This is a genomic window from Nostoc sp. 'Lobaria pulmonaria (5183) cyanobiont' (assembly GCF_002949795.1).
In the GTDB taxonomy this organism is placed as follows: Bacteria; Cyanobacteriota; Cyanobacteriia; order Cyanobacteriales; family Nostocaceae; genus Nostoc.
Genome location: NZ_CP026693.1, coordinates 1 through 115,343, shown reverse-complemented (window position 1 = coordinate 115,343; position 115,343 = coordinate 1). Strand labels below are relative to the sequence as shown.

Below are 115,343 nucleotides of genomic sequence, written 5' to 3'. Positions count from 1 at the left end.
GGTAATCAAATTGTCCAACATTTAGTGATGTTAGGTACTCCTAACGCAGGTTCTCCTTGGCCAACGGTTCAAGATTTAGCAACATTAGCTTTGGGAATTGGACTTAATAGCCTTTCGAGCGTTGCTTGGCCAGTAAAAATTTTAGGGTGTCTAGTTAGTGCGATAGAAGCAGTAGATGTCACTCTAGACGAAATGAAGCCTAATTCTGATTTTCTCAAAAATTTGGCTGCAAGTCCTAACCCAGGTATTCCTTATTCAGTGATTGCTGGTAATACCTCTATTATCCGGGCGGCTATGGAGCAAGAAGGAAAACAAGCTAGTAAATTAAAGCGACTGATACAAAAGTTAGGTACTCAAGTTGTAGAATTTCCTTTCCTTGGTCAACCGAATGATATTGCTGTGGAAGTGAATAGCATTAAGAAACTTCCAGAAGGGAGAGAGATTATTCTCAACAAAGAAGTAGCTTGTGATCATTTGACTTATTTTGTAGATAATTCAGAAGGTTTGAAGGCATTAAGTGAAGCACTAGCGCCGAAAAAAAAAATTGAGCAGTATATTTCGACCGCTTTAAAAGAAGATGTAGTAATACACATAAGTGAGCAAAAAGATAGCCTACCGTCCCAACCTCCCTCTGTTCCTGAACTAAATTCAACCTCTCAAGAGCAACTAACTCCCACTCAACAGCGCAGCCTAGTTTCATCAACATCTAAATCGAGTGATGAATTTGAGAATAGTTTTGCAATCGTTGTTGGAATTAATAACTATGAAAAAAAGCCTTTAGAGACGGCTGTTAACGATGCAGAGAAAATTTGTGAAATTCTCAAAGATAGATATGGCTATAAAGTTCAGTTGCTTACAAATGAACAAGCCACTAAAGAAAAGCTTGAAGAAGTGTTTGAAGACTTAAAAAAAAATCAAATAACTGTTGACGACAAAAAAGAAAATATTACGAACAAAGATCGTCTTTTCTTCTACTTTGCTGGGCATGGAATTGGTAAAGATCCTTATGACGATAGGAAAGAACTAGCAGGTTTCTTAATACCTCAAAATGCCGTTATTGATAATACAATAACCTACATAACAATGCAAGAATGTCATGATGCCCTAATCAATCTCGAATGTCGTCATATGTTGGCAATTTTAGACTGTTGCTTTGCTGGCTCATTCCGCTGGGCAAGCCTTACGAGAAAAGCTACTCCTGAGAATGTCACACTCTATAAACAACGCTATGATCGCTTCATTAAAGATCCTGCATGGCAAGTTATTACTTCAGCAGCTCAAGATCAGACAGCCTCGGATTTATTAGGACAGCGAGGGCAAAAAGACGATGGAAAACACTCTCCATTTGCTGCGGCACTTTTAGGGGTATTAAAAGGACAAATAGAAGAACAAAAACGCAAAAATGTCTTTAGCAGTGACATTATCACAGCAACCAAACTTTATTCATATTTGCGCGATGAAGTTGAGCCACCAAGCGAAGAGCTATACGAACGACAAACCCCAGAAATCTGGCACTTGAAGAAACACGGCAAAGGGGAATATATTTTTTTATTGCCTGGGTTTGAGCTAAATAAACTGGAGAATGCACCAGCGTTAAACGCAGAAAATAATCCTTACCGAGGATTGGAGTCCTATGAAGAAGAACACAGTCACTTGTTCTTTGGGAGAAACAGACAGATCAAAATGCTTTATGAGAAAGTCGATCAAAATGCTTTGACTGTAGTTGTAGGCGCTCCTGGAACAGGTAAGTCCAGCTTAGTCAAGGCAGGATTAATTCCTAACTGGAGAACGGAGCAGTTAGAGTACTTAAAAAAACAATTAAAGTTGGAGGAATTGCAGGATCAAGAAGAGCAATTAGAAAATTTAAAAGATAGAATAAAATACTTAAATACACAAAAAAATAATTTAGAAGATTTAAATAAACAAGAAGAAGACTTGAAAGAACAATTAGTAAAAGCAAATACAAGTCAGAAATTAATAGATTGGCAAGAAAAATTAAAAATAGAATCAAGTCAGTATTTGACAGATTTAATTGGATTTATAAAACCTCTACAGGAAACGGAAAAAAGTATAAAAGAAATAAACCAAAAGCAGAAGGATACAAAGAAAATTAATAATCAATTAGAAGAAGCAAAAACGAGTAAACAGCTAGCGTCTATACAGAAAAAAATAAGGATAGAATCAAGTCAGTTTTTACAAATTTTAGAAGATTTAAAAGAAATAGAAAAACAAATAGAGTTACAGAATGATTCAGAGTTAGAAGTAAAATTAGAAGAAAATAAATTAAATGCTAAAAATCAATTAGAACTAAAATTAAATGAAAATAGCAAAAATTTAGCAGACCAGTTGAAGAACTTGCAAGAACAGTCTAGAAAGCAGCTGAAAGAATTACAAAAGCAGTTAGAAACACAGTTATATGACTCGAAAAAGCAGTGGTATATTAAAGTCCGTATTGGAGAATCTCCAATTAAAGCGTTGAATGATAGCTTAGACCAGATACTTCGTTTTACTACTCCTAAGCAAACTTATGAGCAACAAGAGGAAGATAAAACTCCCTGGTTAAATAAGATATTTAAGAGGCTTAATTTGTTGTTATTTGGGGAGTCTAATACGTCGGATTCAATTAATTCATTTCAAAAAGAAAACAAAGAACTTGACCACAAATTATTTGAATGGAAGAACCATAGCCTTAAATGGCTTGGTGATAAGCGGCTGTTAGTAATTGACCAGTTTGAAGAACTAATTACCCTTTGTAAAGATGAGAAAGAGCGAGAGAATTTTATTAAATGGCTGATACAGACAATAAATCAAAATTCAGAATGGTTACGGATTGTATTGACAGTACGTTCAGATTTTGAACCGCAATTTCAAGACTCTGCCCTCAAGCAATATTGGACAGAAGCTAAGTTTGCTGATCTAGAAATAACTCGATCAGAGTTACAAAAGGCGATAGAAGAACCTGCTACAGTAAAAGCGATAAATTTTGAGTTAGATAAGGATCATAACTACTTAGTAGATAAGTTGCTGGATGAAGTAGGGCGAACGCAAGGAGCACTACCCTTAGTTTCTTTGATCCTAGATGAGCTTTACAACAAGCTTTCAGAGAAAAATGACTATGAAAGTCGCACTCTTACCCTAGAAGATTATGAAGAACTAGGTGGGGTGACAGAAGTGCTAACTAAAAAATTGGAATCAGAATATGAAATGTTTGTTCACCCAGATCGCTCAGATGAATTATTTCATGAAGTATGTGTAGGTTTTCAAAATTTATGTGAACAATGCGAACACTTACAAAAAATATTTGCAGGTTTTTACCTTTTAGCAGAATGGCAAGAAGCTCAAGCAATAGTGGAAGGTAAGGTAGTCAAATTTCGGAACGATTTGGAAGAACTACCAACCACTGATACGACTCTATCAAATGAGCAAAATTTAGTCAAAGATTCTCAAAGAATAATAACTTTTTATTTTTTGGGAGAATGGCAAGAAGAACAAGCAATAGGGGAAGTTAAAGAAATCAAATCATTAAGCGTAGATAGAGAAGAATTATCAACCTCTGCGACGATTCCGATAACTGATGAAACTTCACTGATCTCACAACAGAAACTTAGTGTAACGTGTCTTTTACCTCATTTAGCAGGGAAATTCCATTATTTAATTCTGATTTCACCGTTGCTTTCTCAATATCTGGACTTAGAGAATTCCTTCCATAAATTTGAAAAGTCTTGCCAGAACTACGAGGAGTTCCGCAAGCTATATGAGCAACATAAGGAGTCTTACCAGAAATGGGATAAAACTATTCAAAATGTAATGCTACGTATGGTGGCGGTGGACAGTCAGTTGGCTCGCCGACCTGTATTGAGGTCTGAGTTGGAGTATTCACATCCAGAAGAAAATAAGCGGGTAAATGAAGTAATTGAGGCATTTGTAAAAGCACGCCTCCTTGTACAAGAACAAAATATAGTTGAGCCTGTACACGACGTTGTAGTGCTAAAATGGGGCAGGTTGATAACATGGAAAAAAGATGCAGATGAAAATGTGCCTTTAAGTCTGCGACGGCGATTGAAACACGATACTGAGGATTGGCAGGAGAATGAGAAGGAGCAAAAGTATCTCTGGGATAAAGACCATCGCCTTGTGTTACTAGAAAAGGTATCTAATTCTAATGACAATTGGCTCAACAAATTAGAAGATGAGTTTGTCAAGGAAAGCCTGAAAAAAAGACAAATTCAGAAAGATGAAGAACTATCTGAAGATATAGAATCTCTTTCTATTACTAGAAAAGCAGCTATTTCTAGTAAAGCGGAACAAGAATATAAAAATTTTATTAATTCAGAGCAATTAGATCGGGATTTACAAAGTTTGAGGGAGAAAACTATCCGCAATGTGATGCTACGGATGGTAGTAGTAGATGGGGTTGAGTTGGCTCGGCGACGTGTACTAAAGTCGGAATTGGTTTATCCAAAGCCAGAAGAAAATGAGCGGGTGAATCAGGTAGTCGAGGCATTTATAAGCGCAGACTTGCTTTTGAGAACATCACAAGGCGAGAAAATTTATGTCGAACCAAACTGTGACTTAGTGCAGGCATGGGACAGGCTAAGGATATGGACACAAAACCAAAAAGAACATTTAATTTTATTAAGATGGTTGACACCAGAAGCTGTGTCTTGGCAAGACAACAACAAGGAGCCAAGTTTTCTTTGGTCTCGTAATCGACACCTTGATTCGCTAGAACAAGTAGTCAAATCAGATGATAACTGGCTCAACCAATTAGAAAACGAGTTTGTAAACAAAAGTATTGACAAAAAACGCTCTGATCTGACTAAATCGCGTATTTTACGAGGATCTTCACTTATTCTTCCAGTAACACTATTTTTTGGGATTTTTTCAAGCATTCAGAAAAGCTCTAATAACCAAAACCTAGTAGTCAATGTTTCACCTATATCTACTCCATCAAGTACACCTCAATTTGAACGGGATAGGGAAATCAGCAGTGGTGAAAAAATCCTCACAACCCCTGACCAATTAACTTGGTTAAAACAGGCTGGAGTGCAGGCGAGCGCTACTAATAATTTTGATAAAGCTGTAAAGTACTTAAAAGAATACCGGGACAAACAATCCAACGATCCAGAAGCCTTAATTTACTTGAACAATGCCATGATTGGTAATCATAAGTCCTACATGATCGCCACATCTGTTCCTGTTAGTAGCGATATCAATAGTGCTTTAGAGATGTTACGGGGAGTTGCTCAAGCTCAAGATGAAATTAATAAAAAAGGAGGCATTAATGGCATCCTGTTAAAAGTGTTAATCGCTGATGATAATGACGACAAGGATATTGCCAAAAAATTGGTAAAAAATTCTGATGTGCTAGGAGTTGTAGAACATTTCTCCAGGGATGTTACCTTAGAGGCAGAGAAAATTTATCACGCCGGAAAACTGGTAGCAATTTCCCCTATCAGTGCCTCCACTAAGTTAACAGGTTCCAGTAACTACATCTTTTGCACCGCCCCCAATGATTCCAAAGTAGCAAAGTCATTAGTAGGCTATATGCGATCAAAGTTAGGGAAGAAGAATGCTGCGGTTTTATATAACTCTAAAAGTGCCTCTAGCGAATCTCTCAAGTCAGAGTTTGAGAAGTTCCTTAGTAAAGAAGGAGGACAGGTATCAAGCGTATTTGACTTATCTGCTCCCAATTTTAAGGCGAATAAAAGTATAGAAGAGTCTATTAATACTGGTGCTGAAGTTTTAGTATTATTACCCAACACTGGAAAACTAGATGATACCCTTCAAGTAGTGAAAGCTAATAAAGCTAATAAGAAGCAACTTCCCCTTTTGGGTGGAGAGGATGTTTATACACCTAAAGTTTTGGAAGAAGGTAAAGATTATGCAGTTGGGATGGTTATTGCAGTTCCCTGGCATATTTTAGTCCCTCATAACAATTACAATTTTCCACAAGATTCAAGAAAGCTTTGGAAAGCCGATGTTAATTGGCGAACTGCCATGTCTTATAATGCTACCGTAGCTCTAATTGAAGGGCTGAAAAAGACCTCTACACCTCCCACTCGTGAAGGATTAGCTCAAATTCTTGGTTCACCAGATTTTACAGCTATGGGTGCAACAGGCGAGGTTAAGTTTGATGCAAAGGGCGATCGCAATCAGGGAATCCAACTTGTCGAGATAAAACCTAATACCAAATCTCGCTCTAAATCTGGCTATGACTTTGTGCCTATACCTTAACTCTCTCTACAAGTGACAGTAGGAAACTATATCCAGTATTCTTGCTTTGCACTAATTTCTTATCAAACAAATACTGAATGATTGTTTGCGAAAATTGAATCCAGTGCAGAGGAACTGAACCACCACAACCGTGTAGTGAACGCAGTAATTTAGCGGCTGTCCGTTCTATGTACTTACTTATCACCAGTTTTATTCATCTGCTCTACCTCCAGTTACAACGGCTAATTGTTGTTGCAGAGTTGCTATCTGTTGTTGATAAAGCTCAATCTCTGCGGTTATTTCTGAGAATAATTCTTCCGGTGTAAGTGGTTGGATTTGAGACTCTTGAAAGTGGAACAATTCATCAGAGTTTTTATTAGGTATCAGCGCATAGCGCCAGCCACCACCGAATTGTTCAGCCAGTTAAGTACCATTCGGGTAGTAATAAAATCCCAAAATGATACCGTCTTGTGTACGCTGATCCAAAGCAAAGCGAGGGTATGCCCAGTGTTGGGGGATTGAGATCGTGGGTTGCATATTGATTGGTGAATGAAGGGAAAATGAGAGAAGAATTCAGGAGCCAGAATGGGCTAAACGCCCCGCTACCGCTAACAGAAATCAGAATTTCGGGAAGAGGTGGGAAAAAGAGGAGAAAGGAAGGCAGATTTTATTAACTTCTGCACCCTGCTCTTTGTTTCTTTACTGACTCCTGACTCCTGGATTCTGACTACTGAATTACGCTGTGACTAACTCCGCTCTCTCCAGCCCGGATTTCTCACCAACTCGTAAAAAAATGGGGATAAAAACTGCTAAAATGTATATATGGCAGGCATTTCAGTAGTTTCAAACGATGATTCAACCAGCAACGCGTAGGCAAAGCCCGCCGCAGGCATCGATACCAAAACAGTTCAAATTTGAACAGCCAAAATCACCCCCAATCGTAGTAAATTTCACTGGGGGAGAGGTAACATCCGATGCTGGGTTAGGCTTAATTGCGGAACTAGACCGAAAATTGCAGATAACATCACGATTAGCCCTATGTTTCCAAGATTACCGTCAAATCAACCGAATGTTGCATCCAATAGAAAGCTTAATTGCACAACGGATATACGGGTTAGTCATGGGATATGAAGATTTGAACGACCATGAAGAACTACGCCACGATCCAATGTTTGCAATAGCATTACAAAAAAGAATCGGCAGAGAAAATAAACCAGTTATATTAGCAGGTAAAAGCACATTAAATAGGCTGGAACATTGTCCTGAAGATGTAGAACAAGGAGCAGACAGTCGTTACCATAAAATCGGGCATTGTTCATCAGGAATTGAAAGTTTATTTGTGAATATATTTCTAGAATCTTACTCTAAAGAACCACAAAAAATTATTTTAGACTTGGATGTAACTGATGATTTAGTACATGGGAATCAGGAGCAAGTTTTCTTCAATACTTATTACGCAGGATACTGCTACGCTCCACTTTATATTTTTTGTGGTAAACATTTATTGGCAGCCAAACTACGTCCTTCTAATGTAGACCCAGCATTTGGGGCGTTATCAGAATTGCAGAGAGTCATTAAACAAATACGTCAACAATGGCAGAATGTCGAAATTTTAGTACGAGGAGATAGTGCCTATTCCAGAGACGATATCATGACATGGTGTGAGTCACAGACTGGGGTTGACTACGTTTTTGGATTGGCGCAAAATAGTCGTTTAATTCAGATGACTACCACTACTCAAAATAGAGCCTCGCTTGAGTATGAGCAGAAATTATCAACAGTAGTTTCATTTTTAGAAACTGTATTTAAGCCAGAGTACCAACTTTCTGAAGTTGCTTCTGACCTGATTAATAACTCAATTTGGTATAAGTCTTTAGACTATAAAACCCGTGAATCTTGGAGTCGTAGTCGCCGTGTTGTCTGTAAAGTTGAGTATGGAGTCAAGGGAACCAATATCCGTTTTGTTGTTACATCAATTACTACAAATAAGATGGCTCCAGGTGAACTTTATACCCAGAAGTATTGTCCTAGAGGTGAGATGGAAAACCGCTTTAAGGAACAGCAACTGGAACTTTTTAGCGATAGAACCAGTACACACACATTTGCGGGCAATCAGTTACGATTGTGGTTTTCTTCTATAGCTTACGTTTTGATGAATGCCTTGCGGTCAAAATGTTTGGCGAAGACAGAACTACAAAACGCCCAAGTCGGAACTATTCGGACTAAATTACTGAAATTAGGCGCATTAATTACTGTAAGCGCACGGCGAATTTTAATTGCAATTAGTAGCTCAAGTCCTTCCAAACATATTTGGGCTGCTGCTTACAGATGCTTAAAAATGCTCCCGAATACCGCTTAATATTAGTTTTGATGCATTTCCACTCATCTGTAATTAATGATGCTTTGGGCTTGGTTTGATCCAAGTCTACTTTTGAAATGCTTAATTTTATAAACCGAGCATTTTGCTTTCATTACCAAGAATGACATGGTAACTATTTTATCCCTATAGCTATGGTTTTATACTAATTTTCTCTCCCTACCTAAATTTGAATTGATAATGTATCAAAAAAATGTCTTACATGACCTCATGTAAGACATTTTTTTATTGCTTGTGAGAAATCCGGGTCCAGCAGCCGTTGTAATTTATTGCCAGTTAGCTGCTCTAACGGTTGGTCTAAAATATATTCATCAAAAATGGATTTACTATCAGTAGACACATCCACCATCGACAGCGATCGCACTGCATCATAGACCGAGTTAGAATACTGCTGTTGACGTGAATAACGCCTCTTCACCCACCAGTCACTAAGCAATTCGCAATTCGCAGTTTGCAATTCGCAATTGTGAACGTAATTAGTAATTGAATCATTACAGGTGCAAAACTTCCTGTTTTTAGGCATGGCGTGTAATTGCGAATTGCGAATTGGTAATTGCGAATTGTTGTAGTTCTGGCACTCGTTGAAGATATGCGCCATGATTTGGTTTTCAGTCGGAGAGGAAAGCATGGGGGCAGAGGCGCAGAGGGGCAGAGGAGAAAGTTGTTGTAAGTTTTTCCCCTCTGCACCCCTGCTCCCCTGCACCTCTGCTTCTTCTTGCACAGGTAATGAACCGTCTTTGTAGTGAGTGCAGATGAAGCGATCGCAACGCATTAGAGTGTTGGCACGAAATACTTCTTTATCGTTGACCATTACTAGCCAGCGTTGGGTTAGGTGGTTGTCGTCATGGCTGATGCTGGCTACCAGTTTGTCATCAGCGTAATATTCGTGATGGTCAAACGAGATTTCGACTATTGTAAGGGGTTCGGGAGCTACAGCTTGGGCTTGGTGAGCGATGTAGTTGTCGAGTTCGGCTTGGGCGAGGGCTTGGTTGTCAACTTTCTGAAGCTGGGTGGATTGATGGGTGATGATTGCGTTTACCCAGGTTTGGGCCGCTCTTTTGTCCCCAGTGGGTGTTACGCCACGTTCGGCAGCGATTCTTTTGAGACGGGGGAGTTTATAGGGAGAGAGGGCTTGCTGTGTATACCTTACATGGGTCATAATAAAGTTTCCTTATTATTAGGGACAGAGAAAGCGCTCTAGATTACCAGTCCGGGCGCTTTCTCTATATTTAATTATTACTAATTAACTGGTACTTGTCAAGTGCTTAGTACCAGTTACTTGTGCTATGTTAATGGTGTAATCTATTGGTATGAATATGAAAGATTTAAGGCTAAGGGTAGGAAAAAGAGCAGAAGAAATAGCTGTGGAGCTTGGCGTAGCCGTCTCTACGGTTCGGAACTGGGATCAATTGAAAACAGCTCCTCGGATGACCCCTGTGGGACTCCAAAAACTTATGCAAGTCTACAACTGTACTTTTGATGAGCTAGTACAGGCGGAACTGGAGTCTGAAAATGTTTGACCTCCAGCCTATTAATCCTCTGACCCTAGCTTTAGTTCTTCTAAAGAGGCGATCGCTGCAAGTTAGCACACCGAAAATCTATCTGTGATCGATTTTGAGCCAATACCACTGAACCAAAAAAGGTGGATGCATGAACAACCCACCCCTCAAGCGTAAAAAATCCACCTCTGCCGCTTCTGATGATTCAAAAACACCACCTGACTCTGCAAACGAGGATATTTCCCAGCAAGAAAACCCAGCCTTAGCAACAATCACCGTTACTGCTGTTGAAGTTCCAGAGTTGACAGAAGAAGAACAGCGCGATCGCCTGCACTTGGAACGCAAAGTGGAGAGAGCGGTTTTTGAGGCAGGTAAAGCGTTAATGGAGTTGCGAGATCGCCGTCTTTACCGTTCCACCCATAGCACTTTTGAGGAGTATTGCAAGGACAGGTTTGGATTTCAGCGCCGTCATCCTTATAGATTAATCGAAGCTTCGGCTGTGTTTGATAATCTGATGAAAATGTGTCCCAATGGGACACAAACTGAAACTGAATCAAGCGATGCGGAAATTTATTCCAGTGGGACACAAACTGAAAATGAGGAAATGTGTCCCATTGGGACACAAATTTTGCCAACGAGTGAGCGCCAGGTTAGACCGATAACAAAACTGGAACCTCAACAGCAATGGGAAGTATGGCAACGGGCAGTGGAAGAAGCTGGAGGTAAAGTACCATCTGCTAGAGTTGTAGGTGATGTAGTACAACGGATCATGGAACGTACTAAAGCGCCAAATCCTTATCGTGTTGGGGAAGTCTGCCAAATCATTGCCAAAGATAATCCTGATTTACGAGGGAAAGGCGGATGTTGGGGGATAGTCAACCATGTGGGTGAGTTCAGTTGCACAGTCACAATGTGGGATGGGGAGTACACCGTAAGAATCAACCATCTGAAGCCGCTTAATTACCTGGAGTCAGAATGTCAGCAGATGCAGCACATTAGCGATCGCATTCATAGATTACGGGAAAACGAGAACTTGGAAGAAGCTGCCCATGCTGTGCTGAAGCATCTGGGGGAACTGAAGCGCCCGTATTTGACTGCGGTGGAGGAGAAGTTGTTGGGTTTGATTGAGAAAGAGTACGGTATTAATGAAGTGGCAGGCAATTTTAAATGAATTAATAAGTGAGAGAAAACAGTGATGCAAAGTATCAAACTAAATACTCATGTGGGGTCTGATGGGATTTTACACCTTGATATCCCATTAGGAATAACAGACAAAGAAATAGAAGTAATGGTGATTTATCAACAACTAAAACCGTCAACAACTACAAAAACACCAGAAGAATTAGGATGGCCACCCAACTTTTTTGAGCAGACTTATGATAGCTGTCAAGACGATCCAATTGTTATCGACTCTGAAGGTGATTTTGAGACAAGGGAAGAAATTCTGTGAGGTATTTATTAGATACCAATGTTTGCGCTCGTTATCTCAACGGTAGGTCGCTCTTAATTCGAGAACGTTTACACTCAACAAATGTAACAGATATTGCTGTGTGTTAACATTAGTCACGCACAACACCAGAGAATTTAGTCGCGTTAGTGGACTGGTGATTGAGGATTGGGAATAAGAGCAATGAAAACTAATGCTGCTCGACTACTGGATAAACTAGGTATTCTCTACCAAATCCTGAGCTATGACGTAGATCCTGACGATCTTGCTGCTCTTAGTACAGCCCAGAAAGTGGGTCTTCCGCCAGAGCAAGTTTTTAAAACCTTAGTAGTCAGAGGTGACACAACAGGTATCTGCTTTGCTGTTATACCTGGAAATGCTCAGTTAGATTTAAAAGCTTTAGCTCGAATTTCAGGAAACCGCAAAGTTGAGACAGTCGCCCTGAAGGAAGTACAGCCACTAACAGGATACATCCGTGGAGGTGTGACAGCTTTAGCTAGCAAAAAAGACTATCCAGTTTACCTTGATGAAACGGCAACTCTATTTGAGCAGATCACTGTTTCTGGTGGTATGCGAGGTATGTTGCTTCTGCTATCGCCAGATGATTATTTACGTGCCGTCAATGGCACTTTAGGGGCAATTATACAAAATTAAGGGTCAGTGGATGGATTTGTTCTAGGTTATAAACTTGCTAAAACAAGCAATTCAGTTTGCCAACCTTCATTATGGCTTAAGGTAAGGACAGTGTAACCAGTCTCGTACCTAAGATTATCGCGCTCAATTTTATCTTGCTTGCGTTTATCGGGGCTATCATGCACTGAACCGTCACAAAAAACAGCGATCGCCTCCTCCTCATAAACAAAATCTGGTTTACAGTTTCCCTCTGGAATAAATTTCTGAGCAGCATCAGGTAATTTGTAACCCCGTTGATAAATCTCTTGCAAAACCACACGCTCAAAATCAGAGTTAGGGTCTGTCTGTTCCAGCAATTTTTGATATTGCTGATCGCGAGAAAGCCCTTTGACTTGAGTAATAACGCTACTCTCCAGTAACAGGTCAAGCCAAGGTTTGATTAGGTGACGATTTATCAATGCATGGTCAAATTGATTGCGGTAAGAGAGCAAGCATTCATAGCAAGCTTGAATGCAACTGTCTTTAGGTTGTGTGAAATGACAAATGTCGAAAGCTGCATCAGCAATTTTTCTAAATGCCTCTGGTTTTTCTAATAGCTGAGAGAGTACACCTGCACCACCTTCAGCAGCTTCCCAGAACAGTAAATACTTGCCTTCGCCTAGTCTTTCAGAGTCGAGTTCATCGGCTTCTAATTTGTAAACGGCTTGAATCGCAGTTTCTAAGGTGTATTGCAAGGTGGCAATAAAAGCTTCTCTATCCTCAACAGGAACATTTAATGGCTCAACAATCAAGATATTGCAAGTATCATCGACCATTAAATTGACTTCGGTATGCAAGCTATCGGGTGTCTGTTGAGCCTGTGGATTTTTATGGTCGCCCCAAACACCCGTTGTTGGATTAAGCTTAAATCCTCGTTCTTCTCTATTCTTCTTCAGCCCCCGATTAATTCGCCAAATGGTAGCTGTAGCTCCATAGGTTAATTTGAACAGTGGCGTACCGTCAGCAGCTTGAACAATAGCTGATTCTCGCTTTTGGCTAGCATAGCGGAAATGAGTGGTGATGTTGTAGCCGTACTTGAGCCGTTCTTCTTCGTCGCAGGTAATGCGTTCTCGACGACGAGCGATCGCAGTTTCCATTGGCAGTACACGAGTCAATTTGGCTACATTGCCATGAGCATCAGGTTTAATTTCTGCGCCGCAGTTTTCACAAGTGTCACGAAAATCGCCGTCGTGATAATACCCGCAGTTAGCGCAGACACTCACCCGTTTATACTCGCCTTCAATGCCGCCAACAGATACTTTAGTTTTGGCCACCATGAATTTACTACCTTCGTAGTAAAGGATGTTATTGGGAGCAAATTCCCGTAATGCCATTGAGCGAGGGCGAGAGATGAATTCACCACCTTCACCAGCCGGAATAAATGCCCGAACCGGGAGGCGAGGAAAGTTGAACCCTGGTAAAAACCCTTCGGCGGCAAAGTAACGATAGGGATAAAATTCAAACTGGGAATTACTCTTGCCTTGGCTGTGTCCGACGAGTAAATCAATTTGTCGTTGTGCTTCTCGTGCCTGAGCTTCGGCATTGTTACGTTCTTCCTGGGCAACATCACCTCTAGCAAAACGGTCAATAGTGCGACGGGCAGATTCTAACTGCTTAACTGACTCTATATATAAATCTCGCCAACGCTTACAGGCACGGTCAAAAGCATTCAAAGCATTTTCAATGGTATTCTGTAACCAATTTACAGAATACCAAGAAGCTTTTTGCAGATCCTCTTGGCAGAAAAAGTCTGAGAAGATAGACTGGGCAGCTTGCAGACATTGGGTTAATTTGGCTTGGCTCAGGGTAAGTTGTTGGCGAATGCTGTCTTTGAGGGGATAGTTTTCTAATTCCAAGTCCAAGATTTTATTCATGGAATCTTCCAAGTAAACCCCAGTATGTGCCAGCCAAATCGAATATACGTGAGATTTAATTAAATCCTGGTTGGCTAGCTCTAGTTTTGGTGGAGCAACTACCCCAGCAACCATTTGATTTTGTCGCTTGAAAAAGTATTGATCGTGACCGCTACCAATGGAAGCATAAGTAATGACTAAAGCTTGCTGTCCACTTCTACCAGCACGACCACTACGTTGGGCGTAATTAGCAGGACTGGGGGGAACGTTTCGGAGATGGACAACGCTAAGGTCGGAAATGTCGATACCTAATTCCATTGTCGGAGAACAAAACAATGCAGCTAATTGTCCTTGACGGAATTTTTCTTCCCGTTCTTGACGGTCTTTGTTGCTTACCTGTCCGGTATGTTCTCGCCCTTCCATTGTTTGGATTTGCAAGGCATTGGTTTGATAAAAACCTTGGAAAAATTGGTTAACGGAAATATTGGGTTTATCGTTACCCTGCAAGCGGCGAGATGTTAAGGGATCGGTAGGGATTTCCTTGAGATTGGTTGCTTTCCATAGTAGTGAGTCTATGCGTAGCTGTACCTCAGATTTTTCTTGCACTAGGTAGCCAGCATCACACAAAGCATCAATTAGAGTAGTGATTAAGCTATTGAACTCTACATCTGTTAAAAGTTGGCTGCGGAGCGACCATGTATTTGGCGAATGGCTACGCCACGCCAAGGGCGAACGCAAAAATCGTCCAATTTTACTTCTAGTAGTAAGTTTAACTTTCGCTTTTTCATTACCACCAGTGCTAATAGTTGCCCAAGTTGCTAAGTATAAATATTCGTTCTCATCGAACACCCAAGGTTCTTTAAGAGCTTGAATGACTTCGCTTTTAAGTGAATCTTTCTGGTCTGGTTGTAAAAGTTTGGCATCAATTGCCAATTCTCGTCGCAAATGGTTGAGGAATGCTTGGGTAATGATGAAACGTTCTTGCGGAGTGGCTTGTAGTAAAAGAGGATGGCGGTGTTTTTGCCAAAGATTGTTGTCAGCACAGGCTTCTTGCAGTCCGTCATACTCAATTATCAACAGTCCGCACTGTTCAAGGTTAGGTTGAACGATGCGCCACCCCCGACGCAAGTCTTCGTAAAGACGATATTCAATCAGTTTACGAAAGGCTTCTTCATTGCGACGCTTCCCGACACCAAACTCTGCTGGTTGCTTGGCATGGTCGTTTTGAGTAATTCCCATGTATTGGACGACTACACTAGCTAATTCGCTGTGGGTGAGTTGCCCTTTGGCTTGAATTGCACCTAAAAGTGCAGCCCGTAAGAAACTGGTTTGGACAAAATCATTGAAATGTCCCGCTTGTAATGAAGCATCTTGACGATTATCAGTAAAACTGAGGATTTTGGCAGCTTTAGCTTCCTCGCCTGTGAAGACTTTCTTGAGGCGGCTGGTGGTAGAAAGACAAAGCAGAGTGGTCGCGGTACTGCGTCCTTCACTACTTAGGCGAGAGAGTTTAGCAAATTCGTTTCGCTTCTTATCATGAAGTACGCCGCAGTTCAGACAGGTCAGAAAGGGCTTAGGAATAAACCAACAAGTGGTTCCTTGCAACAAGGAGGATGTAACTTTACCATTGGGTAGAATTTGAAGTTTGCGAGGAATAAACCGTACAAAGTCTTTTTTGGCAACCCGTCCTTTCTTTTTGGTTTCACTAAACCAAGAGTCAGGAAGTCTATCTTCATCGCTTGTATCCCAAAGTTCTGGTTCATCGAGGGTGAGATAACCTTCGGTAATATCTGCATCGTCAGGACTGATATCTAATGCAGTGGGCAATTGGGGCAGGATAATATGCTTATCGGCATCGTAGCGAACGACATAATAATCTTGTCCGCATTCCCGGCAAAAAACGAGGGGATAAAGTAGGCGGTTGTCGGTGGTTGTATATTGACCTTCAAGGGTTAAATGGCGTTTGTCTCGATTTTCAATTGTGGCGTAAACGCTTCCCCCTTGGGAAATGAACTGATGTAGGCGAAAAGCAAGTCCATTAATCTTGCTTCCCCAAAGGAACATCTGTTTGAGGACTGTTAAACAAGTTTCCTCTAGAAGCTGGGTTTGTTGGGCAAGTTTGGTTGCACCTGTTTCTAAGCTGATGGGTTGACGGCGAACGAGATGCCCTTCTCTTTCTTCTAAACCGAAGTTCATCTCGATCCAGTAGCTCAGGGAATGGTTTCGGAATTCTGTTAGTGTTTGTTCTAATTCGGTTGGTAAACCTGCCAAGATTCCTTGGCACAGTTGTTCAATAGTAGGTTCAGCGCGTTGGATAGAACGTTCTAGGGTTTCATCAATGACATTTCCGGGTTTGATTTCCACGCCAAATAACTTACTAGCGACATCTGCCACAACCTGACGGCGTTGTTCGCGGGAACCGACCGTTGACATAGTGGCACTTGTACCAATGCAGAGTAATTCGTCATTACTTTTGCTACGCTGACGGAGTTTGCGGATCAATATGGCAACGTCTGCACCTTGTCGTCCCCGATAGGTGTGTAATTCATCCAGTATCAGGAATTTTAAATTGGGAGACTCGACCAGTTTATTCTCGTGAGTGCGTGAGAGCATTAACTCTAGCATCACGTAGTTGGTGAGTAAAATATGGGGTGGATTGTTTTGAATTTCGGTTTTCTTGGTTAAACTTTCTTGCCCGGTGTATTTTTCAACACGAATATGAGTATTCGGAACTTGGCGTAAAAATTTGTCGAGTTCTTCTTTTTGGGAGTTAATTAAGGCATTCATGGGATAAACCAATATTGCCCTGACTCCTGAAATTTCAGGATGACGCAGTAAATCATCGAAGATCGGCACGACGTAAGTCATGCTTTTACCCGAACCTGTGCCTGTGGTAACAACGTAAGGTTCTTGGCGTTGTGCGGTTTCAAATGCTTGCTTTTGGTGGTAATGGAAAATAAAGGGTGTGCCGTCTTTTTTGTAGAAATATTTTTCGCAGTCTGGATGAAGGGTTCGCTGTTGTACTAATTCTTTGACTGTTGCACCCTTTTTATAGCTAGGATTGAGTTGAACTAGGGGGTCAGTCCAAAGTTGCCCCTTGTCTAATTCTGCGTCTACAAATTCTTTGACTTTGCGATCGCGGATTTTGAGGAAGCTTTCTATATAGCGGCGGTAATCGCCTATTACCTCGTTGCGGAAGTTAAAGATATCAAGGGAATCAGGAATTGATAATTGGGACGACGTGCCTTTTTGTTGTGTGGCTGTGCGTCCTAAGCGATGGTCAATGTATTGGTAAAGTTGGTTGGCAAAGGTGTCTGTTAGGGTGTTAGTGTCAAAAATATCTGTTAGTTCTGCATCATCCCATTCTTGGGGAACATGGGTGAAAATTAGGTTTAGTTGTTCAGAGGTGATAGAAACAATATTTGTACAATCAACTAATGCTAATCTTTGTCCGATGAGGGAACTAATAGATAAAATAGCCGATTCTGGCTGTTTGATTAATTCTTGTAGTTTGACCGGGATTTTCATAATTAAAAGCTGATATGATAATATGACAACTGCCTCAAATAGCTAGTATTCTCATGGTTTACATTCCAGCTTTTAAGTAGTCCCAAAGTACTTGCCTATTTGATTCCGTTTCTTTCAAATCTTTGGAAAAAGGTAAAGAATCAATACCAAAATGAATAGCAGCATCGACAAAATCGGTGTAGGAAATTTCTGGAGAAAAATAACCATATCGCTTTTGAGTATAGAAAGTGTCGATAGTCTGAAAAGATTTAGCAAACAAAACTCCTAGCTCTTGGAGAGAATCATAGGTTAATTCCGAACTAGGGTTAATAGGCCATAGATGTCTTGACTGCCAAACTGCATCTGTAATAATATTTCCTCCATAACGCTTAATTTCTTCTTTTATTCCCCCTTCTAAAGATGAGCCAGGATACAGCAAAAGAGGATATGCTGAAACACTAGTTACATAGGGCATATTTTTAGTAAGATAAGAAAATGTTGTTGCTATTGTTTCTAAGGTATCTCCTATATAAAAAAGAATATTTAGCTTGATAATAATACCTAGATCATAGGCAGCACGCAGTATTTCAGATGCTCTGTCAAGATACCTTTGGGGATCGCGAGTTTTACCCATTCGGAGAAGAATATCAAAAGAAGCACTTTCTAATCCCAAATCCAAAATTCGACAGCCCGCTTTTGCTAATTTATCGAGACGGGTTGGAGTTAAATATTCTACACGAGTACTAGTTCTCCAGGTAAAATTTAAACCTCTCTCTTGACGTTGAATAGCTAACTGGGATATTTCTTCATCTTGCATGAGAAACATAGGTGTTTCTAGATAAATACAAATTTCATTATCCCCATATATATCAGTAATATATTCCGCTTCATCGATGATAGATGGTATGTCCTTTTTACGCACTCCAGTTTTTGCAGAAACACAGAATTCACAGCCGAAAGTACAACCTCTACCAACTTCCAAACTTGGTGCAAATGTCTGGAAATTTGGATAGAGGCTATAGTTAAGTCGAGTCATTTTTTGAGGATTGAAAGCTAAATCATAATGAGTTGAGCAAATCTCTCCATTAAGATTACGATAAACAATATTATTAACTGTATCAAGAGGTTTCTTGTTAGTAATATGATCAACAAGTTGACACAAAATTTCCTCGCCTTCACCTCTGACTACGATATCTATCGCTGAACATTCCAATAATACTGTTTCTGCAATTTGTCCAACATGATCTTTACCACCAACAATTATAGGAATAGATGGAAATCTCTTGCGAATTGTGCTGGCTATTTTTAGGCAAGGAGGATAGCTAAAACCACTGACGCAAGATAAACCAATCACATGAGGCGAAGTCTGCTCAATTTCTTGTAAAAGTTTTATCAAACAATCTTCTTCAGGATGGGATTGAGGGTCAAAAATACCAACATTAAATCCTCTCTCTGTCATATAAGAGGCGATTACTAGAATGCCAAAATTCAGCCTTTTTAAAAAGGAAAAAGCTAAATCATAGGGTTTTTTGCCTAAATCGATTGGGATATTAACTAAAAGTAAGTCCATGATTTTACCTATTGTTTGATTTTTTGAGTGTTTAGTAGCTGTTTAGATTTGTTAAATTAAGAAACTTTTGTAACTAAATTAGTGAGTAAAGTTTCCACTTTGTGAAATAATTCTTCTTGTAGCCCATCATTAATAATCATAAAATCTGCTATAGCTACAGTTCCACCTAGCTCGATTTTCTCAATTTCTCTATAATCTCGTGCTTCAGCTTCATCTCTTTTAAATGGTCTTATTGTTCTAGAAGCTAGGCGTTTATAACGGATATGCTTGGAAGTAAATAAAGCTAAGACTACTAATTTATCACCGAACTCTTTTTTCAGAGATTTATATTCACTAAAGCTTCTTATGCCATCAATGATAACAAAAGAATTTTTTATCAATTTAGCTTGAATCCAAGGTAAAGACAGTTTTACACAAGCATCCATTCCATACTTGTTTCTGATTTCCTCTCTAACTATTGGCTCAGTCAAGGGCGTAATTTCTAGTCCGCGTTTTAAGATTTCTTCTCTAATTAAGTCTCCAAAGCTTAATACAGGCAAGTTCTGATTTTTAAAATATTCAGCTACTGTACTTTTACCAGAACCAGCCATACCAACAATTGCTAATACTTTCATTGCTTACCAATCTAATTTTATTAAGAAGAAATTGAATAAAATCTAATATGCGTCTTAATTACAGCAAACTTCAGGAGTCTTGAGTAAAATAGGCTAAGTATCTAGTTTTGATTCTAGATTTTGTACTTGGTTTATCTACAACCTGCTGTAAGAATAATCAGGTTTAATTTAGGTGTCAAACATTCTATCCCATGCCTCCAAAACTAATCTCTGTGTGCGGTATTCACCAAACTGTTTAATTTCGTTATTCTTTAAAACGCGGAATGTTTCGCTGGGGAAGTCTGCGCCATAGATATCAGCAGGGTCTAGGATATATCGCAGTTCATCACGGGTGAGTCCGTATAGTTTGGCGTAATATGCGTCTAATTCTGCTCTTAATAATGCGCGTCTGTTGGGGTTCCAAATGAAGGGTTCGCCGTCGTATCCTATATCTTTGGCGAAGGGTTGCATATCCCAGGCAGTGTAGACTAATTCCAAAACGCGAGTGCTGATAAATTCAATGTCTTCTTGGGTATATCCTTCTGGAGGAATCACTGGAAGTTGTCGCATTGTAAAAAATTTAAGATGTATTCCTGCGACTTTTTGCCTAGCTACAAAATCAAAAGTTATGCAATTTAAATTAGCAAGCAAGCATGAAACTAACTTGTCATTATCAATTTTGGGGAACATTAAAAGTACAGTGTCCCCACAAGCTGCTATTGGTAATAAAGATGCAATTACTGTACGTTCACTAGTTGAATTTGTAATATCTCTCCAACCTATTAACCAGCTTTTATTCCATTTGCCATTTAACTTAGTTTCTACCTCAGTTAATTTAATCCAGTAACGAGGTGATACTGTTAAATTAGTGTTTTTTTTAGTTTCCTCTGAAATATGAGGTAAGATACCAGCATTTAAATTAGCTTGCGTTGCACCTTCATAAGTAGAATAAAGATGGTCAAATTGGTGAAATAACTTCGCTTCGTAAAGTGGAAGTAAATTACTACCTGTGTCATTTTTAAATAGACTACTATCATTCGCCATGTGAAACATAGCCATAAATGAAATATTCCAATAATTACTACCTATTTTTTCATTCTCTATTACAGGAAGTAAGCGATAAATCTTTTTGGTAATTTCGGCATCGCTACTAGTTCTAAAAATTGGGCAAGTAAGAGTATTTGGATTAATTAAAGCAATCTCTTCTGAGGATAGATTAAAATGACGTACCTGGTTATTAGTATCGGCAAAGTAACGGCAGAAAAATGTAAAGTCTGCTTCTTTAACTTTAACATTTTTACCTGTAACAGCTAAAGTACAAAATTTAAAAGAGTGATGTACTGATGGAAAAATAAAAGCTTCATTTTCAAAACCTGTTAAACTTGCTAAGGACTGAGATTTAATCAAATCACCGAAATACTTTTTAGTTGTATCATCAGTCGCAATTCCCGTAGGAACAATTATACCTAGCCTTCCATCAGGCGAAATTAACTTTCTTGTAGTCTCTGCAAACACAGCATAAGTATTGATATCTCCCACCGCAGTCAAAGAAAATCTACTAGACTCCCGGAAAAACTTACTCTGCGCTTCAGCATCATGTTTTGCTTTTTCAAAAGCTTGTGCTAGCTCAGGATTTTTCTTTGGTAATTCTTTAATTAGCTTCTCTCGTGCCGCCTTGTTTATAGCATTAGCAATTTCCGCACTTTGAGAAGCAAAAAACTCCTTTTCTTGTAGCTTAATCCGTTCCCAAGGTGGATTTCCTAGTACACAGTCAAATCCATCTACTTCAAACACTTCAGGAAACTCCAAAGGCCAGTGAAAAAAATGCTTCTCCTCAGCCAACTTATTTGTTGCATTTACTATCTCTTGTGTTGACAAAGTACCTTGCAATAGCTGAGTTAACACCGCCGTTGTTGGCAAAAGCTGCAAGTTTTCTTCAGTCAAGGGCATAAAAAATGCCGCAGTCCACAAATTACACGTAGAATAATCTCGCCACCATCCCAAATCTTTACGAGCTTGCTGATATCGTGCTTGCTTTTCTCTCACTTGTTGCGGTGTGGATTCAGGAATATCTCCTAACTCCCGCGCACTTTCTGTATAGTGTGTACGTTCAGTTTGTAAACCTCCAAATATTGATAATTGTCCTTGGTTATCTGTCTCCCGTTCTTTCTTATTCCGCTTCTTAAACTGTGAAGATAACTTTTTATCATCCCCGGTTACAGGCTTATAAGCTTCATCGGGTATTCCCTCAGATAGACAATTAATATCCAATACTCCTACTAAGGAATTTCCACATTTAATTCTGTGGTCTAAAAAGCTAAGTGGTAACCTACCAGGAAATCCTTCAATCCATAAGGCAACCTTGCATAAATCCACTGCTAACGGGTTTAAATCCACCCCATAAATACAATTTTGAATAACATCTCGAATTGCTAATTTTAAAGGTTCAATTCCAGGTTCTGCTTCACCTGTACGGACTTTGGCTAATTCTTTACCAATCCGCCTTGCTGCTGCTAAAAGAAAATGCCCTGAACCACAAGCTGGATCACATACTTTTAAACTAAGAAGTGCTTTTTCTAATTCTTGATTGTTTTCTGAATTGCCTAGCTTCTGTTGCGTACTATGAAGCTTTTCTTTAATTACTGGTTCAAGTGCAGTTTTGATCAGTTGTTGTACAAGCTGTGGTGGGGTATAATAAGAGCCGGTAGTTTTCCTGTCGCTGCCAAAAACTAAAGCAAATTCATATATCCCTTGATGGAAAATTACTTGGGGATGAAATTCAAGTAAACTTTCATACACACTGCCTAATTCTTCTACGTCTAGGTACTCATAATTAACCCGCCGTAGTTGTCCCTTGTCTTGGTACAACGATAGCTGACGAAGTGCTATCAGTAAATCATAATTATCAATTGCACAATTATCTAAAGCTGAAAGAGTACCTGAACCAAATAAATCTCCATTGAGGGGAGACAAACCTAGTACTTCACCGCGCCAGTTTTCATCAAAGAGCAAGAAAGTTACCCACAAACCTTGCCATAAATCTTGAAAACCTTCCCGCCGCCAATGAGGACGTTCGGCTAACTCTCGCAAGCGTTCAATGCTGTAATATTCTCGGTAAATCCGAGATTTCTCTAAGTCATCTCCAATTAATAATAAATTGCGGGATTCTGCCACCATTAAAAACAGCAAACGATAAATTAATCGCAACAATTGGCGATATAATTCGTAATTTGTAACTTCTGCTTCGTAATTGGGGATAATTCCAAGTTTTTGACGCAGCCGTTCGTTTTGCGGATGTTGAATAAAACCGTTACCTAATTGAACAATGGCTTTTTCAACCCCGTCCCGTAGTTTTTCGCGTACCCGTCCGCCTTGTTGAATTGCCTCTTGGTGATAATATTCCAGCAAACACTTGTCTGCATCATCCACACCTTCAGGCAATCGGGAACGGTGAAACAACCGATAAAATAGCCCAAAATCAGCAAAGTTCTCACCGTTGAGAATCTGTTCTAAGTCAAATTCAACGTAAGTAAGACGAGTCATCAACGAAGAGTCACGCAGTAACCGCCAGCGATAACCATTGGTTGCGATCGCCCACAGATGCTCTGTCTTGTTAAGATACTCCTGCACCAGTGCGTGTGCTGATAACCTGGGTGTGCCACTGGGAGGACGTTTATCGATTTCTAACCGACAACCAATAATATGGATAGGTGGTTTATTTTCTCCTGCTTCTGCACGATGGGAAATCGCATAAGTTTTGTCCTCTACGACTTCGGCTGTTGCAGTGTATACAGGTTCATAACCTAGACTTTGCAGTAATGGCACTGTCCAAAGTTCACGGGTAATTGTAGTAGCGGAATTATTTTCATCGAGCCTTGCCAATGCGCGTTGAAATGCTGCCCAGTATGCTTTAGCATCGCCCCAGGCAGTAGCAATTTCATCTGCTAGCTTGTCAGTTTTATTAAAACCAAAGTCTTCTGGCAATTGTCCTTTGATGCTGCCTTCGAGCATTTGGGCAGTCATATCTGGAGCTAGTAAATTTCCTTCGATTTGAAGCGCAGTTAATGTAGTTTTCATATCTGGAGAATTAAAAATAAAAAATTAATAGCTGGTAGCAGCGCAGTTGCAAGACTACCAGCCTTTTACTTACGTCCGGGTTGGAGGATGAAAATGCCGAGAACATCCATCGGCAATTGTGGAGTGACGCGAATTCGACCTTCTTGGGTCATTGTTCTGACGCGTCTATGGCTTTGTAAAAGTTCTTCTGCTCTTTCTCTGGCAAACTTTTCCAAATCTGGCTGGAGTTCTTCTAACCTTTGGAGTAAGTCACCAATTTCTATCTGCTTCATAGCTTTAGTAACATCACTGACTGGCTTCGCTTGTTGCAGTAATGATGTTGCTTCCAACTGCGATAACCAGCTAGGGCTAGAGGGCGAACCTGTAAAGCCAATAACCGCGCATTCTTCCGCTAATAGAGATGTGGTATTCCGTGTTTCTATACTACGTTTAGAACTATCTAACAAATGCCGTAACCTTACCAACAGCAAAGTTGTGCGCTTTTGTACCGCATTAGTTGTAGTAAAGCCGCATCGTGCTGCGATCGGTTCATTTGTATGGGAAAGTGCATCTTCTAGGATGTACCGTGCCAAGCCTTCTACTAAAGGGTGATTTCGTCCTACGTATTCCACGCCCTCTGGTGTTGGGGTGGAAAAAGAGAGTAAACGCGACTTATCCCCTAAAGTTGACTTAAGAAAATCCGGTGGTTGGGAAAGTAACCATCCCTGCTTTTTCTTAATTAAAGAACAAGATATGCGATCGCAAGCCGATAAGACAAACCGCTCTACATCCTGCTCATTCCCTAAAATTTGGTCAGAGTCAATTAATTCCTGTTCTACTTGCTCAGGCTTAATGGCACGTTGAGCAAAGCGAGTCCGATTGGTTTTTTCGCGTTCTACTGCCTTGTCCCAATTCTTATGAACTTTATCAACCGCAGATTCTTCTTGAAACTCAAACAGCGATAATTGAATAACCTCAGTAGTACGTTCAAAAAGGGATTTAAATACTGCTTCCGCTACAGTAGTACTTTCCATTGGTACGGGAACAGTAATCCCTAAAGACTTGTGAATCTGCACAGCTTTGCGAATCAGAACATCCAGAACTGCACCATCAACAGGATTATCTCGACCATAAAGCAAGCAGGCTTTCACCTTAGTTGCTATTTGGCCGTAGCGGTCGATACGTCCTTCGCGCTGTTCTAACCGGTTAGGATTCCAAGGTAAATCGTAGTGAATTACTGCACTGAAGTGCGTTTGCAGGTTTACCCCTTCACTCAAACAGTCTGTAGCAACTAGCACTCTTTGGGGATAATATTTTAACTCTTCTAGTCGAGTTTCTCGCTCATCCTCAGAAAGTTCTCCAGTAATCGCAATTACGCGGATCTGACTACCTTTTTTCTCCAATTTCTGCCTGAGAGCATCAGCTACATAGTTTGCCGTAGCAATATAGCGACACCAGACAATCGGGTTCATCTGGTCTTTGAGCAGAGATTCTACTGTAGCAATGCACGATTGCAGCTTTTGGTCTTTGCCACCTTGTAACTTCTCTGCTGCTTGCACAAAAGCTTTAAGTTTACGTTTGTCCGCGTCTTTATAACTTTGCTGTCCCTGTTCTATGACCAAAGTTGGCGAAGCATCAACGGCTTGTTCCTGTTCTGTGGGATCGTGGACATAAGAACTCATCAAATCTTCGTCTAAATCAGCGACTAAGCGTTCGCCTGATTTACTAACTTGGCGATTTAATGTAGCGATCGCAGCCGCAGGTGAAGACATGACACAACGGATCAAAGCCAAAGCCGACCAGTATCTTCCCCGACGTTGAGCATGACTCATGTCCGCCGTAGTCGTTTTCACTAGACCACGGGCAAAATCATAGACTTCATCAAATAGTTCTTTGTACTCTTTCGATAACTTATATGACTCCTCGCTTGACTCTCGTTCGGGAAAAGGAGTTTCATTCCCTAGCCAAAGCTTGACATCTGCCCGTCTACGCTGAACAAAATGATTGGCTAAGTGGTCACGTTGTTTGTCAGTTAAGCTATTGAGATTGAAATGCTCAAACTCCGGCTTCAGCAAACCTAAAAGTGAGAGAAAAGATTCTTCAATCCCACTGTGAGGAGTAGCTGTAAGTAACAGTAAATGCTGTTCTTGTTTTTGGGCAATTTCTGTAATTAGCTGGTGTCGCTGCTGCTGGGATGTTGTAGTTTTATTTGGACGGGCGCAAGTATGTGCTTCATCCACAATTACTAAGTCAGGGCAGTGAGTTATAAAGCTAGCACGACGACGATCTGCCTTGGCATAGTCCAAGCTAACAATCAGGTGGCGATAATAACTAAAAACACTGTCATTATTAGGTATGTTTCGCTCTAATTTGGAAGCTGTGCCAGAACGTACTACCACCGCATCAATATGAAACTTTTCACTTAATTCCTGCTGCCATTGATCGCACAAGTGTGGTGGACACAGTACTGCAATTCGCTTAACTTCACCTCGGTCTAGCAATTCACGAGCTATTAATCCAGCTTCGATGGTCTTACCAATACCCACGTCATCAGCTACAAGCAGTTTTACCGTCTCTAACTTTAGTGCCATCAATAAAGGAACTAACTGGTAAGGACGGGGACGCAATGACAACCGTCCTAAACAACGAAAAGGCCCTGCACCGCTACGGAGTAAAAGACGTGCAGCATCCATAAGCAAAAGTGCGGCTGCATGGTCTTGTACGCTAGTAGCTTGAGGTAGAGGAAATGTAGCTGATTCAATCTTCTCTAGCTCTTCTTCTAAAAGCTTTTGGTAAATACCAGCAATTTCATCTTCATTGCCAGAAAGCGGTCGTAGACGAATAACATCTTGATTTTCTGAAGGTAGTATCACCCATTGCCGACTGCGACAGGTGACTATTGAACCAGGTGAATGGTTCATAGTTTGTGCCATTGTTAGCCTATATTAGTATTGAAAATTTGGCAGCAGATTAATTAGTAAAAATAGTAGTAATTACTGAATTAATACTTATGAGCAAGCAAGTAGTATGCTCACAAGTCTTTTCTGTTTTAAAGTAAGCTTAAGTACAATGTAAGTAGTAAGATTACTTAATTCAGTCATTTTTTATAAAATTTCTGCTTTTGACCAAGCGTAACCGCCCGCCGACGGCGATCGCAGAGATTATTGAACCTCCCAAGATTATCACTAGTCCGCCTGAAATTGGCTACTGGATTGATACCAGCCGTATTGGTGTTAAGCCTTGTGCAAAGATTCGGTTTACCAGCAAGTTGTTAGAAAAGCCTCTGCTACGGGAAAACTTAAAATCCGTAACAGGTGATGCTGACGGGATTGTTTCTATTGTGCGGTCTTTTAACGAAACTGTTGGGGTCGCATGAGGGCTGGTGATGGGCAGTAGGGGGGCAAGCATACCAAAAGCTATAAAGTTATCGATTCTTTCCTTGCTGTAACCAAAAAAGAACGCCGCATACCTTTGATTTCGCGTGGGGTCAATTCGACAGCATATCGTCCGTAATTTGCTCTGATTTCTCCTGGTTGAATTACTGAAGCATTCCAGTCGTGAGCAGCAAACAACTGTTCTGGTTCGTCTGTACCGAAACGCCAGTGCTTGCTAATCAAGCCATTCTGATGTTTAGCCCCAACTTGCCATGACTTGACACTGACTAAATCAGCCCCCAAGTAGCTGCCGTCAGCACTCAACTGACTAATCATTTTGAGTAACTCATTAACTTCCACTTCATTCAGGTACATTAATAGTCCTTCCATTAGCCAAAGTGTTGGGGCTTCAACCTCAAAGCCTTTTTGCAAAAGCAGATGTGACCAAGGTTGCGTTAGATCAGCAGCGATCGCCTGACGATGGCACTTGGCAGGTTTATCTTGTAGGATTGCTTCTCTGTACTGGATTAATTCTAGTAAATCTAATTCGTACAAACGATTTTGTGGTGGGAAGGACAGACGAAATGCTCTTGTGTCTAACCCGACTCCTAGAAAGACTAACTGTTTAGCTTCGGGCAACACAGACAAGATGAAGTCATCAAAGAAGCGGGTACGGACTGCAACAAACTGAATCCGAAGCGCACTACCAAGGAGATTATTGCTATCCTCCTGTTCCCATTTCTCCCGCCAAGCTTGCCCTGTCTCTCCAGCTAACTGTGTGGCTAATGGATCATCAAACAGGTGGTCTGGTCTGTCAGCTTCTATTGCACGTTTAGTTGCCATTATCAGTGCTGTGCGGCAAACTTCATCTTTAATTTTAGGCACATCATTCATTACTTTGGGTTTTAGCAGTTATCGTTGCAGTCCAATTGTCTCACCTTTGTTTATGTGTGATCTAGTATTAGTTGTAAAAATAGAGTGCTGATTATTAAAAACATAACAATAACAGTAATCATTGATTAGTAAGTATTGAAATCATGCTCATATTGATTTGTAAATTAGCTAAATTCTAGTAAGCCATTTGGTTAGTGCTAAATCTGCTAGTGATTCTAAAGAGTTAGAAACATCGTTGTAACCTTGAGAAATTGGGACGGGCATAAATGATTTATGAGAAAGACTCCAATATAAATTTCTAGGACGTTTTTCTCGTGGTATGGCATCCCATTCGGATTGAAGTTTCATTCGCCCAAAACCTTCTGGGACATGACCTAGATGAGTAACTATTTCACTTTCTAGCCATAGCCGTAACCGACCAATTACTTCTTTTTGCCGTGAGTTAGGAGTTGGCAACCAGAAAAATACAACTGGTTTATGAGATGCCCTTTGATAGCAAAATTCAGCCACAGGTTTCGATTTACCCTTGCCATACCTGATAGTATTTCTACTCTCAATTTGTTCCTTGATTCGCTCATCAAAGCTCAAAATTTTCTCTCGAAGCTTAAGAATTGCTTGCTGTTCCTCTGCTGAACAAGCACCAAGCCAATCTAAAAGCAATTGTGGTGTTTCTGAAATGCTATGTTTTGTACTACTGAAATTTAGCTCTTGATAGGAAATAGGAATTGACCAAGTTTGATTAGTGCTGATGTCTTGCAAACACAACTGGAACTGTTGATTGTCTTTGAGTACTTGAATCTGCAATAAATCAATTTTGAGCAGATTATACTTGCAATCAATCAGATTATGTCTGTGGAATGAAGGTGCGGCAGCTATCAGTTTAACTGGTTGGTGATAGTCTATTTGTTCACAAAAAAGTCGCTCATCTAGCAAATTATCATAATAACGGGTTAGCTGCTGGATAACATATCTATCTTCAGCATTTTTTAGTTCTAAAATAACTAACTGTTTGCTCTCGTTCAAAGCTAAGATATCGCAGAATTCGCCCTTAGCCGCATACTGCCGTTTGAGAGGTGTAAAACTTAATAATTGCTGTAGATTCTCCCAAATAAAATTTTCTAAGGCAGCTTCGGACGCAAACTCCCAACCTTCACCTGTTTTTCTTAAAGCAGCACCAGCCAGCATACTTTTGGGTCAACGTTAAAAAATCAAATTACAGTTAGCTTACCTTGATCAAAGTAAGATTGCGATCGCTGTGGAAAATTTTCATCGCATCAATACTGACTGCGACCATTGAAAGACATTGATACTTGTCAGGTTATCTACTGATATTTTCCGATCTTACTTATTTAAGTGATACAAATTATACCCATTTTAAAATACCTGTGTTAATTTTGCTATAGCTTACTCGTAGTCAGGGTTATATGGACTTTGTAGTTTTAGACACTGAGGGGAAACCGGAATTAAGTGAATTGGCGATAGTGGATAGTCAAGGACGGTTGATCTATGAGGGGTTTTCTAGTGATTATCCCAATCACAACAAGAATCTGCCTAACCTTAAAAGTCTCAAAACTCTGCTTACAGAGTTTCTGTCCCTTGTCCAAGGAAAGAAAATAGTTTGCCACTATGCCTTGCATGATATTTACAGTAAACCAAAAAGTTTTTCCCAAAGAGCGATCGCTAATTCAGCCTACGTATTTTAAAGTGCTATATAATACTAAATATATAAATGATCCTTATAGAATCCTGAAAGATTTCCAAAAATGAAATGATGAGAGTAGTGTGTAGCATATTGACTGAAAAAATTGAGCGTTTCATCAGAAGAACTGGCAATAACCGCCTCAGAAACCCTTGATGAGGTTATTGAGTGTTTAGTAGAAAATTTTTCCATTGAAACTCAGGGGGGATGTGACCAGCAAACTTTATTTGAAATTCTAATTAAGGCAGCTAGTAGTGGAGATAGTATTGAAAATACAGCCAAATTATTAAAGAACGTTCCCACAGCTAATGATATTAGATATCATCTCAATAAAATCAACAATTTTGAGGAATTAGAGGCGCAAATAAATCAAGCGCTGAAAAGTCGAATTCCTTTAGGATTGAAAAAAGGCTCTTTAAAAATAGCGATTGATTTAAATTTAATTTGTTATTATGGTAAGCCAACATCAGAGGAATCAGCATACATATATCGAAGTCAAGCCAAAGCTGGTACTCATTCATTTTACGCCTATGCAACTTTATATGTGATTACTAAGAATAAGCGTGTAACCCTTGCAATAAGGGGTGTTCGTCAATCAGATACTAGTGTCGCTCTGATTACTTATTTATTAGCAGAACTTGACTCTCTTAAAATAAATGTGAAGAAACTCTATTTAGATAGAGGTTTTTTTAATACTCCTGTAATCCGATGGTTACAGGCATTAGATATTCCCTTTCTTATGCCTGCCATCAAAACGGGAAAAAAGGGAGGAATAAAGCAATTTCTCAAGGGCAGGAAAAGTTATAAAACTACTTATACAATAACAAGAGATAAAGATGATTCAGTTACATTTGATTTATGGATTATTTGTAAGTATAGGAAGGGAAAGCGTAATCAGCGTGGAGTTCAATACTTTGTTTATGTCACTCACAAGGTAAGAACAAATTTAGATTATATTTATCAAGATTATCGAAAACGATTTGGGATTGAAACTAGTTATCGTCTGAAGAATATTTGTCGAATTAGAACAAATAATAAAAATCCAGTTTTGAGATTACTATTTGTGGGTATATCTTTTCTTTTAGTTAATATTTGGGTAAATCTACTTTGGCTCAGAATCAGTCGTAAAAGGAAAGGTAGCCGATTAATTTATCGCATACTTTTTGCGCTAAAACAGATGTTAGCCTTTTTATCTCAAGCTATTGAGCAGAAATATCAAGTCGTTGAAAGCATCTATATTCCATCAGGTTAATATTGACCCTTTTCGGCTAGCTAATCATAAGTAATCATAATCTATACTATGTCTGCTAGTGGGAATATTCTGTATTTATAAGTATCATAAGCTACAAGTCTTCTAGTAATCGCTCTTATTTTAAAAACTTTTTGGTTTACTGATAACCGCCTATCTCTCCGTGAAGGATGGAAAGCACGTATGGAGCCTCTGGAACCAACTAAATAAATTAATTCGGAAATCTAGCATCAAGCGTCACAACTTCTATGCTATCTCTAACTGGGGGTCTTTGGTCAAGCGATTGTCAGAGCCATCTGGCAAAAGCAAGCTACGGCACTAAAGACGATTTCTTGGAACATATACCGCTAAGTTCCCTTTGTACAATTTTGCCTACTGTGGGTAATTTTGTCCAAGTTTTTATAAGCGGGAAGAAAGATCCGAGCCAGTCTTTGATGCCGATGGTTCTCCAGTTATTTCCCAAGAAGCTGTAGCTTTGAGAGATGCCTTAGTCGATAAGTTAGCATGTCTTGATCCAATCCCTGGTGCATTAGAACAATTGCTGTGGCATTTTGGTCACAAGCAAATTGCCGAAGTTACAGGTCGTAGCAAACGAGTTCTGAAAGATGAATCTGGACGTTTGTTCGTTGATTCACGGGGTAGTGGCGCGAATATTGCTGAAACTGCTGCATTCATGCAGGGTGACAAACAAATCCTCATCTTCAGTGACGCTGGTGCGACAGGCAGAAGTTATCATGCTGATCTAAATGCTGCGAATCGTCGGCGGCGATCGCATTATTTGTTAGAAGCCGGCTGGAGAGCAGACAATGCCATCCAAGGACTTGGGCGATCGCACCGCACCAACCAAGCATCAGCACCCGTGTTCAGACCTGTTACCACTAACGTCATCGGTGAACGCCGCTTTATCTCAACCATCGCTCGAAGGCTAGATAGCTTGGGCGCACTCACAAGGGGGCAAAGGCAAACCGGAGGTAACGGAATATTTTCAAACAAAGATAACCTTGAGTCAAACTACGCCGAATATGCACTGTATGAACTGTTCAAGCAGATATTCCAAGGTCGATTTTATGAAGTCCCTTTAGGAAAGTTTGAGCAAATGACTGGATTGTGCTTAACCTCTCATGAAGGCGGGATGAAAATCGACTTGCCCCCATTGCGGCAATTCCTTAATCGGCTGCTGGCTTTACGCATCGATATGCAAAACATCATTTTCGAGCGTTTTGAGTTGTTGCTAAGTCAACAGATTGAGGCAGCGATCGCTAATGGTGTCTATGAGATGGGTGTGGAAACTTTACGGGCTGAACGCTTTGCTGTTGAGAGCCAGGAAGCTGTGTACACTCATGCTCAAACTGGTAGCGTCACCAATTACTTGAAAGTGGAACGCACTCAGAAGAACCACATTAAAACTGCTATTGAGATGTTAGAGTTCGCCACTCATTATCTTGGAAGGCTCATGATCAACTCCAAGTCGGGTAATGCTGCTGTGTCAATTCCGACGCATAGCATCTACGACGCTGATGGTGGTGTTGTCCCAAGAGTTTTGCTGATTCGTCCACAGAAAGAAACTCGCCTACCAGTCCAAGACTTGGAATCTTCCACTTGGGGGCAAGTTTCTATTGATGCGTTTACTGCTGCTTGGTCTACTGAAGTAAACGAATTACCCAAGTTCACAACCGATTACCTGCATTTGGTAACTGGTATTCTATTGCCTATCTGGAAAATCCTGCCACAGCACAGTAGTCGAGTATTCCGACTACAAACTGCCGATGGACAAAAGATACTCGGTCGGGTGGTGAATGCTCACGACATTCAAACCGTGCGCGAACAACTCGGACTAAGAAATCAGGTGCTTTGTCCAGAAGAACTTGTGAAGCTGGTACTGAATCAGAGATATACACAGCAACTACCAGGAGGAATTACGCTGCGGCGGTCTTTCGTTGCTAATGAACCTCGCATAGAACTGGTTAATGCTATCTCACTGGCAGAGCGACTCTTAGCTGTGGGTTGCTTCACCGAGATCATCAACTGGCAAAAGCGGGTATTCATTCCGGTTTCAGACAAAGCCCCAGCTATTCTAGCGGCTGTGATTGAAATCTTGGGATAAGTCAAAAGCGTCAAAAGCTGATGTATCTAATAAATACATCAGCTTATTTTCGCTCAAACACAAGTGTGATTTTATTGTCCGAAATGAAGGTAAGCGGACGATTTGTCAAGGTAATCTAAAGACGGGGGAGGAGATATTTCCACTTTCAGAAGAACCTGCCAGTGAGCTAGAAGTTCTGATTTTAGAGAGGGAACGATTACTTCACAGGAAACATGAGCCATCACATAATGGACACCATATTAGCAGTCATAATGTTGAGTTGAACTGAAATAGCAAAAAAGATTAGTAATTGTACTAAATAGCACACCCGCTTTTATTCAATTACGATTACCTTTGAAACCGCGATAATAATTCTTCACGATCAGCCTGTAAAAGTAAGCCAAGATATTCTTCCTTAGATAACTGCATTAACTGAGGAATAATTGCTTCTAACTCACTATCTAAATTTCCAAAACGTACTTTTAAAAGCGTCGAAATTGTTTCCCTTCTTTCGATTTCCACACCTTCTTGTTGCCAACTTGTTACAATCTGCATAACTTCCTCCCGTTCATCTAGTCCCATTCTACTAATCACCGCTTGAAAAACCTGCTTCTCAGTATCATCAAGCCGCAAATAAGTATCAACAAACCCCGAAATTAATTGCATTCGTGCTGGATCTAACCTTAAAGTTGTCAGTAACCGCAAACATTCCGCCTTCACCTGCGGACGTTCTGACACCGCAATATTCATCTTCGCCATCAACGCCGCTGCCACCGGATTTGGCTGCGTTAGAAAATCCCGCCAACTCAGACGATTTAATTGAATTGCTGCAAACTGAAATTCCAGCACCTTTAACTCGCCGAACGTGACACGATAATTTTGGGATTCAGCACGTTTTGGTTCATCGAAGGAGAAAATTACAACTGGATAAATTGGTAAATCATATTTTTCATGCAAGCGTGCAAAATACTTAAACATCCGCTTGGCAAATTCTGACTCAGTATAAGACTGATTTTCAACGTGAATTAAAAAATAAGTTTTTTGTTGCTGATAACGCACCTGCGCCAGTAAATCAATTTCTTTCTTTTCGCCAGATGTGACATCAGTAAATACATCTTGGGGTAAAAACTGGATAGAATCGCGTTCTATTTGGCTGGCTACTTGAGGCAGGAATAAATCGAGAAATTCAACAAAAAATGTAGATATTAATTCTTTGAAAAGCCTGTCATGGTCAATCATTGTACCAACTCCTCCAACACGGGGCAGATATAGCGTAGCTGACATTAGAGGCAAAATAGTACAAATTTACCTAAATCCGAGGTTTGTAGTATGCCAATAACAAAACTAAAGTCCTTATTCTTTCGTTACAGGCTTGTCTAACAAGGAGAAAACATGACTTGAATGATTTATCTAAAAGTGATAGCTAAAAAGCTTATACAATAATACTTTCAACCCATTTTGCCCCTAATATCAGCTACTGCTATATTTACCCTTTATTACAAAACGAATTGAGTTAAGTTGCCAAGAGGTAAACTCTATAATGATATTATTTTATACAGGCTAAACTTATTAATGGTACGGCACGTAATGTTAATTTCTGTATCATTTATTACAATTATTCCTTGGAACTTTCCTTTTGTCTTTTAATTTATCTCCAATCACTCACAACCATTTATATTTTTTGGTTGTGCGACTTGAATCTACCTGTAATAAACTCTCGCTTATTTAGAAAGTAAGAATTTATTGCTCTTGTCTTACTCTTAAGTCCAGTTCTATTTTCAATTTTTGACAATCGCTTCAAGCTGACTAAGCAGATTTTCTAGCTGTTGAGTTTTTTTCGGATCACTCCAAAGCATCTTGTTTTTCTTTGCCACCTCAATCGTGTTAGTTAAGCGTTGTTTCAGGCTTACAGGTTCGGACTCGGACAGTGCTTTTTTACTACCATTCAATGCTTTAACTCGTTGCTTGATTTCAGAAAGGCTAAGGAAATTATTGATAGCTTCTTCTAAAACTTTTTGCCTGCTATCTTTGTCTTTGACACTAGCAATCAGAATTCCTTTAGTGTAATGAATTTTACCTTGACGAATAGCATTCAATATCTCTACTGGTTTTTTAAATAAGGGAAGTCGAGTTGCAACGAATGATTGCCAAGTAATTCGCCCGAATGAATTAAATACCTGTTGAACAAGTTCAGCTTCTTGACTAACCAAAACGTTTTGGTTAACAGTATTTTTTGTTGCGTTGTTCATTCGGTAAAGAAAACTAACAACTTGCTCAGTTTCATAGCCCAGTTGAATTTCAAGCACTCGCAAGGTGTTGTCTAATTCCTCTAAAGCACTGAAGTCACGACGATTTGTATTTTCTGATATCGCAGCATAAAAAGCTGTATGATCATCCCAATCAAAAACCTTGACTGGTATCTGTTCCAATTTTAGTATCGCTGCTGCTTTTAATCGCCGAAGTCCTGCAACCAACTCATATTTTTCAGATTGAGTGGGATGGGGGCGTACCCATAGAGGAGAACGAATTCCATTGGGTTGAATATCATTTAGCGCCCATTGTTGTAGATCTTCTAAATCATAGTAATGCCGAACTGGTTTGCCATCTGGAATAAATGTGAATGTACAAACAATTGCGCTGTGCGGAATGATTTGTTCTTGAGCTATTTCCGCTATTTGTACAATTTCCTGAGTAGTGGCTTGTCCAAAGACAAAATTCAGTTCTTCATTGTTAGCAATATTATCCTTGAGTTTTCGTCGAGTCATGATTCTGATTCAAATAACTTCAAAGCTTCTGTTAGGATTTTGACGTAAGCACTTGCCGCCGCTTTAGGAGCTTCTCCCTTCATACGAAACACTGTACTACCTTGTCCAGGTGCATCCTTAATACATTGACGGTCAGGAAGGGTAGTATTAAGCAAAGGTATAATACCGCTTTGCAAAGCTTCTCTAGCTTCTCGTAACAAAATAGTGTTGTCTTTTACTGCATTCAGATAAATCGCTGCTATCGGTAGCCCTCCTCGAATTTCCTTTGCTTGACGCACAAATTGTACAATTTTGCCTGTACTTGCTAAATCGATCATGGAGTCCCTGCAAGGAATAAGTACTAAATTAGAACGGATCAAAATTGCTTTTGTCACCTCACTTGCATTTCCTGGGCCATCAACAATTACAACATCATAAAACTCTGCTAACTTTGGAAGTTCGTCAAATAAAACCTCTGGATCACCAATGACCTTACAAGGTAAGTTCAGATCCTTCAACCAACTTGATGAGCTTTCCTGCCCATCTGCATCAACTAAAATAGTGGAATGCCCCATCTGGGTAAACCAATCAACAGCATGAACTGCTCCTGTTGATTTCCCTGCTCCACCTTTCTGGTTAGCAAATGCCAAAATTTTAGGAAGCTTTTCAGATTTGGTCGTAGTCTTCGTAGGCTTGGATTTTACCATAGGAGCAATTCTCACTTTGCAACAATTGTATTAGTCTTCATAGAAACCTCTGGGTCTGAAACCCCGTCCTTGCAGGACGGCTTTACAATTACCGAAATAACTCAATTAACCAAAATATATGGCTTGATGTTATCACTGATTCTAAAAAAAGAATGAAAATAAAGTTAACCAAAACGTTTTGGTTAAACAAAACGAATACAAGTAACCCCTCTGACAGAAAGACTAATGAAATCTACCGAGCGTCCATCTAAAACACCAGAGAAACAAGAGCCAAAGCTCAACGGTCAAATTTCCAAATTTAGCCCTACCCCGGCTGATGACAAGTTGCCGGAAGAATTCACAACTGAGCCGCAGCCTGTCAATGAAAAACCAGTAGAGCCGCCAAAAATTCAGCCGCAGGTGACTGGCAAGCGCAACAAGAAAAAAATAGATTCACCACCAGCAACCAAACCTCATATACCCTTTCAAGACCGCCCCGAAGAACCAGAATTACCGCCGGAACCCTGTCAGCACATGCAATTTCTGGATTGCAACTCGGAGGTAGGGCGTGTGATATTCGAGTGCTATCACTGCAAGCAGGGGATAATCAGCGAGTACACCGGGGAACCCGTAATAGGCGAGTACAAAGGACGACCTTCAGTAATTTTCACAAAAGTAAAATGCCCCAACTGTGAGCAAACAGCAATTAGGCTGCAAGCAAGGGAAGTGCTTTCAACAACAGCGATTCCTTCTCCTTGGCAGCAATGATGGCACACTCCCTCTTCAAGAGTGATTAGTAAGAGATATTTACGATTGATAATGCAAAAGTTGAAAATTGTACCCTTAATAACTGCACTAACGGCACTGATACTAACTAGTTGCAGCACTACTACTGCTGAACAGTATGAAGCTACAGCACTCACCAGTTACACCTGGCAAGTCAAGTATGCCAATGATCTAACTAGCCAACCACAGCCACGCATTGAAATCTTTGCGAATACTTCAATGTTGAATAGGAATGGATTGAAACCGGCAGGAGCAGTTGTTGGCCCAGATGACAAAGGGCTATGGTGGCCTACTGTACCGCCACGACCAAGTGTTGATGAAGTTGAACAACGCAAAAAATCTCAAGAAGAGGCAGGCAAACCTGAATTGATGAAAGATGTTCAGTACAAACTGACCTACGGAGTGGGTAATTTACAGAAGGCACTACCTACTAATTATGATGTTTATCGACAAGTAGTAAAAGCTTACCCCCAAAGAACTCCTTTGGAATTGACTTTGGGTGTAAATGATAATTCAGTTGAGAAAGCTGAACCTGTAAGCAAGTGATAACGCACTCGTTACATAGTCAACAAGAAGTTAAAGATCAAAACTGAATTGCTTTTCAACAAAAAATTGACATTAAAGTATAAATCAAAGAGTCAACGATGATCTAATTTAATTTCTGCTGCGTTGATAAAAAAGATTTCAAAAATTCCTATTGGGGGCTATATGGGGGCTATATATACCCCAACAATAGTTCAAGACTTTGGTGAGATTTTGACCCCTATATAGGGTGTATATAGGTGCTAAATGGGGTATATTTGACTGATTAACATTTTGTACCCCATTTAGCCCCCAAGGGGTTATGATAAGCTCTTGAGATTAGGCAAAAAAGGGGAAGTTATTTTATCAAACAGAATTCAGGAGTCAGGAGCCAGAATTCAGAATTGAATTCTGTGCGACTGGCGGATGAATAACCGGGTTTAAGACCCCCACCAAATCTACGATTTGGTGGTTTCAATCAGTCGGGGATTCAGACCCGCGACTGATTTATTCTGACTCCTGAATTCTGACTTCTGAATTCTTCTTCAATCTTCTTTCTCTTGCTCTTGCAGATCACTTCAACAGATAATTTTCACTTTCTCAAAGTGTATTACCTTTGTATTTATGTCAAACATTCACACGTTGCAAAAAATTTTTTCTGCGGGTTTCGATAACGGTTACGGAAGCCTTAAACTTTTAGTCGAAGGGTTTGAAGTAGTTCGTGTCCCCAGCTATATAACTAATGCCGAGATGGAAGATGTTCCAGGGCGTGTAGTTTTTAACGGTAGTGCTTATACTGTTGGAGAGTCTGCTTACCGGACAGGGAATTATTTCGACCGGAATACCGATAATAATGAAAACAAAGTCAACAACGCATTATTGACTTTATTGGGTGCATTGGCACATCTCCCACACCGTAAGGCTTGGCACTTAAAATTAGTTGTCAGTTTACATGATGTTGGTCTGGCATCAGAACTACAAAAAGTACTCAATGGAGAATATCAGCCAATACTTGCTGGCAAACAATCTGACGTGAAAGTAGAAGTGCTGAAAGTTGTACTAGAGGGTATGGGTGCATTATTTGGGCATCCACTACCAAAAAAATTAACCATTTTAGACTTTGGCAATGGAACAACCCTGTATTCTCGTTATAACCGGGGTCAGCGAGAAGTTCACACTGCTTACCCCATCGGTGTAGAAGTTCTCATCGATGATATCTCACAAAAAATGAAACATTTAAATGGCGGAAAAATTGGGGATGCTTCCAAGATCCGATTTTGTCTGGAAATGGGGCATACCAGGTACAGCCGTGATATTGATATCAAAGATATATACAGTGCTTCTTTAAAAGATTGGTATGAAAAATACTTGAAGAAAGTGGTGAATCTTACATTGGATGCCAAGCACCAAGGGGATGAAATCTGGGCCATTGGTGGAGGCTGTCTGTTACCAGGATTTAAAAAGTTGTTAGAGAAGAACGGTTTCAAGATTCTCGACAATCCGGTGGAAACCAATGTCTTTGGGCTTTTAGAGATGGCAAAAGCCATTAGCAGCAAGAATCCAGCATCTACATCTATTAAGTGATCGCAATGGCAGACAAACTTGACTTAACCCCAGAAAAAGTTCGGATCAAAGATAGCTACCGAGAGCGGATATTTGCCGAATCACAGCAATTAGGCAAGAGTTACCTGGAGACGCTCTACTTTATCATTGATTGCTATTTTGCTTTCAGGAAGGGTGCATTTCCCACACAACAAGTAGCTTTCACGCCAATTAATACTGAAGATAAAAAACTCTCTTCAAGGACTGCAACTCCATTTGCAGAGGAGGAAGAAGAAGATTCTGATGGTGAAACATTCAGTCTTGATTTTGATTTGTAGCCAAAATGTAGGATTTATGTCTGATTTCTGAACAAGCGATCGCACGATAGCGTCATCGCTTTCTTTTGCATAAAGAAAATAGTTCTAGCACCTCTGTTTGCTAAAGTAATTCTAAGGCGCGTGAATTTCCAAACAATCCAGAGGCATTATAACTATGAGAATACTTCATGGCACCTGGATACCAAACGAGGAAACTGACTTTATTCAGTCAGGGTCTTTTTACTTGTGGGTAGAAACTCAATTATCCCAAAAAAGTCACACCAATAGTCAAAAAATTCATCCTGGACATTTGGTTAAATCCGAATTAATCGCCTTTTTAGTACAGGAATTGGGAATTAAAGAACACAATACTCAATTTGTCCAACGCATATCTCCTAAATACTTTGCCTTACCAACCACCAATAATCAGCCCCTACCTTCACCAGAATTAACCAAGTATTTAGAAATCGAGTTGACTGACAGCTATGAAGAATTGCAATACTGGCAGGTAGATTGTTATGAAACAGTAGTATCTACAAAAAATGTCACAGCACTTAATATTATCAAACTACTTAAAGATATCCATTTTTTAGCAATATATAATGCGGAGAAGTTTCAAATTGGTTCAGATTTATTATTTTGGTATCATTACACTCAAAGTTTTAAACAAGTAATCCTCAAAGACCAATTTATTCCCGCACTAAAATATCGACAGTTATCATCGGAAAATCCGAAGAAAAAAGGCAAAAGCAAGACTGATAAAGCAGCATTTGAAATTTATGCCACCTGGGAAATTATTTCCGAACAATATGAAGCAAATATTCTTAAATATATTGACTATATGCCACTAATATGTGTGGCAGGTAAAGCAACAGTTAGTTATCCTATTGAGTTTTTTGATCGAGAAACACTATTGCGTCACTTTTCCGAATATGTACTTGATGATTTAGTGACTCACACTCCATCTACAGCCGCTTTTGACAAACAAATTGCTGATTCTCTAATTGAATCTTGCTTTTATCCTAGTCAGCATAATCCACTAACAACAAATACTGCCCTCAAGGAATATCAGCAATGGTTGGTGTGGAAAACTAAAATTACCCGCACTCAAGCTGATTCACCTTTTCATCTATGCTTCCAGTTACATTCTCCTGATAATGAACAAATAGACAATTGGCAAATTCAATTTCTAGTAGCCAGTAAACAAGATCCATCCTTCAAGTTAGCGTTAGCAGACTACTGGACAATGAATCAATTTTCCAAAACTGCTGTACATAAAGATTTTGGTAAAAATTTTGAAACAAATTTACTGCTGAATCTGGGTTATGCCGCCAGGATGTATCCCAAACTATGGCTTGGGTTGGAAACAGCGAGTCCAATCGCAATGCAACTTAGCTTAGATGAAGCATTTGACTTCCTGACTGAAAGTGCTTGGGTGTTAGAAGACTCAGGATTCAAAGTAATTGTACCTGCTTGGTATACTCCCACTGGTCGTCGTCGCGCCAAAATTCGTCTCAAAGCATCGGGTAGCAAACTTGCTGCAACGAAAGGGGAAACAAAAAGCTATTTTGGCTTAGACTCACTGGTGGAGTATCAGTATGAGTTGGCAATTGGGGAGCAAACTGTCACACCTATTGAATGGGAACAACTGATTAATGCTAAAACTCCCCTAGTGCATTTTCGCGGTCAATGGATGGAATTAGACCGGGATAAAATGCAGCAGTTACTCGAATTTTGGCAGTCCCACGGTGAAGAACAACCCAAGATGACCTTACTGGAGTTTCTACAACGCAGTGCTGAATTGGGATCAGAATGGGAAATTGAACATGACGAAGCTTTGTCAGAGATGATAGCAAAGCTACAAGATAAAAGTCGCCTAGAACCAATTTCTGAACTTGATAATCTGCAAGGCACACTCCGAGAATATCAAAAGCGTGGTGTTTCCTGGCTACAATATCTGGAAAATTTGGGATTAAATGGCTGTTTGGCAGACGATATGGGTTTAGGTAAATCCGTGCAGGTGATTGCCCGATTAGTGCAAGAGAAGGAGTTACATGAAGCTCTGAAAGTAGGAGAAAAGATTACTTCTTTATCTACCCTGCCCACACTATTAATTGCCCCGACTTCTGTTGTCGGCAACTGGCAGAAAGAAATTGCCAAATTTGCACCTCATTTAAAAACTATGGTGCATCATGGTAGCACTAGGCTGCAAAATCTAGCTGATTTCAAAGCTGCTTGTCAACAAAACGATGTGATAATTAGCTCCTTTACTCTAGTTCGCAAAGATGAAAAGTTATTGAGCAGCATCGAGTGGCAACGTTTAGTACTGGATGAGGCACAAAATATTAAAAATCCAAAAGCTGCCCAAACTAAAGCTATTTTAAAATTAAGAGCTAAACACCGACTGGCATTGACAGGCACTCCTGTAGAGAACCGCTTACTGGATTTATGGTCAATTTTTAATTTTCTCAATCCTGGTTACTTGGGTAAAGAAGCCCAGTTTCGGAAAATCTTCGAGATTCCGATTCAAAAAGACAATGACCGCGTGAAATCTGCCACCTTGAAAAAACTGGTAGAACCTCTAATTCTGCGAAGGTTAAAAACTGACCAGTCTATTATTAATGATTTGCCAGATAAAGTGGAACAAAAACTCTACACCAACCTGACCAAAGAGCAAGCATCGCTTTATGAAGTGGTGGTACTAGATGTGGAAAAACAATTGCAATCAGCAGAGGGAATTCAACGCAAAGGATTGATTCTTTCAACCCTGATGAAATTGAAGCAGATTTGTAATCATCCAGCCCAATTTCTGCAAGATGGGAGCGAATTTTCACCATCAATCACTACTCAAACAGATCAAGAAAAAGCGCACAGAAAGGTATTGACGCTATGACTGATATGGTAGAAACAATTGACAATCAAATTAGCGTTATTTCTGATATTCGAGATTTTGTTAAAGGCTTTAAAGAAAAGAAAATCACTATTCAAGAATTTCTTGATGGCCCAGTTTCTTTACGCTCCACGGACGAGTCAATTATGGAAGATATTCTTGAGCAAATGTTGTCAGAGTTAATTAGATAGTAAAATAATTATTATTGAATAATATTTGAAAATCCTAACGTAACAGGATTATTCAAAAACTCCTGCTCTTTCAATAATAAACCATTCATGGTATAAAACTGCTAAAAAAAATTCCTCTCCCTTCAAGCGATCGCATACCGCCATAAATCCAGAGAAAAAAGGATCATCTTCATAGGTAGTATCAGACAGAAAAACAGTTACAGAGTTGTTATCCATACTCCAGATACACCGGATTATGGTGATATTAGGATGATGTGATTTATCTACAGGTAATAATATCGGACATCCTTGAACTGACAAAAATTCTGGCTGTTCATATCTGAGAACTGATTCCCAATCCTCTGGCCCTTCATGTTTTTCAATAATCCTATCCCATCTAACTGCCTTAATTTTTTCTAGGCTTTCTGCTGATAAGTCTGATAATTTCATAAAAAATCCAAAGCCTTACCCGTCGCGGCTCCGGTACAGGTACCACCCATTAGAAAGATGAGTCCGGTTCTCCAGCCTTCAATCGGGCCACCGCTCCACTGCAAACTTTTTTGATTGAACCATACCAGCACAGAGAAAACAGAAATTCCAACTACTGTATTGATGAGCGCAAAAATTCTTGGTGTCAACTCAGTCTGCCGCAGTATTAGCCACTGTCCCAGCCAGAGTATTGCACCCAAAATGACAGAGGCGATCCCGCTCATGACCAAATGATCTGGATATTTGAACGGATCTAGCGTCATATTAATGATCAATGGCACAAATATCAGCGCACAGAGCAAAAAGCCAATGAATAAGCCAGCAACACTTATCAGGCTCCAGTAGCGACCGAGATAACCAAGACGGAATTCCAATATCCACTCTTGTACGGGAAGCATTGTGATGTAAAACGCAATTCCTGCACTAACGTAATCGAGCATTGGACTAACCTAAGACGAATTGAAGCGATTATTGCTCAAAGGTTTCTCGCTCGCGGCGATCGCCTAGCCAATAAATACCCCATGTAAAGCATAGGTGGGCTTAAATACCTATTATCTACCATACTTTACATGCAGTAGACTTTACCCGAATTTCTCACGCATAGTGTAGGCTTCAGGGGAAGAGGAGTGTGGGGAGTGTGGGGGGTAAGACTTCTTCCCCATCCTCCCACACCTCCCACACCCCTTGGATTTCTCACAAGTCAGAAATCCAGGTTTAGACTTTCAGACCAGCAGCGATCGCACTTTGCACTGACCAAGCTAAATGTTCTTGGCTCAACGAATCTCGGATAAGCCAAAATGATTCATTGAGTCAGCAGTGCGGAGATTGCCTGATTTGTAGTAATTCAGGCATCGAAGTTAAGAATATTTGTATGTTAGGTTGAAGGTAAGGAATTGGAGAAACGGTTACACAACAGTTGTCAGTGATAAATATCTATGTATTATGAACCTAAATTGTCTATTAATTCTTCTATAACTAAACTTTTGGTTTCTTCGGGTAAATAATCAAAGACTTTTTTTAAAAATTCTGGAGACGCATTTTGAGCAAACCAGTCATCACTAGGATTTTCTTGAATATTCAAAAAATACTTTAACCGTTCTTCTACAGCGTCTTTATCTGGTTTATCTAATTGTCCAATTCTATCTAACCAATTGGCCGATGAATCTTTAAAGCAATTAGCATCAACAGTACATATTTGATGAACTAAAGCGTATGAACTTTTATCAAGACCATTTCTACTTGTAGAGTTAATTGGATATGTGGTTGGTAAACCGTTAAATGTTCCTTGGGAAGTCAGGGGAATAACGCAAAACGTTGCTATATATCCAGATTCATCTTGAAATTGATCGCTTGTCCAGATGATATAAGGATGTATCCCTCTGAAAACCCTACTTGAATTAATATTCTCAGTGCAAGTTTGACATTCTACTTCACCTGGCTCATCTAAATTATAAATATGGACATGACCCAGTTTGCAACGAAGAGATACCCTATAGGGATTTATGGAATAGATCCAACCTTGTCTAGGTCTTTGTCCAGCCACTTTACAATCCTAATTCACTGACTAATTTTTCTCTTTCTGCTTGTAGGTTAAGTCTAGCTTTTTCTTCTGGTCTATGGGTATTTTTTGCTTCCAGCATTGGAGCAGTGCTATATACATACTCTAGTAACTGATTCAGTTTATCTGAGCCAGCCCACTCTCTCCGAATATTATCCAGTACAAACTTAATACTGAGAGGTATGTCCAAATCATCTGCCTGAGCAGCTTGATTCACAGGTCTAATATATGTTGCATTATACTGAGACTCTTGAATAATCTCTTTCCCATTCATTTCATTTAAAGCAGCATCTATACCCTCATTCCAAGGGCCAAATTGATAATAACACCAATCTAGATCAGTCAGCTGCTTTCCTGTCCACTTAACAGAGTAAAGATCAGCTAAATACAAAAACTTGATCAGTTGTGTTTTTGTAATATACCCTTTTGTCGCGTAGACAAAATATTTTATTAGTTTATCCAACATGACCTTTCTCTCTGTTTACTGCCACAAAATAATCTAATTAATGAACAAATATAAATGTATATAAAGATTCATAATCCTTTTTATTTAATAAAATATAAAGATTTTATAGAATATTTCTATCGCTTAATTATAGTTGCTTTTTTTGCAATCTTTAACACTTTTTGGCTTGCTCATCGTAGACTACAGTATATTTGTACTAATATAATAGTACACGATTAATGTAACCGACACAATCTTTGACTAAAATCTCATGTGTTGTAAGTGTCTCATAGACTTGTCGCATCTCGCTGAATAACCCTTCGTCACTTTACCATTTCCGTGAACGATACAAAGCACCTTTGACACCAAGCATCCACCCACAATGCTGGAACTTTGAACCTTGCTGCACGGTTGCGGTACTCTGAAAGTAAGCTTAATTTGTGGCGAACCTCTTTCAGAGGAGCTAACGCTAACGCATTTTTATAAGAGTCATCAAACACTTTTTTCCCATTTGGTGTGGTTTTCTTGTAGAAGCCACAAGCGATCAGCTCATGCATTGCCGTAAGCTGATTGTTTCAGCAGGGACTAGGAAAACGAATTCATGGAACGATCGCTTGAACCTGTAAAGCTTGAATTGGATGCATCTTTGGCTTTGATATGAATAATTCAGGCAGAAGGTAGAAGCTCAATTACAGGGGATTCTGACAATAACAGTAATTGTAGACCGTTAAATCTACGATTTAGCAGGGAGCTTAAACCCAATTTAGCAAGGCAAAAAGGCAAAATTTAAAACTTATTCTTTCCTCCAGCAAGAATTACCCTCTGCCTTCTGCCTTGCCGGAGGCAGATAAATCTATCTTTGTAAGTCTACTTGTTGTGTTTGAGATTTAGCTAATATTTTATCAATTTGAGTATTAACATCCTCAAAAGTTTGCAATATCTGTGGAGTTAGTTTATTAGTCTGTACCTGACCAGATTGCAAGTTTAAAATTACCTCCCCATTTTTCTGCGAAATAGTTAAATCTCTCTGCTGGGTATTGAAAGCCAAGTCATAAATTTTCCCTTGGATTTTAGTACCATTTTCATTAGACTTACCCCAGATCATGCCAATCCTTTGAGCAATTTGAGTCAGCCGACTGATTCTTTCAAGCTCAAATGTATCTTGATTCATTACTGTCAACGCTTCGGCTGATAATTGCTCACCAGCTTTAAATTGATTGGCAACTTCCACAATGCGTTTTTTGTAATTCTCCGACTTCCCTAACTTATCTGCGGTATTGTACCAATTTCTCAAGTCATCAATGGTAACTGATTGAGGTTGGACTTCTTGGTTGGGTGCGGCTCTGTTTTGTAGTTCAGGAAACGGGACTATAAAACCCTCCACATAATCCCCCAAGGGTTCAAGATGTAGTCCCCACACTTTCCCTTTGCCCGTGAACAGTTCTGGTAATGCTTTGGGTGAGTGCTTTTCCATATCAGCCCACTGCTGTTGATAAACGGGGTCAGCAATCATATCAGGTGTGATTTGATACTGCTTACCCACTCGAAAGGCGACTTGCTTATCAATGCCTGTCGCCAGAGCAATATCCCCTTCCTTAAACCCATACTGTTTGTATGGTTGATAAGCTCTGGTGGTGTGAGTTCGACCATATCCTCTCATCGCATCAATACAAGTATCTACTAGTATTGGATTAGTGTCGCCATGCATCATTAAAGGGTAGTTCATCGGAATCGGTTTGCCTTTGATGACAGGAGGGGCGACATTTTGAACCTCTTGGTTTGGGTGGAATTGAGCGCTTTGTTGAGGCGGGGACAATGCTGATTGAGATGGAGGTTTCAAAAACTGTGGTCGTGTGGCAAAGGAGTTAACTCTTTGTTGATAGTCACTATCTGATTCAATAATTGACCCAAATTTCTTGGTCATGTTCGACAAAGTTTTGGAGGGAATTGAACTGCTGACTAAGTGAAATACTGCTAGACCTTTTTTAGTTTCCCTGATAACATCTTCTGTTGGTACTTGCTGCCATTCAACTTTTTGAGCAGTTAACCATTTAGTTACAGATTCGACTTTGTGATTGTCAACAGTCAAGCCCATGACTCCAAGTTTTTTATTTGATTCTGTCGAAAATAAGAAAGTAGGGCGCTCTTTAATATGATGTAGAATATTCGCACTATTCTCAATCATCTCTTGTTGTTCAGAATTAACTGATTGAGTCCCAAAAGCCTGAAATTCCTTCGTCCATCTCTGGGGATATTCAACGGTATTAGGGTCAATTTGAGCGCAAATCACAGAAAAATTACTTTGAATAATAGCGTTGGCGTGTGTAAGTTGTCCGGTTTTGAGCAGTCCAAGCTGTCTGAGCGCATCTTTGTCTTTTTTGAAGTGCAATACCCCCAAGGGTTCACCATTCAAAAATACAGCATCTCTAGTTTTAGAAGCTGAGGTTTCGATAGTCAGTTTTCGGTAATCTTGATCATTGAATGTCTGACCAGAAAAATCATAAAAGTTAATTTTATTAATTTTGAGGAGATTTCCATTCGGAGATTCACCCAGGACAAAAGCTTGATCTCCAGTTTCAGAGATAGACGTGAGCTTTAACTTTAGAGGATTACCATTTTTGAGATAATCAATTTGTTTCAACTGAAGGAGCGAATCACTGTCTAACTCACCCAGAGTTTTGCCATCAAGTTTGATTTTCACTGTTTTGTCAGTCACGGGCACAGTGCCAAATTCTAAGTTGACCGATTCGGCGTTGAAAACAAGTCCTGCATAAGAGAAGTTCTTGAGTTCACGGATAGTAATTTCAATCGGCTCGTTTCCTGGTAGTCCAATAGTTGCTGATGCTGTGGCAGGTTCTACCCCAACCATACAAGAGAGCGCTTTTGTACCAATGGGAAGCTGTGCAGTTCTGGTTTCAAGCATGGCGAATTCCTTATATTCGCCGTCACTATCCTGGACAAACATTAGCCTGGAAACATGGCGCTCATGCCCAACTGGGTGGTGAGAAGCTCTGATTTCTATCGGGTGTTTTTCGGTGGGATTCCAGTCTCGACCTAAAAATTGATTCGCTTCATTATTCAGTGTGACTAACTTCGGTTCGGTAAATTGCAATTTATCTAAGCGAGAGATAATCTCATTAGGGAAAGCAGCGAAGGCGAAATTGGAAACTTTTTTAGCGATCGCTTGGGGGTTTGCGTTTTCTTTTCTTGCAACTTCAAGTTCATCTTGGCGGGATGCACAGATATTCCAAGCGGCGGCGGCGGATGCAAGTTTTTCTGACTCTGGGATTTTCGCATAAAATGCTTCTGCTGCATCATTTGCCAAGGCAAAGAGTAGTTTAGTTTGGCTTCTAGTAAGTTCTGGTTTTAGTTCTAGGAGTTTAGCTCCCTGCATGGTCATCCCCGCCTTGAGGTTGTGGTCAGTCACAGATTGTTGGCTAACTGTCCCCAGCTTGCAGTAAGCGGGTTTTCCATCTGACCCAACCTCGTCATCTATCTGTGCAACTGCTAATAATTTATGGGGGCGTTCAAAACTTCTGAATTGTTCTGGAATTTCATCTAAGCGAATGTTCAACGTCTGGGCTTTCCAGATTAGGGGATGCCCGTAACGAGTTAGATTGGTAATTTCCAGTTTGCAAGACTGTGGAGTTTGGATGATTGCTGATGGACCTTTCTCAGTTTCACGCCGTTGGGACATCCGAACCGCAGCGTTGAACTTCAGATCAAATTCGTATTTGGCGGCGATCGCTGCAAATTTTTGCTGTGGTGTAAATTCTACTCCTTTGAATAAGTCTTTAAACTGGACGATGGGACGCGATTCTAACTGTGATTCTTGGAAATATTTATTGCTTTGGCTAATTAATAATTCTACTGGTGAGTAGCCTTTTGGTGTTATCCCCGTGCTTAAATAAACTGAACGCGACTTTTTATCTTTAATATAATTAACATCACGATACAAGTAGCGGCTGTTCTCCCGGATTTTATCCATTTCAGGTTTTTTAGCACTTTTGAATAAATCCACCGCTATTTGGTTTTGATAACATCCCTCACCAATCATTTCTCGGTACATCAGACGGTTAACATCCATCGCCTGTTGAATAATCTCTGGCGTTCTGTTAGGATTCTCTGCTAGAGCTACAACAGATTGCATGAAGGGTTTGTACTCTGCTCTAATTGGTTTGGGCTTCTGGTCATATTCCTGTTCAAATAAACTTTGATAATGGCTATATACTTGCTCTAAATATTCTGATTTTTGTTCTAAAGTACCATAAATGTTTAGTACTTCAATTTCCGATTCTAATGCTTCCAGTGCCGTCACTTGATTGTTAATTATACCCACGCTGATGCTATCGCTCATGTGGATAGCTATTTCTTCAAATGGAGGCTGGCTTCCATTTTCCGAATAAAATGATTGTTTCTTTTCTTTAACAGTAGGACGATAAGCATTTTCAGGCTGGTTTCTGTACTCGGCTTCGGCTGTGAAGTTTGGATATTTACTAGCCAGTGCTACGCCAATACAGTCACCGTCAAAATCTCGCGCTTGCCGTTCTGATTCGGTTTCGATTGGCGCGACTTCATTGGTTTTAAGCCTTGCTAAAATGCGTTTATGATCTTCATCATTGACTACTATAATGCCTTTAAGATTTACCCCAGATGGGGCTAATCTATCATCAACAAGTTTATTAGTGGATACACATAAACCATTAGAGTTGAGGAATGGAGAACGAAAATTAAGAACCTTTTCACCATCATCCATCCAAGGAACACAAATTTCACCATTTTTCAGATATTTGGATGGGATAATCATTCCTCGGTCAAATATTAAAGTTCTCCCAAATGCTATATCTCTCCACTCACTTTGGACAAATCTACTCAGTTCTTGTTTAATTTTTTCAGTTTCTAAAAGCTGATTATGTCCCCCAACTAAATCAGCCTTTATGAGTTTATACATCAACAAATCATCTTTCGGAGATTCATTATTTTCATCGATTATCTCATATTCTCCATCAGCATCATTCGATCTCACTAGTTCTAATTGTTTAGCTAATGAGCCATCACCAGCTTGCTCAGTAATTTGCTTTGATAAAGATGTTTTCTCTGACTCAGTGAAAACCTTACGCTTTTCGTATTTTTCACAGTAAAGTTGTGCAACAATCCTTGGGTCATCCTGATTTTCGGCTAGTTTTTGAGCCTGTGCCTCTAGCTCCTCAGCGAAATCTTTGATCCCTTGAGGGAATGATGCCAGCAGTTGTGATACGGCTGTCTGACCTCGCTCTGACTGCGATTTTTCACCTAACCAGATTTTTTGCTGATATAGCCCTGGCTTAATTTGGGGTTTACTAGCACCATTGGGGTTATCTTTGTCTGTACCTTTAAAACTGGATATGGGAATGATTAAGTCAATTTTGGATTTAATCTTGGGGTCTAAATATTCTACTTTATCTAACTTATATGGTCGTAAAGTCCCTTTGCCAAAACGATATTGGGTATCTTCTCCATCAGCTTCTGTCCAACCAAAGCGATGCTGAATAACATGATAATCTTTATTTTGTTGTTGCTCTGTTTGGGTCAAACGATCATAAAGTTGAGTTGATATCTGTCCATAACAATCGCCCACTAACTTGAAAGCATCCTCATCTTTAATAAATCCTCCATTCTCTCCTGTAATATCATTTACAATTAAAATATTTAATTTTTCATTAATGGAATTTTTACAACCACCTAGAAAAATCGACCCATAAGCACCTCTATCTTTTCTATCGGGACATAATTTATCAATTACTTCTAAACATTCTGGAGAGCCATAGAGGAGTCTGGTTTTAGAAGATAATAAAAGAATATGTCCTTCTGGGTGATTTTGTAAATCTTCTGCTTTACTATATTCATCAATATGTCCGAAAGAAAACTCTTGATCTGGAAAATATGATTCTAATAGGGTATTATCTATTTTCTCAGTTAAAATTGAATCAGGATTATTTTTGTCTACGTCATCATGAATCCATTGATTTATTCTCGTGTCAAAGTGTTTAAATTCAAGAGTCATAAGACTTGGAGTTAGTTAAATTTTTATCAATCTTGTGAGGAATTAATCATGTCAAGAATAAAACGCTGGATAAATATGAACTGTAAAGAATTCAATTCAGATGGAACCTTAAAAGATGAAGTAAGGCAACAAAAAATATCTACTGGCTCAAATCCAGCAGCAGTCGATGACTATGCTCGTAGATTGAAAGAAGAATATGACGAGTGGAAACATCTAGACGAAACCGACCCAGAACCTTGGCCTGTCTACACGGCATACGACTTCTTCACCCCAACAGAGAAAACACAGTTTAACCCTGACGGTTCTGTTAAACAGGAATACTTTGAATCTGAGCTTAAAAAAGGTACAAGCCTTGGATGGTTAGAGGAAATGGAACGGCGTAAGAAAATTGATGTCGATAACTACAATCGAGTATCAGCCAAACACGCTGAAATGGGTATCAATTTCGGTCAACAGGAAATGCAAGAAAGGATTGGCACTAGCAGAACATACGTCCAACGTCGTCAGCAGATGAAGCAAGACCTGCGTAACTTTGAGCCGGAAGACAGTTTGCCTTTCGACAAGGACACAGCATATTAGGCGGGAGCGATGCCAAGTGAGTGATAATATAAGCTGAAAGCATTATCAAACAAAGCTCTCAGCTTTTTAATGGCATCCTTTTATATCTGCAATTGCTCCCCTTGCACTGAGCATAGCCTCTCCAAGAGTTGTATTGCGACTGGGCGAAAAAGCGGATTGTTTGGTTAATTGGCTTGCCGTTCTATAGCTGGAGGGATTACCCCAGGCGATCGCACAATTGACTTGTTGGAAGCGGCGGCAAGGAACGCAAACATCCCTAGAATAGCAAAGGACGTAATAATCACTTGCTGTACGGATGCAAAGACCGACTTTTCTTTCTCCTTTTGGACAGCGATGCGATTGAGCCTCTGTTGATATATGGAGAAGTACAGATAATTCAAAACTTGTTCGCATAAGGCAGGGTCTTCTCCTTTTTGGACTTTTTGACACAGGAGAATTTCTAAATGCTCTTTACGGCGATCGCTTGTAGACAAATCGCGCTCGTCCCACAGTTTTGCCTGGGTTGTATCTAAAGGTCTATTAATACCTAATAAAGTCATAATTATGTCCTCACTTGATTTAGGAGTTTGTTGAGGGAACAGGTGTAATCAACAAGTCAATTACACCCTAATGTGCTTTTTGAAAAATGGAACTCATACCTAACTTAAGAAGTTTAAATATGCTTTCTAAAAAGAACTAGCTACGTTAGTACTGAAAAAATCGGTACTGTAGTAGCTAGTAAAGTTTGAGAATGTATGCTATATTTCCCATTCCAAATCTGGTTGTAGAGATGAGGATAAAACCTGTGCCTTGGGTAATAGTTGGGGTGTATCTGGCTCCAACGGGTTCGTCCCATCTTGGAATATTTCTTGTGCCAGAGTCCGCCCATCTGAGTCAATGTCACTACTCAAGAAATACTCCAAAACCTGCGGTGTAGCACCATCAATTGCTGCTTGTGCTAGTAGGGATTTGATGAATTGGGGAGATGCCTCACTATCAGCTAGTACCTTCAAGGTTTGCTCGGCATCTTGGATGGTCATTTTGGAGATATCTTTAACTCCAACTTCGTCCCAGACATCCCCAAAATACTGTCGATATTGCTGATTGAAGTCTTGCTCTTGGGCAAATCGTGATAATTCTTGTACCTGCAAATGTGTCATTTCAGCCATCTTAATTTGCCAATGTTAATTGTTCGCGCTTGTTACTGTTAGAGCGATCGCACTTTCAGATGAGGAAAGGTGCAAGTTGAAGCATATCTCTTACCAAGAGAGGCTTTTACGATGTTAGACAGAATATCTGTCTAACATCAAGTGCAAGATATGAACTACACTCTATTGATAGAAGTGAGATGATTAACTGCTGGAGAATAAGAATCTGGTACTAATTTCTGTTTGCGCTCATAGCAAAAATTTTCATCCAGCATTCTCACATAACTAATATGAGTTGCCCAAACATCAGCCAGTCGCTCACCCAAGCCAACGGTATCTAATGATTTGGGAATAACTACTCCACCATTCCAAACGATAGGGATGCTTTCTGTTTGAAAATATTGTGTCAGTTCTCGACGCACAAACTCACCAGTACCACCACAGATGAGAACTTCGTCTAATGGTACATGGTTTTTGACCCAGCGCAGCAATGCTCGACAGTATTCATCCCGAATCACTTCTAAAACTGATTTAAACAACTCTAAATCCGAGTTAATTCCTGATGGTGTATTCCTACGTGACAAATTTCGTAATGCAGTGAAATTACCTTTACTTGCTTCCACTAAAGCCGCCGCTATACACGGATCATCTTTCGATAGTCCTACGCTAGTACGTTCGACAAACTTTTGTAACACCCAATTCATCCCCAAGTCTGTCGATTCTTTCTTTGCTACTTTCCCTTTTTCTGAAAGGGTAAAACTGGCATTACGATGACCCAGCATTAACAATCCTATATTTTTTTGAGAAAATACATTCCCTAGAGCGCGATTTCTGTAAGAAATAATACCTGTTCCTTCGGGAAGAATTTTGAAGCTGTTGACCTTAATTTTCATTCTTCCCGTTGGCGTTATTACTCCTTGTCTATAGTTCAAGACAAACTTTTTAGCCAAATCTTGTACATTCTTCTCTTCTCCAGGTGGTAGCAAAATTTGGAGAAACATTTCGTGAATATCTACATTTATTTGACGTTTAGCTAGCCACAACAAACCAGCAACCTTTGATAAGGCATATTCAGACTTCAAATCTTGCAGTGCCGCAGTTCCAGCAAACTCTCTTTTTGCAATACTCCCTAAGACAGAATATTCCTGACCAATTCTCACCCAAGCGCTATCATCAGGCAGCGCATCTACAGTTAAATGTTTGGTTGAACCCTCTCCTACATCGGCAACTTCTGGACTCATCCACAATGCAAATGGTACTCCCGCCGGATAAATCTGAGCGATCGCTTTGGTTGAACTACCCCCCAAGTCTGCCGTCAGTATAAACTGCACGACTTGGCTTGATTTGTCCTGATTAGTATTTGTAGTTGTCATAAATTTTTATTACCGTTTGTTTCGTCAAATCCCAACAATTGAGTAGCCATTAATAAGTCTGGTGTCATTTTCAAGTCCATTAATCCCAAATCATCATCAGATAGTAAGGATTCTTCCTGCTGACTTGTTTGCTCTAGTTCCTCTTGTTCTTCTTTCTCTTTGCGAATCACATTTGTTGAGATTGGCAAGCTTTTTTCTAAAATCGATGATTTGTTCTGCTCTATTTGTTGTGGTGGCAAAATCGCACTACTATCTACTTCAAAAGAATTAGAAACCTTTTGCATTAAAATTCTAATCTTTACTAGCTTTCCTTCCAATTCCCCAATACTGGACAAGCAAGCTTCAATAAATTCCTCTTTACTTACCTTTCCCACTAATGCTTCTATTAGCCAGTAACTTGTCACTGCTTCCATTGTCAGTTCACCTGCCGACTTTTTTGATCGATGATTCACCAAGTATTCAATAGTTCTTCCATCCCAAGAATCATGTCTCCGTTTTACTCTTGGCAGTTCAACGTCTTTGCTTCCCTGTTTGTCCATTTTTAAAAATCAGTACAGTTGTCTTATTGTTTACATTTGCAATACTTGATACAAAAATGAGTATTGCGGGTAGTCTAAATGAGTATTTAGGCGGAGAAATCCCCCTTTTTCTCTCAATTGCGTTTCCACTGTGTTTTCACTGCCTTGCGCTTTTTCCCTCATTTATGAGTATCCGTGCGTAATTCGTACCCAAATTATTCACTGCTTAGAATCAGGCGACTAAATGCCTGGGGTCTTTGCTATGTAAGCACTTGAGCTAGTTAGGTATTAGAGTTCCTTCAAAAAGTCTTTCAAGCCGCTAAAATAATCGTACTTACTACGACTATCTTCACTTTTTCGCATTTGAGCAATTTAGCTATTTTGGCGACTAGTCGCAATTGCTCCGATTTTGGGTAAATCAGCGTGATAACAAAATCATACCAAGTTTATCCAAGATGTGAAGCTATGAGCTACGCGATCGCGCGATTAAAAAAATTAAAGCGGGGTAACATATCAGGGAGTGCATCTCACACCGCACGAGAAAGAGAAACCCCAAACGCTGACCCCACTCAAAAAAATATTCGGTTCATCGGTAGCCTCGACCCAGAGGAACGACTAGAGGATTTGGTACTAGCCAAAATTGCCGAAAATGAGCAGAGACGAAAAATCCGCACTGATGCGGTCTATTGCGTAGAGTTACTGTTGAGTGCCTCACCGAGTTACTTCCGTCCCGACTGCCCAACTAATGCTGGGTACTATGAACAACAAAAGTTGGATGACTGGGTAGAAGCGACTCACCAGTGGTTGGCTGATGAATATGGCTCACGCATTGTCAGGGCAGAATTACACCTAGATGAAGCCACCCCGCACATTCACGCTTACTTTGTGCCGGTTGATGATCAGGGGCAATTGCGCTGTAATCATTTCTTCGACGGGCGGCAGAAAATTCATGAGTTTCAGGATTCGTACTACCAGACAATGCGGCTAATTGAACTAGAGCGCGGTATCAAGGGAAGCAGAGCAAAGCACCAGGACATCAAAGACTTTTACCGCATTGTGGAGGAGGGGCGTGACTTAGAAGTTGATGAGCTAAGTGCAGCGCAATTGAAGGCCAAAGCTGCCGACCGAGACAGGGCAAATCAACGTAAGCAAGAGATGGAAGCTACAGCCAAAGCTCTCTCAGTTGAGAATGACCAATTACGGCGGCGGATAGAGCAGTTGGAGCAAGATAATCAATCAATAAAAAAACTTACCGAATGGTCAACTGATTTAGCTTTAGATGATGTTGCTTGGGAGTTGGGACTGTGGCGTAAAGGGAATGAATGGGTAGGAGGAAACCACATCATTAATATAGATGCCTCTCAATTTACTGACTTTGGCAATGGTTCTTCGTTAGGGGGTAATAGTGCTATTGATTTAGTCAAGCACGTTAATCAATGTAACCAAACAACTGCGATCGCATGGATCGGGGAGAGATTTGGTGAAGTCGGCGCAAAACGTGCAGCGAGCGCTCATGCTCAAAAAGTTGCGGATCTTATTATCCAAACTCAACCAGCACCCCAATTTATGCTACCCGTTGAGGATAAAGCTAACTGGTCAGGCGTTGAACATTACCTAACCCAGAAACGAGGCATACCTTCTGATTGCATACAAATGTTACATAATCAGGGGCTAGTTTATGCCGACTCAAAAGCAAATGTTGTGTTTGTGATGCGGGACTTGGAAGGGAATACCAAAGGGGCTTTTTTAGAAGGTACAACCAATAAATTCTCTGGTTATGAATTAGGTACAGTTCGCCGTGATAGCTGGTTTTACTTTACTTTAGGGAAAAAGCTTAGTGATAAAGCTAGCACTGCTGTACTGTCTTTTTCTCCCATTGATGCCATTTCAGTAGCCATGCTGGAATATCAGGTCAAAGGAATACCAGAAAACAGAACAGTTTACATGGCAGTAGATGACACTTCAAGTTTACCTGTTGAAAGATTACGTAATGTTGCTCATGTACAGGTAGCTTTTAGTCAATCAACAGTGGCACGGGCTGTTAAAGAACTACTGCCACACTCGACTCAACTCAAGTGCGAAAGTCGGGATTGGAATACGCAGTTAATCAATTTCTCCCATCAATTGCAACAACGTTATTCACAACAAAAACACGAGGAATTAGAGCTATAGTTGTAAAAAAGTCAAGCTACTCTAGTACCGATTTTTTCAGTACCAAAGTAGCTAGTAAAGAGTTTTAGCTATCAATAATATTGGGGTGAAATTTAACTAAAGCCCTAATGAATAATGAGTTAATTAAACAAATATTTGGATTAATTAAGCTTAACAATAAGCTGATTGCTGTCGAGTCTCCATTGCAAGAGAGGGTCAGGCTGCTCATCAATCTAGCCAGTGAATGCCAGCAATACGATATTAACTGTTACCTGTGGACGCTGGAAGATGACCAACTGCACCAGTTATCTACTAATGAGGAGGGATTAAGTTTACAAAAAGTTGACCAGTATCAGGCGATCGCGAAAAGCAGGCGCGAACATTACTTTGAAATTCTGCGGTTTTGGAAAACTACTGATTTATCAGGAATCCTGATACTAGAAGGTATATTCCCCTGGCTGGGCGAAGCTACCACTGACCCCGATTTCTTTCTGACTTCCGAGTGGATCAAGTCAGCCCTCATTAACCTGAAGCTGTGCAATCACTCTTGCAACAAGACAGCGATTCTCTTAGGGTCAAACGCCACCGTGTCATCTGACATTGCCCCCGAAGTTCCCACAGTTATTCAACAACTGCCAGCTATAGAGGAAATAAGCAGTTACTTAGCCCAAGTATTACCTGATTACAGTCATAGCGATATTCATGCGACGGCGAACGCCTCAATAGGCATGTACTTGGCAGACATTGACTATGGAATTAGACAGGCAAGCGCTCCTGGTGAAATTAAACCGGATGAGTTAGTAGAAAAACTGTCAGCTTACAAAATCGAACTGTTCAAGCGGATTTATAATATTCAATTTCTCCAACCCCCTAGCACTCCTATCGGGGGGCTGGAACTGATGCAGCAAGCGTTTAAAACTTATAAGCGCCTTCTATCCTCATTGGCGAAAGCCTATAATCTTCGTTTACCCAAGGGGATTTTATTAATCGGCCCACCGGGAACAGGAAAATCTTACTCGGCTAAAGCAAGTTCTGCACAATTGGGGCTACCTCTGATTATTTTGGAGTGGGGTAGTTTCCGCAGTTACGGTAATTTGGCTGAGTACAAGCTAAAAAGCTTACTCGCACTGGTAGACCGAATCAACCGTGTAATTTTATACTTAGATGACTTTGATAAGGGATTCGCCGGGGATGATGATTTATCCAAACGCCTAGCTGGTATGCTTTTGACCTGGATGCAAGAACGTACTAGTGAGGTTTTAATTATCGCTTCGGCTAACAATATTCAATGGCTACCACCAGAGCTAACCAGAAGTGGACGCTTTGACGAGATTTTCAAGGTGGATCTCCCAAATTACGGCGAACGGCACGAAATATTCAAAATTCACTTAGCCCGTTTCGATCCTCGTTTCCGCGATCGCGGCGATGGGTACAGCGAAGAAGAATGGAAAAGGTTACTCAAAGCCACGCAGCGATGTGTCGGTGCGGAGATTCAAGCCATTGTTGAACGTGCCGCCGTCTCTAGTTTCTGTCAAATGTTTGGCGACGATGTTTCTCCCCTTCAAGAACTACCACCACTAGGAATTACATTGTCGGCATTGCTGGCTGCAAGGCAGAGTATGAATCCTCTGGCAATCCGCGAAGCTGACCGAGTTGAAAGTATGCGTAACATTGCGGCTTTGCATGGCCTTCCATCTAGTCCAATTGATTCATCTATATATAGTCTCGGCAATGTTGATATTTTTGGTGAAACATGAAAACTTTAAAAATTAATTCTGAAAAGGATTTATACGTTGCTGCTTTCAAGTTACTGAACATACTAGGCCCTGTCGCTGGAGTATCAATTATCATCGGCACTGTGGCGCTTGGTTACGTCCAAACTCGTCCCCAGGATTTACCAGTTACGCACATTCTCACCAAAGGCGGTCGCACATTTAACTTGGAAGCCGCTTCTACACCAGAGCAATTAGAGAAAGGGCTGAAATTTCGAGCATCCTTAAACGGCGATGGCGGAATGTTATTCAATTTGGGAGGAGAAATTTATAATGTGCCTTTCTGGATGTACAAGGTAAATTTTCCATTAGACATCTTTTATCTTAAGGACAATGTGGTGACAACTGCGGTTTACAATGCCCAACCGTGTTACAAAAACCCTTGCTCTATCTACAAAGGGAAAGTTGCCAATCAAGTGCTAGAGCTAGCAACAGGCGCTGCCAATATCAAGGTTGGCGATAGGCTTAACATCCAACCCTCATCAGTTTTGCCTAAGAATAATATCAGTGTTGACAGAGGCAGTTCTTTGAGAACCAAAAATAATCGCTAGTAATTGTATAACGTATTTTTTTAAAATCAAGAAACCATAGTACTGAAAAAAACAGTACCTAAATAGCTTCGTGTGTTGAATCAAATATGGCAATCTATTTATGGGAAGAGTATGGACATATTGGGAATTTGATCACCCTTTGGGTAGTACGGTGCGAGTAATATCAACCCCATTAGGGCTAGAGATATTTGCTGAAGATGTATTTCAGATTATTGCACCAGAATTAAATAATGAAAAAATAGTGCCTCTGCATATCCAAAGTCGAGAACGTCATGTGATTATTGGGGAGCAAATAACAATAGTAAAAACTTTAAATTCGGGAGCTATTTATAATTTAAAAGGCATGGTTAAAAAACAAATGATTAATAATTTTACGCAATGGATAAGGAGTAATGTCTTACCGATATTTCAAAAAGATGTTTTTTAGAAAATTGAGAACAAATCTGAATTATGAGGAAAAGAAAAATGACACAAACTATCAATAACAATCAAAATGGAAATATTAATAGCAAAGCTGATATCTCGGCAATTGAAGCAGCAGAAGAAATAAAGCTAAATGATTTAGCACCAGAGCAGCAGTTAGAGTTAGAGAAACTAAAGTTAGACCTGGATATGGCCTCAGATGCAGATAAAGAGGCAGATGAAGTAACTAAAACTCCCCCAAGAAGATTAGTAATAGTAGACGGGGGGAAAGGTGGAGTTGGTAAATCGATGTGGACGAGAGGGTTTTTACAAACTTGTATAGATGAGAAAAGGAGAATTGTGGCAGTAGATGCAGATAATTCTAATCCAGATTTGTTGAGATATTATGGTGAGAATGGTGAGCATTGTCAAATACAGCAGTTAAATATTTTTAAAGATGGAAGTATAGATAGATTTTTTGATCAGATAAAGAGAATGATGGAGCCAGAGCCAGATACATATAATCAACTGCCACCACCAGAATCGCTGTTTTTATTAGAATTGCCACCGCAATCAAGACAAATATTTAAAAGATTTATAGAACAAGAGTTCTTGGAAACAGCCGCCAATGATTATGACATTAGAGTAACAATGGTCGTGGTAATTAGTCGAGTATCAGATTCGGTAAAGCAATTAATAGATTTATACAGCTTTTGCGGAAATAAAGTAGATTACATAGTCGTTAGAAATTTATTTTATGGTGAGGAGTCAGAATTTTCTAGATATAGCAACTCATCAATAGTTCAAGAGATAAAGCAAGAGCTATTAAAAGCAGGAATCCCTTTATTTGATATTACAATGCCGAATTTGCTTGAATATGCCTATGATTATTTAGATGAAAAGTCACTAAGTTTTTCTGAAGGAATAAAGCAAAAAGAACTACCAGGAGTGAAAATGCGGGTGAAGAGTTGGCTAAAAACTTTTAAACAGCAAATTTGTCCAGTTAAGCATCTCTTAGGGCTGGAGAGTATAAATGTTGAAATCTTCTAAAAGAATGGTAATGACTGTAGGTGACTCTCGTGTAGGCAAGTCTACAGTTATGAAACTGTTGCTGGAAATTTATCAAATTCAAGGTAAAAGATTGAAAGTTTATGACCATGATAATCGTGATAGACTTTTGGCTTACAAAGATTTAGTGTGTATTGAAAAGATAGATTTTTTCAATAAACAAACGGACAGGATGTTTATTGATCTGGTAGCTGCTGATATAGATATCATTTTAGTGGATATGCCGGGGCAGCACATAGACAAAATTTGTCAGTATATTGTTGAGTCTGAACTATTAGAAGCTTTAGCTGAATATGGATGGAAGCTAACGTTCCTGCAACCGATATCACATAGAACGGACTGCATAGACTACTTAACTCAAATCATCCAAACTGCTACTAACAATGCCAACTATGTGATAGTGAAGAATTATCATTTTGCGCCAGAGTTTAGGGAATATGACGAAAAAATGCAGAAAACTCTGTTAACAATAGGAGGAACAGAAATAAATTTGATGGCTTTACATCGAAATCACTATCAAGCGATGGAGAAAGCTGTCAAGCCATATTCACAAGTTTGCCAGGATATATCGATAATTTTATTTTGGAGAAGCTTCATTTTTCAGTGGATTAAAAATTTCCGCAATTCAGTGATAAATAACAAATTGGCTATTAAATATTTAGGACTTGATTGATGACATCACAAGATATATTACAAGGTTATTCCCCATCAGAACAAAAACGCATAGTTGAAGGGGCATATCAACTAGGAATTACACCAGACGATCCAGTTTTTAGGATGATGGCGACACTGGGCAGATATGAAGAAACGATCATAGACCTCCAGGCAAGAATGGAGGCAATGATAGAAGCGTGGGCAGCACTGATAGACCAAAAACTGGATAAGACAAGCAAACAAGCCGAGTCAATGCATTATACAGTTGTGTCAAATGCTGTACGTGATGAGATCAAAAAAATCAAGCCCACCGGCACAGGCATGAAAGTGCAGGCAGGCTGGGGATTGGGGACAGTATCTCTTGTGTGTGGATTAGTCGCGGCTGGCAGTACCTTGCTGGGTTCGCTGACCACATGGAATCTGGTGCAAAATATAGCAACGAATCAGTCAGTAGTAGTCTCACGTAACGAGATAAAGATTCTCCAATGGGCAAAATCCCAGGAGGGTAAACAGATGTATCAAATTATCTTAAAAAATCAAGCAGCAATTGAAGCTTGTCAAACACAGCAGAGTAAAACCCAAGGCTATTGTTTAATTCAAGTAGGTAAGTAGCTAACCTACCTGAAGGTAATCTTGTTCGATGTACCCAAGTTTACTAGCTTCAATCAAAGCATTGACGCGATCGCTGACATCCAACTTAGCAAAAATCTTGTTAATATGCCCTTTTACAGTACTTTCAGTAATGAATAACTGCTCGGCAATCAGCTTATTAGAAAAACCAGCTGCCATCAAAGAAACAATTTGGATTTCAGTATTAGTGAGATTATCTTGATAAGTCTTACCCTTGATTTTCTGTTGGTAACAAAAATTCCGTCGGCTAATATCAGGGTCAAAAAAAGACTTGCTATCGTAGAATGTGGTTTTAATGGCTTCTAAAATCAGAGGAACATTATTCTTTTTGAGAATGTAAGAATCAGCGCCGGCATTTAAAGCTGATTGAACAGTGCCTTGAGAAGAATGAGAAGAAAGAACAACAATTTTAGTGTTGCTATTGAGTTTGACCTCTTTAATCACTTCTAGCCCAGATATGTCGGGTAAACCAATATCCACCAAAATGACATCGGGATTTAATTCCTTAACTAAATTAATACCTTCAATACCAGTACGCGCAACGCCGACCATTTCCATATCTGGTTGTTGATTGATAGCAGTAGTGATCCCCAACCTAATGAGTTCTTCATCCTCAATGAGCGTTAATCGAATCATAGATCACTTCGATTATAAGATGACTCAATATTTATAACATAGTTATTGGTGTTAAGCCTTTTACTTTTTGTGTCTGTAATATAAAATATAAGTAATCAAAAATCTTTCCAGATAAATGAAATAAACTTTAGTACTAAAGTTTGATTGGATAATTTTTTTTTATAACTAAAACAAAAGTATTCTCAAATCTTGTAGACATAATTAGTACTTATTCATAAAAGTAGCCAAAATACCATCTGTCGTTGGAAACATAGTTATGCAACAGGAAGTTTTAAGCATATTAGGTTTGTTACACGATGTTTCAAACAACTATCAAGGAGCATCGTTAGTTTTGAATCAAATAATTGATGGTGCTTATGGACAGTCTTTAGAAGAGATCAAACCGTTGCTGATAGCTTTACAACAAACGAATGAGCGAGGGGTGAGTTTGATTCAATCTGAAAGAACTGCTTTTTTTGAACTAAATCCAGCGACAATGGAGCAGTTTGATATGTTAAGTTTTTTACAAACAACTTATTCTCGATTCAAACCAATAGCGCAGTATCATTCCTTGAATCTCCACTATGAAACACAACTAACATACAAGCATGGAACGCAAGTACGGGGTGATAGCATAAGTATTGACCGAATGCTGTGTAATCTGGTGACAAATGCTATTAAGTACACTCTTACCGGAGATATCTTTTTAAGGCTGCTCAATCAAGAAGATGATTTAATTATTGAGATTGAAGATACCGGCTGTGGGATTGCCGCAGAACAAATTTCCAATATATTTATCCCATTATGGCGAATGCCAAATAGCAATTTATTACATCAATCAGGGATGGGACTCGGACTGTACATCGCCTTATGTGTGGCTCATGCTCATGGTTTGAGGATAAGCGTAAACTCGGTAGTTAGACAAGGAACTAAATTCACCATTATATTTCCTTACAAAGATGACGGGATCTATGGGGTTGATGGTAGGATGTTGCCCAAGTCGCAGAGGTTACAAGATGCGTTACCTATATGATGTAAAACTTTGGGACAGAATCGAAACAGGAGTGGAATTTCTAATTTTTGTGGCTTTGATGATAGCGGCAATCATTAAATTGGGGCACAACGATTTTCTACAAGCATTGTTTTACATAGTATTAGCTGTCATCATCTCACCCTGGTCACAATTCGAGCGGGTGACTAAGCGATATGTCTTAGTAAGTGCGTATATTCTTGGGTTGTTTGTCGGATATTTTACTTAGTCTAACTCTGGGCCGTCAGGAGAACGCTCGTTTTGTTGTTGCTGTGGCGGTTGCTGTTGCTGTTGCACTCTTATATCAAAGTTGATCAGCTTTTGTGTTTCTTGTGGTGAAAGGTGATTGTGTATTACCTTGTATTCTTCCTTATCATCTACTTTATAAGCACTAAAAGCCGATTGATTATCACTTTTGCGCCAAACAGTCAGACGTTGCATACCTTCTCTCATCAACAAATTTAATTGATAAGCCATGCCTTCATAGACTCGACCGCCAATAGTATCTTGTCCCTTTGTAACGATAATATTCATTAGTGCAGGAATGAGAGACTTTTTAGCAACCTCATCGTTTTTACTCTCAACCGATTTTGACTGTTGACTGTCAACAAAAGGCAGTTTGCGCCCTTTAGTTTCTAATATCTGCTGCAAGAATGTCTTTTTCTTTTCATTGATCAAGTCTTCAACTCTTGTTGAGTTGTTTATATCAGGTGTTTCCTCGGATTTATTTAAACCAAATTTTTGAGCGTACTCTTGGTAGTATTTTTCCTTAAGGGATTGCCTGTAATCTTCAGTAATTTGAGCATTTTGGGACACAGATAAAGTATTTCTCACCTCACCAATAATATTTTCGCGCTGTGTGGGGTCTAGTGCGGGGGTTATTGACGGTGAAGGTGGGTGTTTCTCCATCATCAGCGCTAGTCTGTAGGCCATTTGGTTGTCAGAAAAGCCACTGTTGCGGTTGATGGTAGTGATGGTTTGGGCCACTGAGCTAGATTGCATAAGTGTAATTGACAACTGTTGATTACAATTCTAATTCTTGTGAATTAGTGGTAGTAGGTTGTTGTGGAGTGCGAGATTTTTGGGAATGCACTTCAACCTTGGGCGTATAAGTATTGTTAATAACCTGGCTACGAGTCTTGAGCAAATCCTGAATCACATTATTCAAAGGAGGAAGTGAGATATTCGTTTGCCCAATGTTCTGCTGCTCGAATTGACTTTGAAGGAGAATTTTTTGGTAAAGTTCACGTTGCTCCCCAATCGTCAGCTTGCCAGTTTTTGAAAGTTTTTCCCGCAAAGGGTTGTTGTACTGATTGGCAACACTAGACCAAGTTTTATTAGTTTCTAAATTGTGCCAATGAGAGGCAATACCAGGGTGGAGAGGCACGGGTGTATCACGCTTTGGGTCAGAAGAAAACTGTGGCTGTGCTTCTTTTTGAACCTGCTCTCGCAAATCATTAACAATGTGGGCTAATGGTGGAAGCACAATATCAGTACGCCGAAAGTGATTTATCTCGCTCCAGGCAAGATTTTGAATCTGCTGGTAGAGTTCACGCTGTTCACCAACAGTTAATTTTCCAGTTTGCTGAATTTTAGATTGAAATTCTAAATGTCCTTCCGCTACAGTCTCATGACTTGAACCATCTTTTTCTAACTGCTCCCAATATTGTTTCAAAACTGGATGTAGTGGTAGCAAAACTTTATCTAAGTTAGAAGAAAAATTTGGTTGTGATGGTGTTGTGCTGTTAGGTGTTGGTGTAGTTGAGTGTGATACAGCGTTCTGTTGTTTTGGAGAATTAAAGCTTGCTTCTTGTGGGTGTGATTGTGTCTTGCAATCTGGTACGTTGAGCGTAGATTGAGTAGATTGGTGTGACTGCTCCTCGTCTAAATTACGGGTAATTTCGGGGTGAACGGGCAAGTCGATGTCACGGGTGTCTGTCGGGTTGCCAAATAATGCTTTGTAATTAATATGCAGTTTTTGAGCCAACAGTCTTAACTTCTCCAAATCAGCTTCAGTGATAGCCATCCCTTGGACTTGATGAGTCATACCAGTGTCAGTTTTCTCAAACTGAAAGCGAACAGCTTCCCGATTTGTACCATTGTGTTCAGTTTTGAGTAATTGCAGAGTAGATGTATTGTCACTGGTTTGCCGAAAAATAATCCGGTAATTGCCCAAGGTTAAGTCGTCTTTCTCGAAGCTAGTAATACTTTGTGTGAGTATTTTTAATACCTCGTTTTCTTTGAAACTTTCTAAAATATTGTGTGTGCCTTTAGGAGAGACTGAACCAACGACAGAAGCTATTTTGCGAGGGTCTTCATCAACAGAGGGTAATTCTTTACCAGCTTTCAGGTAGTCAGCCACTAACAAAAACTCCTGCCTTTCAATAGGCAGAATGTTAATTTGTTTTTCTCCCCAAATTTTTGGCTCAGACTCTATTTCTGTGTAAGAAAGTTTAATATTGCCTACGTGTCCCCATTTATCAGCTTGAAAAGTCATTAACTCTACATCATCATGACGACGAGAGATACTGTATTTATCAGCACCATGATTCTTGATTACAAAAGCATCAGCATGGTAGATTTTGCCACTGGTCTGCTGTTGTTCATCTTTAGCCTCAACACCATACTTTTTTAACAAAGTATAAGCAGCAAAAGCTATTTGTTTATTCTCGCTAGCTTCTAGGCGCTTTCTAAAAAAATTAGGCTCATAAACTGTAACATTTTCTTTTTTAGCCCAAAAAGAACTAGTTACAGGAGTTTCAGTTGGTTGGGCTAGCTCCGGGGCAACATCTATATGGATAATGTCTGAATCAATAACTTTTATATCTATAATCTGTGAACCAGGGTCAATAGGTGATTTAGCACGACTTTTTTTAAATACACCAATGTTTGGTTCTAATTCGGGATCATCTATCACAGTAGAGTCTCCTTTTTGTTGATCAATTTTTTTGACTGTGCCATCCTTGAGCTTGATAGTAAAACGTAAACTATCAAGTTGATTTTGATGCCACTCCTCTAGAGATATAGCCCCGGCAGATAACTTTTCAAAAGCTTCTTTTCCTTGTGAAACTATAAAATCATCTACACCTTTATCCGGCCCTGGCAGCGTTACTACTTTCACGACAGCACCAAATTCTTGTAATAAGCTTCCTGTTTTCCAAATATCTCTTTGGATATTGAGCTTAGTTTCAGGCTTCGTTTCATAATCAAAGCAGATTTTGAAAACTCTACCAGAAGTTGCGAAAACAGCTAACTCATCAGCCAGATAGGAATCACCAATTTTCTTGCCCCACTCGTTTTTCGGTGAGCGATAGCCGGAGGAAATTCCCGGTAGTCCGATGGCTGCGTGACCTTGGCTTAACAGACTAGCCGCCTTCTTCGCCCCCTCTGTAATGACGAGTGGAATATTGTGTTTATACACACAATACCAAAAACAACTCTTGCGATCGCTATCGCTGGGGTTTACTCCAGCTTTTGAGTAAATATTTTGGGCAATCACGCCTGGGACATCTAGCAAGAAAATGCTCAAATCAACTGATGGTGGATGCTCATATTTGATGAACTTGCCTTCAACCGCAACAGTGAACCCATCTTTTTTCACGGTTTTGGGTCTGGGGCGGTTTGGCTTATAGCATCCCCATTCTTTAATTTGAGGTTGCTCACCAGGGGTAAGATTAGCAAATGTGCGCGGATCTACTCCTGAATTACACCACCAGCCACCTGCATCCAAGTGGGAATAGAGTTCTAAAAGCCTAGTAGAGAGGCTACCTGTATTTGTACGTGAGAGTTTGTCGCTGATCATGAGCCGTTCCCAAGCTTCATGTTCGCCACCGACATAGCTAAAATGAAGACTAGAGAAGTTGAGATGTGCAATATCTGGTGCGATCGCGCTGCCTACTACGAGTTCGTGCCAATGTTGCGGATCAATATGTTCTGGGTGAGGCGGGATATGTTGAGTATTTTGTAGCTCAAGTTTTTTACTACTTATGCCATTGTTGGCGCTTTCAACTGTAAAAAAAACATTTCTATGGATGGAAGCATTTAAATCTAAATTTTCTTGGTCTTTAATAGGTAGATATTCCTGGGGATTTTGAGAATCGAATGGTATAGTTAAAAACTCAACAGATGTGGCAGAAGGCGGAAGAATTAAGGGGGAATTGGGGTTGGGTAAAACTGGAGGTAAATCAGGAGCAGGAGAAAAATTAGGTGGTGTTATATCATTACTACCGGGGAGAAGTTTAGGCAATAAATATGCCATTATCTCTTCTACTTGTTCTATTTCCTCATCTGTTACACCTTCAAAGTTATTTTTAGACCATTTCCAGCCACCATCCTCATCAGGAGTAAGAAAATAAGTTTCTTCTCCTATTTCGATTCGACATTTTAAATCCATAGCTGATTCGATTGATTTGTAAATAAACTCTCCTAAAGGATAAATAAAAGCTCTAATAAAATGCTGACTAGCTTTAGCGTAAGCAGAAGTGAGTTGCAAATGTCGTTCATCAAACATATTTTTTGTTAATTATTTATACACTGTGCCTTGTGCTGTACTCTTGTTTAAGAACAACAGTTGCATCGGATCTGCAAATATTTATTGTTAGCAGGGTTTTCTAAGATCCGAGAACAAGATTGACGTAAAACCTCATATTGTTGCCAGTTAGCCCCCAAGTATTTGATATCAATGAGCTTACCTTGGGGAGTAACCCGATTAAAAACAATATGAATGTAAACATTACTTGGATTAATATCAAAAAAGCAAATGTACTGCAAATCATGCCAGCCAATACCGTGAATATATTGATTAACAATTTGAATACACAATTGTTGATTTAGGTTAATATAAATATTTTTCAAACTGATGACAATATAGATTCCCAAACTCTTAAGTCTTGGTCTAGTCCCAGACAAGGTATTAAAATCATCAATGATTTGAGTTAGAGTCAGATTAATGTCAATGAAACTACCATTAGCAAGAATATACTGTTGAGATAAAGTTTTAATTAAGTCAAAATTATCAATCTTCAATTCTTCAATAGTCATTTTCATAATATTAAAACCCGATATCAGAAGGAACTTGGTCTTGATTAACCATACTGCCAACGTTTTTTGATGTCAGACCGGGATTATTAGAAACCGCTTGAGGATTTTGGGGAATGGGAAAGCGTAACTCAACTTGCTTAACTCGCAAAGCTAAATCTTGCTGTGAGGGAAATTTCTGCGTACTTCTCCTAGCTAGTAAACTAACAATTCTCGCCCATTTTAGTTGATTGTATTTCTCAATATTTTTGAGAGTCTGAGAAATTTTAATAGTTTTCAACAGTGGAACTGAACCTTCTTTTTTATTAGCATAAGTTGGGTTAATGAAAACGCATTTACCAGCAATTAACTTCAGAAATTGAGCCGGTTCAAAAAGCTTTCTCGTTTTCTCTTGGTCGCTGATGCTCGTGCTATTATTTTTACCCCCAGTAGAACGGCTTTTTTGCTTGTACTTAATCTCTTCATCACCTAAGAAGTTGGAGAATAATTGCGCCGACTCGTTCTCACCAGGATTGAATATAAACTTAGTGCTGCAAGCGCCAAGGATAGCCTTAGCGATATCTTTACCGTAGTTCTTCTCAAGCTGCCCCATATTTTGGAAGCCGATAATACCACAGAAGCCCTCAGAGCGAGATTCGTTGAGCCATCTGTACAGGTCAGGTAAGTAAATCGAGGGTAATTCATCCAGTGCAACGATGAGTGGATCAAGTCGCTTTTTGGCAATGTTACGGGCGATGGTCATGTGTAAAATGCTGGTCATGAGAGGCCCTACTGCATCTCGGCGCTCTCTATCCAACCCAAAGATAATCATTTGCTTACCTTTAATTTCCAAAGGTAAAGTTGTCTTGCCGATGAAGCATCCTAATGTGTTTTTCGCCATAAAGCGAGTAAACATAATACTGGCAGTTGCAACAATGCCTGCAACAGTCTTTTCAGATGCAGCAGAACTGAACAGTTGCCCAAAGGCAATTTTTACCCAAGGATTGAGAGAAGCAGCCATCAGGCGTTTGACCATTTGTTCGCTAGAAAGTATCGCGGCGCAAGTCATAACATCTGCGAATTGACCGAACTCTTTAGCTAACATTAGAATTGCCTGAGTCAGCTGATCCCCCGAAGGGCCAAAGAACCCATCTTCAGTTGAATTGCCCAGAAGTCGGAAATTCTTATTGATAACAGTGGAAATTTGTCGGGACGATTCGGCATCACTACTATCCCGGAGAAAATCTAAAGGATTGCAGACTTCAGATTCAGGGAATCCCGGTGCAAAGATGTGAACATCATAGCCCTTGTATTTAGCATAGGCAGCAACTTTTGCTTGAGAAGGGTATTTAAAGTCATAAACTATACATGGAAATTCTTGATCAATTGCCGAGTAAATCATCGGGTTAATGGCGCTGAATGTTTTACCACTACCGGGAGCGCCGATGACTGCCGTACCCCGTTGCACATCAGGGATATAGAAAGTATTAGTCTGCGAACCCAAAAATGCTGGGTGAGGGCTGGGGAAAGGGGAAGGGGGAAGGGGGAAAGGGTTTAAATCCCTTAACCTTTTCCCTTTTCCCTTTTCCCCGCCAAGTTCACTTGGCGAACTAGTAGTGCCACCACCTTTTCTTTGATGCTTACCAATGTAAAGTGCCGCACTATCACATTGGGGATTGGCAATTTGCAAGATGGCTTTTTTCTGAGCAGTAGCAGTTTCTTTACCACTACCCCAATAACTGGTAGCGATTTTCTTTTTGTTACCATCGCCAAAAAACACCCTCATCAAAATATAAGCACCAAGCAAAGACAAAACTGTTAGTCCATTGGGGGTGAAAAGAGAGTGAGTATACTTGCCAATTGCGTCATTATGATTTTGTAATTGCTCAAATCGAAATCCTTGAGGATTAGCGTTATTTATTTTGAAAGATTTGCTCATTTTAAGGTAGAGAATTGGGTTGACCAAGAACGATAGGGTCTTTCTCTTGGTACTCAATAAAAGGTACAGGCCCTATGAAGTATGGACTGCAAGTGCGACCAATGAAAGGGATAGTTTTACAAATACGGAAGAACATAGTAGTCTCCACCTTTCCACTGCCTTCATAAATATTCCAAACAACTTGCTTAAAGCTGGAACCAAAGGGGTTTCGACCAGTAGGCTCTTTACCATCATTAAGAGCTTTTAAAATGCCAAATCCACCATTAACCTTTTGGAATTTCCCGGATATCCACTGTGTTCCAGTAGTCTCACCAATGCCGGACATTTCTGTATGAGCGCAATTATTTTGTAGACAGGGAACGTTAAAGCCATCTTGATAGCTACCAGATATAGAGCGGGTACGGTTAGCCTCAATATCTCCCAATGGCAGATCAACTTTGGCAACAAATGAAAGGTCAAGTGTTCTCAACCCCGGTAAATTATCCCATGTCAAAGTTGATAGTCCAGGTACTCCATTAATTTTGGAGTCTTGCCAATTCTCAAATCTATTAATAGATGTGTTTTCAATATCGGAAATAGATGTTAGTGAGTAATTTTTTAAATTTATTACTCTTCCTAATGGAACGTCACGTAAACGAGAATTTTGGCTGGCGTTACCTATTGTGCCCCCAGTAATTCCAAATCTTCTCAAAAAATCGCTCACAGGTTTAACACTTGCAACATTTCTATTACCTAAGCCAGGAATCGCTTCGGTTAAAGATGGTAAAGTTTGCCATTGAGTTAATTGAAAATCATCTAATGTTAACCTACTTAAATTGATTCCTTGTACTGAAGCTATGGTTGAGATATTTAAATTTTCTATTGCTAATTGAGGTGTTTCAAAATCTCCCAGTTCCATAAACTCGCTAATGCTTTGTCCTGCCGTCCAGGTTCTAGTTTCTGTACCTCTTGTGCCTGGGTAGGTAACACTGTTACTTTCAGAAATAATCATGTCGCTGAATTTCAAACGCGACCAATCAGGAGTAAACCCATTAGGGGAATTGATAACGGGTACTTGTGCTAAAGCCTTGGGCAGCAAAAAGCCTACAACTTGGTTCAATAGCCCATATTTTATAAAACTATGAATCAATAAGCTACCTACTAAACTAAAAAAGATTAAGTAACGTAAGGCGTTATCATTGAGGCGAAAAGATGATTTCATAAGCCATTACCTTGTGTTAAATTATCAGAACTCTTACTCAAAGCGATTAATTTATTAACTAAGTTTTGGGAAACAGAAGCCTTATTAGCAGCAGTAGAAATGTTATCACCTGCTTGTAAATAACCGATTAACTTTTGCAATCGTTGATGTAGTTCATCTTGCTGATTCATCCATCCACTTTTAATAGCGGCAACAATACCGCCTCGAATTTGGTTAATTGTTTGCTGTGTTTTAACTAATGATTGCAATTGAGGTTTTGGGGTTGTTTGTTCTCGTGCCACATCAGCCTTGATCGCCACTTGACTATATTTAGGAGTGCCATTACTTGTTGCTAGTCGAAAACTGTAAGTCTTGCGTTCACCAGAGGATGACTGCGTAACTACTGTTAACAAAGTGGTAGATGTTTGCGGTATTCCAGGAATGTTTACTCTCAAGATCCGCCGCAGATGAATCAGCCCAGCACCGGGGCTAGAGCAATTCTGATCCAGTCCCTCTAAGCAACCATCTGTGTCAAGCAGAATTTGCGATGGGTCGTCTAACCAGACTTTTTTGATAGTTTCACCAAGCTCGTAAAATGAAATTGCTACACCGTGACCATTCCAAACGTTGATAGTTTGTAAAATTGCACCTTGGCCACTAGCTTGAGTTTGTTTGATGGTGCGAACGACTGGTGCGGCAATTGTGGATAGTGGTACACAAGCAAATGCGAGAGCCAATGGTATACCAATCAAAAACTTTTTCATGGCAACTCCAAAGAACGATTTACATTAAAAGTGACTTTGGTTCCCTGTGGAATAAACCAAGTATTAGGGCGAGAAGTAATTTCTTGAGTATTACGTTGATTACGTTGGCTGATGTTTTGGCTAACTTGACCAAAAAACCCTGACATTAACGCACCTGTGAGATTGCGCTGATTGCCACTACTACGTTTGCGAATCCTGCCTGTGAATTCATCAGAAATTTCTTCTTCACTATCCGGTTGGTTCATAATCTCCCCAACCTTCCCTAATGCAGACACAGCACCACCAAACAAGTCACTACGGGCAATCTCGCCACCCCTGTCCTGAAATCTTCGAGCTATTAGGGGTCTACCACCAACTCCTGTCACGGAAATCGCACCCGCAGAAATAGGATATTCTGTATTATCTTTGATGATCGCTCTGACATAAGCGACAGCGTAACTGCCGCCATCAACCGAACCTAACTCGACTGCAAACATTGTTCCCGAAGGGATTGCCACTTGCCCATAGTTATCGCGTAAATCCTCTTGCAGTCTAGCGACAGACCTAGTGTTATTAGAGGTTGGTGATTGTGTCTGTGTCTGCCCTGAATTATTAACTGTGGCTTGAACTAATGGGGTAACAAGGACACCACTAGCAAAAGTGCCAACTGTCAAATAACGAGTTTGTTTCCCTTGGAGAATTTTACTTTCTTGAGGTAAATAATTGTTAGCTAAAGTAATCTTGTTAACTTTAGAAGTTGCTTGCCACCTGGGGCGAATCTTTTCAATCGACTCGCTTGAGTTTTGAGGCGTGGTTTGGTCAAAATTATTTGTATTTGTTTGTTCATTCTGTTGATTTTGAATTGCTTGAGCTTGAGCAAGATACGGATCTAATGAAGATTGTTTACTGGTGCTAGTTTCGGCGTATGCGATTTTGCCGTAAGAACCGATGCCACGGAGTTTGTTCAATTGCTCAAGGGGATCTTGGGGCGTGAGTGTCTGTGCAGATATAGATGGTTTTGGAGAAAAACTTGTGTGTGTTGGTGACTGAGTGTAGGTTCTAATCTGTTGTGGTGCAGTTTGAGTTACACGACGTGGTTGTGTATTTTGAACAGAACGTGGCGCTGGTTGTGGAGATGGTGGGTTAGATGGCACGACCTTTTGGTTTACTGAAACTGGTACTGGCGGTGATTGGTCAAATTTATTTTTGTTAATGCGACCTAACTCATCTTCTTGATCCGACAGAGCGAGTTTTGCACGCGCATCACCGTCTCCCTCATCACTTTTTTGGGCTTGTTCAGTGGTCGGTATTTCCTGCGTTTTCAGACCAATCTTTGGTGCTGGTGCGGGATTGAAAACACCATTGAGCATCAAAAATATTGCTAAAAATCCAACTCCAAAAGGGACAGCAATTATTGCTAGTCTTGACCAAGGAGAAGTGACAATTGTGTGCTTAGTCGCTACTAATAAACTTTCCGGTTCTGGTGCTTTATTAGCATCATCTATTTCAAGCAAATCCTCTATAGTTGATACAGACCCTTTACCGTTGTCTTCGCTCATTTCCTTCTCCCGAAGTTTAAATCTACAATTTCTGTAATTTCTAATCCGGCGCGACGGGCTGCATAAATCTTCTTAGCTAACTCAGTGGTATTAGCTGGGATATATTCTGGATTAGAAATTGAAGAAACTGTAACGGTTTTATTGAAAGCAATTCCTTTACCTGAGTTATACTCACGGTCAAAAGTTACCAGTGTACCAATAAAATCTATTTCCCATTTCCCTGATTTAATTTGACGTGGTTGGGATATGAATCTGGGAATTAAAGATACTTGAGTATCACCATTGAATATACCTGTCGGAGTGATTGATGCTAATTTCTTGAGAAAGGCGGGGCGAAATCCTTCATTTTCACTTAAAGCAAATGCAGCATCATAGGCTCTAGTCGCAACCCGACTATTAGATTTATTATTAAGTTTACCTACTTCTACCCCAGTATCTTGCTTAGTGATAGGTTCTCCTTTTTCATTAAATGCTTTTACTAATCCATCCCAATTAAACGTAGTAATAAATGTATCAGATACAAATTTTTTAATTACTTCATCAGACCGTTCTTTTGGGTCTACTGCTCTAGCGGCGATTGTCTCTCCTGATGAAAGTTGTACTAATGCCAACTGTTTTTTATTTAAAACACTAATCGCTCCATAATTGAGAAATTGTAATAATAGAGAAAGTGCAGCCATTGAAAACCCAGCTAGAGAAATTATTCCAACTCTTGTTGTTACATATTTGTTGTAACTAAGTAACTGCAATGGCTCTTTTGGTCGAGGTTGATTTTTTTGATTCAACATAGGTTTTATTGTAACAATTCAGTCCTTCTGAATCCAGGAGTCAGAATGTTGGAGAAGAAGAGTGAATTCTTTTCAATCAATAGAAGAGTTATACGCTCATTGCTTTTAAATTCTGGCTTCTGAATCCAGAAGGACTGAATTCTTACGGTTTTATTTAGCTAATTTCCCGATTAGACTACCACCTTTAGTAGCAACACCTTTAGCAACCTCAATGGCAATTCCACTGTAAGTTTCAGTAGCTTTATTAATTTGAATTAAAACAGAAACGCCACCACCAGCCGCTAAACCTGTAGCTAAGAATGGCGCAATTATACCAATTGTAAATAGGAAGAACATTGGCTGATAAGATTTAGATTCAGCGACTAATTGCCCGGCGAAACCAACTATGATATTGAAGCAGAGCTTGCCAAAACCTACACTGAAATATCCTACTAACCAACTGTAAATTGATTTAGCTCCGTAAGGTAGCAGAGAACCACCAACAGCTACAGGCCCCAACAGTGCTGTTACAAGCATAGTCAGTTCAATTCCCCATTGATAAGCCCCATTCATCCCGACTAAAATTATCGTAACTATATCAGTAACAGCAGACCCAACAAAAGCATTAATGGGAGACAACATTAAATCGATTCCATTTGCTTTTCCATCTTTCACATCATTAAAAGCATCGATAGCGCCATCAACCGCATCTATAAACCAAGAAAAAGCTCCATTATTTTTGTTAAACTTATCTGGATATTTTTTGGTTAAATCTTCTTTAGCTTGAGCCAAACAGTTAATTTGTTCTTGTTGACTTAAAGATGAATTCCTACATTTATTTACAGCAATACCAATAGCGCTACGTGCTGCTTCAGTTCCCAATGCACTTTCAAATGCTTGCTTGAGGTCAATTCCTGCCGCCGCTTCGCTAAGAACTATATTATTTACATTATTAATATAGTTTCTAATCCCCAAAGTTGACTTTCCTAGTACATCCCCCTTATTACTGAGCAAAAGAACTACTATTAACGGCCAAATAAAGTCTGTATAAGCTCTTTGTTCTTCCCCCGCCATCATTTTTTTTGTCCATTCAACGACGAAGAAAGTTAGTGTTGCTACAGCAAATAAAGCTCCGACTGTACAAATTGCTGAATAAACACCACCTGTAATAGTTTCGTTCCAAAGCTCATCAAATCCTTGAGCTATTGAAGCTGCATTTTCTTTTGCTAAATCAGCTAAATCACCACCATCTAGTTTGGCTAGTAAAAACATGATTTGAATCCTTGCTCAATACAGTAATTTTGTCAGACATTTGAACGCTAGTTGATTGTTTGTGTAGGAAGGAAAAGCTCTTGTAACTTTACCTCCTACTGTGTTTCTATACCCTTTTAATCAGTCAGCAGAAGTAGGATCTAGCCGTGCATTAAGTACCACTTCATGCACTAAAGACAATCTGCCATCTTCTTCGGAGTTCTCCTTTTGCCTTTGGGAATCAAGATGCTCCGCTACTTGCGTTAGCATCAAGTTAGAGTAAGCATTGTCCTGTCGGGCTAATAAAGAATCAGTACGCTGGTGTGCCAACATTGACACAATTAAGCCGTTCTGAGACGCGATCGCTTTGAGAACATTCTGAGAAGCGTCCATATTCTGCGCCTCATCAGCAATACCTTTTGCAAGTTTAGCGATTTGTGCAGTAGTATCAATTTTTTCTTGAGTTTGCTGCTGTCCTTTTTTTCCAATCACGCTGGCAATCGAGCCAAGCGTCAATTCACGCTCTAGCTTCTGTGCTTTTTCTTGGGCGACAGGATAAGAATAATCATCCTTGAGCGTATTTTTCAATTGTTCAGCCGAAGCAATTGGGTCAGGCGCACCCAATTGTCCAATAGAACTATCAATTGCCGCATTAGCATTTTCTTTGATGTCACCCCAAGCACTGTTAATCTCACCCTTAGCCCAGGCTTGAATTTCCGAAAATTCTCCTTGAAGATCCGATACGATAGAACTAAAAAAATCGTTGATGCTGATGCCATAGCTAGGTGCAGCAATAAAGAAACTGCCAACTGTAGCAGAAAGTATTACCCCAATTGTCCGCTTTTTCATTTAAGCTACCTGTCTTGTATGTGATTTTGAAAGTAAATTCTTCGCTAATTCTGATAACTCTTCCCCCCGAATCATTCTGATATAATCCTCACTAAATTTGACTAACCCAAGCAGAGGATTATCTTGATAGTGTTTGAGAAACAAACTGCGTAATTCTTGCTCGTTGGGATTATTAGCAACTGAGGCTAATAAACAGTAAGCAGGATAATAGCGGCAGAAAGTAAGCTTGCCATTATCATCAAGCAGCCACTGAGAGTAAATCCCCTCCTTTTTTGGATAAAAAGCTTCCGTACTATTGACCCTGATGATCTCGGTAGGATATTTAAAGCGAACAATGAACGGGTCAACGGCTGATGATTGAATCCTGCCTACTAAACGTGTGGTGATATTGGCAAATATCTTCTGTGCAGATGCACTCTGATATATAGTCTCTGGTTCTTGGGCAGAGATGATGACGCGGATACCAGACTTAGCACCATTAGCACACAATCGCCCAATCAGGTCAGCGATCGCATCGAATTGGAATAAAATTGGTGCTTCATCAAGGAAGAATATCGAAGCTTTTGATGATAATGCGCGACGTAATGCAGCAGCATAAGCACTAAGAGCGAGTATGGCAGCATCAGCTTCACTCGATAAATTACGTAAAGCGAATACTAACAATTTGGCATTAGTTCTAAAACTGGATGGGCGTGATATTGATTGTCCTATCCTGGTACTCAACCAATAATTTATTCTCAGCCTGATTTGCTGTAAAGCTTCGGAAATTTCTTGACTCTTACTAGCAATAGAATCTAATTGTATGAAAGCTGGAGAACAAAAATTATAAAAATCTTTGAGTGTCGGAGTCTCGTTCCATTCTTTAGTCCCAAATCCATTTTGTATTGCTGATTTGTAGCGTGATTTAATTTCATCATCATTAAAAAATGTTTTCAAACTCAGAGCAATGATTGACTCAATATTGGTGGTAATCGTTGGGCTGACACCAATCATGCTCGTCCCCATCACCATTGTCATTAGCACTGATTTGAGAAATTCCTTAAAATCGTTCAGTCGCTCATTTCTCAGTTCTGCATCCAGAGAGCGTAAATCAGGAAGTTCAAAAAGATTGTTTGATTCTTTGGAGATGTCAAAGTATGCCCCATCTTCACCCAGCAGATTGGTGTAGTCGGTGAAAGTGGATGTCCCGTCTGGCTTGGGATAGTCTAGTGCCACTACCGGAATATCTTGTGCAAGTGCCGGGGTAAGAATACCTGCCACCAACACAGATTTACCTGAACGAGTTGCGCCGAAGACTGCCAAATTCTTGTGGTTTTGGTACAAGTCTAGATATACTGGTGTGCCGCCTTCTTCTGCGATTAACTCAAAGCCAGTGCGATCGCCTGTGGCAGTCCTAATCAACGGCATCAGCCCTGGTGCTTCCGAACTAAAATATGGCAGTCGGCGGTTAAAAGGCTTGGTTAACAACGGCTCCCAAACAAATGGGCAACACTGCAACCATGTCTTCCAGGCGTATTCAATCTCCCGGTCAACTACCGCCGGACGCAAGAAATAGCTGGCAAGATATCGGCAAGCTTCGTCTAATTCCCGTGGGGTTGGGCGGTGGACGAGAAAAGCAACTGCGGTATGCACTACTACACTACCTTTATATATTGTCTTCTGCGCCTCTACCGCTTCTTCAATATTCATGCCTGATTTGACATCAATATTTCCTTTCTCTGTAGATAAAGAAGTGCTGGTAATTGATTGCTTGGTAATGCGTTGAAGATTTGTTTTAGAGATAGTTTGATTTGCCTTTGTTACCTGACAAATAACCTCGGTATCATAAATACTATCTCTAGAAATTAACTCCCACAGATATCGCAATTGAGCTTGCTCGTCATACCACCCCCCTGGCTTTTGGCTGAAGTTGAGCGCCCCAATATATTTATTTTGTAGTTTTACCCATTTTCTATCGAAAAATGGCACAGACTCCTCATTCTCTAACATCTGGTGGCGGATGTGAAAATCGCTCGTCTGAGTTTCTACTATTCCATCTATTGGGTCAATTTTTAATGGATTAGGGATTGCCGGAGGAGTAGAGTAATTAAGCTGTTGCCAAATTGTTGACCAAATTTCTTCAGCACTTAAAACCCTAATCCCCAACTTCATCTTGTTGCCCAGGATAGCTGACCACTGTAAAAATCCATCGTTAAATGAATTTTGCAGAATATTTTCAATTCTAGTATTGTTATGGGCGTGAATTTCACCTGTAAAGCGAAACCAGCCCTTTTCTAATTTTCTAATCAGAGATTCTATAAAATCCTTAGACCGTTCATCGTCATCAATAACAGTGTAAGTACACCATAGTCTCAAAAACTTATTCTTTCTAGCTCCACTTTGCGTTAGTTTTTTAGTCCTTAATCTTTCACTACGTATTAACAATTTTAATTGGTCAATCTGACAATTACTCTCTAGCTTCGACAGTTCTTGTTGTCGGTGATAATCCGAGGTAAAAGAACCTAAATGTATTGTTAAGTTTTCCCCTTCGGGAATTTCTTTTAGCCCCGCTTCTATCCCCTCAAACATAGGCAGCATTTGCGATGATTCTAAATTCGGATGAATCCCTAAACAATCAAAGCAGAATTTGATTTGAATATTTTCACCTTTTTTGAGAATTAATGCGCCTACGCCCTGCCTACCTCCTAAGTTGAGGTCACAAATGCCCGCTAAATGGATAATATCTTCAAAGGGAGTGAGCATTTTCACAACACTAATCTGCTCGTTTTCTAATGCGACTTTACCTAATTTATCTTTCGCCTGATTAGAAGATTTTGGCATAACTTTACCAATCACTGAAATTTCACTAGAACTTAGAACTTATTTTTCTTCCGACTTCCGACTTCTGTTGTATTGATTGAAATCTCATATATCCCCTACTAATCCGAGGGACGCTGACAAATTTACCGAAAAAGTCTTTATTTGTAGAAATTGTCCACCATGTTGCCCATCCCCAAGCAATACTTAATCCTGTACCCAACCAACTTGTTTTCAGTAGATAATTAAAGAGAAATACATTGACTATTGCTATTAATGTCCAGGCAAATATTTGGTCAGCAGGGAATGGCCCTAGCCTTGGTCTTTCTCCTAAAATCCTATTTACTGTCCGAAAATCATGTTTATCTGACATATTTATTGATTTAATAAAAAGTTATCAGCTATTAATGCAAATACGTATTTATCAATAACTGATAACTGAAAAAGCTTTTTTACTGAACAATCAAGCCAGTAATTAAATCTCCAACAAAAACTGCCATAACTATGATTAATGGAGTTCTTGCTAGTGTCTGCCAGTCTTCATCATTCCGTGCAGATTGAATAATCCGAACTAGACTGATCCCAACATATAATAGGAATAAAGCTCTCAATACATTGAAAAAAAGCGCGATAACTGCTGCTGTTTGTCCATTGCCGGCATTACCAAAAGTGGTGGTCATCCAAGTTTGAGCATTATTGAAGAACTGAGCATTAGCTGGAGCCGCCGCAAAATCAATTAGGCAAATTACTGCTAACAGCGCAAACAACACAGCATAGAGATTAACTCCATACTTTCGTTGTACTTTATCGAAGTTAGTAAATAATGCTTGTGACTGTTTCGGCAAGGCAATGACGATGGCAGACGCAATCATAAATCCACCCATCAATATATTGTGGACGGACATCTCTGCTATCATCAACACACCAGTCACACCCATGAGTGTGAGTGTGCCTTTTTTCGCCCTGTCATTCTTAGAATCAGGTAAAAGTGTTCCTATTGGTGAAGCAGCAAAATCTGGGTATCCGTAGTCAGTACGCATCTGCTTTCGTTCTCCTGAACGATATCTTGAGGGATAGGCACATTCTTGAATAAGTCAACCCCAAAATCCACGTACTCTGGTACGGAAAAAAACAGAACTGTAGTACTGTATAAACATTTCTAACAGCAATAATCTACGTAGATAAAAATCTCTTTCTTGTATTATCAGTCTTTGTGCTTGATATAATCACATCCTTAATCATTAATTAGTATAAATATTTGTGCAAACTCTTCAGTAAGTATCAAATAGGGGGGATTGACTATTGACTATTTTTATGATATAAAACATTTAGGTTAGCTTTAACAAAGTTTGGGGGTTTAAGTTAAGAGCCTAATTAAAATCCCCGTTACAAAACTGTACTTCCGACTTCCGACTTCCGACTTGTTTAAGTATCCCTACTCTCCATAAATTGAACTTTACCTTCGATACCTCACCATGTTTTGCATCATCACTAAAAACTGTTAAAACTTGAGTGCATGTATAGAACAAATATGTATAATACTTGCAGCTTGTAATTCAGCATTTGTTAGAAGTAGATATTTGGTCAAGCAAGGAAATTGGGAATTAATTTTCAGTCAGGAGTCAGAATTCAGGAGTCAGGAGCCAGAATGTTGCAGAAGAGTGAATTCTTTTCAATCAATAGAAGAGTTATACGCTCATTGCTTTTAAATTCTGGCTTCTGACTTCTGGGTGCTGAATTCTTACAATTTTCATAATCATTTGTTGGAGTATTTATGAGTACAATAAAAATATTTACAGCACTTGTTTCAATAGGTGTAGCACTATGCTTAGGAGCTTGCCAGTCTGAAAGAGACTTGGTTGCTCAGGCAGAGAATGACTTAAAACCGGCTTATGCGGCGGCAACTGATGAGCAAAGCCAAAAAGATAAGGAAGTACAGGAGCAAATAAGGCAATATGTAGAAGAGACACCTAACTTATATAGAATAACTTGGAAGGTATGCGGAGATTATAGAAGTCGTCTGCGGGATGGAGTAAGATGTAGCGAAACTAAAATTCCCAAAACTAAAGGATATGTTGATCCCGTTTACGTCTGGGCAGCTAATGGGGTGCAGTTTGTTAATAAGCAACACTTTGTTAATAGCTATTGGGCTACAGGATTGTTTGTCAAGTCTAAAGGATGCTTGAACTCAGGTAAGCCAGGACAAGAGCAATTTTATAATGTAAAAAATTTCACCAGAGATAAAACGAATCCTGTTCCTACCGCAGCAAACGTGAAGATTGAACCTCTGTCAAAGCAGGAAAAACAAACAGTAGTAGAATTTGCCTTCAAGGACGCAGAAGTAGAAAATTATGCGCTGAAAAATTTTGGTGTGTCAGCAACCACAGGATTAATACCCACTGGGAAAACTTGCTTAACATTAGACGAATGGAAGAAGACGCAATCGTAAACATCAGGCACAGTCGCTTCCTTGGATCGCAGTTCAGTCGCGGCAACTTCCTCCATCTCCACCACAACCAACTAATTGGTTGATCGGCATCGCAATTTGCCGACCATTGGTCGGCAAAAACTTAATTATGATTCTGAAAAACTAATCCTTTATATGAGCCAAGATCAAGGGTGTTAAAAGGAGCGGGAATTTGCAGACCACCATGCCAAACGATGTCTGTGCCTTCCCTTATGCCCTCTGTATTACTGTACTTATTGTAATTTAAAGTACTTTACTTTACGCAATTATAGTTACTGTAAGCATCGCTATGCAGTAAAATTTCCTGCATTATACTCATCTAGGTAAATAGGCTAAATGAACCTAACATAAGCTTATTTGTTTACCTAGACAAGTATCATGATACAGCACGGGGATTTCGTTCGATGTTAAAGTTGTATTTTTAACTGTATAATTTACGACCTCATAAACTAACTCGCAATCAGCTAAAGTCCCTTCAGCCATCAGGGAGCATCTTGGCGTTCACCCTGAAAATTGATTCAGGACAAGTTCGGAATCAATTGCAGAACAGTTTGAGTTTTTGGCACGCAAGTTTTACCCATTTCTTGAAGAATTTTTTATAAGCAATCACACCACTCTCAAAAATAAACTAAAAATGACTCTATAGTTTTATGGCGTGATAGCGATTAAAAAACGGGCTATTCCGATAAGCTTGATTTGGCATGAAAGCAAGGCATTAATCAAGCGATCGCAACTTTGGATAAAGAAAATGGACATAATAACAAAAATAGAAGAAGGACATGGACACAAATCCATATAAATTCTACTCAGATGCCAACTTTTCTCTGACTCCAGGGATTTCTTACGCTTGGTTGCGATCGCTTGCCGCCCTTAGCATCGCTATTACCAAAACCTTTTTCTTGCATATAGGCATAGGGTTTGAGCAGTTTAGTTTTACTTTATGCTATTTTTTGGAAGTTTTTGGAACGTAAACTTGGACATCCATTTTTGGAAGGTAAAGCTGGACAACCTGTCCAAAATCTTCTTCAAGTCACACAAACCTACACCTGTAATATTTGTGTAGTTAACTGTTAAGAGTATGCTCTTTAATTTTTTATATCACTTATTAACTATAAAGCCATTTTTAGTTTATTTTTTTCACCTATCTTTAGGTTTTTCAATATAGGGGCATTGGCTATAGCCCAATGGCATGAAGAAAGGTAGTGGCTAGGTAAACTGGGACGAAGAGTGATTGAGTCAACCGATCGCTCATCATGATAAAGGTGATTATTGCTTGTGCAGCACGAGCGATGGCAGTCCCAAATGGCAATCGGCTTTTTATCCTGTGCGCTTAAATGGCAGGGTAATAGTACAGCATTAGTACACCGTTCTGGCTACAGGTGACGGGGGTATTCTGTTGCTGACCGAAGAGGCAGAGGGGCAGTTCTTGCTGGGAGCAGGGGGAGCAATAGAAAGCCCCGTTCGCGCAGCGTCTCCAAGAGTTGCCGTGAAGCGGAGCGGAACATGGGTATCAAGCCCCGCCCTTCCTCTCTCGTTCTCGATTGGTCGGAGTACAAGATCCGTTACTACTTCCCCCCAGCTAATAGCTCCCCGCTCCCCTGCCTCTTTTGACAAACTGCCACAATTTTCACTTTGTCCGTGAACAGGGAAAGGGAAAGGGAAACGGTAGAGAAACTAGTACACATTGCAGTACAGTTCCACACTTTTTTCACCGAAATAAATCCTGGGACGGGAGCATCGGCGATAATGATTAACTATCGGGGGTTCGGGGCTGTGAAAATTGACCGTCACGGAAAGGCAAAAGTTTTGTCGCCGGAAGAAATCCAGCGTCTATTCACTTCGGGATTAACCACAGAGCGAGACAGAACCCTAATAGGCGTGATGCTGTACACGGGTTGCCGCGTCAATGAAGCAGTTACCCTAAAAATTAAAGATGTTTATAACAGCAAGGGACGGATCAGAGCAGAGCTGATCATCCGTAAAGGGAATACAAAGGGAAAGTTAGCTACCCGCAGCATTCCGATTTTGTCAGAACTAAGGAACTTCTTAGCTACTTACAAACCGACAAACTCCCGTGACGGTTTTTTGTTTCCTGGTAGATGGGGGCGCGGTCACTTGCACTCAGAATATGCAAGCCTAATCTTCCGAGAAGCTTGCGAACGTGCGGACATCGAAGGAGCAAGCACACACAGTTGCCGCAGAACCGCACTTACTTTCATGAGCAATGCCGGAATTCCATTGCGGGTCATCCAAGAAATTAGCGGACATCGCAACTTAGAGCAACTGCAAAATTATCTGGAGGTGGAACCATCCCAAGTCCGGGGTGCGATCGCGGCGTTATCGATGCTATCACCGCCATCAATGAGCAGCAGCAATCAAGACATGCAAAATGCGGATAACACGAGGTTATCATCGGAGTGATAGATCAGGAAATACCTATTAGTTGATCTAGACAGGAGTTATGCCAGATAAAGACTATAAGAATTTTCCCAAAAAGTCATTGACAATTCCATCGGCAACACCTCAAGCGATCGCCAATGATAAAAATGAGGCACAGATTGCTCTTTATTTACGTAACTCAGTCGCGGCGTAGGCTTTATCCCTCCATCGGCAACACCTCTTCATTCAGCAAGGCATAAAATTCCGGGACTTGATCCTCGACAAGTCGCAGTTCATCAGGAGCGATCGCCTCAAGTTCCAGCACGGTATCCCAGCGCAAATCTTCAACCCATCGCTTAAGGATGCCCTTAATCGCGTCCACCCCCTGCTTGATACCAGAGCGAAGTATTTCTACGCAGTGGAGTAGCGTAACGCGATCGGTCGGAGGCGACTCAAATTCGGTAGTATCCTCCCCTTGGCAATGGGAGTTCCCTATAGCATCAGGGGGGGGTGTGGATACGGGCTGCTGATTAGGGCTTACACTATACGCAGCAGGGTTTTGAGCAGCGTAATAGGTTCGATTTTCTTTTTGATTACGCTTTTCCACGCGATGAGCAATCACCTGGAGAGCAAATTCTAATTCCTCTTTAGATAAAGAAAAAAGTTTCACCTGTTGACCGCGCTTGCCCTGCTTGCGGAAAGTCAGCTTTAGCCCCAGCTGTTCTACTAAAGTGGCCAGCAACCAAATAGGTTTACAGTCTAGGGGAATAGTAAACCCAAGAATTGCTTTGACGTGAGCAGCACAATGTATAGCGATCTCCGTCATCTTGAGTAAGGTGGGGTCATCGGCAGTAACTTCATCACCCTTCATTAAAGAAGCGAGAATTTGATGCAGCCCCAGGTTAAATCTAGCCAGCCACCGTGCGGAATAATTGCCCCAGTCGATGCACAAAGGTAGATTGTCGCGCTCGGTGCGGTCTTTTTGGGTGACAATTGTTGGTGGGGTAGGATAAATTTGCCCAGTTTTGGGGTCAGTAAACGATTCTTCGGGTGGGGCTAAAATGGCCTCAAGTCCAGCAATTGCTCTAATTAAGCGACCACCTTTATCCATTTCTACGAGTGATTCGGTTACTTCGATGCCGTAAGAATCAGAAATGCGGAATTTTTCGCATTCAAAAATTTCATTAGGGTCAAGGTAATCTTTGCTCTGACGGGCACGGTACTCGCTCAAAGTAATATTCTTAGCCTTGGCAACAGCCGAATTGTGGGCACGATCCAAAGCTTGTGCTGCTGCTTTAAGACTTTCAAGGGATTGAGGATCTGAGTCGCTTCCTACACATATAAATGTATTGCCCATTTCGGTGAGGAGCGATCGCAAATCATCACGCAGATTATTGAGAGAATAGTGGCGGTTAGCCATAATTTGGCAGTAAGCCTCAAGCGCCCAATCTTTCTCGGCTCCGCGTTTGCCTGTTTGACGGTCAATCCGCAACAGAAAAGCGGTCATTTCATTGGTTTGGAGGAGGCGCTCTTTAATCTTGGCAGCGTTAGTATCTTGGTAGCCAAATGGGGGGCGCGGGGCCACCCAAATATGAAACGGGACTTTTGGACGATAACGGTACAGTTGTTGGGCACATTCGGTAGCAGTTTGGGAAACGCCGTGAAACACACCAAATACTAAGTCAAAATGATACTGAGAAATATCGACACCAGTACCGAGACTGGGAGAGGTGAACAAGGCATCAAAGTTTTTGACGGCGTTGGTGATATCTTTGATGAAAGCGACATTCTCATCACTGCCAGAATTATCGGAATGGACAGACCAAATGCGCCATTTTTGTGGTGTATGTGATTTTTCGGAGTTAGATTCTTCGCACTTGATAGTAAAGGATTTGTCGAGTTTTTTGATGAAACGCTTACTGTCACTTGCAACCATAACTTTCTCACCAAGCATCAGCGCTGCCGAGATTTGGGCGACTAGGGCGCTCTCATTATCCCCCTCGTACCAATAAATTGTGCGCTCCCCGTTTCGCCATTCGTTTTTAATAATGTAAGGTACTTCACCTTTTGGTCGCATTGCAAGAAAGAAGTTTACAGTCAGGTCATCCATGTGTGCATCAGCGATGACGACCAGTGGCGCATTGTATACTATATATTCCAGGACTTCTAGGATTGCTGCACGGTGCTGTTTGCAAGTATTACTGTGTAGTAAGTGGGTGAGGTATTGGCAAGCTTCATCTATAAATATGCAGCCGTAGGTGAGAGACTGAGTATTCAGCTTATGCAAGCTGTCAATAGTAATGGAGAGAGCTGGAGCCTGGGCTAAACCTGTGTAACCCAAGTCGGAGTACATCGCCGTCCGCAAGCGTTCGGCAAGATTTTTCAGCAAATTTACGCGATGTCCATTGTTGAGGAAGCGTGCGTTAGGATTTTGGTCACGCCACCAGCGCATGAGTTCAGTTTTGCCTGTACCCATGTCGCTCCACAGTACAACCAGTCCTGATTTTGGGAAATTGAAGGTAGGGGATTTCTTCGATTTGGATGAATGAACTCCGCCAGAATCCGTAGACTCCTTGTTTGGAGGATGTCCTTTTATAGATGGCGTGAAAAGTTGTTCCTTTTCAAGATCATAAAGCTCAGGCACTCTCAAGCATTTTTCTTCAAGTTCAGGAATGCACAAAGCCTCAGAGAGATACAATACATTAACAGTGACATCCGGCTGGTACTTGCTTAACCCCCATTTTTTAGCCCGATACGAGCGCTTGTAATCTTTGAGTGATTTGGCATCATCTATAATTGCAGTTAGCAGGGCATTCGCATTAACACCGCGACTAACTACAAAATCATCAACGCCTTTTTCTGGCCCCGGCAGTAATGCAACTTCACAAAAGCAACCAGCAGACTCGATTGCTTTTGCAGTGCGAACAGTAGCTTGAAATACCAACCACCTGGTTTTAGCTTTTGTCTCGTGGTCAAAAAGAATTATGAACTTGCGCCCCGCCTGAGCCATTGGTACTAAGTCAGGATGCAACCGTTCATCAAAATCTTGTTGGCCCACGCGCCCGTTCCAAATTCCAGGAAGTGCGATCGCTACAAACCCCAACGAAAGCAAGCAAGCAGCCTTTTTTTCGCCTTCGCATAAGATAATTGGAATCTCTGGGTGTTGCTTTATCCACTCCCAAAATATTAGCGGATTGAGTTTATCCAACAGGCGCAGCGCTAAAAGTGAATGATAGCGCTTAATTAAATAACGCTTTGCAACTTTGTCCCAGATGGGGTTAGCGACATCGAAGTAGGTAACACGGTTGGGAGTTTTGGGTGGCGACTCGTATTTGACGGGTTTCCCTTTTTGCCAATCAATGCGGGGGAAGTTTGGCTTAATCCGTCCCCAGTCCATTGGTTGCCAGTTTTTGAACGGGTCAAGAGATTGAATCCATGTTCCCCCCAGCAATAGATGCTGATATTGCCTTATGTATGCATCCGTGACTCGACCTGCATTTTTTCGAGGGATTTTGTTGGAGATAAACAGGTAGTCATAAATTGTTTCTCCCTCGATGTGGAAGAAGTTGCGCTCAATCAATGCAGGATGAATGGCGCTACCAGTTCGCAACTCATGGTGTTCAGCAGCCGTGAGATTGTTTGGGTATTCAGTTGTCGCACTACTCATCGGTTCTCCCCTTGGAATTCCTTGGAGAGAGATGGGTTTAAAGTCATGTCAGTGTTCAAACTTTCCCCACTTGCCAACACGATGCCCAAAAGCAACGCTCTTGAAATCAGCAGCAACAAATCTATTGCTCTAGTAGTTAGCCAAGTTCCCTTGGCTGGGTAAAGAGAAACGGGTAAAGGGGAAAGGTATTTTATCCCTTTCCCTTTTAACTTTTCCCCAATCCTCACCCAGCATTTTTGAGTTGGTAGACGACTAGGCAGGATATTCCTGAAATTACCCGACGCTACAGCACAAAGTTGCCATGCAAAAGCTGCACTCAACCCCATACGCTCTACTACTGCGCTCTTGGGTTTGCTATTTTTCACAATATTTTCCCCTGATAACTCGGTTTACAAGCTTCAGAGGGGGTTGTTGCGCTGCTAAGGATTTTTAACTACGAAATTCGGGTTTTTCTTAATCAAACTTAATATCTTGCCCCTTTGAGAAATTTCAACAGCCAAAAATGCCACATAAAACTGGTGCGTTTCGTGTGGCTTCTCGTATAATATGAGAAGCAGCGCGGATTAAATCTCTTCTGACCGTCAGTGGATAAAAGCGGCCAAACTTTCCATACCACTGCTTCGGTTCTCGTGAGATAACCCCGCTCTGAAATTATTCTGTTTTTGGTACTGGGCAAAGCGTCACTAATTAATGACTCTTTGTCCTTTAAATTTTTGGTGCTGTTGTATATCTTCCTCCATTTCCTGTTCGTTTTTATATTACAGAACTTTTGGTCGTCTGGTGTAATAGCGTCGTTTTGATTTTTACTTTTAGACCTCCATATTTATTAACGATTGTTTTAGTTAGGGGTAATCAGAGGTTTGGTGACACTCTATGTAGGGTAGATTACCCTGCGGTAAAAGCTTTTGTTCAAGACGCATTTGCTAATTTTGGGAAAGCATGGGATATACGTACTAATCCTTGCGGATCTTTCATGATATATTTTTTTATTACTGGTTGAAGAGTAAAACTGATTTCTTTTGTAAATGGGTCTTTATTAGTTTCAATCAACGATTGTCTTTCAAGTTTTTCTAATGCATTTATTAATTCTGAAGTTGATACTAATGCTTGGTGTTTCTGATTTAGATCGTTGATTATTTCAACGAATTTAATAGGTTTAAAATCTGAAGCTACTTTATCTGCTAAATAAATCATAATTTGCTTCTGAGTCTCATTCAATACTTGACCAAATGCTTCATCAAGCATTGCTTGAAGCTCATTGCTAAAAAATGTAGTTTTGTGTTGGAAGAATATTTTTGTACTACCACTAAAGAAGTGGTTAATTCGATCCGCTACTGTTTTAAGTTCTAAAGGATTACCACGATAGGTGTTGATTAACTCGCTGCATTTTTGCGTATCAGTCAATCCTTGAGTAGCCAAAAAATGCATTGCGGTATCTGCGTCTAACCCTTCAACTCTAACCCACTGGATGTGCCGTTTAGCACTTAGTAGACTATCAAATTCATCAGGTAAAACTCTACTAGTTAACAGTAAGCGGCTTTGATGTTGTTCTTCTACCAAGCGACGAAAGAATATTCTGTAATCTAGCCTCTGCTCGAAGTTATTTTTCTGGAATAATGCATCAAATTCATCTAATACCAGCAAACATCTGCGCGATTTTAATTGCTTAACCAGTTTTGTAATCATTGTCTGAGTGGTTTCTGGCAAGCTTGAGGATGTTTCTGAAGGTTGGATTAGTTGCATTAGTTCGGCTACTAAGTCCTGAACTTTCGGTGCATAGGCAACTGATTTCCAAATTAAACAATCAAAATCAGATGGAGACTCTATACTAAGCTCTGTTAACAGTTTTGCTGCTAATGCACTTTTACCAACTCCCGCCACACCTATTAATGATACACAGCGTTGCTTTATTATTAATTCTTTTAAATGGATTAGTTCCTGTGTCCGTCCATAAAAATTAGATAAGTCAGGTAATTCGCCTCGAATGCCTTGTACAAGGTCATTAGGAGGAAGTACTTGCTCGTTGTTTAGTCCAAATGGAACAGAATATTTTTTGGTGGCTTGTTCTAAGAAATATCGTAGGTTCCTCTTTCCCACCCGTTCTTCATTTCCAATAGTTTCAGAGAGTAGATCCCATAACTGAGGAGCTAAACGCCGTTGCAAATAATTAGCACTATACGGGGAGTTCTCTGCTATCTCCACGAACTCACTGTTATCCCACCCTCCTCTCATAATTCTAATCTCTGCATCAGATAGGGGTTTACCCCTTTTTGCAAACACTAGATTATTCACTACGATCAAAGCTTCTTCAAAAGTTACTGTTTCTGAAATTCTCTGCTCTAGAGGCTCCTCTGCTGTTGTAACAGGGGAAGAGGGGGAAATCTCTGAAAACCTTAGTCCTTGCTCCGCACTGAAATCCATATTTGTACTTTATCCTATCGGTTTAGTAAAGTCCTCCCAAGGGGCGTTTAATTATAGTCAATGGTAGAGGTGTGTTAGATTAGACTTAATAATACTAGCTTTTTGTGCTTATATTTGCTTGATTTGAAGAAAGTAACATACAAATATCTAATAGGTTACTTAAAACTGTAAATGCATCAAATAGTTTATTTTCTGTTAAATCAATGGGATTGTTCTACTCAAAACTTAGAATAAAATAGTTCCATAATATACAAAATAAATGCTGATTACTGAGCAATATTTACTGTAATAGTCTTTTTAGTACAGTATTAGAGCAATAAAACTTAGATTCAAAATAGGTGATGTTTAGTTGATTAATGCCTAGTAACCATTGTCAACTGCATTGGTATAAGTTTTTCAAATATGTCATGCTACTGTATTAATCCCCTTTGCGATCAACGTCAAAATCCCGACAATATTGAAAACTGTCTCTCTTGTGGCACTTCGCTGCTGATTAATGACCGCATCCGCTTAATTAAGCCGTTGAGAGCGCTTACTCAAGAATTGTTCACTTATATGGAAGTTTTTGAAGTAGAGGACGCTGGTACTCAGTGGAATCCTGTACGTGAGCAGCGAATTATGAAAGTTCTGAGATGGGGATCGCCTAAGATGGTTGAGTTAATTGAGCAAGAAGCTCTAACTTTACAGCTAATTCATCATCCAAGAATCCCTAAAAGTACCTTAGATGATTTTTTCACTTTTGTTCCTAATGATACTCAACTGACACTGCGTTGTTTAGTTATGGATAAAGTCGAGGGACAGAACCTGGAGCAGTGGATAGAATTTAATGGGAGAATTTCACAATCTTTAGCATTAGAATGGTTCAGACAATTAATCGAAATTCTTCATGATGTACACCGCTCCAATTTTTTCCATCGAGACATTAAACCTTCTAATATAATTCTTCAGTCAAATGGGCAACTATCATTAATTGATTTTGGTGTGGCGCGACGGGTGACAGATACCTATCTAGCAAAAATTAGTGGAAGCGGAGGAACTAATACAGGAAGGGGAGGACGATATGAAATTACGTCTGTAGTTACGCCTGGTTACACTTCACTAGAACAAATTGAAGGGCGAGCAGTCCCACAGTCAGATTTTTTTGCTTTAGGGCGGACTCTTGTACATTTAGTCACTGCGACTCCACCTGTTGATTTGTCTAAAGATACAAAAACAGGGAACTTGCTTTGGAGAAAAGATGCGCCACAGATTGACAAACCCTTTGCTGATTTTATTGATGAGTTGATGGCTCCTTTACCAGGGAATCGTCCAGCAACTACTGAAGTAATTTTGCAGCGATTGGATCGCTTACCATTTAAATCAAAGCTTAATCGAGTAATTAAATCAAAACCGTTTCAACTGAGTGTGTTTGTATTAGGTTTATTAAGTATTGTTGGTTTGATATATGCATCACTACCTCTAGTAGCAAAATATTATTTAGATTCCGGTAAAAAAGCTTATAAAGAAAATCAAATTGACCAAGCTGAGAACGATTTTCAAAAAGCAGTATATTTTAATACTAGCTTAAAATACACAGTAGCAGATTATTTTTTAAATCAAGGTAAAGAAGCTTATAAAGAAAATAGGATTGCCGATGCTGAAAAAGACTTTCAAAGAGCAATAAAGTATGGATATAATTTAACTAATTCAGTCTCAAATTTTTACTTTGAGAAGGGTTTACAGCATCAAAATAACCCTAAGATTGCTAGAAAAAATTACGAACTAGCTATAAAGTACAACCCGAAAGACGATACTGCTTATAATAATTTAGCAATTGTGTGTCAGCAGTTATACGACTATAATTGTGTTAATAAAACTTACGAAATAATTTTTAAGTTAAAACCTAATAAATGGGAATCACATTACGGATTAGGTGATTTTTATGATGGGCAGGGAGAATATGATTTAGCAGAAAAGCAATATGAAATTGCTATTAGAAGTAGCGATCAAGCTATATTTGCCGTTGCAGCTTTAGCAAGGTTGAAAAATAAAAAAGGGGATTATAAAGCGGCAGCTACTTTAGCTTTAAACGGGTTACAAAAAACTAATAATAAAGAGTTACAAGCATCGTTGTATAAAGATTTAGGATGGTCAAGGTTAATGGAAAATAAGTTAACTGAAGCCGAAAAGTATCTAGAAAAAGCGACAAAGTTAGATAGCGAAAGAACAGATGCATATTGTTTGCTATCTCAAATAGAAGAATCATTAGGTCAACTTAATTACGCCAGAGCTTATATAGATGCTTGTATCTTGACTAAATCTAGCCTACCAGAAGTGTTTCGCTGGAGACAAGAACTGCTAGATCGGATACTTGATAAATGATAAGATGCTCAAACAAATTATGTTTGTAAAACAATGAAAAAGCTGATGTTTTTTGGGGGAATGTGCTGTTTAACTTCTCTAATACTAATTCATCTACCATTGCTAGCAAATGTACCGCTCATAAGAGTAAGAAGAAATCAGGTTCATTGCGATCCACAAATGGGAAGGATAATAAGTAAGGGTCACAAGCACTTGTCAGCAGGCAGCTTAATTTGTAAGGGAGATACGATAGAAGTTGTGAATGGTGATTATGTAGAATTTTTATGCTTTAGTTCTGGAAACATTTTAAATTTATCTAGTGGAACTATTCCTCTTGATAAATGTGCAGAACCTGACGAAGCCTTATCCACTTGCAATCCAACCAATACTAATGCGTGTCACATACGAAAAGGTGGCACAGAAGGAAGCGATGAGCCAACAATCATTTCTCCTTATAGCACATCAACATTGAATTCACGTCCAGAAATAACTTGGACTGCTGTTAAAGGTGCTACTTCTTACAAAGTCAAAGTAAAAAGTTACGAGTTTGGGTGGGAGAAAGTTGTAAATCAAACTCGGCTTACCTACCCAAGTGATGAAAAGGAATTTCAACCAGGTACTCCATATACAATAGATGTTTTTGCTTATAAAGATGGTCAAGCTTTTAGCTATGATGAAACGTTTGTGGACGTATTGTCTGTAGCAAAGCAAGAACAAATTGCACAAAAGATTAAACGCATCAAAGACTTAGGGCTACCTCCAGATGAAACTATTCTTGACGTAGATGTTATCTATACGGCACAAAATCTTTTAAATGAAACAATTGAGATGTTAAAAACGGCAACAACAACTGGTAGCCGAAATCCGACTCTTTACAGAGTACTGGGCGATCGCTATCTGAAGGCCAAGTTACCAAATGAGGCGAAACCCGAATACCTGACGGCAGCTGAGTTAGCCAAAAGCAGTAAGAATTCCAAAGAGTTAGAAAAAGCCCAATCAGGGCTAAAATTAGTGGAATTTTACAACCAGCTTCCAACCAATAGGAACCCACCCCAATAATAAGGCTTTTTATATTTAGGATTTGACAGTAAACTCAATTGCGCCTGACGTAGTGCTTCTGCTTTTGGCAAGCCATTGTTCAAACCTTTATAAAATTCTTGCATAAGCAAAGCGGTAGAATCGGCATCCACGCGCCACAAAGTAGCAACAGTACTACGCGCTCCTGCTTGGGCAGCTATTCCCGCAATGCCCATTGCTGACTGCTTGTTGCCTTTAGCAGTTTCGCAGGCGCTGAGAACAAGTAACTCAATTGCATCTTGACTATTTTCGGTTTTACCTCTGATTAAGCTGTCAAAGTCTCTAATATTAATTAGCTTGTCATAGGCAACCAGTACTGTTTTGAGTGGGTCAGAACTAAATTGACCGTGGGTAGTAATATGTACAATAGGAAAATTATTTTGAGTTAGTTCTTCTTTAAACCTCTTAAGGGTAAACTTCTTGTCTAACAAGGCAACTGACGATTTAGTTTGTTTTTCTACATTTTCTATTTCTTGTTTGGATGGGAGCAAATTCTCCATATTTTTAGGTGCATTTGGATCTATAGAACTGGGGCTTAGTTTTGATAGTCCAGCTATTAAAGCTATCATCTGGTTTTCATGCAAGACTCTAGGTTGTCTAATTCTGGAACCTAAAGTTTCTGCAATACTGTAACGCTCTATTAGATAATGTTTTCCATCATATAACAATGCCATTGGTATGCTTTGGAAAGATTTATCTAAAGTGAATACGAGTGTTCCTGATGGGGGTAGATATGCTTGAATTGGTGCAATTAGCTTTTCATAAATTTCTTGAGAAGAAGTAGTAATGCTACTTTCGCCTACTTCAGAAAACTTTTCATTTTGTAAAGCTTCTAAAAGATGATCTATCTGGAATCGAACTAGTTTAGATTCAATAGAATGGTGGTGAAGTGAGCCATCTGTTGACTGAGCAATTACTTCTATAGTATTCCCTAAATCAATAATGTGAATTACTGTTGGGGCGCTATTGAGGTTCTGAAGCTGATTCAAAGCAACAAGGTCAAGCTTGCCACATCTGAGAAAGTTTTCTAAGCGTGCTATCTGCAATCCTTCATTTATCTCTATTACTCTTTTTAAATCAGGATTAGGTGATGTTAAGAGCAATCGCATAGAATTACGATATGTCGGCTCCATTTCTGACTGAAAAGAGAACTGCAAATCTCCGTTAGTTGACAAAAGACTATCACGCACTTCAGTCATGTTTGCGATCGCAGCATTATAGTTCTGAATCGCTAACTCAGTTTTTCCCTGCTTTTGGTAAATTAGTCCTAACTGCTGCTGCCATTGGTAGGCGATATCCGAAGCCCGAATTGATTGAGCGAATCCTAAAGCCTTCTTAAAATATGCCTGTTTTTGTTCTGTTTGAGTTGATAATTTACCCAAAGTACCAAAACTATAGGATAACCATCGGATACTATTAATAGTTTCAGCCATTTTCAAGGCTAATTTAGCATATCGAATCGCTACTGATTTCAATTCTTCATCTGGGATCTGGCTGAGGTTATTAGCAAAATTCAACCGAGCATGAATAGATGGCTCAGGTGATAACTCCAAAAAGGCAGAAGAATTGCCATCTATTTGATTTACCAATACTCTAATTTGTTGATTAACTTTCTGATGGAGGTTCGCTTGATTTGGTTGATGACTGAGCCATTTTTCCCAACTGATCAGTAAAGTTAAGTGATTCAACTGAGCTTGCAGTTTAGCTGATTTGGAGATATTTGGTATGTTTTCTAGTGTTTGGTAATACCAGAGTGATTTTTGCGCTTTTTGTGGAATAATGTTAGCAATCTGCTCTCTAAAAAGTGGTTCCTCTATCCAAGAAGATTTATCTTGCAATTGCTGATAAATTGACTGTTCGATATTACCCAGAGACAGATAAATCCCACTAATCTTTGATGAGGATACAAGTTTTGCCAGCGTTAATGTTTCTTGTAGAACTGTTTCAGATTCATTTAACTGACCCAAAATCCGCAAGACTTCTCCGAGATTCTGTAATCCAAGCAAGTTAACTGATGTTGGTTTCTGCTTACCGATTACTGCCGTCAGTTGCTCTTTTTGAGCAAGAGCGGGTTGCTGCAAAGTCGTATCGCAAATATCTAGAATTGTATTCAACTTTAAAGCTTCTAAAAGAGTATTGCAAGCTTGTTTATGTAATCCTAATGCTTGGAAAGCAAGGTTTTGATTAATTAGGCTTTCCGTAACTCCCTCTTGGTCGTTTAGTTGGCGATAAATTTTGGTAGATTCCTGCCAAATTTTTAAAGCTTCATTCGCCTGATCTAGAGCTAATTGTTCGTGACCTGAAGAAGTCAGGGATACCGCTTGATTTTTGAGAAATTCTTCTTCTTTTTTTACAGTCTGGGCAGGGGAAGATGATTGAATTAAAATTAGAGACAGCCCTAGAATGCCTGAGAAAAGATATTTAAAGCAACATTGAGGTGAGATCATTTTTATATCTTTTGATCACTGAGATCCTGAAAAACAAGAACTTGCAGACAGTGAAGCATTATCCCAGGTTGGATTTGCTTGGTCTGTCGTCAAAACTAAATTCCCTTGAGAATCCCGAATCAAAACGTTGGCTTCCATGATTTGTGTAGCTTGGTTACTTATTAATGATTTAGGATTATGTGAATTATTAAAAACTGGAACTGGAACAGAGTTACTTTGCTCAACATTGTTAGACATCAGGTTGTTAGGCTTAGATTGGAGATTGCGAGTACTACTAACTCGAAAACTACTTACTTCTGTGCCTGCTGGTGACTGACAAACTGGGGTGATTTGAGGAGTTATTGGAATTACTTCTGCTTTTAGTTGAGTAGAGTAAATGTTAGGAGCAAGAATGTTGTACTTAACCGTACCATTAATTCCATACTTAGAACTAGCTGTAATCAAGCTATCAGAAGAAAAGAATAGTCCTTGAGCATTAATTGTAATATTTCCACCACGACCCTCAAAGGCATCTGCGGCGATGCTGCTGTTACCCCAGGCGGTTAATATGTCTGCGTTAATGTTAATGTTTCCGCCATTGCCTCTACTACCTGCGGTCGCCGTTACAGCACTGTTATTACTTAGCTGCAAATACCGTGTATTCACGAAAATATTACCGCCTTCGCCGTTAGCAGTAGTTGCTATAATGGCACTTTTGTTGTCTAAAGAGATAGATTTAGCGTTTATTAAGATAGTTCCAGCATTACTTATTCCTTGATTTGTGACAGTAATGATACCACCATTCATCAGACTCAAGTTTTCAGTATTGATTTTTATTCCTCCAGGATTTCCACTCGGTGATTGAGGAGATGCGAACAGTTGCTGAGTGTCTTCGTCTGCCATAAGAACAGAGGAACTGATTCTACCACTTACATCTAAGTTAGAAGCATTAATGGTAATACTTCCAGCAGAGCCAGAGCCGACGGTAGAAGAACTAACCCTTGCTTGCTGCCCGATTATTAACCTTGATGTATTAATTGTCAAACTGCCAGCATTCCCCGCATGAAAATCTGTTGTGGCAAAATAGCTGGGGACATAATCTAACCCGGAATTCATCAATTTGATGGAATTAGTCAATTCTACAGAATTAACTACATTCAAAACTACATTTCCTCCAGCACCGGTTCCCAGAGTGAGAGATATTATCACACCCCCATCAGTAGCTACTAAGCGATTTGTTGATACTGTGATATCTCCTGCCTTTCCATTTGTTAAGGTGCTATTGATGATGCTGCTAGTAATGAAAGGATTAAACGATGAAAAGCCAAGTAGCTCTATAGAGTCAGAGGCATTTACAGTTACATTACCTCCTTGACCATCACTGTAGGTTCTACTGCCTATTCCTGATCCTCCTTGAACAACTAAATTCTTAGTGAAAAGATTGATGTCTCCTGCACTTCCAGAATTTAGAGATTCAGTCCGCAAGATGGTAGTGAATCTGCCATCTTTTGAAGAGATACCGCTCAATTCTAGTGACCCAGTAGCGTTGACATTAATACTGCCTGAAGGATGCGAACTTTGATTCTGAATCAAAATTGCTGAACCATCAGTGAGTTTTATATTATTAGCTTGTATTTGAATAGAACCGACACCACTAGTATCAGCTAAAGCTTTTTTTGAAAGGCTAATGTTTCCAAAGCGTTGCACATTCGGATAGCTCAGAGCAAAGCCTTGAGCAACTGGATTAAGACTAACCGTACCATTTCCAACACTACCTAACTCAATACGTCCTTGATCAGCAATTAGACTACCACCCGCTAAAGATACATCCCCTCCTACTAAAGCTAGGGTCTTTCCTAGTTGCACTCGCAACCCAGTTACGTCATTATTTCTAATAGTTGGGGAGCCGATTGAGCTAGGAGCAGTTAACCCCTCACCTGTACCCAGAACTTGAATAGCAGCTGAATCACTCCCAAGCTGTAAACCAGTAGGCACACTAATAGTCAATAGTGGTTTGGTTTGGCTACCATTTGCTCTGAACTCAAAGCCATCAGCAAATTTTATCACCTTAGCAGTACTTACCAAGAACGAGCCACCGATATCTAGTCGGGCATTTTTTCCAAAGATAATCCCACTAGGATTGATTAAAAATAAGTTGGCTGTGCCTTTAGCTTTGATTAAGCCATCTATGTTGGAAACTGATGAGCCTGTTACACGACTAAAAATATTCTGAATATTTTGAGCGTTGTTGAATAAAACCGTGCTGCCTGTAGGAATAGAAAACTGTTCAAAGCTATGGAACAAGTTGCTACCCTTAATAGTACCTCCATCAATGACCCTGGTATTGTCCTGTGGTGTAACAATAGAATTAGTTGGTAAAGTTTTATCTGGTATAATTTGTGCTGTAACTGATGAGGAGGCTAGCGATAAAAAGAAGACGCTACCTTGAATACTCCAGAATTGTATAGCACGCTGTTTCACTGGATTCCCCTTTTTTATATTTGCGATTATTGGCTGAAGAAAAGGCGTCTGCTGCTCACAGAGTCAAGTCTGGCTATTATTTTGATTGAGAAAATTATCAAGTTCAATTAGCTCAGACAAATTCCTTTAATTGGTGCAGATGACACTAGGTGTGAGAAGAATGACTTTGCACCCTAACTATGCCTTGGCCGCAGAGGATTTCACAACAACGCTTCTAATACTTGGTCAAAATTGCGGGAATGTACCTGTCGGTGATATTCTTGCCAATTTTCGTTTGACGAGTGGGGGAAACCTGTCAATGTTGCCTTTTGGATGTATGTCACAAATGGGCGACGGAGACGCTCATATTTCTCGAAGGCTGTGGCTATAACTTGCTTATCGTTCCAGTTATTCTCAAGAGCGATGTTAGCAATAATCGTTGTAATAGCTAGTGCATCTTCAAGCCCTTGATTAGCTCCTTGAGCTGTGAACGGGGGCATTCCATGTGCTGCATCACCAACCAAAACAACTCGCCCAATACTCCAGGATGGTTGAAATTTGACAGGGTACTCTTCAGTATTAATGTCAGTTTTGCTCTTGATTTGGATAGAATCTGAAATGGTAGCGCGGTGAATGTAATATGGACGTTGCTGCATATCAGCAGGAGGAGAGATACGCACTAATTGCTTGAGTGTGTGAGGAAAGTCTGCCTTCTCTAACTCTTGTACAGCTAAATCAATCAAAGAACTTCCAGACTGACCCTGTAATAAATCCAAAGGCAAAGCCAGAGTTATGATATACCCAACTTGACCATTTCGTTTGCGAAATAACATCAACCTTGGTTTTTCTATCCAAGGTTGATCGCTAAATATTTGATCGTTACTGAGTGTTACAATTGATGAATCTTGAAAGAATTTATCTTGTAATTCTGTCGACAGTTCACTTGGTATCTCAGCTATTTCCATACAAGATATTGCTGCAAATCCTGAATATTCAGGATTTGCAAAATCACAATATGGACTATCTTTGTAAAGAACTCTACGAATTGTAGAGTTAATCCCGTCTGCTGCAACAATTAACTTAGCTCGAAGCGATTTTGTTTCTAATTGTTTGGGGATAGTGTTTGAACTCTCGAACTGTGTATTATTATGTTTATTTTCGTTTGTCCAATGAGCATAGGGGTTGCCTTCTATGCTTGTATCAGATACGTAATCTATTCGGACACACCTATTTTCTGGTTCATCCACAACATTGATACAACAGTGATTAGCTTGAACCTGCTCCTGGGGTAGTAGATGTCTTAAGGTTGTCTGCAAATCATACCAAGGAATTGACACTCGACCTTCCCCATAATCTTTAAACCAGTCGTCGAATCCAAGAGATATTGATCGAATTAGCTGCCCCTGCAAATTTTTGTAAACCCATCTAGGAGATGTCTTTGGAGGTTTTTGTTCCTGAGTCGTTTTGATAGTTTTCTCGTCATTAGATTGTTGGGGATTAAAGAACCTAACGCTAGTTTTCCTGACCTCTTCATAAGCGTTAGGTTCTAAACATTTGAGAGCTTTTAATCCATTGGGGAGAAGATCCAACCCATGACCAATCTGGCGAAAGCTGCGAGTTTGATCTATGACAAGAACGTTTTCAATACCACGCTTGCGTAGTCCAATAGCAGTTGCTAATCCAATGGGGCCAGCACCAACAATTACAACATCATATATTTCCATAAAACAAAAGAAAGCCGAGTAAACACCAGACTAAATCTGACAGGGAACTTCAAACAGTGTATCAGTGTATTAGAATATTAATACCAATCCCATAGATTTTTGTCGTTGTTAGTAACTGACAAAAGTGTTTTTTTGTAATCAAACTTTATCTTAATTTTGTCAGAATCGCTGATTTCGGATTACCTTCGCAAGTTAAAATCATGATTATAATAAGCTCCTAACATTTATCTGCTTGATATTAAATGGTTAATAAGTGATAAGATTTTTATAATCAGCTAAAACTCATGACTGGCAGTTGTGAGAACGGTCAATCTTTAAACATTTTTGCTCAACTTTCTCAACCTCCAAATACTCTGCCTTTAACTAAAAAAGCAAATACAGTCTTTATTCGCTTTCTATGTAGCGAAAGTTCATATCCCCCTTAACCCAAGATATTATTCTTCATCCTCATGCAAAAACTCTCGGTGTCATTTCGGTTTGACGAAGTATCAGCCATTGTGCCAGACTGAGAATCACACCAAAGATGACGGCAGCGATCGCACAAAGAATAACATTACCAGGGAAAGTAAACGGATCTACTGCAAATTTAATGATTAGCGTGATAGTAATCGGGGCAGAGAGCAAAAAGCTCAGGAGTAGGCTAGCACTAATTGCAAGAAACCAGTAGCGACCGAGATAACCCAGGCGAAATTCTAACAACGACTCTTGTACTCCAAACAAAGTCATCCAAAATGCAATACCCGCTGTCAAATAATCAAGCATTAGCCGTTGTTTTACCCGTGTGTTGAAGAGGGTATTTTCTAGAATACGCCTAAACAGTATTTTGTTGTTGTGGCTCTGGCGCGGTGTTTTTTTTGATAATTGCTCTATAAGATTTTTTAATGAGTTTTATATTTGGTAGTGCCTTAAGACTGCAAAATATAAAAAGCAACGAAAAACCCCATCCTTCCTATTGTTGGGTACTTGAAGATTTCGGCAACTGTAGTTTATGAGAATCTTCAAAAGTTTTTGCCGACCATTGGTCGGCAAATTCCAATGCCGACCAATGAACGACAATTGCGTTTTTTGGCGAAAGCCGAGTTGGAACCGACTGTACAAGCGGATGTATGGCAGCAGGCAGTACAGCAAGCTGGCAATAAGATTCCATTTGGTCGCATAGTGAAAGACGTAGTGGACAGGATACGCGAAAGGACGAAAGTACCCAATCCTCATCATATTGGTGAAATATGCATTCTTCTGCCCAAAGATAGCCCGGAACTGAGAGGTAAAGGCGGTTATTGGGGAGTGGTAACTCATGTTGGAGACTATAGCTGTACAGTCCAGACCTGGGACGGCGACTACACTGTAAAAATCGAACACCTGAAATCACTCGAACTGCTTGATGAAGATTGCCAATTCATGCAGCAGTTATGCGTGAGGTTACGGCAGTTGCATCAAGTGGACAGCCGTGACTCTTCTGTGGATTGGCTGTTGCAGGGGTTGGGTAAGCAAGCCAAACCTTATCTGTCATCCTTGCAGGCAAAGCTGCTGGCGGCTGTTGAGAGAGAGTACAACCTGGTTTGGAAGCAGCAGAAGTAAACTTGATTGTTAATGCAACAATTCAACAATTACCTCACTGTATGAAAGCGACCACTTCAATGAGCGAAAAACTTTATGCTATTCCAAAACAGAAAAAATGCTAAGGTACCCTGACTGTCTAATGAGTGTTGTAAGGTAAAAAGAGCACCTACCAGCAGTAAAAACTTCGTGATCGAAAAAAAGCCTCGGCATCGCCCACAAAGATATTTCCCGGATGCCAAACGAATAATTGTAAAATGTGAGCGAGAATTGTGTATCCATTGCAACACAATATTAGTTAGCCTTCCATCTTGGCACATGCGAAAAACCATTCAAACCTTAAATGGAGCAGTGTTTGTGGCAGGCAAGGGTAAAGAATGTGCCAACTCTCAATGTGAATATTTTGGTAAACACTACTTAGCCTGTGGTGTGCTAAAATATAGTTTACCTCAAAGCACTTACGGGCTAGATGTGCTGGCATTTATAGGTTGGCAACATGAGCATGAGCATCAACAGTTGGTAGAAATTCAACGCTTATTAAAGCAGCGTGGTGTTGAAATTAACGAGAGGAACGTAGGCAAGCTCTATCGACAATTTCTAGCACTCTTAGGTGGAACGATTGCACATACCCAGGAGAAATTAGCTGCCACAGCCCATGAACATGGTGGTTTAATTTGGGCAATTGATGCCTTACAGCCCGAAGGTCATGGAACCTTGCTGTATGTATTGTACGAAGTACTAAGTGGCACACCAGTCAGTGGAATTCAGTTACAACAAGCACAAGCACAACGGCTAATTGAATGGCTGCAACCATATAAGGAATTACCTTTTACAGTGCTAGCAACGCTGTCAGATGGGGAATCAGCAATCATTGCTGCAATGAATTCAAGTTGGTCAAATGCACCACATCAGCGTTGTCAAGCCCACTTTCTAAGTAATTTGAGTGAGTCTGTACTGCCATTAGATACAAAGCTCCGACAGCAATTAAAGGCAGATTTGGATGGGCTGCCACAAGTTCCAGATCGCTCAGAAAGACTTCTTCACCCAAATCAATTAAGACAGCCAGACAGTAGCCCCCTTTTTTAGCAATTCCCTATTTGTCAAGAGATGCGGAGTTAATGGCAGTCGAATCCCAAATTCGTGCTGCGATTCGGGATTGTGTAAATCGTACCAATCGTAAACCTTTTAATTGGGGAGGTATTGAAGGCTACCAACAATTATCAGTTATTGGAGAAATACTACGTAGTTTACCATGCCGGGAAATTGACACAGATTATTTATCTCTATTGTCAGTATGGGTGGACCTTGCTTTACTGACTAATTGTTCAGTAGCATCGGATTTAGAAGAGGCGCACAAGTGGCTGCGAAGAATTGCCGAATGTTTGCACTATCCAGAACACACCAGTCGTAACACAGATGATGTGACTTATATCACAGAAGCTGCAAAATTACCTTTAACAAGCTTTCAAGTCCGGTGCAAGATGGAAGAGTTATTACAACAGTTTGTGCCTGACAGTCAACAAAATCCGGCACAATTTGCTCTCAAAAAAAAGTTACAACTGCTGTGGCACAAATACGGGGCTAATTTGTTGCACTGCTATGATATCCCTGGTTTACCGCCAGATAATCTCAAAATTGAGTCAAAATTCAGCCAGTTGCGTCGCCATCAGAGGCGAATTAGTGGGCGCAAATCAACTGTTGAATTGCGTGATTTTGGGCAATATCAAGTTCTCTTTTTTGCTGAGAATGAAAAACAGCTACTTGAACAAATTCAGCAAGTACCTATAACTGAGTATAAAACTCAACGTCGTCGATTAGCAATGGCAGAAGCTCCTCGCCAACAAAAACGTCGTCTTCATCGTAATCCAGTTAGCGCAATACAAGCTTTGGTTAATCAACATCAAGAACTTCTCACTGTGCTTGAGTTTCAAGCTCTCAATACCAATTAGACAGCTAGGGGCTGATGACGGTCACGAGAGGATGGTCAAGGACTTCGTCGCAGCCTGGGACAAGGTGATGATGCTTGGTGCGATTCGTTGATTAGTGAATCACGGTATTCAATCCGTACATAACTAATCCAGTCCGTCAGCAGATCACTGACATTAAAGACTGAACTCTCGGAGTGATGCAAGTGTAAGTCTTGCCATTCAGACTCAGAATTGACTCCTTATCTGCCCACACCGAACAAGCTCGGTTCTTGTAGAGTGAAGCTGGGAACAGAGCGCAATCAGACGACCGTTGCGGGTTGACACTGGCGACAACAGGGAGTTCCTACGATAAAACAGAGCCTAGAAACAGTAAACCAAAAAGTTTTTCCCAAAGAGCGATCGCTAATTCAGCCTACGTATTTTAAAGTGCTATATAATACTAAATATATAAATGATCCTTATAGAATCCTGAAAGATTTCCAAAAATGAAATGATGAGAGTAGTGTGTAGCATATTGACTGAAAAAATTGAGCGTTTCATCAGAAGAACTGGCAATAACCGCCTCAGAAACCCTTGATGAGGTTATTGAGTGTTTAGTAGAAAATTTTTCCATTGAAACTCAGGGGGGATGTGACCAGCAAACTTTATTTGAAATTCTAATTAAGGCAGCTAGTAGTGGAGATAGTATTGAAAATACAGCCAAATTATTAAAGAACGTTCCCACAGCTAATGATATTAGATATCATCTCAATAAAATCAACAATTTTGAGGAATTAGAGGCGCAAATAAATCAAGCGCTGAAAAGTCGAATTCCTTTAGGATTGAAAAAAGGCTCTTTAAAAATAGCGATTGATTTAAATTTAATTTGTTATTATGGTAAGCCAACATCAGAGGAATCAGCATACATATATCGAAGTCAAGCCAAAGCTGGTACTCATTCATTTTACGCCTATGCAACTTTATATGTGATTACTAAGAATAAGCGTGTAACCCTTGCAATAAGGGGTGTTCGTCAATCAGATACTAGTGTCGCTCTGATTACTTATTTATTAGCAGAACTTGACTCTCTTAAAATAAATGTGAAGAAACTCTATTTAGATAGAGGTTTTTTTAATACTCCTGTAATCCGATGGTTACAGGCATTAGATATTCCCTTTCTTATGCCTGCCATCAAAACGGGAAAAAAGGGAGGAATAAAGCAATTTCTCAAGGGCAGGAAAAGTTATAAAACTACTTATACAATAACAAGAGATAAAGATGATTCAGTTACATTTGATTTATGGATTATTTGTAAGTATAGGAAGGGAAAGCGTAATCAGCGTGGAGTTCAATACTTTGTTTATGTCACTCACAAGGTAAGAACAAATTTAGATTATATTTATCAAGATTATCGAAAACGATTTGGGATTGAAACTAGTTATCGTCTGAAGAATATTTGTCGAATTAGAACAAATAATAAAAATCCAGTTTTGAGATTACTATTTGTGGGTATATCTTTTCTTTTAGTTAATATTTGGGTAAATCTACTTTGGCTCAGAATCAGTCGTAAAAGGAAAGGTAGCCGATTAATTTATCGCATACTTTTTGCGCTAAAACAGATGTTAGCCTTTTTATCTCAAGCTATTGAGCAGAAATATCAAGTCGTTGAAAGCATCTATATTCCATCAGGTTAATATTGACCCTTTTCGGCTAGCTAATCATAAGTAATCATAATCTATACTATGTCTGCTAGTGGGAATATTCTGTATTTATAAGTATCATAAGCTACAAGTCTTCTAGTAATCGCTCTTATTTTAAAAACTTTTTGGTTTACTGAGAAAAGCGACTTACTCTACGGCAGGGCGCAACTCAAAATCCCTGACCGCACTGGAGACCATTCCCGCCGTACTATCAGGCAAAGATACGGCAAGAGTCCAGGGAATCCAGTAGTCGAATTGGCTACATCTAACGGAACAAATCAATCTCTTCGAGGGAACGAATAAAAACGAGTTGTGGGTCTAGGGGCAGTCGAAACCCCAAGTAGCCCAGACGAGCGGAGGAATCCCCACAATTCGGGTAGGACAGACCGTAATTGGTCTGAGGTGTTCAGAATACACAAACTAGAGAAGAGTATGATTAGGCACAGTTACAAAACTAGTGAATCATGGGTAGCGCTACCTTGGAAGAAATTCCGCCGTAACCTATTCCGCCTCCAAAAGCGAGTGTACAAAGCTGTTCAAGTTGGCGACAAACGGAAAGCTAGGTCACTCCAAAAGCTTATTCTAAAATCCACCTCGGCTCGATTTCTTGCAATAAGACAAGTATCTCAGCTAAATGCGGGCAAAAAGACGGCGGGTATTGATGGTAAGAAATCCCTCACTGCTAGCGAACGCTTCTACTTAGAAGAGTGGTTAAGAGCTAAGAGCGGAGATTGGAAGCATCAAGGCTTACGAGAAATCCCCATTCCTAAGAAGGACGGGACTACCAGAATGCTTAAAATACCAACTATCGCGGATAGAGCTTGGCAATGCCTAGCAAAATATGCACTAGAGCCAGCACACGAAGCCACTTTCCATGCCAGGAGTTATGGGTTCAGAACTGGGCGCTCTGCCCATGATGCACAAAAGTACATTTACAACAACCTCAGCTCCCATGCTAACGGAATAGAAAAACGAGTTATTGAACTCGATATTGAAAAGTGCTTCGACAGGATTAACCACTCAGCAATAATGGACGAACTCATTGCCCCCAAAGGCTTAAAACTCGGAATCTTCCGATGCCTCAAGGCTGGAGTTAACCCAGAATTTCCTGAACAAGGAACGCCCCAAGGGGGAGTAGTTAGCCCATTACTAGCTAATATTGCACTCAACGGGATTGAGAGTATACACAGATACCACGCCCAATATAAAGAGGGTAGAAGGATTACAACTAAAACATCGGCAGATAAAATTGCCGAGCCATCAATCCGATACGCGGATGACATGGTTATTATACTCCGACCCGAAGATGACGCAACAGAGATACTTGAAAGAATCAGCGAGTTCCTCCGCAAACGCGGAATGAATTTAAGCCAAAAGAAAACCAAAGTTACCGCCTCGACAGATGGGTTTGATTTCCTCGGCTGGCACTTTAAAGTCCAGAAAAACGGAAAATTAAAAAGCACTCCTTCAGTGGACAACTTTAAAACATTCCGTAAGAAAGTAAAACACATCGTCAACAACTCGAATTATGGTGCTACCACAAAGGCTGGAAAACTAGCCCCGGTAGTTAGAGGTTGGAGAAATTACCATAAGTTCTGCAAGATGGACGGGTCTAGAAACTCGTTATACCACATCCAAAAAAGAGCTTACACGGTATTCAACAAGGAAACCAAGCAAAACCGCTACTCTAGCAAAGAATTGCTAGACAAGGCATTCCCAGCAGTTCCTTACTCCGAAAACAAACACATTTCTGTCAAGGGAACCAAATCACCTTACGACGGAGACACAGCCTACTGGAGCGAACGCAACAGTAAGCTCTATTCCGGCGAAACCTCTATTGCTCTTAAGAAGCAAAACCATAGATGTGCTTCCTGCGGTTTAAAGTTCATCGATGAGGAACGGGTTCACCTGCATCACATCGACGGAAATCACGCCAACTGGAAGAAAAATAATCTTGAAGCAATTCACGAGAGTTGCCACGATTACAAACACATGAGCAAAAGCGAAAGCTAAGAACATCGGGAGCCGTGTACACGGAAACGGGTACGCACGGATCTAACTGAGAGGTGCGGGGAATAATATCCCCCATCGACTCAACCATCGCTTCGACGTTGGCGCTGAACAGACCCGCTAAACCCGCATTTATCACAAGCTTCAGGCGTTTGATAGAGCAGAGGGGATTGAACAAGGCACATTGAACTCTCCCCTGCTCCCCTGCACAAGCACAGGCTTTGAGAGGTGTGGTGAGAAATCCGGCTAAAGTCTTGAGCGCTCAACAGAACTTAAGTTTTTACTTGGATTGCCACAATGGATTGATATCAAGGTTTTCAGCAGCAGATACGGCATTTCTAACCTACGTCGGTACGGTTTACACCCCTTCATCTTTTGTAAAGCTATCGTAACATTTATTTATATAAAACAATATTTGCTTAACTTAGCAAACTCAAATAAAAGCTATGAACCAACCCATTGAATTATCTTTAGAACAAGAATTTAGCCTTAGAACTTTCGCGGATCAAGTGGAGCAGATGTCCCGTGAACAAGCTCAAGAGTTTTTGCAGATGCTGTATAAGCAGATGATGATAAGGGAAAAGACTTACCAGGAATTGCTCAAACATCAGTGGGAAGTTGGTTCAGGTTCAATCTTGGGTTAAAACAAACCTTGCTTCCGTTAATTTAAGCGACTCAGAAGATAACGAACAGACAATTGTTCTTTTCAATGGCTTGGCAATAGAGATTATTTGCTCCAAGCTGGGAAACTTCTTGCATAACCGACTTACAGTAACGGTTTTGATGAAATAGTGTACTACTCTGACCTACACACTCACCAGCCAATCGCACACCACAGACCTACAGTCGCTCCCAAAGTTAACCCAAACCTGCCACTGCCCCAAATACCCATTCCAGTAAGGCTCACCATCAGCAATTCCAACAGCCTCGCCTACTTGAGAGACTAACTGTTGGTAGAACTTACCAACGCTGTCCAGTCCTTGGCGCGTTTTCAGCTTCAGCCCCTTCCATCCCTGAACAGCCTCATCTAATGTTTGGGGAATGTCAAGAGATTCCGTGTCAATACCTGGTGTTGGGAACTCTTTATTATTAGTGACTGACACCGACTCACTAAGAAACAGTTCATCCCGCTTTAACCACTGTCCAAAAATTGAATCACGCTGATCATCAGGTGCAACAAACTGGTAAACACACTCCCGATTTTCACGCTTACCCAATCGACCAACGTAGTCCAACTTCAAATCAATCTTGGCAAGTAATTTCTGTGCGATCGCTATGGGAGTAAGTTTTTCAGAAATGGTGACGTTTAAACAAGTTTTGATGAGATACCGATTCTTCATCGCCGCCTTCTTCAACTCCTGCATTGCCTCGTCAGAAGAGCGTAACCGAACGCCTGGCGTAAGCAACTGCAACAAGTTCAGTCTCTCCAATAATAAGACAGCAGTCAATAGCTGCCCCTTGTTAAAATCCGGCTTCCAGATAGCATTATTCCCAGCTTCGGCTTGTGCCTTAGCCCGTTTCGCATCACGGTTCGTCAAAAACTCTCGTCCCAGCGTCAAATAGTAGTGCATCCGCAGTTGAGGATACCAGCCGTCGTCATCCTTCTCAACCAAATCAGGCGTAACTTCAATTTCGTAGCGACGGGACAATTCCGCCTTGCGCTGCTGATGTCGTTCGGTTTTGGTTTTCGCCCTTGTGTCTTGCAGCTTCTTAAGTTCGGCATCAGAGATAGTCGGAGAATCCGCGATCGCCTGACACTCCGCAGCATACAATTCAACAGATGCCGCCTTAACCGACTCGATAACTGCCCCACTTTCATCATCATCAGCATCGTCGGCATCAATAACGGTGTAACCATCCTCGACTAAACCCGCAAGCACCGATTCCCGATAACGCCGCATTTCTACGTTAATTACAGAACCACGCTTACCCCAAGTCTGCAATGACTCCGGTTGAAAATTCTGGTCAATATAGCTCAAATCCGCATTATCCGCCGCCGACAACAGCGCAATGTTAGCCTGTGTTGCGACGTGCTGACTTCTGAGCAATCCTCCTATCGTTGTGGAACCATTGCCCACAACCGACATCCCCCACTCTCTCACCCAAATGTGACGGTCAACAGTTTCCCTAACCCGTGCCAACATCTGACGCACAGAGTTAACCGGCTGCACTCCCTGAAATATTCCCCAAACACCATCAAAATGTCCTCGAATGTCGATAGATACTCCAGTTTCTAAACTTGGGGAGGCGATAACTAAATCATACTTGGTCAAAATCTCATTGAGGTGAGCGATACAACCGAAAGCCGCATGAGATGGATCAGCAACAGATTCGCTGTCTATTCGCAGGATTCGCAGGTGTGGGAACTTGCGGCGAAAACGTTCCTCCAATGCTTGCGTTCCCCATTTTGACTTAGCCTTTTGAGCAGAGCAGCATAGTAAATGATGCCCACCTTTAGAAATTGCTTTGTCCAATGCTGCAATCAAATTCTTCGGGTTACTGCCAGAAGTCATTGGGGTTGAATCGTGCTTGACTTTCTTGATGCAGTGAATCAACGCACACCCCGTATCCTAATAATGTGCCTGTTTCATTCGTGCGGACTTCGGTGACATAGTTAACACCAAACCGATTACACAGTGCCTCACCTAGCTGGATACGATGGGTAATGATTAATACCCGTCTCTCTTGGTCGTGTGCTTTTGCCACCTCAGTTGCAAGCCATTCGGTTTTACCAGTGCCTTTGGGGGCTTTGAGAATGATAAGTTTTTCACCTTCGGGTACGAGAAGCTGGCCCAAGAATCGTTGGTTAAGTGCGATCGCAGGCGGATAAGTCAGCAAAGTAAACAGCTTAATCTCCCACAATTCCAATGCAACAGCCGTATTGTAAAGCGCGTCAAATGCCGGTTGACCATGAGCAACGATAAAATCATCAACCCCTTTCTCTGCCCCGAATGGTAAATCAATCACTCGCAGCGAACAGCCTTCATTTACCAGCAGCCGTCCCATGCGACTGATAGCAGTTCTCACCCGTTGAACTGTCTCAGGTTTGTTGTCCTGGTCAAAGCAAATGTTGACCTGTCTCCCCTGTGTTGCAAAATGTTTTAAGTCGGGGATGAGGTTTGGCTTACCAATAGCGTTACCGTACTCATCTTGCGGTGTGCGGTATCCAGCGTTAACACCGGGGATAGCGATCGCTGCATAACCAGCAGTCAATAATGCCCCCGCTTTCTTGGCACCCTCTACAATTGTCACTGGTACGTTATGCCTCCAAACCCAGTGCCAGAAACCGCCAGGATGCTGTAGGTCTTCCTCAGTGATGGGAATGCCGCTACGATTGGAAACTTTCACCCAAATGCGATTCGGCACTAAGAGGAAGAAAGCGCGTGTTTCTTCTCTGTATGGATGCTCATACTTGATGAATTTGTGGATCTTTTGGCGATCTCTTCGGGGGTGATCGGGTTTGAAACAACCCCACATCATTAGTGCGTATTCGTTGAGGGGGTCAACGCCAGAACACCACCAGCCGCCTAATTCAATGTGCTGGTATTTCTTCAAGTCCCTGTCTCTGAGCCGCCCATCATTGCGACGGGAGATTTTGGGACTGTAGAGCAGATATTCGTAGGGTGAAGTCCCAGACAGCGATCGCACATTCAAGTGAAAGATTTCTTCGTCAACGCCACTGTCGAGCCATTCCTGTAAATGTTTAGCTTGAGAATCAGATTCGATTATACGCATATTCCCTCTGTTTTTTGACGCATGGAAATGAAGCGGCATTGCACCCATGCCGCCGGTTCAATTTTTTGTGAGAGCTTGTGCTGGCTACGAAATCCTGACTAAGCCAGCCAGGGGGTTATTTGTTCCCCCCGGTGTGCGGTCGAAATGTAAGATTGATACGGGTACTAACAACTTTGTTTGTTTTCGGAACCTGATGCAGATGTGTAGACTGGCAGCCAGGGTGCATCACAAGTAAGCTCCCGTGTTCCAGCCAGAAGTCAGTGGATTTGCCATCTCTCGGTTTGATTTGGAATTTGCGACATGACCCCAAGCTGAGTGATGCAATCGCTGGGTTGAATCCCATTGATGGTTCATTGTCAGAATGCCAACCGATTGAGTCTTGACCACTGCGGTATTGATTTCCAATAACAATGCGAAACTTGTGGCCAGTTAGCGCAGTGATTCTGTCCCGCAAGTTAGACAGAGGTTCTGTCCAAGTCAGGGGTTTTAAAAATACGCTATTGGAGTAGAGGTAATCACATCCGGCATCACCATAAATACACTCCAGGCGGGGAACAGGCATTGTTTTACCCGCGATCCTGATTTGATTCTGTTGCCACTCCAGTTTCAAGCAGTGTTGGCAGAGTGAGTTGGCAAGTTCCTGACTTAAGAAATCGGGGTAGTAGCTGATTGGTAAAACTGGGGTTGATTCAGCAAATAAATTGAGTTGTTGCATGGTACTTTTCTCCAATTAAAGAAAGTATTCTGAAGACAATTGCTGTTAGTTTTGACCAGTAGAAAAAACCTCAATCAACACGCTTTCTGGATACAAACCGACTTTTCCAAAACGTGGGTCATGAATGCGTTCTATTTCTATTCCTTGTTTCCGACACAATGCACTTGCTTTTCGACCTTTAGTACCGGCTTCTTTTACCGATATTTCTAAACCTTGAAGATTGGCAAAACCAACAACACTATATTTATGTCCGCATGGTGTGTTTACCCTGTCTTGCTCAACTTCAACCGCTTTGAGACGGTGCAAAATTTCAGTCTGTTGCTGTTGTTGTTGGAGTAAATACTGTTCTTGCTCTGCCAGTTGTTTAGCGATCGCTGCAAGTAACTGTACTTGAGTCATTGACTGTTGTTGTACAGACTCTTGAGCCATCATCACTTTCATTAAGGTTCTGTTGGCCCAGATGCGGAACTCGACAGAAACCCACTGAGCTAAATCAACGGCGATTTCTGGGTGAATCCAAGTACCTTGAGAACTGCCATAGCCATCAACTTCGATGACAAGAGACGATATCGGGATTCCGATGTCGTTTGAAAGTGCTGTCCAGTAAGCTTTTGTGGACTTCCTTTCTTTGTAATGCCCCCAAGACTTATTATTTGCATGGCACATCTGAGTTGCATTTACGTAGCCTTTGGGTATGCTGTATTTGCCTAGCTGCCCAACTTCTGGCATTTGGTTAATATCTGTGTCATGCCATTTGTGTATCAACATAGTCAAACTCCCTATTTATTGTTCAAACAGTTAATCTTTGAAAAACACTTAGACTTTCACCCGCATCAAACTTTTTTCACCAACTAGTGAGAAACGATTCGATATAGTTGGTGTCTTAATTAACGTTGGTGACACCAATTCAACAATGTAAAACCAAGAATTATGCACTAGCGCAATCCCCAAAATAAGCCGTTGTTTTGTTCCCTTATCGTGAGAGCAGAGAATCACTCTTTCACCCAGAACAAAGGCAGGTTTTTGCACCTTGATGACTTCTAACTCTCCAGTTGCAATGATCTGATTTTGTGTGGCATGGAGTATTTCATTACGGCAGTCAATTGAATAAATCCAGCATTCGTGTTTCCATTGCATACCGCAGCAGTAACCAAATCTCCTCGTAGTTCGCAGGAAAACTCTCTCCAATAAATTGACTGCAAGAGGTGGAATTGTTCGACCCCAAGGAGGCGAGAGATACCAGCTTGTTTGAAGTGCGTTAATATGGTCAATCATGCTTTTCTCCCTAATAAGTAATTAATGGCTTCAGAGTCAATAGAGGCAATACGCTTTTTTAGATGTTGTGGGGGATTGTCAAAAAAGTTTTTGAGATGCCATCTACGAACTTGATAACGTTTAGAACAACGGCGACTAGTTTTCAGCCAACCACGGCGCACCCAACCAGAAACGGTGGTGGAATGCACACAGAGAACACGGGCGATTTCAGCACTACTATAGTTATCGAGAAAGGGGCTTGTAGAATAACCTAAAGCCCAAAGCTTAGTAGCGATAGCAATTGGGGTGCGGAAATAGCCATGTCTTTTTAAGATTGAGGCTATTTGCTTAGGGGTATAAAGTTCAGCTTTAGCTTCAATGATTCCGAGTTCTTCATCAGTCCATTTGGGATTCATTTTTTACCTCCAATGTTTATGCAGACTTACGAGAAGAATTTTCTTGAACAATCTGAGCGTTGATAGATTCAAATTCCACTTGAAAGATGTTCATATCTGTGGACATTTCCCCAGTGTTATAGCGGTCTACGATGTGCTGTCTGATTGCGGATTGATTCAGCCCATCAGGGATATCGATATGTGCTTCACTGATGATTTTTTCAACTACTGTGACAATGACTCTCATGGTTTTTATTCCTATCTGATTAATTGAGGATTCAGAAGTCAGAATTATTCTGAATCCTGGTTTTTGGTTTAACTTGCCCCAGTCTTTACTACTTGCAACTGCTGCATCCATGCGTTGATTGCCGTTAATTCATCCGCACCACTAGCAACAGCATCAACAACCTGATTTTTATACGAAGATTCAGCATGATTGGGATATTCACACTTGTCTGCTGCCCAAGCCAAACACATGGTTTTGATTAGTTCATTAATCTGGTTAATATCAAGTAAACTTGGGCGGTCAACATCCTGAAATTGCAACCACTCTCTGACCAAATCAAGGGGATAATCAAGCAAGGTGCGAATATTTTTAATTCGTAGGTCTTGAGGATGTACTAGTTGAGGGACTACGCTAAGTTTTGGTGTAAATGAAATGGTTGAGGGATTGCCACCTAAAACAGATTGAATGTCACGAATGATTGTTGCCCAATCCAAATCTCTACTCCATTCTCTGTAAATCTTGGTTTTGGTTGCAGCATCGTAAAGATTACAAAAAACTGTGTTCTCGTCGCCAGCAGTAGCAACGATAATCAGTGGCTTGGAGAAATCTTGGATTAATGAGGCAGCTAAAAGGAAGCTTTTTGCGAAATTGGTTTCAACACCAGTTCTTATGACGTAAAGTTCATCGGCACTGACAACAATATCAAGTTTTAGATTGTCTTTGCCTTTGAATTCTTTAGTTGTCAATCGTAGTTCAGATAAGTACCCAGTTAATGCTCTTTGAGTAACAGGGATTTTCTTCTCCTGGCTGATATTGAACTTGTACCAAACGAAAGATTCTCCATCTACTTCACCCTGATTGACATATAAATAGATGGGTTCGGGAGGGTTGCATAAACCTAGTTTAATTTCAGTAAGCATATTTTGCTGGGGTGTGTGATAATTAGTGGTTTGTAACGTAAACTTTCAGTGCTTTACGATTGCTTGAAGAAAAGCTGATATTCAAGCAATCGCTTTTTTACTAAACAGAAAG

Annotated in this window: 88 protein-coding genes (1 of these 88 running past the window's edge); 36 read left to right on the top strand and 52 right to left on the bottom strand. The window is 40.3% G+C overall.

Annotated elements, in window-relative coordinates:
- Nucleotides 1-6,237: the 3' portion of an nSTAND1 domain-containing NTPase gene (locus tag NLP_RS31750; RefSeq protein WP_104910174.1), read on the top strand. Its footprint begins 2,937 nt before the window's first position; the window shows 6,237 of its 9,174 coding nt (coding positions 2,938-9,174); its start codon lies beyond the left edge, outside the window; the stop codon is at nt 6,235-6,237.
- 189 nt (nt 6,238-6,426) lie between these two features.
- On the opposite strand, the gene NLP_RS35375 is transcribed toward NLP_RS31750, so the two are convergent.
- Nucleotides 6,427-6,576, bottom strand: coding sequence for a hypothetical protein (locus NLP_RS35375; protein ID WP_234017402.1), 150 nt, complete (start codon nt 6,574-6,576; stop codon nt 6,427-6,429).
- Between the two features lie 490 nt (nt 6,577-7,066).
- Here NLP_RS35375 and NLP_RS31740 point away from each other — a divergent pair, with 490 nt between their 5' ends.
- Nucleotides 7,067-8,575 carry an IS1380 family transposase gene (locus NLP_RS31740; RefSeq protein WP_104910173.1) on the top strand — a complete coding sequence of 503 codons (1,509 nt, stop codon included), beginning with the start codon at nt 7,067-7,069 and terminating at the stop codon, nt 8,573-8,575.
- A gap of 226 nt (nt 8,576-8,801) precedes the next feature.
- Here the strand turns inward: NLP_RS31740 and NLP_RS31735 are convergent, their stop codons facing one another.
- Complete coding sequence (locus NLP_RS31735; protein ID WP_104910172.1) at nt 8,802-9,752, bottom strand: hypothetical protein; 951 nt, start codon at nt 9,750-9,752, stop codon at nt 8,802-8,804.
- A 491-nt stretch (nt 9,753-10,243) separates the two neighbouring features.
- Here NLP_RS31735 and NLP_RS31725 point away from each other — a divergent pair, with 491 nt between their 5' ends.
- From NLP_RS31725 to ybaK, 3 genes are all read left to right on the top strand, one after another.
- On the top strand, nt 10,244-11,263 hold the full coding sequence (locus NLP_RS31725) for a hypothetical protein (RefSeq protein WP_104910171.1): 1,020 nt from the start codon (nt 10,244-10,246) through the stop codon (nt 11,261-11,263).
- 24 nt (nt 11,264-11,287) lie between these two features.
- On the top strand, nt 11,288-11,542 hold the full coding sequence (locus NLP_RS31720; RefSeq protein WP_104910170.1) for a hypothetical protein: 255 nt from the start codon (nt 11,288-11,290) through the stop codon (nt 11,540-11,542).
- 180 nt (nt 11,543-11,722) lie between these two features.
- Complete coding sequence (ybaK, locus tag NLP_RS31715) at nt 11,723-12,193, top strand: Cys-tRNA(Pro) deacylase (protein ID WP_104910169.1); 471 nt, start codon at nt 11,723-11,725, stop codon at nt 12,191-12,193.
- Nucleotides 12,194-12,219: 26 nt separating this feature from the next.
- Here the strand turns inward: ybaK and NLP_RS31710 are convergent, their stop codons facing one another.
- The 5 genes from NLP_RS31710 to NLP_RS31690 all read right to left on the bottom strand — a co-directional run bounded on the left by NLP_RS31710 (nt 12,220) and on the right by NLP_RS31690 (nt 26,723).
- Nucleotides 12,220-17,592, bottom strand: a complete 5,373-nt coding sequence (locus tag NLP_RS31710) for a DEAD/DEAH box helicase (RefSeq protein WP_104910168.1) — start codon at nt 17,590-17,592, stop codon at nt 12,220-12,222.
- Between the two features lie 58 nt (nt 17,593-17,650).
- The gene (locus NLP_RS31705) at nt 17,651-19,141 is read right to left on the bottom strand and encodes a B12-binding domain-containing radical SAM protein (RefSeq protein WP_104910167.1); all 1,491 of its coding nucleotides are present in this window, start codon (nt 19,139-19,141) and stop codon (nt 17,651-17,653) included.
- 56 nt (nt 19,142-19,197) lie between these two features.
- Nucleotides 19,198-19,755, bottom strand: coding sequence for an AAA family ATPase (locus NLP_RS31700; protein WP_104910166.1), 558 nt, complete (start codon nt 19,753-19,755; stop codon nt 19,198-19,200).
- A gap of 168 nt (nt 19,756-19,923) precedes the next feature.
- Nucleotides 19,924-23,811: an Eco57I restriction-modification methylase domain-containing protein gene (locus tag NLP_RS31695; RefSeq protein ID WP_199784906.1), complete on the bottom strand. Its 3,888-nt coding sequence runs from the start codon at nt 23,809-23,811 to the stop codon at nt 19,924-19,926.
- Between the two features lie 65 nt (nt 23,812-23,876).
- Nucleotides 23,877-26,723: a helicase-related protein gene (locus NLP_RS31690; RefSeq protein ID WP_104910165.1), complete on the bottom strand. Its 2,847-nt coding sequence runs from the start codon at nt 26,721-26,723 to the stop codon at nt 23,877-23,879.
- Between the two features lie 188 nt (nt 26,724-26,911).
- Between NLP_RS31690 and NLP_RS34460 the strand changes: the two genes are divergently transcribed.
- Nucleotides 26,912-27,166: a hypothetical protein gene (locus NLP_RS34460; RefSeq protein WP_199784905.1), complete on the top strand. Its 255-nt coding sequence runs from the start codon at nt 26,912-26,914 to the stop codon at nt 27,164-27,166.
- A 40-nt stretch (nt 27,167-27,206) separates the two neighbouring features.
- Here NLP_RS34460 and NLP_RS31680 read toward each other — a convergent pair whose 3' ends face one another.
- Both NLP_RS31680 and NLP_RS31675 read right to left on the bottom strand, forming a co-directional pair.
- The gene (locus NLP_RS31680; protein WP_104910164.1) at nt 27,207-28,058 is read right to left on the bottom strand and encodes a class I SAM-dependent methyltransferase; all 852 of its coding nucleotides are present in this window, start codon (nt 28,056-28,058) and stop codon (nt 27,207-27,209) included.
- A 168-nt stretch (nt 28,059-28,226) separates the two neighbouring features.
- Complete coding sequence (locus NLP_RS31675) at nt 28,227-29,243, bottom strand: endonuclease NucS domain-containing protein (RefSeq protein WP_104910163.1); 1,017 nt, start codon at nt 29,241-29,243, stop codon at nt 28,227-28,229.
- A gap of 239 nt (nt 29,244-29,482) precedes the next feature.
- Between NLP_RS31675 and NLP_RS31670 the strand changes: the two genes are divergently transcribed.
- From NLP_RS31670 to NLP_RS31660, 3 genes are all read left to right on the top strand, one after another.
- Complete coding sequence (locus tag NLP_RS31670; protein ID WP_199784904.1) at nt 29,483-29,761, top strand: hypothetical protein; 279 nt, start codon at nt 29,483-29,485, stop codon at nt 29,759-29,761.
- Between the two features lie 102 nt (nt 29,762-29,863).
- The gene (locus NLP_RS31665) at nt 29,864-31,009 is read left to right on the top strand and encodes an ISH3 family transposase (protein WP_234017400.1); all 1,146 of its coding nucleotides are present in this window, start codon (nt 29,864-29,866) and stop codon (nt 31,007-31,009) included.
- A 472-nt stretch (nt 31,010-31,481) separates the two neighbouring features.
- The gene (locus NLP_RS31660) at nt 31,482-33,110 is read left to right on the top strand and encodes a strawberry notch C-terminal domain-containing protein (RefSeq protein ID WP_234017399.1); all 1,629 of its coding nucleotides are present in this window, start codon (nt 31,482-31,484) and stop codon (nt 33,108-33,110) included.
- Between the two features lie 327 nt (nt 33,111-33,437).
- On the opposite strand, the gene NLP_RS31650 is transcribed toward NLP_RS31660, so the two are convergent.
- The 3 genes from NLP_RS31650 to NLP_RS31640 all read right to left on the bottom strand — a co-directional run bounded on the left by NLP_RS31650 (nt 33,438) and on the right by NLP_RS31640 (nt 36,540).
- Nucleotides 33,438-34,373, bottom strand: coding sequence for an Rpn family recombination-promoting nuclease/putative transposase (locus tag NLP_RS31650; RefSeq protein WP_325034777.1), 936 nt, complete (start codon nt 34,371-34,373; stop codon nt 33,438-33,440).
- Nucleotides 34,374-34,867: 494 nt separating this feature from the next.
- Nucleotides 34,868-35,854, bottom strand: coding sequence for a ParB/RepB/Spo0J family partition protein (locus NLP_RS31645; RefSeq protein ID WP_234017398.1), 987 nt, complete (start codon nt 35,852-35,854; stop codon nt 34,868-34,870).
- Nucleotides 35,851-36,540, bottom strand: coding sequence for a ParA family protein (locus tag NLP_RS31640; RefSeq protein WP_234017397.1), 690 nt, complete (start codon nt 36,538-36,540; stop codon nt 35,851-35,853). Before NLP_RS31640 ends, NLP_RS31645 begins: the two co-directional genes overlap by 4 nt.
- A gap of 225 nt (nt 36,541-36,765) precedes the next feature.
- On the opposite strand from NLP_RS31640, the gene NLP_RS35890 reads away from it, so the two are divergent.
- The 6 genes from NLP_RS35890 to NLP_RS31610 all read left to right on the top strand — a co-directional run bounded on the left by NLP_RS35890 (nt 36,766) and on the right by NLP_RS31610 (nt 42,767).
- Nucleotides 36,766-37,287 (top strand): hypothetical protein, encoded by a 522-nt coding sequence (locus NLP_RS35890; protein ID WP_325034776.1) that lies wholly within the window; start codon nt 36,766-36,768, stop codon nt 37,285-37,287.
- 51 nt (nt 37,288-37,338) lie between these two features.
- Complete coding sequence (locus NLP_RS31630) at nt 37,339-37,851, top strand: hypothetical protein (RefSeq protein WP_104910160.1); 513 nt, start codon at nt 37,339-37,341, stop codon at nt 37,849-37,851.
- Between the two features lie 600 nt (nt 37,852-38,451).
- On the top strand, nt 38,452-39,411 hold the full coding sequence (locus tag NLP_RS31625) for a ParM/StbA family protein (RefSeq protein ID WP_104910159.1): 960 nt from the start codon (nt 38,452-38,454) through the stop codon (nt 39,409-39,411).
- Nucleotides 39,412-39,416: 5 nt separating this feature from the next.
- Nucleotides 39,417-39,707, top strand: coding sequence for a hypothetical protein (locus NLP_RS31620; protein WP_104910158.1), 291 nt, complete (start codon nt 39,417-39,419; stop codon nt 39,705-39,707).
- 154 nt (nt 39,708-39,861) lie between these two features.
- The gene (locus tag NLP_RS31615; RefSeq protein WP_234017396.1) at nt 39,862-42,579 is read left to right on the top strand and encodes a DEAD/DEAH box helicase; all 2,718 of its coding nucleotides are present in this window, start codon (nt 39,862-39,864) and stop codon (nt 42,577-42,579) included.
- Nucleotides 42,576-42,767: a hypothetical protein gene (locus tag NLP_RS31610; RefSeq protein WP_104910157.1), complete on the top strand. Its 192-nt coding sequence runs from the start codon at nt 42,576-42,578 to the stop codon at nt 42,765-42,767. Before NLP_RS31615 ends, NLP_RS31610 begins: the two co-directional genes overlap by 4 nt.
- A gap of 48 nt (nt 42,768-42,815) precedes the next feature.
- Here the strand turns inward: NLP_RS31610 and NLP_RS31605 are convergent, their stop codons facing one another.
- The 6 genes from NLP_RS31605 to NLP_RS31580 form a co-directional block, all read right to left on the bottom strand.
- A complete protein-coding gene (locus NLP_RS31605) occupies nt 42,816-43,196 on the bottom strand; it encodes a hypothetical protein (protein WP_104910156.1) in 381 nt (126 codons plus the stop codon).
- On the bottom strand, nt 43,193-43,675 hold the full coding sequence (locus tag NLP_RS31600) for a hypothetical protein (protein WP_104910155.1): 483 nt from the start codon (nt 43,673-43,675) through the stop codon (nt 43,193-43,195). The genes NLP_RS31605 and NLP_RS31600 overlap by 4 nt, the downstream gene beginning before the upstream one ends.
- 500 nt (nt 43,676-44,175) lie before the next feature.
- The gene (locus NLP_RS31595; protein WP_104910154.1) at nt 44,176-44,778 is read right to left on the bottom strand and encodes a type II toxin-antitoxin system PemK/MazF family toxin; all 603 of its coding nucleotides are present in this window, start codon (nt 44,776-44,778) and stop codon (nt 44,176-44,178) included.
- A 1-nt stretch (nt 44,779) separates the two neighbouring features.
- The gene (locus NLP_RS31590; RefSeq protein WP_104910153.1) at nt 44,780-45,259 is read right to left on the bottom strand and encodes a type II toxin-antitoxin system antitoxin SocA domain-containing protein; all 480 of its coding nucleotides are present in this window, start codon (nt 45,257-45,259) and stop codon (nt 44,780-44,782) included.
- Between the two features lie 302 nt (nt 45,260-45,561).
- The gene (locus tag NLP_RS31585; RefSeq protein ID WP_104910152.1) at nt 45,562-45,795 is read right to left on the bottom strand and encodes a hypothetical protein; all 234 of its coding nucleotides are present in this window, start codon (nt 45,793-45,795) and stop codon (nt 45,562-45,564) included.
- 296 nt (nt 45,796-46,091) lie between these two features.
- Complete coding sequence (locus NLP_RS31580; protein WP_104910151.1) at nt 46,092-51,281, bottom strand: hypothetical protein; 5,190 nt, start codon at nt 51,279-51,281, stop codon at nt 46,092-46,094.
- Nucleotides 51,282-51,329: 48 nt separating this feature from the next.
- On the opposite strand from NLP_RS31580, the gene NLP_RS31575 reads away from it, so the two are divergent.
- Nucleotides 51,330-51,860, top strand: coding sequence for a hypothetical protein (locus NLP_RS31575; RefSeq protein ID WP_104910150.1), 531 nt, complete (start codon nt 51,330-51,332; stop codon nt 51,858-51,860).
- A gap of 164 nt (nt 51,861-52,024) precedes the next feature.
- Here NLP_RS31575 and NLP_RS31570 read toward each other — a convergent pair whose 3' ends face one another.
- From NLP_RS31570 to NLP_RS31555, 4 genes are all read right to left on the bottom strand, one after another.
- Complete coding sequence (locus NLP_RS31570) at nt 52,025-52,399, bottom strand: hypothetical protein (RefSeq protein ID WP_104910149.1); 375 nt, start codon at nt 52,397-52,399, stop codon at nt 52,025-52,027.
- Between the two features lie 198 nt (nt 52,400-52,597).
- Nucleotides 52,598-53,008: a hypothetical protein gene (locus NLP_RS31565; RefSeq protein WP_104910148.1), complete on the bottom strand. Its 411-nt coding sequence runs from the start codon at nt 53,006-53,008 to the stop codon at nt 52,598-52,600.
- Between the two features lie 155 nt (nt 53,009-53,163).
- Complete coding sequence (locus tag NLP_RS31560) at nt 53,164-54,360, bottom strand: ParM/StbA family protein (RefSeq protein ID WP_104910147.1); 1,197 nt, start codon at nt 54,358-54,360, stop codon at nt 53,164-53,166.
- A complete protein-coding gene (locus tag NLP_RS31555) occupies nt 54,357-54,899 on the bottom strand; it encodes a hypothetical protein (RefSeq protein WP_104910146.1) in 543 nt (180 codons plus the stop codon). Before NLP_RS31555 ends, NLP_RS31560 begins: the two co-directional genes overlap by 4 nt.
- A 402-nt stretch (nt 54,900-55,301) precedes the next feature.
- On the opposite strand from NLP_RS31555, the gene mobV reads away from it, so the two are divergent.
- From mobV to NLP_RS31520, 7 genes are all read left to right on the top strand, one after another.
- Nucleotides 55,302-57,050, top strand: coding sequence for a MobV family relaxase (gene mobV / locus NLP_RS31550; RefSeq protein ID WP_234017405.1), 1,749 nt, complete (start codon nt 55,302-55,304; stop codon nt 57,048-57,050).
- 107 nt (nt 57,051-57,157) lie between these two features.
- On the top strand, nt 57,158-58,786 hold the full coding sequence (locus tag NLP_RS31545) for an ATP-binding protein (protein WP_104910144.1): 1,629 nt from the start codon (nt 57,158-57,160) through the stop codon (nt 58,784-58,786).
- Entirely contained in the window at nt 58,783-59,352 is a 570-nt protein-coding gene (locus tag NLP_RS31540; protein WP_094330331.1) for a DUF192 domain-containing protein, read from the top strand. Before NLP_RS31545 ends, NLP_RS31540 begins: the two co-directional genes overlap by 4 nt.
- A gap of 100 nt (nt 59,353-59,452) precedes the next feature.
- The gene (locus tag NLP_RS31535) at nt 59,453-59,779 is read left to right on the top strand and encodes a hypothetical protein (protein ID WP_100904155.1); all 327 of its coding nucleotides are present in this window, start codon (nt 59,453-59,455) and stop codon (nt 59,777-59,779) included.
- Nucleotides 59,780-59,817: 38 nt separating this feature from the next.
- A complete protein-coding gene (locus NLP_RS31530; protein WP_094330329.1) occupies nt 59,818-60,804 on the top strand; it encodes a nucleotide-binding protein in 987 nt (328 codons plus the stop codon).
- Nucleotides 60,788-61,495: an ATP-binding protein gene (locus tag NLP_RS31525; RefSeq protein WP_223269826.1), complete on the top strand. Its 708-nt coding sequence runs from the start codon at nt 60,788-60,790 to the stop codon at nt 61,493-61,495. The genes NLP_RS31530 and NLP_RS31525 overlap by 17 nt, the downstream gene beginning before the upstream one ends.
- Complete coding sequence (locus tag NLP_RS31520; RefSeq protein WP_104910143.1) at nt 61,495-62,088, top strand: DUF6753 family protein; 594 nt, start codon at nt 61,495-61,497, stop codon at nt 62,086-62,088. Before NLP_RS31525 ends, NLP_RS31520 begins: the two co-directional genes overlap by 1 nt.
- On the opposite strand, the gene NLP_RS31515 is transcribed toward NLP_RS31520, so the two are convergent.
- Nucleotides 62,089-62,742, bottom strand: a complete 654-nt coding sequence (locus NLP_RS31515; RefSeq protein ID WP_104910142.1) for a response regulator — start codon at nt 62,740-62,742, stop codon at nt 62,089-62,091.
- 256 nt (nt 62,743-62,998) lie between these two features.
- Between NLP_RS31515 and NLP_RS31510 the strand changes: the two genes are divergently transcribed.
- Nucleotides 62,999-63,754, top strand: a complete 756-nt coding sequence (locus NLP_RS31510) for a sensor histidine kinase (RefSeq protein WP_104910141.1) — start codon at nt 62,999-63,001, stop codon at nt 63,752-63,754.
- A 222-nt stretch (nt 63,755-63,976) separates the two neighbouring features.
- On the opposite strand, the gene NLP_RS31500 is transcribed toward NLP_RS31510, so the two are convergent.
- The 13 genes from NLP_RS31500 to NLP_RS31440 all read right to left on the bottom strand — a co-directional run bounded on the left by NLP_RS31500 (nt 63,977) and on the right by NLP_RS31440 (nt 80,891).
- Nucleotides 63,977-64,753: a hypothetical protein gene (locus tag NLP_RS31500; protein ID WP_104910140.1), complete on the bottom strand. Its 777-nt coding sequence runs from the start codon at nt 64,751-64,753 to the stop codon at nt 63,977-63,979.
- A 22-nt stretch (nt 64,754-64,775) separates the two neighbouring features.
- The gene (locus NLP_RS31495) at nt 64,776-68,261 is read right to left on the bottom strand and encodes a DUF3854 domain-containing protein (RefSeq protein WP_104910139.1); all 3,486 of its coding nucleotides are present in this window, start codon (nt 68,259-68,261) and stop codon (nt 64,776-64,778) included.
- A 47-nt stretch (nt 68,262-68,308) separates the two neighbouring features.
- The gene (locus tag NLP_RS31490) at nt 68,309-68,797 is read right to left on the bottom strand and encodes a relaxase/mobilization nuclease domain-containing protein (RefSeq protein WP_104910138.1); all 489 of its coding nucleotides are present in this window, start codon (nt 68,795-68,797) and stop codon (nt 68,309-68,311) included.
- 4 nt (nt 68,798-68,801) lie between these two features.
- Nucleotides 68,802-70,706, bottom strand: coding sequence for a type IV secretory system conjugative DNA transfer family protein (locus NLP_RS31485; RefSeq protein WP_104910137.1), 1,905 nt, complete (start codon nt 70,704-70,706; stop codon nt 68,802-68,804).
- Nucleotide 70,707: 1 nt separating this feature from the next.
- Nucleotides 70,708-71,907 (bottom strand): hypothetical protein, encoded by a 1,200-nt coding sequence (locus NLP_RS31480; RefSeq protein WP_104910136.1) that lies wholly within the window; start codon nt 71,905-71,907, stop codon nt 70,708-70,710.
- Nucleotides 71,904-72,650 (bottom strand): hypothetical protein, encoded by a 747-nt coding sequence (locus NLP_RS31475; protein ID WP_104910135.1) that lies wholly within the window; start codon nt 72,648-72,650, stop codon nt 71,904-71,906. The genes NLP_RS31480 and NLP_RS31475 overlap by 4 nt, the downstream gene beginning before the upstream one ends.
- Entirely contained in the window at nt 72,647-74,188 is a 1,542-nt protein-coding gene (locus tag NLP_RS31470) for a TrbI/VirB10 family protein (RefSeq protein ID WP_104910134.1), read from the bottom strand. Before NLP_RS31470 ends, NLP_RS31475 begins: the two co-directional genes overlap by 4 nt.
- Entirely contained in the window at nt 74,185-74,976 is a 792-nt protein-coding gene (locus NLP_RS31465) for a hypothetical protein (protein ID WP_104910133.1), read from the bottom strand. Before NLP_RS31465 ends, NLP_RS31470 begins: the two co-directional genes overlap by 4 nt.
- A 150-nt stretch (nt 74,977-75,126) precedes the next feature.
- Nucleotides 75,127-76,227 (bottom strand): hypothetical protein, encoded by a 1,101-nt coding sequence (locus NLP_RS31460; RefSeq protein WP_104910132.1) that lies wholly within the window; start codon nt 76,225-76,227, stop codon nt 75,127-75,129.
- Nucleotides 76,228-76,347: 120 nt separating this feature from the next.
- Nucleotides 76,348-77,055, bottom strand: a complete 708-nt coding sequence (locus tag NLP_RS31455) for a hypothetical protein (RefSeq protein ID WP_104910131.1) — start codon at nt 77,053-77,055, stop codon at nt 76,348-76,350.
- Nucleotides 77,056-79,875 carry a hypothetical protein gene (locus NLP_RS31450; protein WP_104910183.1) on the bottom strand — a complete coding sequence of 940 codons (2,820 nt, stop codon included), beginning with the start codon at nt 79,873-79,875 and terminating at the stop codon, nt 77,056-77,058. It lies immediately after the preceding gene.
- A gap of 25 nt (nt 79,876-79,900) precedes the next feature.
- Nucleotides 79,901-80,224, bottom strand: a complete 324-nt coding sequence (locus NLP_RS31445) for a hypothetical protein (protein ID WP_104910130.1) — start codon at nt 80,222-80,224, stop codon at nt 79,901-79,903.
- A gap of 79 nt (nt 80,225-80,303) precedes the next feature.
- A complete protein-coding gene (locus NLP_RS31440) occupies nt 80,304-80,891 on the bottom strand; it encodes a hypothetical protein (protein WP_104910129.1) in 588 nt (195 codons plus the stop codon).
- 734 nt (nt 80,892-81,625) lie between these two features.
- Between NLP_RS31440 and NLP_RS31435 the strand changes: the two genes are divergently transcribed.
- Nucleotides 81,626-82,300, top strand: coding sequence for a hypothetical protein (locus tag NLP_RS31435; RefSeq protein ID WP_104910128.1), 675 nt, complete (start codon nt 81,626-81,628; stop codon nt 82,298-82,300).
- 797 nt (nt 82,301-83,097) lie between these two features.
- The gene (locus NLP_RS33880) at nt 83,098-83,289 is read left to right on the top strand and encodes a hypothetical protein (RefSeq protein WP_158680627.1); all 192 of its coding nucleotides are present in this window, start codon (nt 83,098-83,100) and stop codon (nt 83,287-83,289) included.
- A 203-nt stretch (nt 83,290-83,492) separates the two neighbouring features.
- Here NLP_RS33880 and NLP_RS35730 read toward each other — a convergent pair whose 3' ends face one another.
- Nucleotides 83,493-83,627 (bottom strand): hypothetical protein, encoded by a 135-nt coding sequence (locus NLP_RS35730; RefSeq protein ID WP_267894960.1) that lies wholly within the window; start codon nt 83,625-83,627, stop codon nt 83,493-83,495.
- 464 nt (nt 83,628-84,091) lie between these two features.
- Between NLP_RS35730 and NLP_RS31430 the strand changes: the two genes are divergently transcribed.
- Together NLP_RS31430 and NLP_RS35725 are read left to right on the top strand one after the other, a co-directional pair.
- Nucleotides 84,092-84,739 carry a tyrosine-type recombinase/integrase gene (locus NLP_RS31430; RefSeq protein ID WP_104910182.1) on the top strand — a complete coding sequence of 216 codons (648 nt, stop codon included), beginning with the start codon at nt 84,092-84,094 and terminating at the stop codon, nt 84,737-84,739.
- 40 nt (nt 84,740-84,779) lie between these two features.
- Nucleotides 84,780-84,911, top strand: a complete 132-nt coding sequence (locus NLP_RS35725) for a hypothetical protein (RefSeq protein WP_267894959.1) — start codon at nt 84,780-84,782, stop codon at nt 84,909-84,911.
- Nucleotides 84,912-84,914: 3 nt separating this feature from the next.
- Here the strand turns inward: NLP_RS35725 and NLP_RS31425 are convergent, their stop codons facing one another.
- The 3 genes from NLP_RS31425 to NLP_RS31415 form a co-directional block, all read right to left on the bottom strand.
- Nucleotides 84,915-88,364, bottom strand: coding sequence for a plasmid replication protein, CyRepA1 family (locus tag NLP_RS31425; protein ID WP_104910127.1), 3,450 nt, complete (start codon nt 88,362-88,364; stop codon nt 84,915-84,917).
- Complete coding sequence (locus NLP_RS31420) at nt 88,361-88,729, bottom strand: hypothetical protein (RefSeq protein ID WP_104910126.1); 369 nt, start codon at nt 88,727-88,729, stop codon at nt 88,361-88,363. The genes NLP_RS31425 and NLP_RS31420 overlap by 4 nt, the downstream gene beginning before the upstream one ends.
- A 544-nt stretch (nt 88,730-89,273) precedes the next feature.
- A complete protein-coding gene (locus NLP_RS31415; protein ID WP_104910125.1) occupies nt 89,274-90,785 on the bottom strand; it encodes an NB-ARC domain-containing protein in 1,512 nt (503 codons plus the stop codon).
- Between the two features lie 402 nt (nt 90,786-91,187).
- On the opposite strand from NLP_RS31415, the gene NLP_RS31410 reads away from it, so the two are divergent.
- Both NLP_RS31410 and NLP_RS31405 read left to right on the top strand, forming a co-directional pair.
- Nucleotides 91,188-93,146: a protein kinase domain-containing protein gene (locus tag NLP_RS31410; protein ID WP_104910124.1), complete on the top strand. Its 1,959-nt coding sequence runs from the start codon at nt 91,188-91,190 to the stop codon at nt 93,144-93,146.
- Between the two features lie 159 nt (nt 93,147-93,305).
- Complete coding sequence (locus NLP_RS31405; protein ID WP_104910123.1) at nt 93,306-94,184, top strand: hypothetical protein; 879 nt, start codon at nt 93,306-93,308, stop codon at nt 94,182-94,184.
- Here the strand turns inward: NLP_RS31405 and NLP_RS31400 are convergent.
- The 4 genes from NLP_RS31400 to NLP_RS31385 all read right to left on the bottom strand — a co-directional run bounded on the left by NLP_RS31400 (nt 94,145) and on the right by NLP_RS31385 (nt 101,574).
- Entirely contained in the window at nt 94,145-96,649 is a 2,505-nt protein-coding gene (locus tag NLP_RS31400; protein WP_104910122.1) for a CHAT domain-containing protein, read from the bottom strand. The two genes, NLP_RS31405 and NLP_RS31400, sit on opposite strands and share 40 nt — an antisense overlap.
- Before the next feature lie 15 nt (nt 96,650-96,664).
- Nucleotides 96,665-99,109 carry a two-partner secretion domain-containing protein gene (locus NLP_RS31395; RefSeq protein ID WP_158680626.1) on the bottom strand — a complete coding sequence of 815 codons (2,445 nt, stop codon included), beginning with the start codon at nt 99,107-99,109 and terminating at the stop codon, nt 96,665-96,667.
- Nucleotides 99,110-99,309: 200 nt separating this feature from the next.
- Nucleotides 99,310-100,812, bottom strand: a complete 1,503-nt coding sequence (locus tag NLP_RS31390) for an FAD-dependent oxidoreductase (protein ID WP_104910120.1) — start codon at nt 100,810-100,812, stop codon at nt 99,310-99,312.
- Between the two features lie 447 nt (nt 100,813-101,259).
- Nucleotides 101,260-101,574, bottom strand: coding sequence for a hypothetical protein (locus tag NLP_RS31385; protein ID WP_104910119.1), 315 nt, complete (start codon nt 101,572-101,574; stop codon nt 101,260-101,262).
- Nucleotides 101,575-101,847: 273 nt separating this feature from the next.
- Between NLP_RS31385 and NLP_RS31380 the strand changes: the two genes are divergently transcribed.
- The 6 genes from NLP_RS31380 to NLP_RS31355 all read left to right on the top strand — a co-directional run bounded on the left by NLP_RS31380 (nt 101,848) and on the right by NLP_RS31355 (nt 108,630).
- Nucleotides 101,848-102,390 (top strand): hypothetical protein, encoded by a 543-nt coding sequence (locus tag NLP_RS31380; protein ID WP_234017403.1) that lies wholly within the window; start codon nt 101,848-101,850, stop codon nt 102,388-102,390.
- Between the two features lie 168 nt (nt 102,391-102,558).
- The gene (locus NLP_RS31375; protein WP_158680361.1) at nt 102,559-103,455 is read left to right on the top strand and encodes a hypothetical protein; all 897 of its coding nucleotides are present in this window, start codon (nt 102,559-102,561) and stop codon (nt 103,453-103,455) included.
- Nucleotides 103,456-103,487: 32 nt separating this feature from the next.
- Entirely contained in the window at nt 103,488-104,318 is an 831-nt protein-coding gene (locus NLP_RS31370) for a hypothetical protein (RefSeq protein ID WP_104906722.1), read from the top strand.
- 506 nt (nt 104,319-104,824) lie between these two features.
- Complete coding sequence (locus tag NLP_RS31365) at nt 104,825-105,970, top strand: ISH3 family transposase (protein ID WP_234017400.1); 1,146 nt, start codon at nt 104,825-104,827, stop codon at nt 105,968-105,970.
- Between the two features lie 438 nt (nt 105,971-106,408).
- A complete protein-coding gene (locus tag NLP_RS31360) occupies nt 106,409-107,989 on the top strand; it encodes a group II intron reverse transcriptase/maturase (RefSeq protein WP_104910118.1) in 1,581 nt (526 codons plus the stop codon).
- A gap of 443 nt (nt 107,990-108,432) precedes the next feature.
- On the top strand, nt 108,433-108,630 hold the full coding sequence (locus tag NLP_RS31355) for an NblA/ycf18 family protein (protein WP_104899550.1): 198 nt from the start codon (nt 108,433-108,435) through the stop codon (nt 108,628-108,630).
- A gap of 162 nt (nt 108,631-108,792) precedes the next feature.
- Here the strand turns inward: NLP_RS31355 and NLP_RS35885 are convergent, their stop codons facing one another.
- From NLP_RS35885 to NLP_RS31320, 8 genes are all read right to left on the bottom strand, one after another.
- Nucleotides 108,793-110,499, bottom strand: a complete 1,707-nt coding sequence (locus tag NLP_RS35885; protein WP_325034780.1) for a plasmid replication protein, CyRepA1 family — start codon at nt 110,497-110,499, stop codon at nt 108,793-108,795.
- Nucleotides 110,483-111,721 (bottom strand): DUF3854 domain-containing protein, encoded by a 1,239-nt coding sequence (locus NLP_RS35880; RefSeq protein ID WP_325034779.1) that lies wholly within the window; start codon nt 111,719-111,721, stop codon nt 110,483-110,485. The genes NLP_RS35885 and NLP_RS35880 overlap by 17 nt, the downstream gene beginning before the upstream one ends.
- Before the next feature lie 115 nt (nt 111,722-111,836).
- Nucleotides 111,837-112,436, bottom strand: a complete 600-nt coding sequence (locus NLP_RS31345; RefSeq protein WP_104910117.1) for an alpha-ketoglutarate-dependent dioxygenase AlkB family protein — start codon at nt 112,434-112,436, stop codon at nt 111,837-111,839.
- Between the two features lie 45 nt (nt 112,437-112,481).
- Nucleotides 112,482-113,204, bottom strand: coding sequence for a KilA-N domain-containing protein (locus tag NLP_RS31340; protein WP_104910116.1), 723 nt, complete (start codon nt 113,202-113,204; stop codon nt 112,482-112,484).
- 48 nt (nt 113,205-113,252) lie between these two features.
- Nucleotides 113,253-113,711 carry a DUF1392 domain-containing protein gene (locus NLP_RS31335; protein ID WP_104910115.1) on the bottom strand — a complete coding sequence of 153 codons (459 nt, stop codon included), beginning with the start codon at nt 113,709-113,711 and terminating at the stop codon, nt 113,253-113,255.
- Nucleotides 113,708-114,106: a hypothetical protein gene (locus NLP_RS31330; RefSeq protein WP_104910114.1), complete on the bottom strand. Its 399-nt coding sequence runs from the start codon at nt 114,104-114,106 to the stop codon at nt 113,708-113,710. The genes NLP_RS31335 and NLP_RS31330 overlap by 4 nt, the downstream gene beginning before the upstream one ends.
- A gap of 16 nt (nt 114,107-114,122) precedes the next feature.
- Nucleotides 114,123-114,332, bottom strand: coding sequence for a hypothetical protein (locus tag NLP_RS31325; RefSeq protein WP_104910180.1), 210 nt, complete (start codon nt 114,330-114,332; stop codon nt 114,123-114,125).
- Nucleotides 114,333-114,400: 68 nt separating this feature from the next.
- A complete protein-coding gene (locus NLP_RS31320) occupies nt 114,401-115,231 on the bottom strand; it encodes a hypothetical protein (RefSeq protein ID WP_104910113.1) in 831 nt (276 codons plus the stop codon).
- Nucleotides 115,232-115,343 lie beyond the last annotated feature (112 nt).

Bases quoted from the DNA above. Each gene is read 5' to 3' on its own strand.
- NLP_RS31740 (WP_104910173.1), top strand. From the start codon at position 7,067: ATGATTCAACCAGCAACGCGTAGGCAAAGCCCGCCGCAGGCATCGATA.
- NLP_RS31735 (WP_104910172.1), bottom strand. From the start codon at position 9,752: ATGACCCATGTAAGGTATACACAGCAAGCCCTCTCTCCCTATAAACTC.
- NLP_RS31725 (WP_104910171.1), top strand. From the start codon at position 10,244: ATGAACAACCCACCCCTCAAGCGTAAAAAATCCACCTCTGCCGCTTCT.
- NLP_RS31720 (WP_104910170.1), top strand. From the start codon at position 11,288: ATGCAAAGTATCAAACTAAATACTCATGTGGGGTCTGATGGGATTTTA.
- ybaK (WP_104910169.1), top strand. From the start codon at position 11,723: ATGAAAACTAATGCTGCTCGACTACTGGATAAACTAGGTATTCTCTAC.
- NLP_RS31710 (WP_104910168.1), bottom strand. From the start codon at position 17,592: ATGAAAATCCCGGTCAAACTACAAGAATTAATCAAACAGCCAGAATCG.
- NLP_RS31705 (WP_104910167.1), bottom strand. From the start codon at position 19,141: ATGGACTTACTTTTAGTTAATATCCCAATCGATTTAGGCAAAAAACCC.
- NLP_RS31700 (WP_104910166.1), bottom strand. From the start codon at position 19,755: ATGAAAGTATTAGCAATTGTTGGTATGGCTGGTTCTGGTAAAAGTACA.
- NLP_RS31695 (WP_199784906.1), bottom strand. From the start codon at position 23,811: ATGAAAACTACATTAACTGCGCTTCAAATCGAAGGAAATTTACTAGCT.
- NLP_RS31690 (WP_104910165.1), bottom strand. From the start codon at position 26,723: ATGGCACAAACTATGAACCATTCACCTGGTTCAATAGTCACCTGTCGC.
- NLP_RS31680 (WP_104910164.1), bottom strand. From the start codon at position 28,058: ATGAATGATGTGCCTAAAATTAAAGATGAAGTTTGCCGCACAGCACTG.
- NLP_RS31675 (WP_104910163.1), bottom strand. From the start codon at position 29,243: ATGCTGGCTGGTGCTGCTTTAAGAAAAACAGGTGAAGGTTGGGAGTTT.
- NLP_RS31670 (WP_199784904.1), top strand. From the start codon at position 29,483: ATGGACTTTGTAGTTTTAGACACTGAGGGGAAACCGGAATTAAGTGAA.
- NLP_RS31650 (WP_325034777.1), bottom strand. From the start codon at position 34,373: ATGTCAGCTACGCTATATCTGCCCCGTGTTGGAGGAGTTGGTACAATG.
- NLP_RS31645 (WP_234017398.1), bottom strand. From the start codon at position 35,854: ATGACTCGACGAAAACTCAAGGATAATATTGCTAACAATGAAGAACTG.
- NLP_RS31640 (WP_234017397.1), bottom strand. From the start codon at position 36,540: ATGGTAAAATCCAAGCCTACGAAGACTACGACCAAATCTGAAAAGCTT.
- NLP_RS35890 (WP_325034776.1), top strand. From the start codon at position 36,766: ATGAAATCTACCGAGCGTCCATCTAAAACACCAGAGAAACAAGAGCCA.
- NLP_RS31630 (WP_104910160.1), top strand. From the start codon at position 37,339: ATGCAAAAGTTGAAAATTGTACCCTTAATAACTGCACTAACGGCACTG.
- NLP_RS31625 (WP_104910159.1), top strand. From the start codon at position 38,452: ATGTCAAACATTCACACGTTGCAAAAAATTTTTTCTGCGGGTTTCGAT.
- NLP_RS31620 (WP_104910158.1), top strand. From the start codon at position 39,417: ATGGCAGACAAACTTGACTTAACCCCAGAAAAAGTTCGGATCAAAGAT.
- NLP_RS31615 (WP_234017396.1), top strand. From the start codon at position 39,862: ATGAGAATACTTCATGGCACCTGGATACCAAACGAGGAAACTGACTTT.
- NLP_RS31610 (WP_104910157.1), top strand. From the start codon at position 42,576: ATGACTGATATGGTAGAAACAATTGACAATCAAATTAGCGTTATTTCT.
- NLP_RS31605 (WP_104910156.1), bottom strand. From the start codon at position 43,196: ATGAAATTATCAGACTTATCAGCAGAAAGCCTAGAAAAAATTAAGGCA.
- NLP_RS31600 (WP_104910155.1), bottom strand. From the start codon at position 43,675: ATGCTCGATTACGTTAGTGCAGGAATTGCGTTTTACATCACAATGCTT.
- NLP_RS31590 (WP_104910153.1), bottom strand. From the start codon at position 45,259: ATGTTGGATAAACTAATAAAATATTTTGTCTACGCGACAAAAGGGTAT.
- NLP_RS31585 (WP_104910152.1), bottom strand. From the start codon at position 45,795: ATGCATGAGCTGATCGCTTGTGGCTTCTACAAGAAAACCACACCAAAT.
- NLP_RS31580 (WP_104910151.1), bottom strand. From the start codon at position 51,281: ATGACTCTTGAATTTAAACACTTTGACACGAGAATAAATCAATGGATT.
- NLP_RS31575 (WP_104910150.1), top strand. From the start codon at position 51,330: ATGTCAAGAATAAAACGCTGGATAAATATGAACTGTAAAGAATTCAAT.
- NLP_RS31570 (WP_104910149.1), bottom strand. From the start codon at position 52,399: ATGACTTTATTAGGTATTAATAGACCTTTAGATACAACCCAGGCAAAA.
- NLP_RS31565 (WP_104910148.1), bottom strand. From the start codon at position 53,008: ATGGCTGAAATGACACATTTGCAGGTACAAGAATTATCACGATTTGCC.
- NLP_RS31560 (WP_104910147.1), bottom strand. From the start codon at position 54,360: ATGACAACTACAAATACTAATCAGGACAAATCAAGCCAAGTCGTGCAG.
- NLP_RS31555 (WP_104910146.1), bottom strand. From the start codon at position 54,899: ATGGACAAACAGGGAAGCAAAGACGTTGAACTGCCAAGAGTAAAACGG.
- NLP_RS31545 (WP_104910144.1), top strand. From the start codon at position 57,158: ATGAATAATGAGTTAATTAAACAAATATTTGGATTAATTAAGCTTAAC.
- NLP_RS31540 (WP_094330331.1), top strand. From the start codon at position 58,783: ATGAAAACTTTAAAAATTAATTCTGAAAAGGATTTATACGTTGCTGCT.
- NLP_RS31535 (WP_100904155.1), top strand. From the start codon at position 59,453: ATGGGAAGAGTATGGACATATTGGGAATTTGATCACCCTTTGGGTAGT.
- NLP_RS31530 (WP_094330329.1), top strand. From the start codon at position 59,818: ATGACACAAACTATCAATAACAATCAAAATGGAAATATTAATAGCAAA.
- NLP_RS31525 (WP_223269826.1), top strand. From the start codon at position 60,788: ATGTTGAAATCTTCTAAAAGAATGGTAATGACTGTAGGTGACTCTCGT.
- NLP_RS31520 (WP_104910143.1), top strand. From the start codon at position 61,495: ATGACATCACAAGATATATTACAAGGTTATTCCCCATCAGAACAAAAA.
- NLP_RS31515 (WP_104910142.1), bottom strand. From the start codon at position 62,742: ATGATTCGATTAACGCTCATTGAGGATGAAGAACTCATTAGGTTGGGG.
- NLP_RS31510 (WP_104910141.1), top strand. From the start codon at position 62,999: ATGCAACAGGAAGTTTTAAGCATATTAGGTTTGTTACACGATGTTTCA.
- NLP_RS31500 (WP_104910140.1), bottom strand. From the start codon at position 64,753: ATGCAATCTAGCTCAGTGGCCCAAACCATCACTACCATCAACCGCAAC.
- NLP_RS31495 (WP_104910139.1), bottom strand. From the start codon at position 68,261: ATGTTTGATGAACGACATTTGCAACTCACTTCTGCTTACGCTAAAGCT.
- NLP_RS31490 (WP_104910138.1), bottom strand. From the start codon at position 68,797: ATGAAAATGACTATTGAAGAATTGAAGATTGATAATTTTGACTTAATT.
- NLP_RS31485 (WP_104910137.1), bottom strand. From the start codon at position 70,706: ATGAGCAAATCTTTCAAAATAAATAACGCTAATCCTCAAGGATTTCGA.
- NLP_RS31480 (WP_104910136.1), bottom strand. From the start codon at position 71,907: ATGAAATCATCTTTTCGCCTCAATGATAACGCCTTACGTTACTTAATC.
- NLP_RS31475 (WP_104910135.1), bottom strand. From the start codon at position 72,650: ATGAAAAAGTTTTTGATTGGTATACCATTGGCTCTCGCATTTGCTTGT.
- NLP_RS31470 (WP_104910134.1), bottom strand. From the start codon at position 74,188: ATGAGCGAAGACAACGGTAAAGGGTCTGTATCAACTATAGAGGATTTG.
- NLP_RS31465 (WP_104910133.1), bottom strand. From the start codon at position 74,976: ATGTTGAATCAAAAAAATCAACCTCGACCAAAAGAGCCATTGCAGTTA.
- NLP_RS31460 (WP_104910132.1), bottom strand. From the start codon at position 76,227: ATGTTTTTACTAGCCAAACTAGATGGTGGTGATTTAGCTGATTTAGCA.
- NLP_RS31455 (WP_104910131.1), bottom strand. From the start codon at position 77,055: ATGAAAAAGCGGACAATTGGGGTAATACTTTCTGCTACAGTTGGCAGT.
- NLP_RS31450 (WP_104910183.1), bottom strand. From the start codon at position 79,875: ATGCCAAAATCTTCTAATCAGGCGAAAGATAAATTAGGTAAAGTCGCA.
- NLP_RS31445 (WP_104910130.1), bottom strand. From the start codon at position 80,224: ATGTCAGATAAACATGATTTTCGGACAGTAAATAGGATTTTAGGAGAA.
- NLP_RS31440 (WP_104910129.1), bottom strand. From the start codon at position 80,891: ATGCGTACTGACTACGGATACCCAGATTTTGCTGCTTCACCAATAGGA.
- NLP_RS31435 (WP_104910128.1), top strand. From the start codon at position 81,626: ATGAGTACAATAAAAATATTTACAGCACTTGTTTCAATAGGTGTAGCA.
- NLP_RS33880 (WP_158680627.1), top strand. From the start codon at position 83,098: ATGGACACAAATCCATATAAATTCTACTCAGATGCCAACTTTTCTCTG.
- NLP_RS35725 (WP_267894959.1), top strand. From the start codon at position 84,780: ATGCCAGATAAAGACTATAAGAATTTTCCCAAAAAGTCATTGACAATT.
- NLP_RS31425 (WP_104910127.1), bottom strand. From the start codon at position 88,364: ATGAGTAGTGCGACAACTGAATACCCAAACAATCTCACGGCTGCTGAA.
- NLP_RS31415 (WP_104910125.1), bottom strand. From the start codon at position 90,785: ATGGATTTCAGTGCGGAGCAAGGACTAAGGTTTTCAGAGATTTCCCCC.
- NLP_RS31410 (WP_104910124.1), top strand. From the start codon at position 91,188: ATGTCATGCTACTGTATTAATCCCCTTTGCGATCAACGTCAAAATCCC.
- NLP_RS31405 (WP_104910123.1), top strand. From the start codon at position 93,306: ATGGGAAGGATAATAAGTAAGGGTCACAAGCACTTGTCAGCAGGCAGC.
- NLP_RS31400 (WP_104910122.1), bottom strand. From the start codon at position 96,649: ATGATCTCACCTCAATGTTGCTTTAAATATCTTTTCTCAGGCATTCTA.
- NLP_RS31390 (WP_104910120.1), bottom strand. From the start codon at position 100,812: ATGGAAATATATGATGTTGTAATTGTTGGTGCTGGCCCCATTGGATTA.
- NLP_RS31385 (WP_104910119.1), bottom strand. From the start codon at position 101,574: ATGCTTGATTATTTGACAGCGGGTATTGCATTTTGGATGACTTTGTTT.
- NLP_RS31380 (WP_234017403.1), top strand. From the start codon at position 101,848: ATGCCGACCAATGAACGACAATTGCGTTTTTTGGCGAAAGCCGAGTTG.
- NLP_RS31370 (WP_104906722.1), top strand. From the start codon at position 103,488: ATGGCAGTCGAATCCCAAATTCGTGCTGCGATTCGGGATTGTGTAAAT.
- NLP_RS31360 (WP_104910118.1), top strand. From the start codon at position 106,409: ATGATTAGGCACAGTTACAAAACTAGTGAATCATGGGTAGCGCTACCT.
- NLP_RS31355 (WP_104899550.1), top strand. From the start codon at position 108,433: ATGAACCAACCCATTGAATTATCTTTAGAACAAGAATTTAGCCTTAGA.
- NLP_RS35885 (WP_325034780.1), bottom strand. From the start codon at position 110,499: ATGACTTCTGGCAGTAACCCGAAGAATTTGATTGCAGCATTGGACAAA.
- NLP_RS35880 (WP_325034779.1), bottom strand. From the start codon at position 111,721: ATGCGTATAATCGAATCTGATTCTCAAGCTAAACATTTACAGGAATGG.
- NLP_RS31345 (WP_104910117.1), bottom strand. From the start codon at position 112,436: ATGCAACAACTCAATTTATTTGCTGAATCAACCCCAGTTTTACCAATC.
- NLP_RS31340 (WP_104910116.1), bottom strand. From the start codon at position 113,204: ATGTTGATACACAAATGGCATGACACAGATATTAACCAAATGCCAGAA.
- NLP_RS31335 (WP_104910115.1), bottom strand. From the start codon at position 113,711: ATGATTGACCATATTAACGCACTTCAAACAAGCTGGTATCTCTCGCCT.
- NLP_RS31330 (WP_104910114.1), bottom strand. From the start codon at position 114,106: ATGAATCCCAAATGGACTGATGAAGAACTCGGAATCATTGAAGCTAAA.
- NLP_RS31325 (WP_104910180.1), bottom strand. From the start codon at position 114,332: ATGAGAGTCATTGTCACAGTAGTTGAAAAAATCATCAGTGAAGCACAT.
- NLP_RS31320 (WP_104910113.1), bottom strand. From the start codon at position 115,231: ATGCTTACTGAAATTAAACTAGGTTTATGCAACCCTCCCGAACCCATC.